Annotated in this window: 87 protein-coding genes and 7 pseudogenes (2 of these 94 only partly in view); 35 read left to right on the top strand and 59 right to left on the bottom strand. The window is 67.5% G+C overall.

What is annotated here, in order from left to right:
* From G6N24_RS03565 to prpD, 4 genes are all read right to left on the bottom strand, one after another.
* Window positions 1–12: the 5' portion of a DUF3556 domain-containing protein gene (locus G6N24_RS03565; protein WP_085159849.1), read on the bottom strand. Its footprint begins 1,701 nt before the window's first position; the window shows 12 of its 1,713 coding nt (coding positions 1–12); it begins with the start codon at window positions 10–12; its stop codon lies beyond the left edge, outside the window.
* A gap of 362 nt (window positions 13–374) precedes the next feature.
* On the bottom strand, window positions 375–1,499 hold the full coding sequence (locus G6N24_RS03560) for a bifunctional 2-methylcitrate synthase/citrate synthase (RefSeq protein ID WP_085159847.1): 1,125 nt from the start codon (window positions 1,497–1,499) through the stop codon (window positions 375–377).
* The gene (locus G6N24_RS03555) at window positions 1,480–1,983 is read right to left on the bottom strand and encodes a beta/alpha barrel domain-containing protein (RefSeq protein ID WP_085159845.1); all 504 of its coding nucleotides are present in this window, start codon (window positions 1,981–1,983) and stop codon (window positions 1,480–1,482) included. Before G6N24_RS03555 ends, G6N24_RS03560 begins: the two co-directional genes overlap by 20 nt.
* Complete coding sequence (prpD, locus tag G6N24_RS03550; RefSeq protein WP_179963463.1) at window positions 1,980–3,497, bottom strand: 2-methylcitrate dehydratase PrpD; 1,518 nt, start codon at window positions 3,495–3,497, stop codon at window positions 1,980–1,982. Before prpD ends, G6N24_RS03555 begins: the two co-directional genes overlap by 4 nt.
* A 119-nt stretch (window positions 3,498–3,616) precedes the next feature.
* Here prpD and G6N24_RS03545 point away from each other — a divergent pair, with 119 nt between their 5' ends.
* Both G6N24_RS03545 and G6N24_RS03540 read left to right on the top strand, forming a co-directional pair.
* Window positions 3,617–5,044, top strand: coding sequence for a short-chain fatty acyl-CoA regulator family protein (locus G6N24_RS03545; protein WP_085159841.1), 1,428 nt, complete (start codon window positions 3,617–3,619; stop codon window positions 5,042–5,044).
* Between the two features lie 34 nt (window positions 5,045–5,078).
* Window positions 5,079–6,449 carry a flavin monoamine oxidase family protein gene (locus tag G6N24_RS03540; RefSeq protein ID WP_085159839.1) on the top strand — a complete coding sequence of 457 codons (1,371 nt, stop codon included), beginning with the start codon at window positions 5,079–5,081 and terminating at the stop codon, window positions 6,447–6,449.
* Here G6N24_RS03540 and G6N24_RS25670 read toward each other — a convergent pair.
* On the bottom strand, window positions 6,446–6,934 hold the full coding sequence (locus G6N24_RS25670) for a PE domain-containing protein (protein ID WP_232070687.1): 489 nt from the start codon (window positions 6,932–6,934) through the stop codon (window positions 6,446–6,448). The two genes, G6N24_RS03540 and G6N24_RS25670, sit on opposite strands and share 4 nt — an antisense overlap.
* A gap of 215 nt (window positions 6,935–7,149) precedes the next feature.
* On the opposite strand from G6N24_RS25670, the gene G6N24_RS03530 reads away from it, so the two are divergent.
* Window positions 7,150–8,511 carry an HNH endonuclease signature motif containing protein gene (locus G6N24_RS03530; protein WP_163745404.1) on the top strand — a complete coding sequence of 454 codons (1,362 nt, stop codon included), beginning with the start codon at window positions 7,150–7,152 and terminating at the stop codon, window positions 8,509–8,511.
* Window positions 8,512–8,521: 10 nt separating this feature from the next.
* Here the strand turns inward: G6N24_RS03530 and G6N24_RS03525 are convergent, their stop codons facing one another.
* Window positions 8,522–9,031, bottom strand: coding sequence for a DoxX family protein (locus tag G6N24_RS03525; RefSeq protein WP_085160470.1), 510 nt, complete (start codon window positions 9,029–9,031; stop codon window positions 8,522–8,524).
* Between the two features lie 131 nt (window positions 9,032–9,162).
* On the opposite strand from G6N24_RS03525, the gene G6N24_RS03520 reads away from it, so the two are divergent.
* Entirely contained in the window at window positions 9,163–10,728 is a 1,566-nt protein-coding gene (locus G6N24_RS03520; RefSeq protein WP_085160472.1) for a pyruvate, phosphate dikinase, read from the top strand.
* Window positions 10,725–11,330 carry a MarR family transcriptional regulator gene (locus G6N24_RS03515; protein ID WP_085160474.1) on the top strand — a complete coding sequence of 202 codons (606 nt, stop codon included), beginning with the start codon at window positions 10,725–10,727 and terminating at the stop codon, window positions 11,328–11,330. The genes G6N24_RS03520 and G6N24_RS03515 overlap by 4 nt, the downstream gene beginning before the upstream one ends.
* 1 nt (window position 11,331) lies before the next feature.
* Here the strand turns inward: G6N24_RS03515 and G6N24_RS03510 are convergent, their stop codons facing one another.
* The 3 genes from G6N24_RS03510 to G6N24_RS03500 form a co-directional block, all read right to left on the bottom strand.
* A complete protein-coding gene (locus G6N24_RS03510; protein WP_232070685.1) occupies window positions 11,332–12,567 on the bottom strand; it encodes a WS/DGAT domain-containing protein in 1,236 nt (411 codons plus the stop codon).
* Between the two features lie 69 nt (window positions 12,568–12,636).
* On the bottom strand, window positions 12,637–14,553 hold the full coding sequence (locus G6N24_RS03505; protein ID WP_163745403.1) for a PE family protein: 1,917 nt from the start codon (window positions 14,551–14,553) through the stop codon (window positions 12,637–12,639).
* Window positions 14,554–14,677: 124 nt separating this feature from the next.
* On the bottom strand, window positions 14,678–15,583 hold the full coding sequence (locus G6N24_RS03500; RefSeq protein ID WP_085159572.1) for an alpha/beta fold hydrolase: 906 nt from the start codon (window positions 15,581–15,583) through the stop codon (window positions 14,678–14,680).
* Between the two features lie 320 nt (window positions 15,584–15,903).
* Here G6N24_RS03500 and G6N24_RS03495 point away from each other — a divergent pair, with 320 nt between their 5' ends.
* On the top strand, window positions 15,904–16,491 hold the full coding sequence (locus G6N24_RS03495) for a TetR/AcrR family transcriptional regulator (protein ID WP_139822346.1): 588 nt from the start codon (window positions 15,904–15,906) through the stop codon (window positions 16,489–16,491).
* Here the strand turns inward: G6N24_RS03495 and G6N24_RS03485 are convergent.
* Window positions 16,481–16,957 carry a VOC family protein gene (locus G6N24_RS03485; protein ID WP_085159576.1) on the bottom strand — a complete coding sequence of 159 codons (477 nt, stop codon included), beginning with the start codon at window positions 16,955–16,957 and terminating at the stop codon, window positions 16,481–16,483. The two genes, G6N24_RS03495 and G6N24_RS03485, sit on opposite strands and share 11 nt — an antisense overlap.
* 106 nt (window positions 16,958–17,063) lie before the next feature.
* Between G6N24_RS03485 and G6N24_RS03480 the strand changes: the two genes are divergently transcribed.
* The 6 genes from G6N24_RS03480 to G6N24_RS03455 all read left to right on the top strand — a co-directional run bounded on the left by G6N24_RS03480 (window position 17,064) and on the right by G6N24_RS03455 (window position 26,925).
* Complete coding sequence (locus G6N24_RS03480; protein WP_085159578.1) at window positions 17,064–18,203, top strand: amidohydrolase family protein; 1,140 nt, start codon at window positions 17,064–17,066, stop codon at window positions 18,201–18,203.
* 360 nt (window positions 18,204–18,563) lie between these two features.
* On the top strand, window positions 18,564–19,541 hold the full coding sequence (locus G6N24_RS03475) for a LysR family transcriptional regulator (protein ID WP_085159583.1): 978 nt from the start codon (window positions 18,564–18,566) through the stop codon (window positions 19,539–19,541).
* Window positions 19,542–19,813: 272 nt separating this feature from the next.
* A complete protein-coding gene (locus tag G6N24_RS03470; RefSeq protein WP_085159334.1) occupies window positions 19,814–21,211 on the top strand; it encodes an IS1380 family transposase in 1,398 nt (465 codons plus the stop codon).
* A 295-nt stretch (window positions 21,212–21,506) separates the two neighbouring features.
* Window positions 21,507–22,640, top strand: a complete 1,134-nt coding sequence (locus tag G6N24_RS03465; RefSeq protein WP_085156969.1) for a BTAD domain-containing putative transcriptional regulator — start codon at window positions 21,507–21,509, stop codon at window positions 22,638–22,640.
* A gap of 259 nt (window positions 22,641–22,899) precedes the next feature.
* The gene (locus G6N24_RS03460; protein WP_085156966.1) at window positions 22,900–25,926 is read left to right on the top strand and encodes a protein kinase domain-containing protein; all 3,027 of its coding nucleotides are present in this window, start codon (window positions 22,900–22,902) and stop codon (window positions 25,924–25,926) included.
* Between the two features lie 141 nt (window positions 25,927–26,067).
* Window positions 26,068–26,925 carry an alpha/beta fold hydrolase gene (locus G6N24_RS03455; RefSeq protein ID WP_085156963.1) on the top strand — a complete coding sequence of 286 codons (858 nt, stop codon included), beginning with the start codon at window positions 26,068–26,070 and terminating at the stop codon, window positions 26,923–26,925.
* A 76-nt stretch (window positions 26,926–27,001) separates the two neighbouring features.
* Here G6N24_RS03455 and gnd read toward each other — a convergent pair whose 3' ends face one another.
* Together gnd and G6N24_RS03445 are read right to left on the bottom strand one after the other, a co-directional pair.
* Complete coding sequence (gene gnd, locus G6N24_RS03450; RefSeq protein WP_085156960.1) at window positions 27,002–28,024, bottom strand: phosphogluconate dehydrogenase (NAD(+)-dependent, decarboxylating); 1,023 nt, start codon at window positions 28,022–28,024, stop codon at window positions 27,002–27,004.
* Window positions 28,025–28,037: 13 nt separating this feature from the next.
* Window positions 28,038–28,214, bottom strand: a pseudogene (locus tag G6N24_RS03445) (glucose-6-phosphate dehydrogenase); the annotation flags it as partial.
* Between the two features lie 79 nt (window positions 28,215–28,293).
* Between G6N24_RS03445 and G6N24_RS03440 the strand changes: the two are divergent.
* Entirely contained in the window at window positions 28,294–29,127 is an 834-nt protein-coding gene (locus tag G6N24_RS03440) for an adenylate/guanylate cyclase domain-containing protein (protein ID WP_085156987.1), read from the top strand.
* Here G6N24_RS03440 and G6N24_RS03435 read toward each other — a convergent pair.
* On the bottom strand, window positions 29,079–29,288 hold the full coding sequence (locus tag G6N24_RS03435; protein ID WP_085156957.1) for a hypothetical protein: 210 nt from the start codon (window positions 29,286–29,288) through the stop codon (window positions 29,079–29,081). The genes G6N24_RS03440 and G6N24_RS03435 overlap by 49 nt on opposite strands.
* 32 nt (window positions 29,289–29,320) lie before the next feature.
* Between G6N24_RS03435 and G6N24_RS03430 the strand changes: the two genes are divergently transcribed.
* Window positions 29,321–30,016 (top strand): guanylate cyclase, encoded by a 696-nt coding sequence (locus G6N24_RS03430; RefSeq protein WP_085156954.1) that lies wholly within the window; start codon window positions 29,321–29,323, stop codon window positions 30,014–30,016.
* Here G6N24_RS03430 and G6N24_RS03425 read toward each other — a convergent pair.
* Together G6N24_RS03425 and G6N24_RS03420 are read right to left on the bottom strand one after the other, a co-directional pair.
* A complete protein-coding gene (locus tag G6N24_RS03425; RefSeq protein WP_085156951.1) occupies window positions 30,013–30,336 on the bottom strand; it encodes a putative quinol monooxygenase in 324 nt (107 codons plus the stop codon). The two genes, G6N24_RS03430 and G6N24_RS03425, sit on opposite strands and share 4 nt — an antisense overlap.
* A gap of 178 nt (window positions 30,337–30,514) precedes the next feature.
* A pseudogene (locus G6N24_RS03420) lies at window positions 30,515–31,076 on the bottom strand (hypothetical protein); the annotation flags it as partial.
* Between the two features lie 380 nt (window positions 31,077–31,456).
* Between G6N24_RS03420 and G6N24_RS25665 the strand changes: the two are divergent.
* Window positions 31,457–31,642, top strand: a pseudogene (locus tag G6N24_RS25665) (nucleoside hydrolase); the annotation flags it as partial.
* A 68-nt stretch (window positions 31,643–31,710) separates the two neighbouring features.
* Here the strand turns inward: G6N24_RS25665 and G6N24_RS03410 are convergent.
* From G6N24_RS03410 to ychF, 5 genes are all read right to left on the bottom strand, one after another.
* Window positions 31,711–32,082: a type II toxin-antitoxin system VapC family toxin gene (locus G6N24_RS03410; RefSeq protein ID WP_085156941.1), complete on the bottom strand. Its 372-nt coding sequence runs from the start codon at window positions 32,080–32,082 to the stop codon at window positions 31,711–31,713.
* The gene (locus G6N24_RS03405; RefSeq protein WP_085156938.1) at window positions 32,079–32,276 is read right to left on the bottom strand and encodes a type II toxin-antitoxin system VapB family antitoxin; all 198 of its coding nucleotides are present in this window, start codon (window positions 32,274–32,276) and stop codon (window positions 32,079–32,081) included. The genes G6N24_RS03410 and G6N24_RS03405 overlap by 4 nt, the downstream gene beginning before the upstream one ends.
* Window positions 32,277–32,427: 151 nt before the next feature.
* On the bottom strand, window positions 32,428–32,847 hold the full coding sequence (locus G6N24_RS03400; protein WP_085156935.1) for a type II toxin-antitoxin system VapC family toxin: 420 nt from the start codon (window positions 32,845–32,847) through the stop codon (window positions 32,428–32,430).
* On the bottom strand, window positions 32,844–33,071 hold the full coding sequence (locus G6N24_RS03395) for a type II toxin-antitoxin system prevent-host-death family antitoxin (protein WP_085156984.1): 228 nt from the start codon (window positions 33,069–33,071) through the stop codon (window positions 32,844–32,846). The genes G6N24_RS03400 and G6N24_RS03395 overlap by 4 nt, the downstream gene beginning before the upstream one ends.
* Window positions 33,072–33,132: 61 nt before the next feature.
* Window positions 33,133–34,206, bottom strand: coding sequence for a redox-regulated ATPase YchF (gene ychF / locus G6N24_RS03390; protein WP_085156932.1), 1,074 nt, complete (start codon window positions 34,204–34,206; stop codon window positions 33,133–33,135).
* 259 nt (window positions 34,207–34,465) lie between these two features.
* On the opposite strand from ychF, the gene G6N24_RS03385 reads away from it, so the two are divergent.
* From G6N24_RS03385 to G6N24_RS03375, 3 genes are all read left to right on the top strand, one after another.
* Complete coding sequence (locus G6N24_RS03385) at window positions 34,466–34,714, top strand: hypothetical protein (protein WP_232070683.1); 249 nt, start codon at window positions 34,466–34,468, stop codon at window positions 34,712–34,714.
* Window positions 34,715–34,717: 3 nt separating this feature from the next.
* Entirely contained in the window at window positions 34,718–35,065 is a 348-nt protein-coding gene (locus G6N24_RS03380; protein ID WP_085156926.1) for a DNA-binding protein, read from the top strand.
* A gap of 171 nt (window positions 35,066–35,236) precedes the next feature.
* Complete coding sequence (locus G6N24_RS03375) at window positions 35,237–36,469, top strand: DUF6542 domain-containing protein (RefSeq protein ID WP_179963462.1); 1,233 nt, start codon at window positions 35,237–35,239, stop codon at window positions 36,467–36,469.
* Between the two features lie 2 nt (window positions 36,470–36,471).
* On the opposite strand, the gene G6N24_RS03370 is transcribed toward G6N24_RS03375, so the two are convergent.
* Window positions 36,472–37,473 (bottom strand): 4-hydroxy-3-methylbut-2-enyl diphosphate reductase, encoded by a 1,002-nt coding sequence (locus tag G6N24_RS03370; RefSeq protein WP_085156923.1) that lies wholly within the window; start codon window positions 37,471–37,473, stop codon window positions 36,472–36,474.
* 88 nt (window positions 37,474–37,561) lie between these two features.
* Here G6N24_RS03370 and G6N24_RS03365 point away from each other — a divergent pair, with 88 nt between their 5' ends.
* From G6N24_RS03365 to G6N24_RS03350, 4 genes are all read left to right on the top strand, one after another.
* Window positions 37,562–38,173: a lipid droplet-associated protein gene (locus tag G6N24_RS03365; protein WP_085156920.1), complete on the top strand. Its 612-nt coding sequence runs from the start codon at window positions 37,562–37,564 to the stop codon at window positions 38,171–38,173.
* Window positions 38,170–39,417 (top strand): exodeoxyribonuclease VII large subunit, encoded by a 1,248-nt coding sequence (xseA, locus tag G6N24_RS03360; protein WP_085156917.1) that lies wholly within the window; start codon window positions 38,170–38,172, stop codon window positions 39,415–39,417. The genes G6N24_RS03365 and xseA overlap by 4 nt, the downstream gene beginning before the upstream one ends.
* On the top strand, window positions 39,407–39,652 hold the full coding sequence (locus G6N24_RS03355) for an exodeoxyribonuclease VII small subunit (RefSeq protein WP_085156914.1): 246 nt from the start codon (window positions 39,407–39,409) through the stop codon (window positions 39,650–39,652). The genes xseA and G6N24_RS03355 overlap by 11 nt, the downstream gene beginning before the upstream one ends.
* Window positions 39,653–39,720: 68 nt before the next feature.
* On the top strand, window positions 39,721–40,830 hold the full coding sequence (locus G6N24_RS03350) for a 3-beta-hydroxysteroid dehydrogenase (protein ID WP_085156911.1): 1,110 nt from the start codon (window positions 39,721–39,723) through the stop codon (window positions 40,828–40,830).
* A 14-nt stretch (window positions 40,831–40,844) separates the two neighbouring features.
* On the opposite strand, the gene G6N24_RS03345 is transcribed toward G6N24_RS03350, so the two are convergent.
* The 4 genes from G6N24_RS03345 to G6N24_RS03330 form a co-directional block, all read right to left on the bottom strand.
* The gene (locus tag G6N24_RS03345) at window positions 40,845–42,425 is read right to left on the bottom strand and encodes a PPE family protein (protein WP_085156908.1); all 1,581 of its coding nucleotides are present in this window, start codon (window positions 42,423–42,425) and stop codon (window positions 40,845–40,847) included.
* Window positions 42,422–42,727 carry a PE family protein gene (locus tag G6N24_RS03340; RefSeq protein ID WP_085156905.1) on the bottom strand — a complete coding sequence of 102 codons (306 nt, stop codon included), beginning with the start codon at window positions 42,725–42,727 and terminating at the stop codon, window positions 42,422–42,424. The genes G6N24_RS03345 and G6N24_RS03340 overlap by 4 nt, the downstream gene beginning before the upstream one ends.
* A 169-nt stretch (window positions 42,728–42,896) precedes the next feature.
* Window positions 42,897–43,421 (bottom strand): 2'-5' RNA ligase family protein, encoded by a 525-nt coding sequence (locus G6N24_RS03335; protein ID WP_085156902.1) that lies wholly within the window; start codon window positions 43,419–43,421, stop codon window positions 42,897–42,899.
* A gap of 10 nt (window positions 43,422–43,431) precedes the next feature.
* Window positions 43,432–43,710 carry a DUF1876 domain-containing protein gene (locus tag G6N24_RS03330; protein ID WP_085156899.1) on the bottom strand — a complete coding sequence of 93 codons (279 nt, stop codon included), beginning with the start codon at window positions 43,708–43,710 and terminating at the stop codon, window positions 43,432–43,434.
* Between the two features lie 402 nt (window positions 43,711–44,112).
* Between G6N24_RS03330 and G6N24_RS03325 the strand changes: the two genes are divergently transcribed.
* Entirely contained in the window at window positions 44,113–45,264 is a 1,152-nt protein-coding gene (locus tag G6N24_RS03325; RefSeq protein ID WP_085156896.1) for an AI-2E family transporter, read from the top strand.
* On the opposite strand, the gene G6N24_RS03320 is transcribed toward G6N24_RS03325, so the two are convergent.
* Both G6N24_RS03320 and G6N24_RS03315 read right to left on the bottom strand, forming a co-directional pair.
* Window positions 45,242–46,042, bottom strand: coding sequence for a dienelactone hydrolase family protein (locus G6N24_RS03320; protein ID WP_085156893.1), 801 nt, complete (start codon window positions 46,040–46,042; stop codon window positions 45,242–45,244). The two genes, G6N24_RS03325 and G6N24_RS03320, sit on opposite strands and share 23 nt — an antisense overlap.
* A 25-nt stretch (window positions 46,043–46,067) precedes the next feature.
* The gene (locus tag G6N24_RS03315; protein ID WP_085156890.1) at window positions 46,068–46,754 is read right to left on the bottom strand and encodes a DUF4245 domain-containing protein; all 687 of its coding nucleotides are present in this window, start codon (window positions 46,752–46,754) and stop codon (window positions 46,068–46,070) included.
* 95 nt (window positions 46,755–46,849) lie between these two features.
* On the opposite strand from G6N24_RS03315, the gene glpX reads away from it, so the two are divergent.
* From glpX to G6N24_RS03300, 3 genes are all read left to right on the top strand, one after another.
* On the top strand, window positions 46,850–47,935 hold the full coding sequence (gene glpX, locus G6N24_RS03310) for a class II fructose-bisphosphatase (protein WP_139822199.1): 1,086 nt from the start codon (window positions 46,850–46,852) through the stop codon (window positions 47,933–47,935).
* Between the two features lie 30 nt (window positions 47,936–47,965).
* The gene (locus tag G6N24_RS03305; protein ID WP_085156887.1) at window positions 47,966–49,375 is read left to right on the top strand and encodes a class II fumarate hydratase; all 1,410 of its coding nucleotides are present in this window, start codon (window positions 47,966–47,968) and stop codon (window positions 49,373–49,375) included.
* Window positions 49,376–49,454: 79 nt separating this feature from the next.
* Entirely contained in the window at window positions 49,455–50,420 is a 966-nt protein-coding gene (locus G6N24_RS03300) for a hypothetical protein (RefSeq protein ID WP_085156884.1), read from the top strand.
* Window positions 50,421–50,796: 376 nt separating this feature from the next.
* Here G6N24_RS03300 and G6N24_RS03295 read toward each other — a convergent pair whose 3' ends face one another.
* The 8 genes and pseudogenes from G6N24_RS03295 to G6N24_RS03260 form a co-directional block, all read right to left on the bottom strand.
* On the bottom strand, window positions 50,797–52,245 hold the full coding sequence (locus G6N24_RS03295; protein ID WP_085156881.1) for an adenylate/guanylate cyclase domain-containing protein: 1,449 nt from the start codon (window positions 52,243–52,245) through the stop codon (window positions 50,797–50,799).
* Between the two features lie 58 nt (window positions 52,246–52,303).
* Complete coding sequence (locus G6N24_RS03290) at window positions 52,304–53,179, bottom strand: polysaccharide deacetylase family protein (protein WP_085156878.1); 876 nt, start codon at window positions 53,177–53,179, stop codon at window positions 52,304–52,306.
* 25 nt (window positions 53,180–53,204) lie between these two features.
* Window positions 53,205–54,506 (bottom strand): PhoH family protein, encoded by a 1,302-nt coding sequence (locus G6N24_RS03285; protein WP_085156875.1) that lies wholly within the window; start codon window positions 54,504–54,506, stop codon window positions 53,205–53,207.
* Window positions 54,507–54,849: 343 nt separating this feature from the next.
* The gene (locus G6N24_RS03280) at window positions 54,850–56,523 is read right to left on the bottom strand and encodes an MFS transporter (RefSeq protein WP_085156872.1); all 1,674 of its coding nucleotides are present in this window, start codon (window positions 56,521–56,523) and stop codon (window positions 54,850–54,852) included.
* A 55-nt stretch (window positions 56,524–56,578) separates the two neighbouring features.
* Window positions 56,579–57,706, bottom strand: a pseudogene (locus G6N24_RS03275) (fatty acid desaturase family protein); the annotation flags it as partial.
* Window positions 57,670–60,894, bottom strand: a complete 3,225-nt coding sequence (locus G6N24_RS03270) for an MFS transporter (RefSeq protein WP_085156975.1) — start codon at window positions 60,892–60,894, stop codon at window positions 57,670–57,672. The pseudogene G6N24_RS03275 and the gene G6N24_RS03270, both read right to left, overlap by 37 nt.
* A gap of 114 nt (window positions 60,895–61,008) precedes the next feature.
* Entirely contained in the window at window positions 61,009–64,326 is a 3,318-nt protein-coding gene (locus G6N24_RS03265; protein ID WP_085156865.1) for an ATP-binding protein, read from the bottom strand.
* A gap of 551 nt (window positions 64,327–64,877) precedes the next feature.
* The gene (locus G6N24_RS03260) at window positions 64,878–66,983 is read right to left on the bottom strand and encodes a PPE family protein (RefSeq protein ID WP_085156862.1); all 2,106 of its coding nucleotides are present in this window, start codon (window positions 66,981–66,983) and stop codon (window positions 64,878–64,880) included.
* 362 nt (window positions 66,984–67,345) lie between these two features.
* Here G6N24_RS03260 and G6N24_RS03255 point away from each other — a divergent pair, with 362 nt between their 5' ends.
* Window positions 67,346–68,716 carry an alpha/beta fold hydrolase gene (locus G6N24_RS03255; RefSeq protein ID WP_085156859.1) on the top strand — a complete coding sequence of 457 codons (1,371 nt, stop codon included), beginning with the start codon at window positions 67,346–67,348 and terminating at the stop codon, window positions 68,714–68,716.
* Window positions 68,717–68,761: 45 nt separating this feature from the next.
* On the opposite strand, the gene G6N24_RS03250 is transcribed toward G6N24_RS03255, so the two are convergent.
* The 4 genes from G6N24_RS03250 to G6N24_RS03235 form a co-directional block, all read right to left on the bottom strand.
* Window positions 68,762–69,121, bottom strand: a complete 360-nt coding sequence (locus G6N24_RS03250) for a thioredoxin family protein (RefSeq protein ID WP_085156856.1) — start codon at window positions 69,119–69,121, stop codon at window positions 68,762–68,764.
* A 104-nt stretch (window positions 69,122–69,225) separates the two neighbouring features.
* Entirely contained in the window at window positions 69,226–69,510 is a 285-nt protein-coding gene (locus tag G6N24_RS03245) for a WXG100 family type VII secretion target (protein ID WP_085156853.1), read from the bottom strand.
* Window positions 69,511–69,523: 13 nt separating this feature from the next.
* The gene (locus G6N24_RS03240; RefSeq protein ID WP_085156850.1) at window positions 69,524–69,820 is read right to left on the bottom strand and encodes a WXG100 family type VII secretion target; all 297 of its coding nucleotides are present in this window, start codon (window positions 69,818–69,820) and stop codon (window positions 69,524–69,526) included.
* 60 nt (window positions 69,821–69,880) lie between these two features.
* Window positions 69,881–71,005 (bottom strand): PPE family protein, encoded by a 1,125-nt coding sequence (locus tag G6N24_RS03235; RefSeq protein ID WP_232070682.1) that lies wholly within the window; start codon window positions 71,003–71,005, stop codon window positions 69,881–69,883.
* A 518-nt stretch (window positions 71,006–71,523) separates the two neighbouring features.
* Between G6N24_RS03235 and G6N24_RS03230 the strand changes: the two genes are divergently transcribed.
* Window positions 71,524–75,732 carry a PE family protein gene (locus tag G6N24_RS03230; protein ID WP_163745401.1) on the top strand — a complete coding sequence of 1,403 codons (4,209 nt, stop codon included), beginning with the start codon at window positions 71,524–71,526 and terminating at the stop codon, window positions 75,730–75,732.
* A gap of 435 nt (window positions 75,733–76,167) precedes the next feature.
* Here the strand turns inward: G6N24_RS03230 and G6N24_RS03225 are convergent, their stop codons facing one another.
* The 3 genes from G6N24_RS03225 to G6N24_RS03215 all read right to left on the bottom strand — a co-directional run bounded on the left by G6N24_RS03225 (window position 76,168) and on the right by G6N24_RS03215 (window position 87,251).
* Window positions 76,168–83,178, bottom strand: a complete 7,011-nt coding sequence (locus G6N24_RS03225) for a PPE family protein (protein WP_163745400.1) — start codon at window positions 83,176–83,178, stop codon at window positions 76,168–76,170.
* Complete coding sequence (locus G6N24_RS25660; RefSeq protein WP_163745399.1) at window positions 83,178–86,042, bottom strand: PPE family protein; 2,865 nt, start codon at window positions 86,040–86,042, stop codon at window positions 83,178–83,180. The genes G6N24_RS03225 and G6N24_RS25660 overlap by 1 nt, the downstream gene beginning before the upstream one ends.
* Before the next feature lie 306 nt (window positions 86,043–86,348).
* On the bottom strand, window positions 86,349–87,251 hold the full coding sequence (locus G6N24_RS03215) for a LysR family transcriptional regulator (protein ID WP_232070681.1): 903 nt from the start codon (window positions 87,249–87,251) through the stop codon (window positions 86,349–86,351).
* A gap of 458 nt (window positions 87,252–87,709) precedes the next feature.
* On the opposite strand from G6N24_RS03215, the pseudogene G6N24_RS03210 reads away from it, so the two are divergent.
* A pseudogene (locus tag G6N24_RS03210) lies at window positions 87,710–89,185 on the top strand (MDR family MFS transporter); the annotation flags it as partial.
* 142 nt (window positions 89,186–89,327) lie between these two features.
* Here the strand turns inward: G6N24_RS03210 and G6N24_RS03205 are convergent.
* From G6N24_RS03205 to ltrA, 3 genes are all read right to left on the bottom strand, one after another.
* Complete coding sequence (locus G6N24_RS03205) at window positions 89,328–90,155, bottom strand: acyl-ACP desaturase (protein WP_085162187.1); 828 nt, start codon at window positions 90,153–90,155, stop codon at window positions 89,328–89,330.
* A gap of 144 nt (window positions 90,156–90,299) precedes the next feature.
* A complete protein-coding gene (glyA, locus tag G6N24_RS03200; RefSeq protein ID WP_085162192.1) occupies window positions 90,300–91,580 on the bottom strand; it encodes a serine hydroxymethyltransferase in 1,281 nt (426 codons plus the stop codon).
* Between the two features lie 303 nt (window positions 91,581–91,883).
* The gene (gene ltrA, locus G6N24_RS03195; RefSeq protein WP_232070680.1) at window positions 91,884–93,275 is read right to left on the bottom strand and encodes a group II intron reverse transcriptase/maturase; all 1,392 of its coding nucleotides are present in this window, start codon (window positions 93,273–93,275) and stop codon (window positions 91,884–91,886) included.
* 565 nt (window positions 93,276–93,840) lie between these two features.
* Here ltrA and coaA point away from each other — a divergent pair.
* Window positions 93,841–94,779 carry a type I pantothenate kinase gene (coaA, locus tag G6N24_RS03190; RefSeq protein ID WP_085162185.1) on the top strand — a complete coding sequence of 313 codons (939 nt, stop codon included), beginning with the start codon at window positions 93,841–93,843 and terminating at the stop codon, window positions 94,777–94,779.
* Between the two features lie 17 nt (window positions 94,780–94,796).
* Here coaA and G6N24_RS26035 read toward each other — a convergent pair whose 3' ends face one another.
* From G6N24_RS26035 to G6N24_RS03160, 6 genes and pseudogenes are all read right to left on the bottom strand, one after another.
* Complete coding sequence (locus tag G6N24_RS26035; protein ID WP_456320188.1) at window positions 94,797–95,306, bottom strand: PE family protein; 510 nt, start codon at window positions 95,304–95,306, stop codon at window positions 94,797–94,799.
* A gap of 30 nt (window positions 95,307–95,336) precedes the next feature.
* Window positions 95,337–97,744: pseudogene (locus G6N24_RS25260) on the bottom strand (PE domain-containing protein); the annotation flags it as partial.
* A gap of 141 nt (window positions 97,745–97,885) precedes the next feature.
* A complete protein-coding gene (locus G6N24_RS03175; RefSeq protein ID WP_085162184.1) occupies window positions 97,886–98,299 on the bottom strand; it encodes a hypothetical protein in 414 nt (137 codons plus the stop codon).
* A 140-nt stretch (window positions 98,300–98,439) separates the two neighbouring features.
* Window positions 98,440–99,531, bottom strand: a complete 1,092-nt coding sequence (locus G6N24_RS03170) for a methyltransferase (protein ID WP_085162190.1) — start codon at window positions 99,529–99,531, stop codon at window positions 98,440–98,442.
* Window positions 99,532–99,596: 65 nt separating this feature from the next.
* Window positions 99,597–100,967 (bottom strand): hypothetical protein, encoded by a 1,371-nt coding sequence (locus tag G6N24_RS03165; protein ID WP_085162183.1) that lies wholly within the window; start codon window positions 100,965–100,967, stop codon window positions 99,597–99,599.
* Window positions 100,968–101,213: 246 nt separating this feature from the next.
* Window positions 101,214–102,002: a (2Z,6E)-farnesyl diphosphate synthase gene (locus G6N24_RS03160; protein ID WP_085162181.1), complete on the bottom strand. Its 789-nt coding sequence runs from the start codon at window positions 102,000–102,002 to the stop codon at window positions 101,214–101,216.
* A 141-nt stretch (window positions 102,003–102,143) separates the two neighbouring features.
* Here G6N24_RS03160 and trhA point away from each other — a divergent pair, with 141 nt between their 5' ends.
* Window positions 102,144–102,884: a PAQR family membrane homeostasis protein TrhA gene (gene trhA / locus G6N24_RS03155; protein WP_085162180.1), complete on the top strand. Its 741-nt coding sequence runs from the start codon at window positions 102,144–102,146 to the stop codon at window positions 102,882–102,884.
* Window positions 102,885–102,952: 68 nt separating this feature from the next.
* Here trhA and G6N24_RS03150 read toward each other — a convergent pair whose 3' ends face one another.
* The 3 genes from G6N24_RS03150 to mca are packed head-to-tail and all read right to left on the bottom strand — an operon-like array spanning window position 102,953 to window position 106,141.
* Entirely contained in the window at window positions 102,953–104,983 is a 2,031-nt protein-coding gene (locus G6N24_RS03150) for a thioredoxin domain-containing protein (protein WP_085162189.1), read from the bottom strand.
* A complete protein-coding gene (locus G6N24_RS03145) occupies window positions 104,970–105,272 on the bottom strand; it encodes a hypothetical protein (protein ID WP_085162179.1) in 303 nt (100 codons plus the stop codon). Before G6N24_RS03145 ends, G6N24_RS03150 begins: the two co-directional genes overlap by 14 nt.
* Window positions 105,269–106,141: a mycothiol conjugate amidase Mca gene (mca, locus tag G6N24_RS03140; RefSeq protein WP_085162178.1), complete on the bottom strand. Its 873-nt coding sequence runs from the start codon at window positions 106,139–106,141 to the stop codon at window positions 105,269–105,271. The genes G6N24_RS03145 and mca overlap by 4 nt, the downstream gene beginning before the upstream one ends.
* A gap of 87 nt (window positions 106,142–106,228) precedes the next feature.
* Between mca and G6N24_RS03135 the strand changes: the two are divergent.
* A pseudogene (locus G6N24_RS03135) lies at window positions 106,229–106,664 on the top strand (DUF4307 domain-containing protein).
* A 207-nt stretch (window positions 106,665–106,871) separates the two neighbouring features.
* Window positions 106,872–107,366, top strand: coding sequence for a transcription elongation factor GreA (greA, locus tag G6N24_RS03130; protein ID WP_085162177.1), 495 nt, complete (start codon window positions 106,872–106,874; stop codon window positions 107,364–107,366).
* Window positions 107,367–107,439: 73 nt separating this feature from the next.
* Here the strand turns inward: greA and G6N24_RS03125 are convergent, their stop codons facing one another.
* From G6N24_RS03125 to G6N24_RS03110, 4 genes are all read right to left on the bottom strand, one after another.
* Window positions 107,440–108,606: a cystathionine gamma-synthase gene (locus G6N24_RS03125; protein ID WP_085162176.1), complete on the bottom strand. Its 1,167-nt coding sequence runs from the start codon at window positions 108,604–108,606 to the stop codon at window positions 107,440–107,442.
* A gap of 69 nt (window positions 108,607–108,675) precedes the next feature.
* The gene (locus G6N24_RS03120) at window positions 108,676–109,368 is read right to left on the bottom strand and encodes an RDD family protein (protein WP_085162175.1); all 693 of its coding nucleotides are present in this window, start codon (window positions 109,366–109,368) and stop codon (window positions 108,676–108,678) included.
* Window positions 109,369–109,466: 98 nt separating this feature from the next.
* Window positions 109,467–110,861, bottom strand: coding sequence for a cystathionine beta-synthase (locus tag G6N24_RS03115; protein WP_085162174.1), 1,395 nt, complete (start codon window positions 110,859–110,861; stop codon window positions 109,467–109,469).
* A gap of 51 nt (window positions 110,862–110,912) precedes the next feature.
* A complete protein-coding gene (locus tag G6N24_RS03110; RefSeq protein WP_085162173.1) occupies window positions 110,913–111,980 on the bottom strand; it encodes an alpha/beta hydrolase in 1,068 nt (355 codons plus the stop codon).
* A 242-nt stretch (window positions 111,981–112,222) separates the two neighbouring features.
* Here G6N24_RS03110 and G6N24_RS03105 point away from each other — a divergent pair, with 242 nt between their 5' ends.
* Together G6N24_RS03105 and G6N24_RS03100 are read left to right on the top strand one after the other, a co-directional pair.
* On the top strand, window positions 112,223–113,182 hold the full coding sequence (locus G6N24_RS03105) for an SGNH/GDSL hydrolase family protein (RefSeq protein WP_139822543.1): 960 nt from the start codon (window positions 112,223–112,225) through the stop codon (window positions 113,180–113,182).
* A gap of 61 nt (window positions 113,183–113,243) precedes the next feature.
* Complete coding sequence (locus G6N24_RS03100) at window positions 113,244–114,461, top strand: acetyl-CoA C-acetyltransferase (RefSeq protein ID WP_085162171.1); 1,218 nt, start codon at window positions 113,244–113,246, stop codon at window positions 114,459–114,461.
* Between the two features lie 246 nt (window positions 114,462–114,707).
* On the opposite strand, the gene G6N24_RS03095 is transcribed toward G6N24_RS03100, so the two are convergent.
* Window positions 114,708–115,343, bottom strand: the 3' portion of a protein-coding gene (locus tag G6N24_RS03095) for a transposase (RefSeq protein WP_163745396.1). Its footprint extends 372 nt past the window's final position; only the last 636 of its 1,008 coding nucleotides appear in the window; its start codon lies off the right edge, out of view; its stop codon occupies window positions 114,708–114,710.

Here is a 115,343-nt window from a genome sequence, read left to right as displayed (position 1 = left end):
CAGAAATCCCATGGTTCGACAGATTAGAACAGGTTCCAGGGGTGTGCGCGGTCCGAATCTCTGTGCATTTTGCACGACGGGTAGTCAATGCTTTGAGCGGATTGATCGTGGCCGCCGGCCTGCAGCTGCGCTCGTTCCGATGCAGCAGTGTAGCACCGGAATTGCGTTGAGCGACAACCGAAGCAGTTACCCGACCGACTTGCCTACGATTCACCTGTCATCAGCGGCGCTTCCACCCCCGGCGGCGCCGGCAGCGACGGCGGTGCGGGCCAGACCGGCGACTTCGGCATCGGAGGCGCTCCCAGTGGCGGCACCCGAGCCAAGGGCGGCCCCGGCGGCGCTGGCCGGGATGGCGGCACCCAGGGCGACAGTCGTCAGGCTCGCAGGCGGGGCAGCGTCCGCTGCTCGCGCCCCGAATACGCGCTCAGCGGCCGGATCAGCGCGTTGGCCGCCGCCTGTTCCATGACGTGAGCGGTCCAGCCGGTGATCCTGCTCATCACGAAGATGGGTGTGAAGCAGGCGATGTCGAATCCCATCAGGTGATACGCAGGCCCGGTGGGAAAGTCGAGATTGGGCTTAATGCCGGTGGCGGACAGCATCTCCGCCTCCAGCACGTTGTAGATGTCCAGCCAGCGCCGGCCGTCACGAACGGCGGCGACGCGGGTCAGCGCCTGCTTCATCGTCGGCACCCGGGAGTCACCGTGCTTGTACACCCGGTGCCCGAAGCCCATGATCTTCTCCTTGCGGGCGAGCTTGCCGCGCAACCATTCCCGCGCGTTGCCCGGGTCGCCGATCTCAATCATGTCGTGCATGACGGCCTCGTTGGCACCGCCATGCAGCCGACCCTTGAGCGCGCCGATCGCCCCGGTGACCGCCGAGTAGATGTCCGACTGGGTCGACGTCACCACCCGCGCGGCGAACGTCGACGCGTTGAAACCGTGTTCGGCGTACAGGATCATCGACTGCTCGAACGCCGACACGATGGCGGGTTCGGGCATCTCACCGAAGCACATCCGCAGGAAGTTCTCGGCATACCCCAGCCCGCTGTGCGGCGGGATCGGGGCCAACCCGCGACGGCGCCGCATGTCGACGGCGACGATGGTGGGTAACACCGCGAGCATGCGCAGCGCCTTGGCCCGGTTCGCCGATTCGTCGTCCTCGTCGGGATCCTCGGCGCCCAGATAGCTGATCGCGGTGCGCACCACGTCCATCGGATGGCAGTTGTCGGGCAGCTTGGCCAGCAGCGACAGCATCGACCGGTCCACCCGGCGGCCGGCGCGTTCCCGTTCGCAGAACAGCGCCAGCTCCGCGTCGGTCGGCAGCTCGCCGCGCCAGAGCAGGAAGGCGACCTGTTCGAAACTGCAGTGCGCCGCCAGGTCCTGCACGGGATATCCGCGGTAGGTCAGCGAATTGGTCTCCGGCACCACCTTGGAGATGGCCGTGGTGTCCACCACCACACCGGCGAGGCCCTTACGGATTTCAACGGCTGGCGCGGTCATGGCTGTGCCTCCTCGGGTGTGGGGGCGTAACCAGCAGCTGGTAGAGCCGACATCGGTGGTGCATGCACCCCAGCAGCGCGGATTGCGTTCCCGCTAAGCAGATTTCACGCAGATCCGCGTCGACAGCGAACATCGCCAGCCGCAACGTGGTGACCGGGTAGATGACCGCGTTGTAGCCGATGTCACCCAATTGCCGCGCGGTCAGCAGCGGCGACTTGCCGAACTCGGTCATGTTGGCCAGCAGCGGAATGTCAACCGCGGCGCGGAACTTCTCGAAGTCGGCCATCTCGGTCAGCGTCGTCAACCCGATGTTGGGCAATCCGAAGTCGGCGGAAAGCGCGGCGCCGGAAACATAGACCCCTTGGAAGCTGTTCTCGGCTATCGCTTTGGCCACCAGCGGCGAGAATGCACCCGGAAGACGTTGCAGCCGACCGGAATTAAGGCCAGCCCGAAACGTCGCGCGCTTACCGGTGGCGACGGTCACCGGAAGATTCCCGACGGAATCACCGGCGCCTTGTCCAGCACCCGCGGATCGACCGACACGTTCAGCTCGCCCAGCGAGCCGGCCCTGAGATCGGCAAGGTTGTCCACGGTGTACAGGAACCTTTGCTGCTCAAAGGGTTCCACCGTACCATCGGCGAGTTCGGCGAACTTCTCGATGTATTGCTTGCGCTCGAACGGCCGGGCGCCCAGCGGATGAGCGTCGGCCACCGCCAGTTCGTCGACAATCACCTCACCACTCTTCAGCGTCACCTCCGCCCGCGCCCCGAACGCCTTGTCGGCCGGATCGGTCGAGTGATAGCGGCGGGTCCACTCGGGATCCTCGACGGTGGCGATTTTGTGCCATAACTCGACGGTGTCGGGCCGGTGGGCCCGCTCGGGAGCGTAGGAGCGTTCGTGGTGCCAGCTGCCGTCCTGTAGTGCGACGGCAAAAATGTAGGGCAGCGAATGATCGAGCGTTTCCCGGGACGCGTCCGGATCGAACTTCTGCGGGTCCCCGGAGCCGGTTCCGATCACCACATGGGTGTGCCGGCTGGTGTGCAGCACGATCGTCGCAATCTGATCGAGGCCGCCTTCCAGGCCGGATAGGCGCTCGCGCAGCCGGCGGGCCAGGTCGATCGGCGCCTGGCTCTGGTACTCCGCGGAGTGCTCCTTGGTGTAGCTGTCCAGGATGGCGCGCTTGGGTTCGCCGGGAGCCGGCAACGGCACCCGGTAGGTGCGGTCGGGGCCGCCGAGCAGCCAGGCGATGACGCCGTCCTCACCCTCCCAGATCGGTGCCGGCGACCCCTCACCGCGCATCGCCCGGTCGACCGCCTCGATGGCGACCTTGCCGGCGTGCGCGGGCGCGAAGGCCTTCCAGCTGGAGATCGCGCCCTTGCGGGATTGGCGGGTGCTGGTGGTCAGGTGCAAGGCCTGTCCAATCGCGTGGTAGATGGTCTCGGTATCCAGTCGCAGCATGGTCCCGATGCCGGCGACGACCGACGGGCCCAGATGGGCGACATGGTCGATCTTGTTCTCGTGCAGGCACATTCCACGGGCCAGGTCGATCTGGATCTCGTATGCGGTCGCCAGGCCGCGGATCAGGTCCGCGCCGCGCACGCCGAGCTGCTGGGCGACGGCCACCAGCGGGGGGATGTTGTCGCCGGGGTGGGAGTACTCCGCGGCCAGAAACGTGTCGTGGAAATCCAGTTCGCGCACCGCGACACCGTTGGCCCACGCCGCCCATTCCGCGGCATAGCAGCCGCCCACGCCGAAAACCCGTGCCCCCCGTCGCGTGCGGTGGGCCTGCGCCTGTTGGCGGGCGACGGTGACCGGCCGGCGCAGCACCGCCGCGGCGCTGACAGCGGCGTTGTCGATGATCCGGTTCAGCAGCATTTCGGTGGTCTCCGGCTCGACCGCGACCGGATCGGTGGCGACCTCGGCGATCTTGTAGGCCAGGTGCTCGGTGCGGGGGAAATCGTCAGCGCTGCGCCTGGACCGTACGTCGTGTATCTGCACAATCCGCACGCTACGCACTGCGCATCCGGCCGAAAAGTGCCTGTAAATGCGTATTTTTGTGTCCTTATACGGCGTAAGTTGCGAACTTTGTGAACTCGAATTGGAGTACCGTTTCAAGGGTGGCGAAGACTTTTTCGGGGGCCCGGCTGCGGCGGCTGCGTCAAGAACGCGGCCTCACTCAGGCGGCGTTGGCCCGCACCCTGGACCTGTCCACCAGCTATGTCAACCAGTTGGAGAACGACCAGCGCCCCATCACCGTGCCGGTGCTGCTTGCGCTCACCGAGCGCTTCGACCTGCCACCCCAGTACTTCGCCTCCGATTCCGACGCCCGGTTGGTGGCCGACCTCAACGCCGTCTTCACCGAAACCGCCGAGCGTGCAATCAGCCAACACCAGATCGAGGAGTTCGTTGCCCGGATGCCTGAGGTCGGCCGCAGCCTGGTTGCCATGCACCGCCGGTTACGCGATGCCACCGAGGAATTGGAGGGCTATCGATCTCGAGCGACCGACGAAGCCGAGCCGCCCCCGCAGCGACCGATGCCGTTCGAGGAGGTCCGCGATTTCTTCTACGACCGCAACAACTACATCGGCGACCTCGACCTGGCGGCGGAAGACATGTTCGGCGAGTTCGGCATGCGCGTCGGCGGATTGGACATCCAGCTGTCGCAGCTGATGCGGAACAAGTTCGCAATCAACGTCGTTATCGATGACGCCCTACCCGAAACCGCTAAGCGCCGCTACCACCCAGAAACCAAGGTGCTGCGCATCGCACACTGGCTGTCGCCCGGGCAGCGCGCGTTCCAGATCGCTACCCAGCTCGCTCTGCTCAGCCAATCAGAGTTGATCTCGGCCATCGTGGCCACCGACGACCAGCTCAGCATCGAGGCCCGCGCCGTTGCCCGGATCGGTCTGGCCAACTACTTCGCCGGCGCTTTCCTCCTCCCCTATCGCGAATTCCACCGGGCCGCAGAGGAATTGCGCTATGACATCGACCTGCTGGGCCGCCGGTTCGGGGTGGGCTTCGAGACCGTGTGCCATCGGCTTTCGACGCTACAGCGGCCGCGGCAGCGCGGGATCCCGTTCATCTTCGTGCGCACCGACAGGGCGGGCAACATCTCAAAGCGGCAGTCTGCCACGGCGTTCCACTTCAGCCGGGTGGGCGGCAGCTGCCCGCTGTGGGTGGTGCACGACGCGTTCGCCCAACCGGGCCGGATCGTCGTGCAGGTGGCGCAGATGCCCGACGGGCGCTCGTATTTCTGGGTGGCCAAGACCACTGTCCCCGAGGGCCGCGGATACCTCGGCCAGCGTAAGAGCTTTGCCGTCGGGCTGGGGTGCGACCTCGCTTATGCCGGCGAGCTGGTCTACTCGACCGGGGTAGTCCTCGACGATCCGACAACGGCGGTCCCGATCGGAGCGGGCTGCAAGATCTGCAACCGGACGTCGTGCGCCCAGCGCGCGTTTCCGTATCTCGGCGGACGGGTCGTGGTAGACGAGAACGCGGGCAGCAGCTTGCCCTATTCGTTCACCGGGCAACCGCAATCGGTGTAGCTTGCTGCCAAGGGGATCGGCTAAGGAGCCGGGCATGGCAGATGTCGATTTTTGCGTGGTCGGAGCGGGATTTGCCGGCTTGACGGCCGCCCTGCGATTGAAGCAAGCCGGTCGCGCGGTGGCCTTGCTGGAGGCTCGTGACCGGGTCGGCGGCCGCACTTTCACCGTGACCCGCGACGACGGCGTGTGGATCGATCGCGGCGGCGCGTGGATCGGACCGGGCCAGGACCGGATCTACGCGTTGATGGATGAGCTCGGCGTGCCCGAGTACAAGCAGCACAACGACGGTGACGCCATGATGATCGTCGACGGCAAGAAGCACCGCTACGGCGGCAAATTGCCCTGGACGATGAGCCCGTGGGCGGTGGCCAACCTTGGCATTGGTTTGCTGACGGTGGAGCAGATGTGCAAGACGATTCCGCGCGAATCCCCCTGGGAGGCAAAGGATGCCGCCGAATGGGACCGGATCAGCCTGGGGGATTGGCTCGAGCGGAATGTGTTGTCCAAGCCGGCCCGTGAGATGCTGGACATGGCCCTGGCCGGCCCCTACACCACGGCATCCTCCGAGGTGTCGTTGCTGTGGATGCTGCTGCAGATGGCGTCCGGCGGCGGTCCCACGTTTGTCATCTCGGGCACGGGCGGCGCCCAGGATGCCCGCCCGGTCGGCGGTATGGGGGCCATCTACCGCCCGATGGCCGCCGAACTGGGTGACGCGCTGCATATGTCGCGGCCGGTCCGGCGGATCGCGCAGGACGCCGACGGGGTCACGGTCGTCGCGGAAGGTCTGGCGCTGCGGGCGCGCCGGGTCATCGTGACGATTCCGGTGGCGATCGCGGGCTCGATCGTCTACGAGCCAATGCTGCCGGCGGATCGAGCGCTTCTACATCAGCGGATGCCCGGCGGCGCGGTCATCAAGACATCCGTCATCTACGACGAGGCGTTCTGGCGGTCCGACGGATTGTCCGGCCAGTCGGCCGCGCCGCATACCCCGGCCACGCTGACCATCGACGCCTGCACGGACACAGGCAATCCGGGAATCATGTGCGTCATCACCGAAGGACCTGCCGCGCGTCGGCTGACCCGACTCGACGAGGCCGAGCGCAAAGCCACAGTCATCGGCGAACTCGTCAGCCGGTTCGGCGACAAGGCCGCCACGCCCGTCGAGTACCACGAACAGAACTGGACCGTCGAGCGGTATTCGGGTGGCGGGATGATCAGCCACACCCCAACCGGTGTGCTCACCGAATTCGGCCCCGCGCTGCGTGCGCCGTGTGGTCGTGTCCATTGGGCCGGCACCGAAAGCTCGGCCATCATGTGCGGGTGGATCGACGGGGCGATCCGCTCCGGCGAGCGCGCCGCATCGGAAGTGATGGCCAACGAAACCGCAACGGCCGCAGTCACTTAGTGATCTGGTTCGCAAGGTTCGTCGGGCCTCGGCTGATCACCATCCCAGCAGAGCACCGGGCAACCGCTACTCCGGTCGACCACATTGGCAGCGGTGCACCAATTGCCTCCGCGAGCGGTTCGGGCGCTGACAACCTGGAATTCCTCGCCGAAGCTGCCGAACACCGATGCGATGGCAACCGAAACCTCATCCTGTGCCGCCCCGCTATCCCCATCGTGGGGCTTGCCGCGATTGCACCGGCCAGGACTCGGCCAACGACGACCGACTGCAAAAGCCGGAGCTCGGATCCGCCTTGTTGAAGAGGCCCGAGTCGTCGTTGCCCGAGTTGCCGATGCATGAGTTGAAGACTCGATGCCGATATTGTCGAAGCCGGTGTTCGCCTTGCCCCAGTTAAGACCGTCCGTGTTGCGACCGCCGGAGTTGGCCCACCCGGTGTTGATGTCACCGGAGTTGAAGTCGCCGGTGTTGATCGAGCCCGCGTTCATGCTTCCGCTGTTCTGGAAACCCGAGTTCCCGTTGCCGGTGCCGAAGTTGTGGTTGCCGGTGTTCCCGAAGCCGACATTGTTGCTGCCGCGGTTGGCGTAGCCCATGTTGACCAACAATAGAAGTCGCCGACTGACACTGAAATCCCGTGTGTCACTGTAGTTTCAGTGGTTTTAGCGGACCGGTTTCTGTCGGTGGCGGCTCATAGTATTGAGGTATGGGTTCGAGCACGCGTGAGGAGATCGTTGAGGTCTGCGACGCGCTCGATCATGATGTGGACCGCTTGTGCGGCTTGTCGTTTGATGTGTTGACCACCCCGGAGCGGTTGGCGTTTTTGGAGCGCCTGGAGCGGGTGGCGCGTCGGCTGCCGGTGGCTCGGCATGGGTTGATCAATCAGCTCGCCGAGCGGGCCGGCGAGGAGGAGTTGGGCGGCAAGCTGGGGTCGGTGTTGGCCAGCCGGTTGGGTGTCACCCGGGGTGAGGCCAGCCGGTGGGTGGCCGAGGCTGCCGATCTGGGCGAGCGGCGGGCGTTGACCGGTCAGCCGTTGGCGCCGCGGCTGACCGCGACCGCGGCGGCGCAGCGGGCGGGCCGGATCGGTGACGGGCATGTTCGGGTGATCCGCGATGTCGTTCGCCGCCTGCCGGTCGGTGTTGATGTGGAGACCCAAGACCAGGCCGAGGCCCATCTGGCCCGGTTGGCCACCCAGTTTCGCCCCGACCAGGTGGCCAGGCTGGCCGCGCGGTTGATGGACTGCCTTAACCCCGACGGCGACTTCTCCGAGGAGGATCGGGCGCGCCGGCGCGCGCTGGTGGTGGGCAAGCACGATGTCGACGGGATGTCACGGATCAGTGGCTATCTGACGCCCGAGGCGCGGGCCACCGTGGAGGCGGTGCTGGCCAGGCTGGCCGCCCCGGGCATGTGCAACCCCACCGATGAGACTCCGGTCATCGACGGCGCGCCGTCGGAACAGGCCGTGCGGCACGACACCCGCAGCACCGCGCAGCGCAACCACGATGGTCTCAACGCCGCGCTGCGCGCGCTGCTGGCCTCCGGAAAGCTGGGCCAGCACAACGGGTTGCCGGCCAGCATCATCGTGACCACCACGCTCAACGACCTCGAGGCCGCCGCCGGCAAGGGGCGCACCGGCGCCGGCGGCATGCTGCCCATGTCCGATGTGATCCGCCTGGCCCGCCACGCCCACCACTATTTGGCGATCTTCGACCAGGGCAACGCCCTGGCGCTGTATCACACCACACGCCTGGCCTCCCCTGGGCAACGAATTGTGTTGTACGCCAAGGACCGCGGGTGCACCGCGCCGGGATGCGACGTGTCGGGCTACTACTGCGAGGTGCACCACTGCACCCCCTACGCCCACTGCCATACCACCGACGTCAACGACCTGACCTTCGCCTGCGGCGGGCATCACCCACAGGCCGAACAAGGCTGGACCACCCGAAAACGCAAAGACGGCACCACCGAATGGATCCCACCGCCGCACCTCGACCACGGCCAGCCGAGGACCAACAGCTACCACCACCCCGAAAAACTACTGGTGGACGAGGATGAAGACGACCCCTAGCGCAGCCGGGCTACCTCGCCTGTTTGGCCGGCGGTCGATAGAAGATCAGCAACTGGCCGATGGCACCGGCGAGGCCAAGCGCCACCGAGAGCAGCAAGCCCTGCCAGCCGTCGAGCCAGTTCTTCCCGAAGATCAGCCAGTCGAGGCTGAGCTTTCCGGCGCCCAGTGTGGCCACCGCGACCGCGCTGACCGCCAGCACCAGGTTGTACTCCCAGCCTTCCTTGACGATGAAGAAGCCGTTGGGGCGGTGTACGGTCCACGCCGCGACGACCATCAGCGAGACGAAGCCCGCCGCCGGAATCGGGGTGAGCAGCCCTGCCGCCAGGCCGAACCCGGCGGCCGTCTCGGTGCTGGCCGCGACCGCGGCGTGAAAAGTGCCCGGCTTCATGCCGATGCTTTCGAACCAGCGCGCGGTGCCCGGTATCCGGCCGCCGCCGAAGAACTTGTTCATGCCGTGCGCGGCCAGTGTCACACCCAGCACCAGCCGCAGGATCAGCAACCCGACGTCATAGGGAGTCATAACTGCAAACCTAGATCATCCGTCGAGGCCAGCAGCCCGTGTGGGAACATAGCGGGCGTTCCGGCGCTAGAAGGGGGTGCACCACGACTCGTTTGCCACGAGGCAAGGGTGCCGCGCCCTCCCGACACAACGTGGTGTTGCTGGACGGCGGCGCAAACCACCCGCGTGAGATCCTGGGCAACAAGGGCCACGGGATCGACGCGATGCGCCGGCACAAACTGCCGGTACCGCCCGCATTCTGCATCACCACCACGGTGGGTGTGCGGTACCTCACCGAACCCCAGCAGACGATGGACGCGATCTGGCCCGACGTGCTCGACCGGATGAGCCGGCTGGAGGCCGAAACCTCGCGCACCTTTGGCCGGGGCCCGCGTCCGTTGCTGGTCAGCGTGCGCTCGGGGGCCACGCAGTCGATGCCCGGCATGATGGACACGATCCTGGATCTGGGCATCAACGACGAGGTCGAACAGGCCTTGGCCAGCTACGGCTCGCCCGATTTCGCACGCGACACCCGGCGGCGGTTCACCCGTATGTACCGGCGGATCGTTGCAGACACCAGCCCCCCCGACGACCCGTACGCCCAGTTACGCACCGGCATCGAGGCCGTGTTCGCCTCATGGAACTCGCCACGCGCCATTGCCTATCGCGACCACTGCGGTCTGTCCGACCGGAGCGGTACCGCGGTGGTCGTGCAGGCGATGGTGTTCGGCAATCAGGCGACAAACTCGGGTGCTGGAGTGTTGTCGTCGCGCAACCCGGTAACCGGCTCGGCCGAACCGTTCGGCGAATGGCTGCCCGGCGGCCAGGGCGACGACGTCGTGTCGGGCCTAGTCGACGTCGAACCCATCGCCACCCTCAGCCATGAGCAACCGGCGGCTTACGTCGATTTGATCGACGCCGCCCGCAGCTTGGAACGGCTCGCCCGCGACGTTCAGGAGATCGAGTTCACCATCGAGGACGGCAGGCTGTGGCTGCTGCAAACCCGGGCGGCCGAGCGGTCGGCGCAGGCCGCGGTGCGACTGGCGCTGCAGCTGCGGCGCGAGGGCCTCATCGATGACACCGAGGCACTGCGCCGAGTCACCCCCGCACATGTCGAGACTCTGCTGCTGCCCGCGCTGCAGCCCGAAACACGGCTAGCCGCAAAGCTTTTGGCCAGCGGCTTGCCGGCCTGCCCGGGCGTGGTGACCGGGACAGCGTACACCGACGTGGACCGGGCGCTGGACGCCGCCGCGCGCGGCGAGCCGGTCATCTTGGTGCGCGACCACACTCGGCCCGAAGACGTCCTGGGCATGCTGTCCGCGCAAGGCATTGTCACCGAGGTCGGCGGGGCCGCCAGCCACGCGGCGGTGGTCAGCCGGGAACTGGGCCGGGTGGCTGTGGTGGGCTGCGGTCACGGAGTCGCCGCGTCGCTGGCCGGCAAGCAGATCACCGTCGACGGCTATGAGGGCGAAGTGCGCGAAGGCAAGCTGAGCCTATCGGCTTGGTCAGAGAACGATACGGCGGAGCTGCGTGAGCTCACCGATATCGCGTTGCGGATCAGCCCGCTGCGCGCGCACAGCACGGGGGATCACCCGAACCTCGACGATCATTCCGAAGCCGCGGTGCGGGCCGCGATGGCCGCAGGTCATACCGATGTGGTATCGGCGACGCCGTTGCGCACCATGCTGTATGCCCTCAACGCGCAGGCCAACGCATGACCGAATTGACTGTGCTGCAAGCAGTTCGGCTGAAGGGCCGGGTGAGTCGCCCCGATCTTGCCGCGACGTTGAACAACGATATCGCGGATGTCGCCGAGACGGTCGGGCGGCTGACCGCGGCCGGCCTGTTGATCGAGGACACCACCTTGCGGATCAGCCCCGAGGGCCGCGTCCGGCTCAACGCGTTGCTCGCCGAGGAGCGCAACGGTGTGGACTCGGCCGTGCTGACCGCCGTCTACGACGATTTCCGTTCCGTGAATGCCGATTTCAAGGCCGTGGTCACGGACTGGCAGCTCAAGGGCGGCAGGCCTAATACCCACGACGACGCCGAATACGATGCCGCGGTTTTGGCCCGAATCAACGGCGTGCACCGGCGGGCGGTGCCCATTATCGAAGCGGCCGCGGAACAGCTGCCGCGGTTGAGCGCGTACTCGGCGAAATTGCTTGCAGCGCTAGACAAGGTCAACGGCGGCGACATCGCCTGGCTGACACGGCCGCTCATCGACTCCTACCACACCGTGTGGTTCGAACTGCACGAGGAACTGATCCTCGCCGCGGGCATGACTCGGGAGCAGGCGGCCAGATCCGGTGATGCCCAATGACTTACAGCGCCGCGTCCAGGAACTGCAGATAGGCGTCGACGTCGGACACGGCCGACTCGGCCGCGTGGACGCTGATCGCGACGGTGTCACCGATGCCGTGCACCCCGTGGGTAAGCCCCATTACCGGCGACAGTGCCGGGTATCCGGCCGTCAGCACGACCGGGGCACCCCCGAAGCTCAGATCGGCGGCTCCGCGATCAACGCTGGATACCACGGTGTTTCCGGCCACCCGGGCCGGCCGGACATCGGGATCGAACTTGGAGACGCCCCAACGCAGCAGCGGCGCGGGTAGCGCAGCGAACGCCCGGTCGGCCGAACGGGTCGCCGGATGCTGGAAGCGGCGTCGCGCATTGGCCAGATCGGCGGCGATCCGCCGCGCCCGGTCATCGCGCTCGAGCCCCGGGTACAGCCCTACCGCCACATTGCCGAAGTTGTTATGCGCATGCGGCACCCCGGGTTTGGCCATCGGCACCTCGGCTCCAAGCGAACCGGCAGCATCACCGAGCAGACCGGACAAGGCGGCGGACACCGCGGCGAGCACCGCGACGGTGACCGTGGGGCCGGGCAGCTGGGAACGGTGGCGCACCAGCGTGCGCACCGCGCGGGCGCCCTCGGGCCGGGCATTGATGGACAGCGGCGGCCGGGACCCGACCCCGGGTGCCAGCGGCCCGGCCCGGGTATCGCGGACCAGCTGACGATGGGTGCGTGCCGCATCCGCAGCCCGCAACGGCAGCAGGCCCGCTCGCCACCTGGCGACCGACGGCACCGGTGCCGCCCGTCCAAACAGCCAGGCCGCCATCGCCGAAGCGCGCGCGCCGTCGCCCAGCGCGTGCGCAACCTGCATGACGGCAACCGCACCTGGGCGATGAACGCCCGGAATGCCGAGCACCGGAGTGAACACGTGTAGCCGCCACGGCATCCGCCGAACGTCCAGCTGGTCGCCGGCCAGGCCAACGACGGCGTCCAAACAGCCGCGCCAGGTGCCATCGAGCAGTTCGCGGCGCACCACCTGCTCGGGCCCCACCGTCGCCGGCACCCACTTCGGATAGGTCAGGGCGCGCCCGTCCTCGACCCGCATCCGCAGGTCCGGGCATGCGCGGGCCCGACGGCAGATTCGCTCGATGGCCTGCCCGAGATCGGCGGGTTCACCGTCGAACGCGTAGAGCAGGAACTGGTCGTTGGGGATTTTGGCCGACATCCAATAGAACTGCGCGTCGACCGCCGCCATCCGGTGCATGGAAAGACCTTGCCATGGTCCGTACGCGTCCCCAGCCGATGGCCGCACCCCCGGCAGTGTGGGGCGACGTCAGCCGTGTGCGCCGTTGTCACCGTGTGCGCCGGTAGCGCCGTTCTGGCCGCTGCCTGCGCTTCCGGCGGCGCCGGCCCCACCCGCGCCGCCGGCCCCGCCATCCGCGCCGGCGCCGCCGTCCCCTCCTGTTCCGCTGCCAATCTGACCCGTGCCGGCGGCACCTCCGGCCCCACCGTCACCGCCGGCCCCGCCGGCGCCGCCGGTCCCGCCCATGCCGCCTGGCCCGGTGCTACCGGCGTGGCCCAGGATCCCGCCCGCGCCGCCCGCGCCCCCGGCCGCGCCCGCGCCGCCGGTGCCGCCGGCACCCCCGGCCCCGCCGTCACCGCCGTCGCCGCCATCGCCGCCGGTTCCGTGCATGCTGGTACCGCCGACGCCGCCGGCCCCCCCAACGGCGCCGGCCGCGCCGGCCCCGCCGGTTCCGCCGGCACCCCCGACACCGCCGTCACCGCCGTTGCCGATCAGAATCCCGCCACGACCCCCGGCGCCGCCGACCCCGCCGGTCCCGCCGGTGCCGGCGTTGTTGGCGGCGGCACCGCCGGCGCCGCCATGGCCGCCGGTTCCGCCTTTGCCGGCCAGGGAGCTGATATCGGCGCCGCCCGTACCGCCAGCCCCGCCGGGCGCGCCGGTACCGCCGGCCCCGCCGGCCCCGCCCGCGCCCCCGAGACCGTCGAGGCCGCCCAAATCTGCGGCGAGGCCGCCGGTGCCGCCGATGCCACCCGCCGCGCCGATCCCGCCGTCGCCGCCGGTACCGCCCGTACCGCCCGTCGCACTGCCAGAGAGGACGGTGTCCCCGCCCGTGCCGCCGTCCCCGCCGGGTGCTCCAGCGCCGCCCTGGCCGCCGGATCCACCGGAGGCGCCTGTTCCGGAGCCGACGACGGCCGTGGGACCGGCGTCGCCGCCGTTGCCGCCGGCCTGCCCGGCAACGGCGCCGGGGGAGCCATTGCCGCCGGGCGTGTTGGCGTTGGCACTGTTGTCGGTGCCGTTGGCGGCGGCGGCCACCGGGGGCGCGAGGCCGGGGTTGACACCGTCGGCGCCGACGCCACCGACCCCACCGGCCCCGCCGGCCCCGCCGTTGCCCCACAATCCCACGGCGTTGCCACCAGCCCCGCCTGCCCCGCCGGTGCCGCCGCCTGCCACACCCACCCCGCCGGCACCGCCGGCACCGCCGTCACCGACCAGCCGCCCACCGGCGCCGCCGTTGCCGCCGGCCTGGCCGACCCCGGCGTTACCGCCGGCCCCGCCGTTGCCCCACCACCCGGCGCTCCCGCCATTGCCGCCGGCCCCGCCGGTCCCGGCGATCCCGGCGATCCCGCCGGCCCCACCGGCCCCACCGGAGCCAAACAGCATCCCGCCGGCCCCGCCGGTGCCGCCGGCCGCGCCGGTGCCGCCGGCACCGCCGGCCCCGCCGTTACCGAACAGCCCCGCGGCGCCGCCGTTACCGCCGACCTGGCCGATCGCGCCGGACCCGCCGTTGCCCCCGTTGCCCCACAAAATGCCGCCGTCTCCACCGGCCTGCCCGGTCCCCGGCGCCCCGTTGGCCCCATCGCCGATCAGCGGGCGCCCGACTAGCGCCTCGGTGGGCGCGTTGATCAAGTTCAACGCGCCCTGTTGCAGCGCCTGCAGCGGCGAAGCGTTGGCCGCCTCGGCACTCGCGTACGACGCCGCACCGGCGGTCAAGGCCTGCACGAACCGGTCGTGAAAGACCGCAGCCTGCGCGGCCAGCGACTGATAGCCCTGGGCGTGGCCGCTAAACAGCGAGGCGACGGCCGCCGACACCTCATCGGCGCCCGCCGCCAGCACCCCCGTCGTCGGGACCGCCGCCAGCGCCCGGGCGGCGTTGAGCGATGACCCAATGGCGGCCAAGTCGCGGGCCGCCACGCCAACGATCTCCGGTACTGCGACCACGTACGACATCGGCTTCCTCCCGGCGTCAACATCGGCTAAGAAGGGACACCCGGCTCGTCACCGGGCTCGACGAGAGACTAAACCCACCCCGCACGGGAATTGGGCGGTTTGACCCAACCGGCGGCAGCGATCTTCAGCCGGGCGATCCGATGAACGCTTGTATCAACTCGGCGACCTTGTCGGGCTGTTCAAGCTGCAGAAAATGCCCCGCGTGTTCGACGATGGCCAGGTCGCTGCCGGCGGGCAGCACCTTTTCTATCCAGTGCGTGAAAGCCGAAGTCGCGCAACCATCGTCGCGACCATGTAGGTACAGGCACGGCAAAATGGGCTCTTGCGTCCACAGTCGGTTCAATTCGGCATACGGTGGGGGCGGCTTGGTGTTGCGGATCGTGGCCCGATACGGGCCCAGCGCGGCCCGCCAACTCTCCGGTGTTCCGATCGCGGCGTCGACGTGGCGCAGATCTTCCCCGGCCTGATAGCCCGGCGACCATCGCCGCCACAGCAGCGGCAGCACCCAGGAAGCGGAGCGCTCAGGCAGCCATGGCAACTGGAAGTAGAGGATGTACCAGCTGCGGAGCAGCTGATGCGGCAGCAGGCGGAGCAGACGGGCCCGGTCGGACACCCGGCCCAGCGGGCGAAACGCCGCAGCCGGCGGCACCGACATGACCACCGCCTTGACGAATGGGCTGTCGGGCATCGCGGCCAGCCCGCTGGCGGCGATCGCACCCCAGTCGTGACCGACCACCACGTCGTGCTCGGTGCCACCCGCGGCCATACGTACCCGCAAGGCATCGTCCATCAGCGCACCAACGTGATAACTGCCGTCGGCGGGAATCGACGACGGCGCGTACCCGCGCATGAACGGCGCGACGACCCGCCAACCCGACTCGCCCAGCCGGGGAGCGATCTTGCGCCACCCATAGGCGGTGTCGGGGAAGCCGTGCAGGCACAGCGCGATTGGGGCATCGGGCGGCCCCCAGGTCAAGGCCTTCAGATCGCAATCAGAGCCCTTCACGTCGATCCAGCGCGGTTCGGTCATCGCGGGCTACCTCGCCGAACCCCGAGCTTTGCACCGCTCGTTGCCGAGCCGCTCAGCACCTGTTCCGGACCAGCAGCGTCGTCCGCCATGTTTCACTCCTGTTCGACCACGTCCGGCTGGATTGCCCGATGGGCACGGGCGCTCGCACGGACCAACCTAACGCCTGCGCCTCCACGCCGCACCGGCCGCAGTCGGGATGCGCCCAAATCGTCACTGCATCAATAGTTTTCGATCCCACCGGCGTGCCATCGTCGGTGGCGGCGGGCACGCGGCCCACCGATCGGCGGCGCGGGTCGGGTGATTCCCGTTAGCGTCTACGTATGACGACCTCCGCGCGGGCCCGGCGCTGGGCCAAGACCGGCGCCACCCAGCGCCGGATCCTCGACGCGGCGACCGAGGTATTCGCGACCAGGGGATTCACCGCGGCGACGATGGCCGACATGGTGGCGGCCTCCGGCGCCAGCATCGGCAGCATCTACCACCACTTCGGCGGCAAAAGCGAGCTGTATCTGGCGATCTTCGAGCAAATGGCCGACGCCGTCGACCGCCGGATCGACGCCGCAATGCGGGACGCGGACGATGGGGCGGACCGGCGGCGGGTATTCGAACTCCACGTCCGGGCCTACCTCGAGGCGATGTGGGAGAACCGGCGTCAAGCCCGGGTGCTGTCTTCGGGGGACACGCCGCCCGGTTTCGAGATCGCCCGTCGCGCGCGCATGACGGCCGCCTTCCGCAGTTGGATGGCGGTGCTGGAGCTGGACAGCTCGCTTCGCGGGCAACTGCTGAGCCGCGTCCTGGTGGCGACCATGGCGGAATCGTCGCTGATGATCGCCGGATGCGAGAACCCCGACGATGTGCCGACGATCATCGACGCGACGATCGAATGGATCGACCGGCTCACCGCGTGAGCCCGGCGGCCGTCTCGAGGTCGGCTATGACGATCTTGCGCATGCCAAGCATCGCCCGGGTGGCCGCCGCGGCGCGTGCAGGATCCGGGTCGGACAGCAGCTCATAAAGCCGGTCCGGGACGATCTGCCAGCTCAGGCCGAAGCGATCCTTACACCAGCCACACTGCGATTCCTCACCGCCGTCGGTCAACCGGTCCCAGTAGTAGTCGACCTCGTCCTGGTCTTTGCAGTTGACGGCGAAGGACACCGCCTCGCTGAAGGAAAACTCCGGGCCGCCGTTGATCCCGATGAACCTGGTGCCGTCCAGGACGAAGGCGCCGCTTACCACCGCACCCGGTTCGCCCGGCCCCGCCTCGGTGTATCGGTGGAAACCTTCGATGTGCGAATTGGGGAACACCGAGGTGTAGAACCTCGCCGCCTCCTCCAGGTTGTGGTCGAACCACAGCGAGGGGGTGATCGATGGCACGGCTGCCTCCTGGTCGTCGGGTCTCGTCTCGTTAATAGACCCGCGCGACGACGAGAACTCACCGCCGGGTTGACAGTATTAGAACACAATTCTAATATTTGGCAGCATGACCGCGCCGGTCACGTTGTGGGCGAATTCGGCCGACTCCCACTTCATCGAGCCTGCCGACCTGTGGCGCTCGCGGCTGCCCACACGGCTGGCCGACCTGGTGCCGCGGACCGAGAAGGATCCCGACGGCCGCTGGGAGACCATCTACGTCGACGGGCAGGTGTTCCGCCGCCGGCTGCCCAGCATCGCCCAAGAGGAATTCATGCGGGCCACCGTGGCCGCGGCCGGTTCCCGCGACGTCGGCAAGCGGCTGGCCGACCTCGATTCCGAGGGCATCTGGGCGGAATTGGTGTTCCCGTCGCTGGGCATGTGGTCCGGCTCGTTTCGCACGCCGGAGCTGTTGCGGGAGGCGATGCGGGCGTCCAACGACTGGGCCAGGGAAGCCATCATGGACTACTCGCCCCGGCTGATCCCGACGGCCCAGGTGTCCACGTTGGACATCGACGATGCGGTCGACGAGCTCAAGCGTTGTGGCGCAATGGGATTCAAGGCGGTGTTCCTGCCGGTGACACCGCATCCCGCCCAGCGCGATTACCACCGGGAGGATTGGGAGCCGTTCTGGGCCACCGCCGAGGACATCGGCATGGTGATCGCCTTCCACATCGGAACCGAGCCAATCGATTTCGCCTCGGGCAACTCGATCGGGGTGACCTACCACGGCCCCGGCGGCGCGGTGCTCAATTACGCGGAGACGTCGTTCGGCGGCCAGCGCGCGGTGGTGAAGCTCGTCGCCTCGGGCGCTTTGGATCGGCACCCGAACCTCAAAGTGCTGGTGGCCGAAGGCGGCGCCACCTGGGTGCCGTTCATCGCCGACCGCATGGAGGAGGGCTATCGCCAGCACGCAATGGTGGTGCGGCCCAAGCTCAATCGCGGCCCGCGGGAGATCGTCTACGCGCAGGTGTATGCGTCGTTCCAGCACGACTCGACGGCGATCGCGGCGATGACGGCGATGGGTTTCAACAACGTGCTCTGGGGCAGCGACTACCCGCACATCGAGGGCACCTTCGGCCACACCCAGGCGACGTTGCATCAGCTGTTCGACGGCGTCGACCCAGCGATCAGGGACCGCATCCTGTTCGGCAGCTTCGCCGAGCTGTTCCCCGACGCGCCGCTGCCACCGCCCATGACGGGTGCGTAGCAGGTTGACCCAAAGGGCCGGTGCCGCCGGCACCGCCGGTGCCGCCGTCGCCGACCAGCAACACTAGTGACTCTGGAACGTGCACGACCGGCCATGCGCGTCCGGCCGACGGACAACCCCGCGATCGAGGCACACAGGCCAAGCCATTAAGCATCCATTTAGGTCGCGACCCGATAGTGATGCAATGCGAACCCACGCTCCCACCGGCCCTGTTGACGGCCGTTTGCCGCCAACGCGTGGGCCGGCGACGGTGTCGTTCAGAAGTCTCGGCGGAGACGCCCACCAACTCGGGTTGACCCGGCAGGCCGCCAATCAGGGCGCAAGCAAACTCGTATGCAGTGCGAAAGTGCGGTGATTTCTGTGGAGCTCTATCAATTGCGTTACTTCCAAGCGGTTGCCGAGCTCGGTACCCTGCGCGATGCCGCGGAGCACCTCGTGGTGTCCCAATCCGCAGTCAGCCGGGCCATCGCTCTGCTGGAGTCCGAGATCGGGGTTGCACTGTTCACCCGGCGTGGCCGGTCCAACGAACTCAACCGTTATGGACAGACGTTTTTGCGGGCGGCCCGACAGACTCAGCGCAGTCTAGATACGGCCGTCGACAGCGTGCGCCAGCTCGCCGGTGTCGACGCTGGGACGGTGGCCTTAGGCTTCCTTAGTTCACTCGGTGTGCTCACCGTGCCCCGGCTGATCCGCCGCCATCGTGACCGCCATCCGGCGGCGCGATTCGAACTGCGCCAACGTTCCGAGCTCGAGCTGGTCGCCGATCTGGCCAATGGTGTCATCGACGTATGCCTGAGTTATCCAACGACATTCGATGACTCGTCTGTGGTCAGGTGGCACAAACTGTTCACCGAACCACTGTGCGCCGTCGTTGACCGAGAGCATCCGCTGGCCAATCGGAAGCTGGTCGGCTTTGACGAACTGGCCGGCCAACCCTTCGTGGCCCTGAATGGTGATCACACCCTGCGCAGGATCTTTGACGACACCTGCGCTCGGCATGGCTTCACGCCCACGATCGCCTTCGAGGGCGCCGACGTCACGACGCTGCGCGGCCTGATAGGGGCGCAGTTGGGGGTAGGTGTGCTGCCGCGTGCTTCCGCACCATCGCACGACATCGTCGAGATCCCCGTCGACGACCAGGAACTCGTCAGAGTCATCGCCGTCGGGTGGATGACCAACAGGTATCTGCCTCCCTCAGCCGCCGCATTCCGTGACACCGCGATCGCGTCAGCCGGACTGCCAGGATATGGCTTGGACCAAGCCCGGCTCGACCTGGGCAGACACTTGTGGAGGAAGCAAGAGTGTGTTCATAAGCTTCTACAAGACGCCAATCTGTAGGGACAGAACCTGGACTCAGCGACATCGTGTGGTCGAACCCGTGGGCGTCGAGTTCGAGCCCATCGTCGCCGGGCGCTGAAGTTCGCCACCGGACGGCGATGTTCGCGAGGCGCGCCTGCACTCGGCATCGGCGGGCCGCCCCGGCACTCGCTAACCCGGATTTTTCGCGAAACTGTGCGTGACACGGTGTTGAGTTAGCGAAAGTGCCTGTCCTGCAATGGATAATGAGGTTTCTTCAAGTCGTCAGTATCCAGCGGGGAGGCACTTTCTAAGTGAACGGTAGCGCAGCGGGTCCGCGGGTGAAAGTATCAGCCGACGGTGCCGGTGTCGTGTCGCATGCCGGGGTGGGCATGCTGCGGGAGGTCGCCGATCTGACCGGGCTGTCGTCGCAGGTCACAGCCGTGTTGGCCGATACCTACCGGGGGCCGTGGATGCATGCACCCGGGGTGGTGTTCGCTGATCTGGCCGCGGCGGTGGCCGACGGCGCGGACTGCATCGATTCGGTCGGCGCATTGTGGGGTGACCGCCAGCAGGCGTTCGGGCCGGTGGCCTCGACGAGCACGCTGTGGCGGTTGGTTGATGAGCGCATCGACGCCGCGCATCTGCCGGGGATTCGGGCGGCCCGCGCGCATGCCCGCGCCCAGGCGTGGGCGGCCGGGGCGGCCCCCGAGCACGGTGGGTGGCTGCACCTGGATGTCGATGCCACCATCTGCGTTGATCATTCCGACAACAAGGAAAACGCGGCAGCGACCTGGAAGAAAACCTTCGGATTCCACCCGCTGCTGGTGTTTTTGGACCGTCCCGACATCGCCGCCGGGGAGGCCTTGGCCGGGTTGCTGCGCGCAGGCAACGCCGGCTCGAACACCACCGCCGACCACATCACCGTTCTTGAGCAGGCGCTGGAATCGCTACCGGCGGCCTACCGTCCCGACCCGGACAACCCCGACGGGCCGGCGGTGTTGATCCGCTCGGATTCGGCCGGGGCCACCTACGGGTTCGCCGCGGCCTGCCGTACCGCGCACGTGGGGTTCTCCTTGGGCGCGGTCATCGACTCCCGCGTGCAAAACGCTGTCGAGATCCTCAACGACGCCGATGCCTGGTATCCGGCCATCGACACCGACGGCGCCATCCGCGACGGCGCCTGGGTCGCCGAGGCCACCGATCTGGTGGATCTGTCGGCTTGGCCGGCCGGCACGCGGTTGGTCCTACGCAAGGAGCGCCCGCACCCCGGCGCCCAGTTGCGGTTCACCGATTCTGACGGCCACCGGGTCACCGGGTTTCTCACCGACACCGCCGACGGGGCCATCCCCGGCCAGCTGGCCGGCCTGGAGTTGCGCCACCGCCAACACGCCCGGGTGGAAGACCGCATCCGCCAAGCCAAAGCCACCGGCCTGCGGAATCTACCGTTCAGTGCTTTTGACGCCAATGCCGCCTGGCTTGAAATCGTCCTGGCAGCCACCGATCTGATCGCCTGGACCAAACTGATCGGCTTCACCGAGGACCCGGACCTGGCGCGCTGCGAGATCGCCGCCTTCCGCTACCGGGTGCTGCACGTGGCCGCCCGCATCACCCGCGGCGCCCGCCAGGTTCGCCTGCGCATCGACGCCACCTGGCGCTGGGCCAAGGCCATCACCGCCGCCTGGATTCGCATCCGCGCCGCCTTCACCTAACCACCCGACCTCCCTGACCCGACCAGACGAAAGACCCCGGCCCCCAGGAAGCCCGCCCACCGGCACGACAGCCGGCGACCTGTCGCACCCACCTGCCAGAATCGGCGTCACCAGCCGGCCAGAACCCCGCTCACACCCCACCCATCAAGCAGCGCGAAAAATCGAGGCTAACGTCCCCGTTGTCGCCGTTCGATAATCCCTCCGCGAAAGACCCGGCGCACGCTCAAAATAGGGGACCCACAATAGGCAATAGGTAAGTGCGAACACTACTGTACAATCTCGGGCTACGGAATTGATGGCGCAAGGCAATGTTCGGTTCGGCGTCCTCGGACCGTTAGAGATGACGATCAACGGCGCGCTAGTACCGGTGGGGACCCCTAAGCAACGCGCGGTGCTGGCCATGTTGCTGATTAATCGCAACCGACCGGTCGCGATCGATGCATTGATCGATGCAACGTGGGAGCGGGGAGCTCCTGCGGGGGCGCGAGCCACGCTTTACGCATATGTGTCCAACTTGCGCCATCTCATCGCCGGTGCCGGCGTAGAAACCCGCGTCGTCTTGGCCAACGCACCGCCGGGGTATCGGCTGGCGGTTCTTGACGGCCAATACGACCTCGGCCGATTCGTGGCCGAAAAGAACGCCGGTGTACGAGCCGCCGCGGATGGGCGGTTCGAGGAGGCTAGCGGCCACTTCTCGGACGCGCTTGCGCAGTGGCGCGGTCCAGTGCTCGATGACTTGCGCGACTTTAGCTTCGTCGAGCCCTTTGCTACCGGATTAGCCGAGGAAAAGATCGTGACACACACCGCTCGCGCTGAAGTTGAAATCGCCTGCGGGCGACACGATTCCGTGATCAGCGACCTCGAGGTACTCACAGCTGAGAACCCCTACCGGGAACCGCTTTGGGCCCAGCTGATCACCGCGTACTATCTCGCTGACCGCCAATCCGATGCGCTGGATGCCTATAACAGGCTACGGGAAACGCTGGCCGATGACCTCGGCGTCGACCCCGGTCCGAGAGTGCGTGCGCTACACGAGCGAATCCTTCGCCAGCAACCACTCGATGTCCGCAAGGCGGCCCAGATGAGCGCCGACGACACCATTGGCACCCTCTCGCAGCAGATGACGGCGCTTCCGGGCGCTACTCACGGACCCTCGCTACGCGACGCGAACCAACGCAAGTATCCGCTGGTCGCGACCACCACCCGTATTGGACGCAGCCCGGACAATGACATCATCCTTTCTGGCGCCAAAGTTAGCCGTCACCACGCTGCGATCGTCGACACCGGTTCCAGTTTCATCATTGTGGATTTGCGATCAGTCAACGGCGTCTACGTTTCCGGCCGACGCATCCACACCAGCGCCTCCCTAACCGAAGGTGACCGGATTCGCATCGCCGAACACCAATTGATATTCGAAACCATCTCGTAAGAGCCCGTCGCCAGTAGTGGCGCGGTGTGGCGCGCACGCGAAATCGCTTGCCGCTCAGCAGCTAACCATTGCCAAGCTGTGTTCTGCGGGCATCGGTAATCGCGGCCGGGCTCGCGGCGCACAACGTCTTCGGTATGAGGGAAAGCTGGCCTTGCTGTGGGACGCAGGTAGGCCGAAAACGGATTGTGCTGCCTGGCCGGCGGTTGGGGTTTATCCTTGGGCCAGCCCAAGGGACTGTTGACCTTAGTGCAAGGGACTGATGGTGGCTGATCTGGATACCACCCTGCAGGGTGCTGCGCTGGATGTCGCGGCGGAGTTGGCTGGGGTGGGGTTCGTCGACCCGGTGGAGATCGGTCGGGGCGGGTTTGGGGTGGTGTATCGCTGTGCGCAGGTGGGGTTGGGTCGGCTGGTGGCGATCAAGGTGTTGACCGCGCTCTCTGATGAGGATCGGGCCCGGTTTGCCCGTGAGCAGCAGGCGATGGCCCGGTTGACCGGGCACCCCCATATTGTGGCGGTGTTGCAGGTGGGTCAGACCGCGAGCGGGTGCCCGTTTTTGGTGATGCCGCTGTGTGGGCAGGGGTCCTGGCGCGAGCGGATCGCCGAAACGGGGGCCTTGGGGGTCGATGAGGTGTTGGGGGTGGGGGCCAAGATCGCTGGCGCGTTGGCTGCCGCGCATCGGGTGGGAGTGGTGCATCGCGATGTGAAGCCGGCCAACATCTTGCTTACCGAATACGGTGAGCCGGCGTTGACCGATTTCGGGATCGCCCATATCAGCGGAGGGTTTCAGACCGCCACGGGGGTATATACCGGCACGCCGGCGTTTACCGCCCCGGAGGTGATCGCCGGGGTGAGCCCCGGCCCGGGTGCCGACGTATACGGGTTGGGCGCCACGTTGTTCGCCGCGCTAACCGGCCATGCCGCCTTTGAGCGCCGTCGCGGCGAGCAGGTGGTGGCCCAGTTCGTGCGGATCACCAGTGAGCCGGTGCCCGATCTGCGTGAGCACGACATCCCCGCCGAGCTGGCCGCGATCATCGAAGCCGCGATGGCCCGCGAGCCCGCCGATCGGCCGTCGGCGACTGAGCTGGGTGAGCGGCTGCGCCACGCCCAAGCACACCGCCACCCCGGTGCTGGCGGGTCGGCTCGACCCGGCGGCGCATCGACCAGCGCGGCCCGCCCAACAGTGGGTAATCTGCCGGTGCTGCCCGGCGAGGTGGTGGGCCGCGGCGCCGAGGTGAACCAACTGCGGAAGCTTTTGGCGGACTCGCGAATGGTCACCCTGGCCGGTGTCGGCGGGGTCGGCAAAACCACCCTGGCTATACACGCCGCGGCCGAGCTGGGCACCGAATTTCCCGACGGGGTGTGGCTGGTCGAGCTGGCCGAGCTGCGCGACGGCGCGCTGCTGACCGAAACGGTGGCCGGCGCGCTGGGGGTGCGTGACCAGCCCGGCCGACCGCTCAGCGACGTGCTGATGGACGTCCTGGATGAGCGCCACGCGCTGCTGGTGCTGGATAACTGCGAACACCTCATCGACGACGCGGCGAAGTTCGCCGACATGGTGCTGCGCCGGTGTCCACGGTTGCATCTGCTGGCGACCAGCCGCGAGGTCATCGACATCGCTGCCGAAACCGTGCTGACAGTGTCCCCGCTGGCCGTGCCCGACCCCGACACCGGCCACGCCCCGCGCGGCCTGGCCGCCTACCCCGGAGTGGGGCTGTTCGTGCAACGCGCCCGCGCCGCGGTCCCCGACTTCACGTTGGACAACGACAACGCCGCCGCCGTGGCCCGCATCTGCACCCGCCTGGAGGGCCTGCCGCTGGCCATCGAGCTGGCCGCCGCCCGGATGCGCGCCATGTCGGCCGAAGAAATCGCCGACGGACTCACCGACCGCTACACCCTGCTCAGCCATGGCCACCGCGCCGCCCCCACCCGCCACAAAACCCTCGCTGGCTGTATCGACTGGAGCTACCAACTCTGCACTCACACCGAACAGCGGCTATGGGCGGCGTTTGGGGTGTTCGCCGGAACCTTCGACTTGCCCGCCGCCCGCCACGTCTGCGCCGACGACCTACCCGCCGAGGACCTCCTCCTTGACCTGGTGTGCTCCCTGGTCGACAAATCCATCCTCGTCCGCACCGAGCAGGGCGACCACGTGCGCGTTCGACTGCTGGAAACCTTGCGCGAGTACGCCAAAACCCGCCTCACCCACAGCGAACAAGACCGGCTGCGTGCCCGCCACGCCCAGTGGTATCACCAACTCGTCACACACGCCCGCACGCAATGGTTCAGCCACGGTCAGCTGCACTGGTCGCAGCGACTGATGCAAGAGATGGCCAACATCCGTGAAGCGCTGCAATTCGCCCTGGGCGATAACCCGACCATGGCGGCGGAGATGGCGGTGGCTATGCGCCCGATGTGGATGTTCCACGGGATGCTCGGCGAAGCACGCCGCTGGCTCCAGTTAGTCCTGGACGCGACATCAGCTCAACCGAGCCCCACGCGCATCCACGCACTGAGCGACATCGCGCAGATCACCTATTTACAAGGTGATCTCGCGGCGGTTTGCGCTGCAGTCGCCGAGGCCCGCGATCACCTCGCGGCGATGCCCGACGCCGAACTAGGCGCCAGATTTGACACCGCCGAGGGTTACATCGCCGTCAAGACGGGTGAGATTGCGCGGGCAATTGAGTGTTTCCGGCGGGCTTTGGCGGTGGGGCGCGACTTCGAGCTGCGGTTCGCAGCGACGTACTACCTGGGCTGGGCTTTCGAGATCTCGGGCGATCTTGACCAAGCGATGAGCTGCTTTGAGGCGGCGAGGGATCTCACGAAATCGCACGGGGAGTCGATGTGCCAGGCACGGACGATGGTGGGGGTGGGCATGGGGCACTGGCTGCGCGGGCAGCCCCAGCTCGCAGGCCCTGCCCTCATCGAGGGCCTTCGCCTATCACAGTTGATCGGTGATCCTCTCCCCGGGGCACAGTGCCTGGAGGCCTTGGCGTGGATTGCCGGCTCCCGTCACGACTGGCAGCACGCCGCGGTCATGATGGCAGCTGCCGACGCGCTGAGCCGAGCTGCCGGTAGCCCACTGTTGTACATTCCCGATCAGTTTGCCTGTCATGACCAGTGCTACACCCGGACGCGCGAGGAACTCGGTGTGGAGGGATTCGAAGCCGCTTGGGCCGACGGCGCGGCACTGACCTTCGACGAAGCCGTCGCCCTGGCGCAGGATAGATCTCAAGACTGGCCGAGCGGGACCACCTTGGCGCCCGCTGTGTCCACTCCCAGTTGACCAGCGTTAGCGCTGGTGCTGTCCCAGGCCGACATTGAGCGGTTGAGCGAACACGTGGTCGCCGGTTTCGCGTGTCCCTCACGGGCTCATGCCGCCCCCGGAGCGAACGGTGCTTAAATCAGCTAGGTAACGTCGGTAGCCATGAGCACCGTGAGCAGCAGCCTCCAGACGGTCACGTTTTCCGGCGCCGACGGCATCACCCTGGTAGCCGACGAATGGAACCGCGACGCCGATACCGGTCCAACCATCCTGATGTTGCACGGTGGCGGCCAAAACCGGTTCTCCTGGAAGGCCACCGGCCAGATCCTGGCCGACGACGGGTTTCACGTCGTGGCGCTGGACTCGCGGGGTCACGGTGACAGCGATCGTTCGCCGGACGCCGACTACGACGTCGAGACATTGACCGCCGACGTCATGCACGTCCTCGACGCCATCGGCCGGCCGGTGGTGATCATCGGGGCCAGCATGGGCGGGTTGACCGGCATCCTCGTCGCACACCGGGCCGGCCCCGACAAAGTGACCCAGCTCGTGCTCGTCGACGTGGTGCCTCGTTTCGAAAAGGACGGCAGCGCCCGGATCCGCGATTTCATGTTCGCAAACATCGACGGGTTCGAGTCGCTGGAGCAGGCCGCCGCGGCCGTGGCCGCCTATCTCCCCCATCGGACCAAGCCGCGCAGCCCCGAGGGGCTGAAGAAGAACTTGCGCCTGCGCGACGGACGCTGGTATTGGCACTGGGATCCGGCCTTCATGACCAAGCCCGGGGACGATCCCGAGCTGCGCACCGAAAGTTTCGAGCACGCGGCCAGGAGCCTGACGATCCCGGTCTTGCTGATCCGCGGCAAGCTGTCCGATGTCGTCAGCCACGAGGGCGTGCAGCATTTCCTGGCCACCGTGCCGCACGCGAAGTTCGTCGAACTGTCCAACGCCGGGCATACCGCGGCCGGCGACGACAACGACGCTTTCAGCGACGCCGTGGTGGCGTTCGTCGCGCGCAGGTAGCCGCCGACTGTGAATCTCACTACGCGACACGCCGGTGAGGCGTCGTGGAATTCACTCTCGGCGGGTCGCGGAGGGGCTAGTTGGCCGGTTTCTCGGCGTGGCCGCCGAACTGCTTGCGCATCGCCGACAGCGCCTTGTTGGCGAAGTCATCGAGGTCGCGCGAGGCGAAGCGGGACTGCAGCGCCGTCGTCAACACCGGTGCGGGAACTCCCTCGTCGATCGCGGCGATGGAGGTCCACCGGCCCTCCCCGGAGTCGGAGACCCGCCCGGAAAACTCCCTCAGCTCGGGCGATTCGTGCAGCGCGATCGCGGTCAGATCCAGCAGCCAGGAGCCGATGACGCTGCCGCGGCGCCACACCTCGGCGATCTCCGGGATGTCGAAGTCGTACAGATAGCACTCGGGGTTCGAGAGCGGCGCGGTTTCGGCGTCCCCCTCCTGCACGCGGGTGCCCACGTCGGCATTGCGCAGGATGTTCAGTCCCTCGGCGAGCGAGGCCATCATCCCGTATTCGATGCCGTTGTGCACCATCTTGACGAAGTGCCCCGCGCCGGACGGACCGCAATACAGGTAGCCCTGCTCCGATTGCGCAACCCCACCCTCTCGGCCCGGCGTGCGCGGCGCCGCGTCCACCCCGGGTGCGACGGTGGCAAAGATCGGCTCGGCGTGCGCGAACGCGCCCGCGTCCCCGCCGATCATCAGGCAGTAGCCGCGCCCCAGTCCCCACACGCCACCGCTGGTGCCGCAGTCGAGCAGGCGAATCCCTTTCTCGGACAACAGCTTTGCGTGCCGAAGGTCGTCGCGGTAGTAGGAGTTGCCGCCGTCGATCACGATGTCGCCGGGCTGGAGCGTGGTCGCCAGTTCCTCGATCACCGAGGTGGTGATGCTTCCCGCGGGCACCATCACCCAGACGACTCGCGGGGCGGCGAGCTTGTCGCACAGCTCGGACACCGAGGACACCCCGGTGGTTCGTTCCTCGCCCGCCATCGCTTTGACCGCATCCGGGTTGTGGTCGTACACCACGCATTCGTGTCCGCCCTTGACCACTCGGCGAACGATGTTCGCACCCATCCGGCCCAGGCCAATCATCCCTAGCTGCATCGCTCGCGTCTCCTTACTGTGCTGACTGTTTCGTTCGAGGCGGCCACGGCTGTCGCCAACCGCGGGCGCGCGCAGCAGCGACTGCGCGGCCTCCGGTCCCCAGGGAACCGCGGTCGTACTGGTGGATTTCACCGGGGTTGTCGAGCAACGGCTGCACGATCCGCCACGTCTCCTCGATGGCACCTTCCCGCGGCGGCGCAACTCAACCCTAGACATTGCCTGATTGCCCGACAAGCTCAAGCCACCGCGAAACTGAAAGGATGGGCGGCATGCCTGACGCGGGTGATGCGCTGCACATCGCGGTCCACGCCCTGGCCGGAATCGCCGCGATCGAAGCCGGCGCGCTCGTCATGCTGTGGCGGCTGCTCACCCGCAGCCGCCGGGAGGTCGACGAATTGCGGCGGCGCGCCGACGCCCGCAATTGGCTAATATCCGGCGGGCGTGAGGCCGTCAAGACGGTGTGGCAAACGGCGAACCTAATGCGCAAGGAGGGATTTGGCGCGGCGGTGCGCAGCTCGATCGAGGACCTCGCCGATTGGGCCGAGGTGGAGCGACCCGACCTGGCCCGCGTCACGCCGGACGGCCGGGTCGTCATCCTATTTTCCGACATCGAGGAGTCGACCGCCCTCAACGAGCGGATCGGTGATCGCGCGTGGGTCAAGCTGATTGGCGCGCACGACAAACTGGTTCATCAACTTGTCCAGCGACGGAACGGGCATGTGGTGAAGAGTCAGGGAGACGGATTCATGGTCGCGTTCGCCCGTGCCGAGCAGGCGGTGCGATGTGGCATCGACCTGCAGCACGCGCTGCACAGGAACGCAAAGCGCAAGCGGCACGAGGCAATTCGGGTACGGATCGGCATCCACATGGGCCGCTCGGTGCGTCGCGGCGCCGATCTCTTCGGCCGCAACGTCGCGATGGCGGCGCGCGTTGCCGGGCAGGCCGCCGGCGGCCAAATCCTGGTCAGCGAACCGGTGCGAGACGCCATCAGCGACTGTGACGACATTCGTTTCGACGACGGCCGCGAAGTCGAGTTGAAGGGCTTCGCGGGCAGCTATCGCTTGTTCGCGGTCGAGCCCACACCCGACCCCGACCTGGATTGATAGCCCTGCCCGTCGGATTCGGCCAATCGTTGGTGCAGCCGGGCCCGGATCTCGTCGGCCGTATACGCGCGCCGCTTTCGTTGATCGCGCACCACCAGCGCACCGCCGGCGACGACGCCCGCGACACCGGCCAGGCCGATCCACTTCCACATGTTGCGCATGACGACAGGCTATCTCTGCCTAAAGTGCTGGGGTGGACTCGAGCACGCTGACCCTGGACCAAGCGCTGAACGAAACCCGGACCGGCGACCTCTGGCTGTTTCGGGGCGGCTCACGACCCGACCGCGCCATCCAGACCCTGACAAACGCCCCGGTGAACCACGTCGGCATGACGGTGGCCATCGACGATTTGCCACCGTTGATCTGGCATGCGGAGCTGGGCGACAAGCTGCTCGACATCTGGACCGCCACCTTCCACCGCGGCGTGCAGCTCAACGATCTCCGCCAAGCCGTCGAGCAGTGGACCGGGCGCTACCACCAGCGGTGCTGGTTGCGTCAGCTGACGCCGTACGCCAGCCGCGAACAGGAAGACAAGCTGCTGCGGGTCATTGCGCGGATGGACGGCACCGCGTTCCCGACCACCGCTCGGCTGACCGGCCGGTGGCTGCGCGGCCGGCTCCCGACCATCAACGACTGGATAAGAGGAATTCCATTGGTGGACAAGAAGGTTCGCGAACAGACGCAACGGCGCAAGGCGCAGCGACGCACGATGGGACTTCAGACGGCGTACTGCGCGGAGACGGTGGCCATCACCTACGAGGAAATGGGACTGCTCGTCACCCACAAGGACGCGAATTGGTTCGACCCGGGCAAGTTCTGGAGCGGCGACACGCTTCCGCTGGCGCCGGGTTACCAGCTGGGCGCTGAAATCGAAGTTGTCGTCGGTTAGTCGACCGACATCTCGCCCATCGCCGACCAACCCGTCGCGTCGACGGTCTGGCTGACGATCTTGGGCGTCGACACCAGTGCCTGCGGCAGCTCGGCCATGGCGCGCTTGAAGTGCTCGCTGTTGACGTGGACGCTGCCCGCCTCACCGTCGCGGAAGGCTTCGACCAGGACGTACTCCGCCGGGTTGTCCAGGCTGCGCGACCACTCGAACCACAGGTTGCCCGGCTCGGCGCGAGTGGCCGCGGTGAACGGCGCGACCAGATCCGGCCAGCGCTCGGTCCACTCGGGCTTGGTCTCGAACTTGACGACGATAAAGATCATTGCCCGTTGAGCTTATCCCACCCGGTCGCGTGCGGATAATGGTCCCGCACGCCGTTGTGGCCTATCCCACAAATTGTGGGCGATAGCGGACGTGGCTGCAAATTAGGATATTCGGACCGATAACTGTGATCCATATCGCAGAATGCGTGTTATATGGGTCATGTCATTGGTGCGCGGATTTGTTACGTATTCGCGATTTCGGGGTCACCAACAGGCGCTGGATCGGGCGCCGGCGCCGGTGGTTCGGGCTCGACGGCGTCGACCAGAACCGCGGCCGCATCGGGTGGCGGCAATTCGGCGTCAATCTGCTCGGGATCCATCGGCAGATACATATGATGCGTGAACTGAGCCTGGTAGGCGCCCCCGCCACCGATGCGCACCCCGCCGCGCTCACCACTGGAAACGGGCGTCCCATCGGGCAAGGTCACCGCCGTGTGCCGGCCGTTCCAACCGATGACCAAGGCATCGGGTGCGGTCCCGTATTGAAAGCCGCGCGCCACCAGAGCGGCCTCCTCATTCCCGGTGTTGAACCTATCGCCGAAAACGGGCCGGTCGGTCGCCGCATTCGATACCCACGAAGCCAGCCCTGAACAGTCGGTCCCGGCGGGAGAATCGCCACCCGGAATATACGGAGTCCCGGACACCTGATTAACGAGCGCCAATAGCGTTGCAAGAGCAATCATGGGCGCGAACGCTACCAACAATATCCATAGGAAATCAAAGTTTGTGACAGGTGTCACGTTTTAATTAGCAAATGGCCTGAGCCGCATATACGGCGCGAATATCACATCAGCACATACGTATTGCAAAGAATTGATTCTATCGTTAATGGCAAACACGAACTAAATCGCCGGGCAGGGAGTGATCAGCTGCCTGAGCTGCGCAAATAACCTCCCGTCGAGCCCGAGTTCGATTGGGTTCGCAAATCGACATTTGCTCATCCACCGCGTGCCCCGGGAACCCTGCGGCGCCCGCTGCTAAGGGCGTGGCTCGCGTGGGTGACGTCGCGCACGGTTCAGCCGGTTCTCGAGTACTCGGTGACCGCTGCAACCGGGTCTGCGCGCCGTGCGCGACGGTGACCGCCAGGAGCGCCTTGATACGCAACTTCTCTTCGGAGACGATGTCGGCTGGCGATTTCGGAGGGCCGGTTCCCATTACCCAAATCTTGGTCGGCACCGATATGGGTGTGGACGACGCGGCTGCCCTCGCCTGGCTACTGGTCGCCGCTGAGCCATCCATCGAGGTTGTAGGTGTCAGCACCGTCTTCGGCAACTCATCCGTCGAGAACGCCGCGTCAAACGCCTTCGCTCTCCTGTGCAAAGTGCACATGGACACCACACGAGTCCGTGCTGCAGCGACAACCCCCGAACCACATCACTGGTCGGCGTCGAATTCGACCCCTAGCTGCCGACTGACCGCAACGAGCCGCTTGTCGCGAGTCCACAGTTTGGCTCCTGACACCACCGCGACCGAACCAAGGAGGTGTGCGTCGACGGAGCTCAGCCCATGACCCCAAAGGCGCTTTCCGTCAACGAGTTTCAATACTTCATCATGAGTCAGAGCGGGAAAGGCGCTGAGTTGGCCGAGGAGTTCGAGGACTTCGATCCGTCGCTTGATCGACCCCAGGGCCAACTCCTCGATGACGAACCGATGGCAGCCGACCTCGGCTCGCCCAAGTAAGTCCACCAACGCGGGTTCCGCTGTATGAAGGTGGTCAATCCATATCGATGTGTCGACCAGGATCATGCGCTGCGACCGCGCCGGCGCGGTGCCGCCGTCGCAGCCGGATCCGAACCTCCGAGCGCGGCGAGCCTGCGCGCGCTCTCGACCCGGATCAACGTCTCGAGACCTGCGCGCACCAGCGCGGACCTCTCCCGAATCCCGGTCAGTTCGGCGGCTCGGTCGACTAGCGCGTCGTCAAGTGTGATTGTTGTTCTCACCGTGACCTCGAATCAGACCCAGCACCAATTGATGCTGTTACTGATGCTACGCCAACGTGGTCTCGGATCCTTCCCGCGAACTGCTGGCATGAGCCCCGCTATACGTCGAAGCGGAACTCCACCGAGCTCCGACGCCGAACAACCTCTCCGCTCAGTACGTCCAGGGGTTGACCAGGGCCACGCCGATGGGTTCGAAATCGGCGACGTTCCGAGTTGCAACGATCAATCCAAGCTCGAGCGCGGTCGCCGCGATGTAGGCATCACGCTCCGGCTTCGGGTCAGGCACGTGCAGCCGCGCCGCGCGACGGGCCACGCCGACGTCCACCGACAGGATGCGATCGGCAAATCCAACGAGCACGCCGCCCTCAAACCACCGGCGCAGCACCGCCCCCTGCTCGGGGTTGCGGCGCTCCAGGCGGAGGATGCCGAGTTCGATCTCCATCACGGTGATGACACTGATGAACAGCTCGTACGCGGGTCGCGCGACGGCCCATGCGAGCACGCGCGAGTCGATCACCCCTGGCCGTTTTCGGAGCTCGCTGACGACGTTGGTGTCGAGCAGATGGTTCACAGATCCGCTGCCCGCGGCAGCGAGCGAAGCGGCACGGGCTCGAATTCGATGTCCTCGTCGAGTTGCAGCCAGTCCACGATCGTCCGCTTATCCGTGATGCGTTCGAATTCCTCGACCGTGAGCAGCACGAACGCGGGCTTGCCACGGTCGGTGATGATGACCGGACCGTCGGCCGCCGCACGCTTCGCGGCGCTGACGTCGCGGTTGAACTCTTGAGCAGACATCGTGGCCACGGCTAGCTCCCTCATAGTAGGTATATGCCTACCTTACGCCGTGTCTCATCTGCTACACATTGAAACGGAACTCGACCACATCGCCGTCGGCCATCACGTAGTCCTTGCCCTCCATCCGGACCTTGCCGGCGGCCTTGGCCGCCGCCATGGACCCGGCGGCGATGAGGTCGTCATAGGACACGACCTCGGCCTTGATGAACCCCTTTTCGAAGTCGGAGTGGATCACCCCGGCCGCCTTCGGCGCGGTGTCGCCCTGGTGGATCACCCACGCCCGCGCCTCTTTCGGACCCGCCGTCAGGAAGGTCTGCAGCTTCAACGTGTGAAAACCGGCCCGCGCCAACGCATCCAGACCCCGCTCGGTCTGCCCGATCGACTCCAGCAGCTCGGCGGCCGACTCGTCGTCGAGCTCGGACAGCTCGGACTCGATGGCGGCGTCCAGGAACACCGCGTCCGCGGGGGCGACAAGCTGGCGCAGCTCGGCGACCCGCGCGGCGTCGGTCAGCACCCCCTCGTCGGCATTGAAGACGTACAGGAACGGCTTGGTGGTCAGCAGGTTCAGCTCCCGCAACAGCGAGCGATCCACACCCGCGGCGAACAGCGTCGTCCCGCTATCGAGCAGCTCTTGCGCTGTCAGCGCCGCGTCGTAGGCCGGTTTGCGCTCCTTGTTGGTGCGGGCTTCCTTGGCCAGCCTCGGCAAGGCGCGCTCGAGGGTCTGCAGGTCGGCCAGGATCAGCTCGGTCTCGACGGTTTCGATGTCGGATTTGGGATCCACCTGTCCGGTGACATGCGTCACATCGTCATCGGAGAACACGCGCACCACCTGACAGATGGCGTCGCATTCGCGGATATGGGCCAGGAACTTGTTGCCCAGCCCGGCGCCCTCGGATGCGCCCTTGACCAGGCCGGCGATGTCGACAAACGTCACCGGCGCCGCGACGATGCGCTCCGATCCGAATAGCTCGGCCAGCCTGTCCAGACGCGGATCGGGCAGCGAAACGACGCCCTCGTTCGGTTCGATCGTCGCGAACGGATAGTTCGCCGCCACCACGTTGTTCCGCGTCAGCGCGTTGAACAGGGTCGACTTGCCGACGTTGGGCAGACCGACGATTCCCAGGCTCAGGCTCACAGGGAGCCAAGTCTAGGGCGCAACGACGACGCGGGCGGGCCAGGCTGCTCGCCTTCCGAAGCCGAGACGTCGACGCCGAACCGCGCAGTACGCGTCTCATGCCGGAAACTGTCCGCGCCCACTGCGACCAGCCGCTGAGCGATCGAAGGGGCCGAAGTCGCCGGGGTGAGATCGACTTCGGCCGAGCCGTCGTCGAGCACCAGGGGGTGCATGTCCGTCGGATATATAATACATATCCGTTGACATAGCGGGGTATGTATTGCATATTCGATACAATGGCGCGGATCAAGCTCACAGCGAAAGCCCGGAAACGGATCAACAAACGCAACCTGCTCGCCGCGCTCCGCACTGCCGGGATGCCCAGCTGATCGACGAAAACCGCGCCTACTTTATCGGCACCGACGAACGCGGCATGCGCTACGAAATCATCCTCGTGGCCGATGACCGCGAAGCCGACCTCTGGATTGCCATTCACGCCAGGCCCACCCCCTACCAAAAGAACTGGTGAATCATGAGCAAGCACCACCACATTGACCCCGCCACAATCCACTTCGGCGACGACACCGTGGTTGAAGACGTCAACCTGGCCGAGGAAGAGGTCATTGTCGACGGCGAACGGCTCACCGACGTGCGTGCTGACGACATCGCGGCCGACGTGTTGGCCAAGGCACGGGCGCGAAACCTCATCCCCGGGGGCAAGTCCTTGTCCGGCGGTCGCAAGCACTCACCAGTCGTTCAGGTCCGGGTCTCTGAGACCACCCGGGCACGGCTTGAGGAGATCGCCAAGGCGCGCAAGATGAGCATCTCCAAACTGTCACGTCAGGTGCTCGACGAATTCGTCCGGCGCGAGGTGAGCTGAAACGGCGAAAGGCCCCGGCCCCGGCGGTCTCGGAGCTGCCGGGAAATGCAGGTCAACGCGACCTGCCCAGAGCTCGATTGCGCGCCTCCACCTCACGGCGCTACGCGGCGCGCATCGTTGCCGGGCCAGCTATATCCGCGCCTTTCGGCTTATTGCCGGTACGGTCGACATGTGTCAGCGCAGCGGGCGAGGTCAGTGGTGGAGCCAAGCCACCGCTCGATCCTCCCCAGTATCCCGGGTGTGCCGTGGTGGGCGGCGGTCCTCATCGCCACCGGCGCCACTGCCGTCGGGTACGCCCTCGACGCCAGTCACAAGGAACTGACGCACGTCTTCGCCGCTCTCTATCTATCCGGCTGCGTGGCAGCGGTGCTGGCGGTGCGGCAGGCGGGAGTGTTCACCGCGGTCATCCAGCCGCCGCTGATCCTCTTCTGCGCGGTGCCCGGCGCCTATTGGCTCTTCCATGGGGGCAAGATCGGCCGTCTCAAAGACCTCCTGATCAACTGCGGCTATCCGCTCATCGAACGTTTCCCGCTGATGCTGGGAACCGCTGGCGGCGTGCTCCTGATCGGGTTGGTCAGGTGGTATTTCGGGATGTCGCACCGGGCGAGTCCGACCACCAAGGACGGCACCGCCCGCGCGGAGCGAACGTCGCTCAGTAGCGGCCTGAGTGGCCTGCGCGCCAAGCTGGCCTCGATCCTCGGTCGCGATTCCGACGACCAGGCCGACGAAGCCCCACCCACCGACTCACCACTGGCCCACAAGGTCGCCCGTCCCGCCAAGACCAGGCGGGCGGCCCACAGCTCACGATCCGCCAACCGGACCACCCGAACCCGTTCCCGGTATGCGCGGCCGCCATTGGAGGCCACACCGGAGCCGCCCGAACGTCCACGGCGCCAAACCCGCCGAGGCGCAACGCCCCCGCGCGACTTCGACGCCGCCGACCCGCCGCGCCGCTCGCGCCGCCGGTCACGCCCAGAGGGTGATCCGGATCTGCGCACGCCGCCACCGCGGGAGGTGCGCCGTGATCCACATCCACGTCGTAGTCCCTACGAGCGGCCGGCACCGCGCAGCAGCCGCTTCGATTCCCACGACAGACTCTTCGAGCCCCCAGGTCCCGCCGAGCCCTTCAATCGTTACGAGCGCTACGGCGCGACGTACGAGCCGTACGCGCCGCCCTACGAGCCCTACGAGCCGCCGCGCCGTCGCGCCGCGCCGCCCGGGTCGGGCGGCGCCAACCCGACACACCATCCGATCTCACGGGTCCGCTACCGCGGACAACCCCCCCGAGACGAGCCTCGAGCCGAGTTTCGAGACGAACCGCGGGTGGACCGCCGGGGCCAATCGCGGGCGCCACGCCGGTCCCAGGGCCGGCCCCCGGCTGAATCCTGGGAATACGACGTCTGACCTCAGCGTGCCGGCCGGATTTCGCGGGGCAGTGCGAACACCAGTGTCTCGTTGGCCGTCGTCACTGGCTGCACCACGTCGTAGCCACACTCGGCCAGCCGATCCAGCACCCCGCGCACGAGCACCTCGGGCACCGACGCCCCGGACGTGACGCCAACCGTGGTGACACCCGCCAGCCACGCCGGATCGATATCGTCGGCCCAGTCGACCAGGTGGGCGGCCCCGGCCCCGGCGCCCAACGCCACCTCGACCAGCCGCACCGAGTTCGACGAATTGCGCGATCCGACCACGATCACCAGCTCGCACTCGGGTGCCATTGCCTTGACCGCGACCTGCCGATTCTGGGTCGCGTAACAGATGTCGTCGCTGGGCGGGTCCTGCAGCTTCGGGAAGCGCTCGCGCAGCCGCTCGACGATCTCCATGGTCTCGTCGACCGACAGCGTGGTCTGCGACAGCCAGACCACTTTGCTCTCGTCACGGATCGTGACGTGCTCGACGGCGTCCACCCCGTCGACCAGCTGCACATGGTCGGGGGCTTCCCCGGCGGTGCCGATCACTTCCTCGTGGCCCTCGTGACCGATCAGCAGGATGTCGAAGTCGTCACGGGCGAAACGCCTGGCCTCGTTGTGCACCTTGGTGACCAGCGGGCACGTGGCGTCGATGGTCCGCAGGTTGCGTTCGGCTGCGGCCGTATACACCGTCGGCGCCACCCCGTGCGCGGAAAACACCACGATGGCTCCCTCGGGAACCTGGTCGGTGTCTTCGACGAAAACCGCGCCGGCCTTGGCCAGGGTGTCAACCACATGCCGGTTGTGCACGATCTCGTGACGCACGTAGACGGGGGGGCCGTGCTTCTCCAGGGTGCGTTCGACCGTCTCGACGGCCCGATCCACACCCGCGCAGTAGCCACGCGGCTCCGCCAGCAGCACCCGCTTACGGTTGTCGGCGACCGATCGCCCCGATTTCGAGGCACCGGGAATCCCCATATCGACGGTCGGTGGCATGACATTCAGGGTACTTTCTGCCGACACGCTACGGCTAGCTCACGCCGGCGGCTTGGAGTTGGCCGCCGCGTGAGGCAGTCTGGGACGCATGGCTACTGCACCGTATGGAGTTCGGCTGCTGGTCGGCGCGGCGACAGTCGCCGTCGAGGAGACGATGAAGCTGCCACGAACCATCCTGATGTACCCGATGACGCTGGCCAGTCAGGCCGCGCACCTCGTGATGCGATTTCAGCAGAACCTGGCCGAGCTGGTGATCAAGGGCGACGCCACCCTGGAGGCCCTGTTTCCGCCGAAGAACGAGCAACCGGAGTGGGCAACGTTCGACGAGGACCTGCCCGACGACGGGCCTTCGATTCCGCTGCCCGGGGTCGACGCGATCGACACCGATCGCCGGGCCGAGGGTCGGTTCGCGCTGTACTCGGTGTCCGATACGGCCGACGCCGGGGCCGATGACGCCCCGACCAAGCCCGTGCCCGTCAGGCAACCCAAGAGATCGGCGCCCAAGACGACGGTTCCCGCGCCGCCGGTGGCAGCCGAACTCGACTATCCGGCGCTGACGCTGGCCCAGCTGCGGGCCAGGCTGAACACCCTGGATGTCAGCGAGCTCGAGGCGCTGCTGGCCTATGAGCAGGCCACCAAGGCCCGCGCCCCGTTCCAGACGCTGCTCGCCAACAGGATCACCCGCGCGACCGCAAGGTGACTCAAGCGGCGGAACCAAATTCGGCCGAGAACCCGTTTCCGGTGCGCGCGGTGGCTATCCGGGTCGCGGGCTGGATCGACAGGCTGGGCACCGTCTGGGTAGAAGGGCAGTTGGCCCAGATCACGATGCGGCCCAACTCCAACACGGTGTTCATGGTGCTGCGCGACCCGGCGGCCGACATGTCGCTGACCGTGACCTGTTCGCGCGACCTAATGCTGGGCGCGCCGGTGACATTGGTCGAAGGCACCCAGGTGGTCGTCTGCGGCAAGCCCTCGTTCTACACCGGGCGTGGCACATTCTCCTTGCGGCTCAGCGAGATTCGCGCCGTCGGTGTCGGCGAGCTGCTGGCGCGCATCGACCGGCTGCGCCGCCTGCTGGACGCCGAGGGGCTCTTCGACGCACGGCTCAAGCGGCCAATCCCGTTCCTGCCCAACATGATCGGTCTGATCACCAGCCGCGCGAGTGCTGCCGAACGTGACGTGACGACCGTGGCCACCGCGCGCTGGCCCGCGGCGCGTTTCGCCGTCCGCAATGCCGTCGTGCAGGGGCCCAACGCCGTCGTGCAGATCGTCGAGGCGCTGCGCGAACTCGATCGCGACGAGGAGGTCGACGTGATCGTGCTGGCCCGCGGCGGCGGCAGCGTCGAAGACCTGCTGCCGTTTTCCGACGAGACGCTGTGTCGCGCAATCGCTGCCTGCCGTACGCCGGTGGTCAGCGCGGTCGGCCATGAACCCGACAACCCCCTGTGTGATCTGGTCGCCGATCTGCGCGCCGCCACCCCCACCGACGCGGCCAAGAAGGTGGTGCCGGATGCCGCCGCCGAGCAATTGCTGATCGACGACTTGCGCCGGCGCAGCGCACAAGCATTGCGCAACTGGGTTTCCCGCGAACAACGCGCGCTGGCGCAGTTGCGCAGCCGCCCGGCGCTGTCCGACCCGCTGAAGATGCTGACGGCGCGCGCCGAAGAGGTGCACCGCGCCCGCTCGGCGCTGCGTCGCGACATCACCCGGTTGGTCACCACGGAGACCGAGCGCGTCGGTCACCTGACCGCACGGCTGGCCACGTTGGGCCCGGCGGCCACCCTCGCCCGTGGCTATGCCATCGTGCAAGCGGCTTCGACCGCCGGGCAACCAATGCAGGTGCTGCGGTCCGTCGACGAAGCGCCCGCGGGCACCACCCTGCGCGTGCGAGTTTCCGACGGTGCCATAGCGGCGGTAAGCGAAGGACGCACCGATGGTGGCTGACGACAACAACGACAAAGCAGGATCTGTTACGCCTATTAGTGAGCTCGGCTATGAAGCCTGCCGAGATGAGCTGATCGAAGTCGTGCGGGTTCTGGAGCAGGGCGGGCTGGACCTCGATGCGTCGCTGCGGCTGTGGGAACGAGGGGAACAGCTCGCCAAAAGGTGCGAGGAGCACTTAGCTGGTGCTCGTCAGCGCGTGACCGACGCGCTGTCCGCCGGCGAGGCCGGTGATTGATGACATGGGCCGTTTTCGGGCGACGACTCTTATTCCAAACTGGAACACGTTTCAGTTATGCTTCGCCCATGGGTGATCCATCACTGACAACCGAACTCGGCCGGGTCCTGGTCACCGGCGGCTCGGGCTTCGTCGGCGCCAACCTGGTGACCACGCTGCTCGACCGCGGACACCAGGTGCGTTCCTTCGACCGAGCCCCGTCGCCGCTGCCACAGCACCCGAAATTGGAGGTGCTCCAAGGCGATATCACCGACGCGGCCGTCTGCGCGGCGGCGGTCGACGGTATCGACACCATCTTCCACACGGCCGCGATCATCGAGCTAATGGGCGGAGCGTCGGTGACCGACGAATACCGGCAGCGCAGCTACGCGGTCAACGTCGAGGGCACCAAGAACCTGGTGCGCGCCGGACAAAAGGCCGGGGTGAAGCGGTTCGTCTACACCGCGTCCAACAGCGTGGTGATGGGCGGCCAGCCCATCTCCGGCGGTGACGAAACATTGCCCTACACCAAACGGTTCAATGACCTCTACACCGAAACCAAGGTGGTCGCCGAGAAGTTCGCGCTGTCACAGAACGGCGTTGACGGGATGCTGACATGTTCCATTCGGCCCAGCGGCATCTGGGGTCGCGGCGATCAGACGATGTTTCGTAAACTGTTCGAAAGCGTCGTCGCCGGCCACGTCAAGGTCCTCGTCGGCGGCAAGAACGCCAAACTGGACAACTCCTACGTGCACAACCTGATTCACGGCTTCATCCTGGCCGCCGAGCACCTGGTGCCCGGCGGCACCGCGCCCGGACAAGCCTACTTCATCAACGACGCCGAGCCGATCAACATGTTCGAGTTCGCCCGTCCGGTCCTTACGGCGTGTGGCGAACGTTGGCCGCGGATGCGGGTTTCCGGACGGCTGGTGCGCGACGCGATGCTGGTGTGGCAGCGGCTGCACTTCCGGTTCGGGCTGCCGAAGCCGATGCTGGAACCCAATGCGGTGGAACGGCTTTACCTCGACAACTACTTCTCCATCGCCAAGGCGGAGCGGGAATTGGGCTACCGTCCGCTGTACACCACCGAGCAGGCCATGGCCGAATGCCTGCCCTACTACAAAGAGCTTTTCGAACAGGTCAAGGCGGCGGCCAAGCCCCACCTGGTGGAGGTCGTCGCCGCGCCCCCGCCGGAGTAGCGTTCGGCGGCACCCTATCCCCGTGCGTCCGACTCGGGATCCCAGGTCCTGGGCACCATCGGCATCCGCGGCCCGTCGCCGAAACCATCACCGGCCACCGTCGTCAGCCCCACGGCTGCAACGACCGCCTGCTTGCAGACGGCTTCGGCAAACCCTAGCCGCCCCACACCCTCATCCGATGCCCATGCACGGTGCTGCTCGTCCGCGGGAGGGACTGGGGAGCCGAAATCCAGCTCCATATCTGCGAATTCGTCACGATGGCCCCGTTCCTTGGCCGCCGTGCGGCGGCGCCGGCGGGCTCGAGCCTCCTCTCGAGCCGACGCCCGGGCGGCCGCGGCGGCCACGGCGGAATCGGACGCCGGTTCGGCCGTTCGGGCGCGGGTCGAATGTCCCGAGCCGAACCCGATGCCTGGGCCACCGCCGACCAGGAGAGGGGGGAGGCCGGTCGCTGGCGGCGGCGCGGTGCCCGACGCGGCGGTGCCGGCAGCCGAGGTGGGCGCGGGTGCCGAGGCGGGGGCGGTGGCCGACACGGAGACCGTCGGGACCGTCGGAGCCGTCCCGGCAACCGGCAACGTCACCGGCGGGGCCGGCGCTAGCTGAAGTCCGTCGACGGGGATTGCGGCAGCAGGACCAGCGGCCAGACCCGCCAGCCCCGCGAAGCCCGCTGCCGCCCCCAAGGCGGTGATGGTTTGGCCGAGCGCGACCGCCAGCAGCTGCGGGGACTGGGCTAGCCAGGTAACGATCTGCATGATGTGGGTCGGCAGATCGAACACAAGGATGCTGAAAAGGAACTCGATCGCCGCTACCGGATTGGTAAACAGCAGCTTCCAGAATTCCTCGCCATCCTGAAAAAACTCGAGGCCTCGAGCCAGCCACCAGATCGGCTGCCCCGGATCCGTGTAGGCGTCATAGGGCAGCCCGTTGAGGGTGCCGTTGGCGGGGTCCCAAATGATGCGGCCGCCGCTGATGTATTTCAGGATTTCGGCGATGACGTCGTCGATCGGGGTGGCGTTGCCCGAGTCGCCGCCGCTTCCGGAGTCGTGAGTCAGCGCAGTGGTTTTCAGGATCTGCGGAGCAGGCACGACCTGCGGGGTCGAGGCCACCGCGGCGGCCGATACCGTTTGATACGTCGCCATCGTGGTTGCCGCCTGAATCCACATCCGCACGTAGTCGGCCTCGTTGACGGCAATGGGTATGGTGTTGATCCCGAAGAAATTCGTTGCCACCAGGACTCCGTGGGTCGCATGGTTGGCGGCTAGTTCGGGCAGCGTCGGCATGGCCGCGAGCGCGGCGGTGTAAGCGGCGGCCAAGGTTTCGTGCTGGGCGGCCGCGGTCGCGCTGTCGATGCCCGCCTGTGTCAACCACGCCAGATACGGCACGTAGGCGGCGGCAAACGAATCAGCACTGGGCCCCCTCCACACACCAGCACGCACCGCAGCCAGCAATGCACTGAGATCCGCTGCCACCGCTGCATATTCGGCGCTCAGCGACGACCACGCAGCCGCAGCCGCCAACAACGACCCGGGCCCCGGACCGCTGCTCAGCAACGCCGAATGCACCTCCGGCGGAGAGGCCATCCACACCGGCGCGGTCATAGCTGCGCCAGGTACGTGGCCGCTGCCAGCGCATCGCCGATCGCGTAACTGCTCGCCGCCTCCGCCGCCCCTACTCCCGAGCGGCCGAGCTCCTCGACACCGTGTGCCGCCACGGCTGCGTGGTCGCCGCCGCGAAGGCTGACCTGGGCTGCGCTCTGCACCGACACCGGATCGGCCGCCGGCGGCATCACCGCGGTGATCAGCCCGGCCGCACTTTCGTGTGCGGCCGCCAACCGCGCCGTCAGCGCTTCGATGGCCGCACCGCCAGCCGCCAAGCCTTCGGGAATGACACCTAGCGCCACGATAAACCCTCCATCGCATCGAAACCTCACCTTCACCCCAACGATTATTGGATATGACAATCATTTCCAATAAGTCCCCCGATCGGATGTATTCGCGGTGGACAGTCCATTCCCCCAATCGGGGGACACGGTCAGGAAAAGGGGTGGTCAGGATGCTTGTTCCGGCGGCTCAGGGCAGTCGGGGCAGCGGAGATACTTCGCCCGTCGAGCTGTTGACGAGGGCGGCGCGATCCAGCCGCGCCGGCAACGGCAACACGTCGAACACCGCGCCCACGATGTCGGGCAGCTGAGCCAACCTTGCGCGTGGCGCAAGCGAACAGTGCGGCAACCAGATTCCGGGCACATAGTGTTTGTGCAACTCGGCGCCGGCGGCCCTGACGGCCTCGACGACTCGCGACTGGCGCGCGACGAAATCGGCGCTCACACCGGCGACCAACCACGTGCGTCCGCGCCGGAACAATCCCACTCCTTCAAAGCTAAGCTCGACTGGGCAGCCGCCGTCGAGATCACCGAGCGCCGCCGTAACCGCTGCCTGGTCCCAGCGCCGCAACACCGCGTAGGACACATGCGGCACGTGGCGCCCGTGGGTGTGTGAGCGCAGACTGGCCACTCCCCGCTTTTCGATCCGCTCCCACAGCGCGCGCACCGCCCGCTCGGAGTGCCGGTCGAAGAGCAGGCAGACGGCCAGGGCCACAGCCGGCCGGTCAGCTGTAAAGGTGGACCGGGTGGTGCGTGGCCTGCTCGATGCGTGTTGAGGCACTCTGCAGCAACGCGGTGCCCAGCGCGATCAATCCGCGGGCCGCGGCGATTTCCTCGCCGATCATCGGGTGGCTGGCGTCCTTCGGGTGGCGGTACGCGTCGCCCAGGGTGGTCATGGTTTCGCCGTCACCCAGCTGTGCACGCACCGTCGCATGCGTGTGGGTCTCGTCCTCGTCGAACGTGATCTCGACATGCCACGTGTTGTCCAAGTCGCGGTCGTACATTGCAATCACCTCAGTGCCAATCTTGCCTCGAAACGGCGCCCGTGCAAGGCGCTATTCGCGCCGTCGAGCACCAGCGAGACGACGAAATCGTGGGCAGCGACCTCGTCGGCCACCGGCCCGCTGATCGGCGACGGCGCCAACGGGGGAACTGTCCGGGGTGGGGCAGCCCGCCAGGCCAGGCGGCTGGATCTACGGCAACGGCGGTGCGGACGGCAATGGCACAAATCCGGGGGTGACCGGGTTGACACGGCGAACAAGGACCCCACACACCTTGGGCCTGAACAGATCTCGTCGGACGCGCTGACGGGCGGTCTCCGGCTCATGACAGAAGTTCCCGCCGAACGACGCCCTCTGCGGTTAAGGTTGCGCTCAACACCGACGCGGAGGGCGGCCCCGGCTGGTATGGACACCGAATTCACGCTCACTCAGAAACGCGCCCTGGCGATTCTCACGCTCGTCGCTGTGGCGTTCGGCGCGTACTTCCTGCGCGGCTTTTTCGTCCTCATCGTGGTAGCAGCGGTCGGAGCGTACTTGTTCACGCCCCTGTTCAATCGGTTTAACAAGCGGATGAACACAGGCCTGTCGGCCACGTGCACCCTGTTGTCGGCAATGGTCATGGTCATCGTGCCGGTCGGACTCTTGGTGGCCCTTGCGGTCGTTCAGATTTCGCGCATGGTCACCAACATCGCGGGGTGGGTCAGGACGACCGACCTGAGCGGGCTCGGCGACAAGGTTCTGCACCTCGTCAACGACCTGCTGGCCCGTATGCCGTTCCTGCATGTGACGGTAACCGCCGAAATGCTGCGAAACGCAATGATTTCCGTGGGACGCAACGTGGGCGAATGGCTGCTGGGTTTCCTGCAGAGCGCCGCCGGAAGCATCGCCGGCGCCGTGACGTCCGCCATCATCTTTCTGTATGTGTTCGTCGCCATGCTGGTGCACCGCGAGAGGTTACGGACGCTGATCGCCCAACTCAACCCGCTCGGCGACGACGTCACGGATTTGTACCTGCGGCGGATGGGCTCGATGGTGCGCGGCACGGTGAGCGGCCAGTTCGTCATCGCGCTGTGCCAAGGTGTGGCCGGGGCCGCGTCCATCTACGTCGCCGGATTCCACCACGGATTCTTCATTTTCGCGATCCTGCTGACCGCGTTGTCGATCATTCCGCTCGGCGGCGGCATCGTGACGATCCCGTTTGGCATCGGGATGATCTTCTACGGCAACATCGCCGGGGGCGTGTTCGTGATCCTCTGGCATCTGCTGGCGGTCACCAACATCGACAACTTCCTGCGCCCGATCCTGGTTCCGCGTGACGCCCGGCTGAATTCGGCGCTCATGCTGCTGTCGGTGTTCGCCGGCATTGCCATGTTCGGCCCGTGGGGCATCGTCATCGGTCCGGTGCTGATGATCCTCATCGTCACGACCATCGACGTCTACCTTGCCGTGTACAAGGGCGTCGAACTGGAGCGCCCCTGCGAGGAACCTCCGCGCCGTAAATGGCTCGCACGCAGGCACTCGAAAGCGCCGGCCGCTACGGACTCAGCCGTTGAGTAAGGAATTCGACGACCCGTTTGCGGGCCTCGTACGCCGGCTGGCCGTCGACCTCGCGAACCTCGTCGGTCAGCACCGAGTGCGCCATCCTGCCGAACCCATATTCGTTGCCCGGACCCGAGTAGATCTCGATGACTTCGAACGCCTCGCCGAGTCGCGCCTTGAGCGCCGCGAACCGTTCGCCCGGCGACATCTTGTCCTCGCTGAACCGCAAGCCCAGCGCGCATAGCCCCTCGTTGGCGCAGCGATCGGCCACGGCTGTCAGCTCGGATTCGCTCAACCCGGGATCGCGGCGCTGCGCGGGCGTCAGCGGCATCGGTAGCGACGGTTGGCTAAGCACCGGCGCCAGCACGCTGTCGTCGACGGCGGCGGCCAGCGCGAAACCGCCGGTGAAACACTGGCCGATCACGCCGACGCCGTTTCCCGGGGTCAACGCGTTGAGGTCGCGGGCCAGCGCGCGCAGGAATAGCGACACCGGCCGCTGCTTGCTGGTCGCAAACGCCGCGAATTCCCTTGCCACACAAGCCCGCGCGAGCGTGGCCACCGTGTAGCCGAGCGTCACCGGCCGGCCCGGTTCACCGAACAGCGACGGAATGGCGACGGTGAAACCGCTGGCCACCAGGTGATTACCCAGGCCGAGCACGCCGGGGTGGATTCCGGGTACTTCCGGGATCAGCACCACCCCGGGGCCGGCCCCTTTGCGGTAGACGTCGTGGGTGTAGCCGCCGCCGGTGAACGGTGCGACCGACCAACCGAAGAGGTCTGCCTCGGGCGCGGTCACGGTGTTTGCCTCCTACAACGTCGCGTCAGCGTGTCGGCTGTTTTGTCGGCAAGGGCGGCTGCGCTTGCGTCGCCGCCGCCAGCGTACGGAACTGGTCGATGCTGCCCGCGCCGGTGATCGCAATCTGGGTGGGACCGACCGGACTGCCCAGTCTGGTCGTCCACACCGGCTCGGCGGCCGCCCCTTCGTATACCACCCAGCTGGTGCCGGCCACGTCGACCGTGCCGGTCGGGTACATGGCCGGGTGTATCGAACCGACCAGCTTGTCCTCGTCGGCGTTGCTCTGCGTCAGGCTCAGGTACATCCCCGTCGGGCTGATGTATCCCACGATCGACGTGGCCGCGTTCAAGCGCTGGCCGGTTGCGGAGTCCGTTCGCCCGTTCTCGATCCCCCCGCGAGTCCCGGAGTTGGGTTGCCAGCCCGCGGGCAATCGAGGCAGGCGAACCGGGAATCCCAGCGTCGCGGCATCGGCCCGCAACGCCGCCGCCGCATCGTAGGACGGGATCGTGCCCCTGGGCGTTCCGCCCGGCGCAAACGAACACATCCCGACCATGCCCGCCAGCACGATGCACCCAAGGACCAGCGGCACGAGCGACCAGAACATGTCGCGACCGTCCTGCAGCAACCGCGGCTTGGCCGGCCTTGGAACGGGCCCGGGCGCTGGAGCCGGCTCGCCGGCGACGTCGGCGCTGGGCTGCGGTTCTACGGTCACGCCACGATTATCCCAGCCGACATCTCCAGCCCCGCATCCCAGGCGCCCGAGCCCAACTCCAGCGCAGCGATCCGGTTCTGGGACAATCAGCAACCATGACAGCTCAGGGATCCGGTTCGTCGCCGACCGCGGTTGCGGGCCACCACCCGTCGAAGGCGCGGCCGCGCGGTGAGGCCCCGGACCGTAACCTGGCCATGGAACTCGTGCGGGTCACCGAGGCCGGCGCCATGGCGGCGGGCCGCTGGGTGGGTCGCGGCGACAAGGAGGGCGGCGACGGCGCGGCGGTCGACGCGATGCGCGAACTGGTCAACTCGGTGTCGATGCGCGGGGTGGTGGTCATCGGCGAGGGCGAGAAGGACCATGCGCCGATGCTGTACAACGGCGAGCACGTCGGCAACGGCGACGGACCGGAATGCGACTTTGCCGTCGACCCCATCGACGGCACCACGCTCATGAGCAAGGGCATGACCAACGCCATCTCGGTGTTGGCGGTGGCCGAGCGCGGCGCAATGTTCGACCCCTCGGCCGTCTATTACATGAACAAGATTGCCGTCGGGCCCGACGCCGCCCATGTGCTGGACATCACCGCGCCGATCGCCGACAACATCCGCGCCGTCGCCAGGGTCAAGGGCTTGTCGGTGCGGGATATGACGGTGTGCATCCTGGACCGGCCACGGCACGCACAGCTCATCGACGACGTCCGCGCCACTGGGGCCCGGATCCGGCTGATCACCGACGGCGACGTCGCCGGCGCGATCTCGGCGTGCCGGCCCAACTCCGGCACCGACATGCTGGCCGGGATCGGCGGCACCCCGGAGGGCATCATCGCCGCCGCGGCGATCCGCTGCATGGGTGGGGCGATCCAGGCGCAGCTGGCGCCGCGCGACGAAGCCGAACGCCGCAAGGCGCTCGACGCCGGCTACGACCTCGACCAGGTGCTGACCACCGAGGATCTGGTGTCCGGTGAGAACGTCTTCTTCTGCGCCACCGGGGTCACCGACGGTGACCTGCTCAAGGGCGTCCGCTATTACCCCGGCGGCTGCACCACCCACTCGATCGTGATGCGCTCGAAGTCCGGCACGGTCCGGATGATCGAGGCCTACCACCGACTGTCGAAGCTCAACGAATACTCCGCGATCGACTTCACCGGCGACAGCAGCGCCGGGTATCCGCTGCCCTGACACACACACAACATACAAGGAACCCAAGCCATGCCCGCTGAAGCCCAGAGCGCCGAATACCGCATCGAGCACGACACCATGGGTGAGGTCCGGGTGCCGGCGAAAGCGTTGTGGCGCGCGCAGACCCAGCGCGCCGTGGAGAACTTTCCGATCTCCGGCCGCGGCCTGGAGCGCACCCAGATCCGGGCGCTGGGGCTGCTGAAAGCCGCCTGCGCGCAAGTGAACAAGGATCTGGGGTTGCTCGCGCCCCAGAAGGCCGACGCGATCATCGCCGCGGCGGCCGAAATCGCCGAGGGCCAGCACGACGACCAGTTCCCTATCGACGTGTTCCAGACCGGCTCCGGCACCAGCTCGAACATGAACACCAACGAGGTGATCGCGTCCATCGCGGCCGCGAACGGCGTTACCGTGCACCCCAACGACGACGTCAACATGTCGCAGTCGTCCAACGACACGTTCCCCACCGCCACCCACATCGCGGCCACCGAGGCGGCAGTTCGGCACCTCATCCCCGCCCTCGGGGTCCTCTACGATGCGCTGTCGGACAAGGCTCTGGAGTGGCAGACGGTGGTGAAGTCGGGCCGCACCCATCTGATGGACGCCGTTCCGGTGACCCTCGGCCAGGAGTTCAGCGGATATGCCCGCCAAATCGAGGCCGGCATCGAAAGGGTGCGCGCGTGTCTGCCCCGGCTGGGTGAGCTGGCCATCGGCGGCACGGCGGTGGGGACTGGCCTCAACGCTCCCGACGGCTTCGGCGTCAAAGTGGTCGCGGTGCTGATCGCGCAGACGGGTCTGTCCGAATTACGCACGGCGGCAAACTCTTTCGAGGCGCAAGCCGCTCGCGACGGATTGGTCGAGGCATCCGGGGCGCTGCGCACGATCGCGGTGTCGCTGACCAAGATCGCCAACGACATCCGCTGGATGGGGTCGGGGCCGCTGACCGGGCTGGCCGAAATCCAGCTGCCTGACCTGCAACCGGGCAGCTCGATCATGCCTGGCAAGGTGAATCCGGTTCTGCCGGAAGCGGTTACGCAGGTCGCCGCGCAGGTGATCGGCAACGATGCCGCAGTCGCCTGGGGAGGCGCGAACGGCGCCTTCGAGCTCAACGTCTACATCCCGATGATGGCCCGCAACATCCTCGAGTCGTTCAAGCTGCTGACCAACGTGTCAAAGCTGTTCGCCGAGCGCTGCATTACCGGGCTATCCGCCAACGCGGAGCACCTGCGCGAGCTGGCCGAGTCCTCGCCGTCGATCGTGACGCCGTTGAACTCAGCCATCGGCTACGAGGAGGCGGCCGCCGTCGCCAAGCAAGCGCTCAAGGAACGCAAGACCATCCGTCAGACAGTCATCGATCGCGGCCTGATCGGCGACAAGCTGTCGCTCGAGGAGCTGGACCGCCGCCTCGACGTGTTGGCGATGGCCAAGGTGTCCGGCGACTAAGGGTTGGGCCCGGAATAGGCCAACCGCCAGCGCGGCCACCATGCCGAGGGTGGTCGATGAGAGTGAAGGTGATTGAGCAATGACGGCTCCTCCGGGAGGTCCCTACGGTCAGGATCCCTATGGTCAGGATCCCTACGGGACGAATCCGTATGGGCAGCAACCGTATTGGGGCGGCCAGCCGCAGGGCCCCTACCCGTCGGGGGGCTACCCGCCGGGGGGTCCGTACCCGCCGGGGGGCTACCCACCCCAGCAGTACCCCCAAGGCGGCCAACAGTTTGCGCCGAGCTGGCCGACCGGGCCCTACGCGCCTGGACCGCCGCCGGGTGGGCCACGCTCGAAGCTGCCATGGCTGATCGTCGCCGGCGTCGCGGTGCTGGGCGTCATCGCGTTGGTAGTCATCCTGGCGATCAGCCTCGGCGGCAGGCACGACTCGGGCACCGCAAACCCCCCAGGCCCCACGGCGACACCAACCGCCCCGACGTCACAGCCGGGCAGTTCCAACCAGACAGCGACCGACTGCACCCCCAACGTGTCCGGCGGTGAGAAGCCCGTCGGCGACACGATCAGCGCGGGGAAGCTGTCGTTCCCCATCAGCGCGGCGCCCGGATGGGCGTTGATCACGGACGACCAGAGCCCAAACCTCATCGACGCGGTGGGCGTCGCCCAAGAGGTGCCCGGCGCCAACCAGTGGGTGATGCAGGCCGAGGTCGCCATCACCAACTTCGTCACCAGCATGGACGTCACCGCGCAAGCATCGAAGTTGATGCAATGCGTGGCCAGCGGCCCCGGCTACGAACAGTCGTCGCCCACCCTGGGCCCGACCAAGACGTCATCGATCACGGTCGACGGGGTCAAGGCCGCCCGGGTAGACGCCGATGTCACGATCGCCGACGCGGCACGCAACGTGAAGGGCGACTCCGTCACGATCATCGCGGTCGACACCAAACCCGTCACCATCTTCTTGGGCGCCACACCCATCGGCGACGCGGCTGCGGCGGCCACGATCAATCGGGTCATTGCGGCGCTGAAGGTCAGCAAGTCGTAATGCTTCGAGCCGCGTGCGCGTCCGATGCTGCCGATTGCCACCGCCGCCGGGCGCCCGCCGCAGACCGGACGGAGGCACCGACGAATTCGCGCCCGTCGATAGCGGCGTCTGCCGCGGTGCCGCCTTCCGGCCAGCGGACGCTGCTGATGTAGTACCTCCTTCGGGCGACGGCACGCTGGTCACATCGGTCACGCGAGTCTTCTCGGGTTGCGGTGTTCGTGGTGCCCACCTTGCAGCGACAAATCCCCTGCGTGCCCTACGTTGTCGCTGTGAGGCGGGCAAACTGCGTACCGGCTCGACCCGGGGACGCATGCGGCAGATGTGACAACCGAAGCCCAGGACATCACCGATCTCGTGACCAAATCAGCAGCGCGCCCTAGGCGTCGCCGGCCGGGGCCGAGATGTGCGTTTCTTCGGAGCGGCCGCGCAGCACCGCGGAATAGCATGCGGCCCACCGCTCGCGCTCGGCCTCGTCGGCGCGTTCGATGGCCGCGGCCGAACACAGGATCCGTCGGTCCGAGGTCTTGGCAAGGTCGGCCAGCCGCGCGGCCTCGTTGACGGCGTCGCCAATCACCGTGTATTCATACCGGTTTTCGGCACCGACATTGCCGGCAAAGACGCGGCCCGCAGAAACACCGATGCCGAAGTCGACCAGGGGCAACTGCCGCAGCTGCGTCCCCAAACTGCGCGCCGTCGCGAGCGCCGCCGATGCCGGCTCGTTCGTCCGCAGCGGCGCTCCGAAGACTGCCAGCGCGGCGTCCCCCTCGAACTTGTTGATCAGGCCCTGATGTTCGTCGACTGCGCCGACGACGATCCGGAAGAAATCGTTGAGCACCTCGGCAACCTCTTGCGGCGGAAGGCTTTCCGCAAGCTTTGTCGAACCGACCAGGTCGATGAACAGGATCGCCGCCTCCAGCACATCACCCGACAGCGAGGCGCCTTCTTCGATGGCTCGATGGGCTACGTCGGCCCCCACGTGGCGGCCGAACAGATCCCGCAGTCGCTCGCGTTCGGCGAGCCCGGCGACCACGCGGTTGAATCCCGTTTGCAGCCGCCCGATTTGGGAGCGTTCGTACACCCCGACGTATGTTCCGATGTCGCCGTGTTCGACCTCCGCCATCGCGTCGACAACCTCGCTGAGGGGATCCGAAATGGATCGCGACGTCAGGAGCATGACCGGCAGCCCGAGAATCAGCGCTGCCAGCGCCACCATCAACAGCGGCACGTCCAACGATGCGGACTTCGCGATGAGCCAGCCATTCGAGCGCAGCACGACAAAGGCCGCGATGACCCCGATCGGAAGGGCGCTGCAGAGGAACCACAGCAGAACCAGCCGGGCAAACACGCCGGGTACCGTCAACCGCTGATCGCCACCTCGCGTGGCGGCGCGGATGATCGGCCGCAGCGTGTGTTGCGCCAGCAGCAGTCCCGTGCCGGCGGCGGCAGCGGCGCCGAGTACCACGCCGAGAACGATGGGCACCAACAGGGCGGCCCCCCGATCGCGATTCAACAGGAGCAGGATGCCACCGGACGCGGCCCAGACCGCCGCCAGGATCGCCGACTGACGGCCGGCAAGTTTCACCGCGGCGGCCCGCTGATCGGCAGTCGGCTCGTCCCCGGCGACATACCAGCGCAGTGTCGGGGCGAGGCTCAAGATACCGCCCGTTGCCACGGCAACGACTCCCAACACGACCAACACCAGCACCGTCGCGGTGTTCTTCTCCGCGAAGTCGGCGTTGATCGCCGCCGACGTATGGCCTTGCAGCGGAATCAGAATCGCGGACGCATCGACGACCGCGAAGATGTAGGCCAACGCGAGGTCCATGGCGTACTGAAGGGACAGCCTGCGGCCGCTCTTTCCCGACGAGGTAGCCGCGCGTGTCCTAGGCACCGTTGTTCGGCCCGCCCGAGTTCTGACCGACAATGTCGGTGATCGGGAAGTTGGGCATCGGCTTGGGCGACGGGGTGTTGGGCAACGACGGGATCTCGCCGGCCGGGATGTCATGGAGTTCGTTGACCGGCGGGCCGTTCTCCCGGCTTCCGTAGCTGCTGCCCGGCGCGCGGGGGCCGAGTAACTCGCTGACCGTCACCAAGTGGTAGCCGTTGGCCTTCAGCACCGGAATGAACTGGTAGATCAGGTCGACGGTGCTGGAGTAGGTGTCGTGGAACAACACCACCGAACCCGGCTTGATCTGTGTCATCAGCAGGTACCGCGTCGCCGCGGTGTTGGAGTCGTTGGCCCAGTCGAAAGGAATGACGTCCCAAAGGATTTCAGCTTGGCCGAAGGTGGCGGCGGTTTGCCGCACCACGTCGTTGGACAGGCCCCCGGCGGGGCGGTACAGCGTCGGCGTCCGGCCGGTCGCGGCGGCGATCGCGGCGTTGGCCCTCGAGAATTGGCCGGCGATGTCCTCGGGGGGAATCGTCGTCATGTTGGGGTGTTCCCAGGTGTGGTTGCCGATTTCCATACCCGCGTCCGCGATGCGCTTGGCTCCCGCCGGGTTGGCCGCCACCTTGTTGCCGATCAGGAAGAACGTGGCCTTGGCGTCGTTGTCCTTCAGGATCTGCAGCAGCCGGTCGGTAAAGGGTCCCGGTCCGTCGTCGAAGGTCAGCGCGACACACTTGACCACCGCGCAGTTCAGGTTGTCGGCACGCGTGATGTGGCCGGTAAGGCCGCCGATCAGCAGCACCGCGCCGGCCGCCATGACACCGAAGACGGTCCGCCAGTATCGCCAGGCCTGGTTGTCGGGTCGCTTCGGCACGAGGGCAGCCTACCGAAACCCCCGGTCAGCGCGGCCCGCTGATCTCCTCGAGCATCTCGGTGACCAGCGCGGCGATGGGCGAGCGCTCACTGCGCAGCAGCGTGACATGCGCGAACAGCGGATGGCCTTTGAGCTTCTCGATCACGGCGACGACCCCATCGTGGCGGCCGACCCGCAGGTTGTCGCGCTGGGCGATGTCGTGGGTCAGTACCACGCGAGAGCCCGTGCCCAACCGGGACAGCACGGTCAGCAGCACGTTGCGCTCCAGCGACTGTGCTTCGTCGACGATGACGAACGAATCGTGCAGCGAGCGGCCCCGGATGTGGGTCAGCGGCAACACCTCGAGCATGCCCCGGGCCAGCACCTCGTCGAGCACCGCCGGGCTGGCCAGCCCCTCCAGGGTGTCGAAGACCGCCTGCGCCCACGGGCCCATCTTGTCGCTTTCGCTCCCGGGCAGGTAGCCCAGCTCTTGGCCGCCGACGGCATACAGCGGGCGGAAAACCACCACCTTGCGGTGGGTTCGGCGTTCCAGCACCGCCTCCAGGCCCGCACACAACGCCAGCGCCGACTTGCCGGTGCCGGCTTTGCCGCCCAGCGACACGATGCCCACCGACTCGTCGAGCAGCAGGTCGAGCGCCACCCGCTGTTCGGCGGAGCGACCCCGCAACCCGAACACCTCGCGGTCACCGCGAACCAGCTGCACGCGCTTAGCCGCGGTGACCCTTCCCAGCGCGTGCGAGCTGCCGCCGAACAGCCGAATTCCGGTGTGACAGGGCAGATCCCGCGCCTCGACCAGGTCGATCTCCCCGTCGGCGAACAGCGCGTCGATGTCCTCGGCAGTAGTCTCGATCTCCTGCATCCCCGACCATCCGGAGGCGACGACGTCCTGCGCGTGGTACTCGTCGGCGGCCAAGCCCACCGCGGCGGCCTTGACGCGAAGCGGGATGTCCTTGCTGACCAACGTGACTCGCCTGCCCTCGGCGGCGAGGTTGGCGGCACAGCTCAAGATCCGGGAGTCGTTGCTATCGGTGCGAAAACCCGCGGGCAGCACCGCCGGATCAGTGTGGTTGAGTTCGACGTGCAGCGTACCGCCTTGGGTGCCAACGGGAATGGGCTGATCAAGCCGTCCATGCTCGAGCCTCAGGTCGTCGAACAAGCGCAACGCCTGACGGGCGAACCACCCCAGCTCGTGGTGGTGACGTTTGGCCTCCAGTTCGCTGATCACCACCAGCGGAACCACCACTTCGTGTTCGGCGAACCGGCTGCACGCCCAGGGATCGGACAGCAGCACGGAGGTGTCGAGCACGTACGTCCGGGTATCGGTCACGGAGCGCTCCTCGAGCAGCGCCCGCGCGGACCCACGCGGGCAGGTAGGGGCAAGCCGCGGCACCAGGACCGGGGCCGGTCCTGCCGTTGTGGTGACGGGAGGTGCCGCCCTGGCAGCAGAGCATCTCGCTGGCCATCGAATGCGACGCTACTCTCGTGGCCGCGCGGCCGCCGGGCAGGCGCGCCGAGACCGCCCGGCGACGGCGCCGGTGTCGACGCCGGAAACCGCCCGCCGCCACCGACTTCAGGGGTGCCAGCCACCGAATACTTGCGCTGAAGGCACGAAGACCGAGTGCAGCCGGTGTCCGTGGCCACGTCGAGCCCGGTCGACGTCGAAGACCGACTCACCGAGACGACGCAAGCCGCCTGACCGAGCGTCCGCCATCGGGTTCCAGCCCACTCCGTGGCTGGGCTACGTGCGATGCGATCGACGCACCGGATGCCCCCGAGCCGCTGAGCCGGAACCGTGGTGCCGCCGTCACGCGGCCATGTGCCGGGCCGCCGTAGGCACGCGGAAACCGCCTGACACCAAGCACGAGCGCGCCGGTGAGCACGGCTGCCGCGGCGCCGATCGCCAGCTGCACGCCACGGATGAAGTCCTTGTCGGCGGTGCGCACGACCAGCCGCTCCTGCGCGGATGTGATGGGGCGCGCTGGCCCGATGTGTGCGGGATGGGCCCGCGGATTCGCGCTATCCACGATGGCCGCCACGACCGCCGCCCGTTCGGCGGGATCGGGAATCACGTCGTCCAGGCGGGCCGGCAACGTGGCGCTGAGCCAGGCCGCCAGGATGGAGCCGAGGAACGCGACGCCGAAAATGCTGCCCAACGACCGCTGCAGATTGATCAGGCCGGCGGCCATGCCGGCTCGGTGATCATCCACCTCGGTCATGCCAAGATGCAACAGCGGTGTCGCGCAGCCGCCCGACCCCGCGCCAAACACCGTCAGGCCAATAACCACCACCGGCAACATGCGGCCAATCGCGAGCGCAAACAGCACCAACCCCGCGATCATCGCCGCCAGACAGGTCAACACCGGCAGCCGAGCACCCCAACTTTCGACCACCCGGCCCGCCAGTAAACTCGCCACCCCAAACCCCACCGGGACCGGCAACATCACCAGGCCCGCATGCAGCGGAGAGAACCCACGCACGTTTTGAAAGTGCTGGGTGAGCACCATCAAAGTCCCGAAGTAGCAGGACATGACCAGAAAATAAGCCAGCAGCGCCGATCGGTACACCGGGTGTGTGAACAAGTGCAGATCGATCAACGGGAACGCGGCGCGGCGTTCATGTCGAACAAACAGCCACAACAGCACCACCGCAACTAACAGCAACACGGCGATCACGGCAGGCTGGCGATGCACCCGCGGGGCCTCGATGATCGCATACGCGATCACCGCGATCGCCGGCGCAAACATCAGCTGTCCCGGCCAATCCAGTTGAGTCGGGTCGGGATCCTCGGACTCATCGACACCAACCAGCGTCGGCAGCCACACCAGCGCCCCGAACGGCACGTTCACCGCGAACACGCTGCGCCAACCCAGTCCCTCCACCAAGAACCCGCCCAGCGCCGGCGCCGACGCCGCACCGATACAGCCAATGGCCATCCAGCCGGCTATCGCCCGCGCTTTGAGCCCCGGATCGGGAAAGGCATGACTCAGCAAGGCAAGCGAGAGCACCGACATGAATGCCGCTCCCACACCCTGGACCACCCGCGCCAGGGTGAACAGCCCAAGGCTGACCGGTAGCGCACATACCACCGAGGCCACACCGAACACCGCCACCCCGACCAAAAACCCGCGCCGGCGTCCATACCGATCACCCAGCAACGCGCAGCTCATCAACACCGCAGCCATACCGAGGCTATAGCCGGCGACCGCCCACTGAAGGCCCTGCTCACCCGTGTGGTACACCGCTTGGATGCTGGGCAACGCGACGTTGACGATGTTGACATCCACAAACACCATGAAGACGCCCAGCCCAGTCGCCAGCACGGTCATCCGCTGACGCGACGACATCACCGGATGGGAAGATTGTCCACCCACGAAACCCTCCTTACCCATCGCCCGACCAAGGTGTAGACCCGCGCCGTTGGGTCAGGAATTGGTTGGGCAGCGAGAGTTTGGCGATGGTGCGCCACGCGGTGGCGTATTGGGTCAGAAAGGGTCCGCTGGTGTAGGGCAGGTCGTATTTGTCGCAGACCTGGCGCACGCGCACCGCGATCTGGGCGAGCCGGTTGCTGGGCAGATCGGGGTAGAGGTGGTGCTCGATCTGATAGGACAGGTTGCCGGTCAGAAACGCCAGCAGCGGGCCGGCGTCGATGTTGGCGCTGCCCAGGATCTGGCGCAGGTACCACTGCCCCTTGGTTTCGTGGTCGAGGACGTGTGGGCTGAATTTCTGTGCGCCGTCGGGGAAGTGACCGCACATCACCACCGCGTAGATCCATATGTTGCGGATGAGGTTGGCCGCCAGGTTGGCGGTCGCGGTGGAGGTGACGCTGGCCCCGGGTGACAGCGAGGTCAGCGCCGGGATGGCCAGGTAGTCTTTGACCAGCTGATTGGCGGCCTTGGACAACCGTTGGCGCAGTTGGGTTTTGGCTGCGGCGCGATCGGTGCCGCCGGCGCCGCCGCGGCACAGCGCGCGGATCTGCAAGCCGGTGTGCTGCCAGGCGACCCCCCACTCGAAGCCCAGCGTGAGCAGCGTGTTGAACAACAGGTTGGCGATGTGGTGGGGCCGCCAGCGCTGATCGGGGGTCACGCGCAAAAACCCGTAGCCGACGTCGGTGTCCATGCCCACCACGTTGGTGTATTTGTGGTGGCGCACGTTGTGGGTGAACCGCCAGTGCGCCGCCGTGCCGGCCATGTCCCATTCCCACGACGTCGAGTGGATCTCGGGGTCGTTCATCCAGTCCCACTGCCCGTGCATGACGTTGTGGCCGATCTCCATGTTTTCGATGATCTTGGCCACACCGAGGGTGAGTGCGCCGGCCCACCACGCGGCGCGCCGGCGCCCGGCGGCCAGGATCACCCGCCCGGCGACCTCCAGGGCGCGCTGGGCGGCGATGGTGCGGTAGATGTAGCGCGCGTCGCGCTGGCCACGGGAGTCCTCGATCTCGGTGCGGATCGCGTCCAGTTCGACGGCTAGGGCGTCAATGTCGGCGTCGCTTAGATGGGCGAACACCGGCACATCGGAGATGGCCATCGCTCCTCCCCTGCCGTCACCGACCGCTGCAGCAGCGCCATGATCTGCGGCAAGGCCTCGCGGGTGGCGATGCGGCCCGCCTCGCGGGCGCGGTCGATTTGGTGCCACTCCAACAGCCCGATGTCGCTGGTGTCGGGTGTGATCGCCAGGTCGGCGCGGGCCAGCACCGCGGTCGCGGCCATGGCGCTGCCGATCGTCATGGTGCGCACCAGGGTGTCGACGATATTTGGCACCTGGGCGGCGTATGCGTGTTTGGGACCCGACGGCGGGCGCGCCCGGCGGCGCGCGCCGATGGCCACCGCGATCAACGGGCCCTCCTCGCGCGCCAGCGAGGTGACCGGCAGGTTGTCCAGCACACCCCCGTCGACGTGCAGCGACCCGCCGTAGACCATCGGCGCGTACAGTCCCGGCAACCGCACCGAACAGCCCACCACGTCGGCCACCAGGCCCCGGCGGTGCACCACCGCCTGCTTGGCCAGCAGGTCAACGCTGACACAGCGGAATTCTTTGGGCAGCTCCTCCACCAGCAGATCCCCGAACGAGCTGTGCAGGCCGGTCTGGGTGCGCCGGCCGCGGATCAGCCCCTTGGTCGGCAGGGTGTAGTCGCTGGTCGGGTCGTTGCGCAGGGAGTACTCGTAGACGTTGGCGTCCACCGCGGCCGCGTCCATGCCGGTGGCGGCGAAGGCCGCGATCACCGCCCCCATGCTGGTGCCGGCGAACCGGTCGACCACCACCCCGGCGGCCTCCAGCTCCTCAAGCACCCCAATGTGGGCGAACGCCCGCGCGGCCCCACCACCGAGCACCAACCCGATCGAGCGGCCCGCGATGCGCGCCGCCAGCGCCCGCAAATCGGCGGCCACGTGCCCGCGACGCACCACATGCATCGACCGCGGTGTGATCAGCTGCTCCCACGCGCGCCGATGTTCCCGCCCGACCGACGGTCCTGCCAGCACGAGATCGGCGCCCGCCGCGCGTGCGGGCAGCGACCCCAGTGGCGGTGCCGGATCCCCGGCGACCAGCACGACGCGGTCGGCCACACGCAAGCAGAAGTCCCGCCAGCCCGCGTCGTCGACCCCCGCGTGCAACACCACCTTGTCGGCGGCCCGCTCGGCGCGTTCCAGCCCGTCGCGGTCGACGCGGCCGGGACCCACCACCCGCAGCCAGGCCGACAGCGTGGTGATCAGGTCGCGGGCCACCAACGGCACCGGCGCGTACGAGTCGACCCCGACCACCGCGATGACCACCTCCGCGGTCCGCCGCACCGTCGACGGCGCGGTGTGATACAGCCGGGTGGCCAGCGCGCGCACCAAAGCGCCCAGCACGCCCGCGTCGGCGATCCTGTCGAACTGGGCCTTGGTCAGCCGCACCAGCGTGGAGTCGCGCACCGCCCGAACCGACGCCGAACGCGGCGCGTTGATCAGAAACCCAAGCTCCCCGACGACCTCGCCGCGGCCCAACTCCGTGACCACGGCCTCGTCGCGCAGCACCTGCAGGCGACCACTCAGTATCACGAAGAGCGCATCGGCCAGCTCGCCCGCGTGAAACAGGTACGAGCCCGCCTGCAGCTCCACCTGCTCGGCGCAGTCCCGCAGTTCCGCCAACGCGAGCCCATCCAGCCCAGCAAACAGCGGCAGAGTGCCGAGTGGGTCCTCGCGGGACGCGAACGCCGGGGGTTCGGCGGATGCGGCAGGCCGGGGCGCCGGCCGCGCTGCCGGCCGCTCGATGTGCGGCGCCGGCTCGGGCTCGACCGCACCGGCGGCAACATGGCGGGTGCGGCCCAGCCACACCGCCCCAACCGCGACGGCCGCAAAACAGACCGCGGCCAGCACCCATCCCCTGCGCAGCGCCTCTTCGGCCGCGCCGTGAGCCGGCGTCCCGACCACCACCACCAGCAGCGCCACCCCGATCACCGCGCCGAGCTGACGGGTGCTGCTGATGACCGCCGCCGCCGTGGCATAGCTGCCGCCCGCGGTTACCCCGGCCAGGGCCGCGCTGCCCAGCAGCGGCAGCGTCGCTCCGACCCCGAGACCCTGCAGCAGCTGGCCAGGCAACCAGGCACCCAGGAAATCGGGCGTGGGCCCGACGCGTTCGACATACCACAGCAGACTGGCGGTCCAGATCAGCGCGCCGGCGACGATGATGACGCGGTACCCATGCCGGTCGGCCACCCGGCCCAACACCGCAGCCACCACGGCCGCGACGAACGCCGCGGGCGCGACCGCCAGGCCCGCACGCAACAAGTTGTAACCCCACACGTAGTTCAAGAACAGCACATGGGTCAGCAGGTAGGCGTAAAACCCCGCACTGGCCACCAGGGTCAGCGTGTTGCCGGCCACAAACGACCGGATCCGCAGAAACGCCGGCTCGATCAGCGGCGTCGGGTGACTGCGCGAACTCATGACAAACCCCGCCATCGCGACCGCCGCGGCCACACCCGACCCGACGACCGCCGCACTGGCCCAGCCCCAATCGGCGCCCTTGATCAGCCCGAGCGTCACAAACGCCAGCGCGACGGCCAGCAGCGCCGCCCCCCGCACATCCGGTACCCGCCGCCGTCCCGAGGCGCGGCTCTCCACCAGCCCCCGCCGGGCCACCACCACGGCCACCACCCCCAGCGGCAGATTCACCAAAAACACCCACCGCCAGCTGGACGCCTCCACCAAGGCACCACCGATCGGCGGGCCCAGGCCCGACGCGATCGCCGCCGCCGCGCCCCACAGGCTCACCCCGTGCGCGCGGCGCCTGGTGTCGAAGCTCTCCACGACCAGCGCCAGCGATGCCGGCACCAACACCGCCGCGCCAACGCCCTGCAACACACGAAACGCCACCAACTGCCCCACCGAATCGGCGACCGCGCACAACCCCGACGCCGCCGTGAACACCACCACCCCATAGATGAACACCCGCTTGCGCCCCATTAGGTCGGCGAGCCTGCCCCCCACCACCAGGATCGCGGCCAGCGCGATGTTATAGCCGTTGAGCACCCACGACAAGCTGCCGATGTCGCTGTCGTGGAAATGCCGCTGAATCGCCGGGAACGCGATATTGACGATCGTCGAATCCAGAAACGCCAAAAACGCACCGAAAGCCGCCACCAACAACACCGCGGTCGGTGGAGGCTGACGCCGTCGGGTGAGCCGAGAATGCTGTCGGCCGGTGCCGGGCGCCGAGACCGTCGTTCCGTACATGGTAGCGGCGACCGGCGCGCCGTTGACTCTCGCGCGGTCGGCGGCGTATCTGCGGTCAGTCCCCCGCGGTGCCGTGGTTCTGCTGGTCATGACCCGTTCCTCTGTGAGTGCGTTTCAGTGCGTTTCAATGGCGTCGATGAGATGTGTTGTGTCCCTGACGATTGCGACCCCACCCAGCTCGGTGGCGGTGTCGCGGGCGCGGTGCAGCATCGCCAGCGCGCGCGGGGTGTCCGCGTCGGCGTTTCGCGACAGCAGCATCTGCGCCCAGCACAGCTGGTTTCGCGCCTCGAACAGTGGTGCGCCGATGCGCTCATGCACCGTGGTTGCGGCGGCGAAATGCCCTTCGGCGTCATCGAAGCGGCCCAACGCGCCCGCCAGGTGCCCGAGGATCGTGTGAGCCGACGACAACGCGATCGGGACCGGGTAAATCAGGTGGCCGCGGTAGGGGTAGAGCAAGTCATAGATCTCCGCGATGACACTGCGCTCGCCAAGCCGCGCCGCCGTCAGGCCCCAGTACGCCAGCGCGTACAGCCGCAGGTAGTCGTGGTTCAGTGACCCGAAACCCGCCTGGGTCACCTCGCTGAGCAGTTCGCCTGCCTCATCGAGGCGGCCGGTCTCGGCAAGATAGAACGACAGCCTGGCCGGTATCGACGAAAGGCCGGGCGCCAGCTTTCTCATCTCGACGTTTGCGTCGATGACCTCCTCCAGCCGGCCCTGTTCGTATCGCAGGTAGTTGAGCTGGGGACTGTAGAAAAAGAACGCGTCCGGGAAGCCGATCGCCACCCCGATCTTCAGCGCATCGCTGGCATGCTTCTCGGCGAGCTCCAGCTCGCCGCCCATGGCCGCGATCACTCCCGCCACAAACCGCGCAATCCACCGCATCCAGGGCTGACCGGTGCGCTCGGAGAGCCGCCACGTCCGGTGCGCACATTCGCGCGCTTCACGAATGTCGGCGACTTCGACCGCGGCGAAAAATCTCATGGCCGCGGCCATGCATCCCAGCAATGGGTCATCCACCCCGTCGGCCAGAACCATCAGCTCCCCGGTGAGCGCCATCCGCTCGGCCATCAGGTCGGGTCGCACCACCAATGCCGAGCTGACAAAGGTCAAGACCCGCGCCAGCGCGTGCTTGTCGCAGTCCTTGCGCGCCAACTGCTGCGCCTCATCGATGAGCGGGCGAATCCGGGAGGCGAAATCCCAGGCGACGCAGGCCTCGGCGGCCAGCTGCGCGAGCAGCAGGGGCCGATGCGGGGAACCGGCGGGCACCGCGTCGATGGCCGCTTGCAGCGCTGCGACGCGCTCGGCGTCGACTTCGACGACGTTGCTCAGCCAGCCGCGGGTGTTGGCGATCGCCGCCTTGGCCATCCGCTCCGCGTCGCCGATGCACGACGCGATGTCACCGGCGGCCAGCAACGTGTCACGGTAGGCCGGCTCTCCGGTCTGGCATTGGGCTTCGCCCAACAGGATCATCAGGTCGCAGCGATCGGCCTCGCTGACGTCGCACCCCGTGGCGAGCTGCTTGAGGGCCCGGGTGAACCAGCGCAGCGCCTCATCGGGGGCCAGCTGCGCCAGGGCGCGCTCCCCGGCCCGACGGGCATAGGCGATCGCCTTGCCGGCGCTGGCCGCCGGCCCCGCGGCCGCCCAGTGGTAAGCCAGCTCACTCAGCCGCTCGTCGATATTGTCCCCGGCGACGTCTTCGATGGCCTGGGCGATGCGGGTGTGCAGCCGCGCGCGCCGCGTCCGGCTGAGATCCTCACAGAGGGTGTGATTGATCAGCGCGTGCTCGAACACGAACCGCCCCAACCCTTGTGGACTCTCCCTCAGGACCGATCCGGCCACCGCCGACTCCAAAACGGCGAGCAGGTCGTCCTCGCAACGTTCGGTGACCACCGACAGCAGCTCAAGGTCGAACTCACGCCCGATCACCGCCGCGGCGCAAAGGGCGCTGACGGCGTCGGGTCCGAGCCGATGGATCCGCTGCACGACGACATCGCGGACGCTGCACGGGATCCCCAGCTCGGCGATCTCGGCGGTGATGACGTAGCGGCCGCCGTCGCCCCGCACCAGGCCCCCGGACTCGACGAGATCGCGCAGGATTTCGGTGACGAAGAACGGGTTTCCGTCGCTTTCACCGCGCACCGCCGCGGCCAGCTCGAGCCCCTTGCCGGTGAGCTCATGGCCCGCGGCGGCCGCTATCAGCGACTCCACCTCCTGCTGCGCCAAGCCCTGCAGCGCCACCCACTCCACACCGGCTTCACGACGCAGATCAGCCAGCAACGCGCTGAGCGGATGATTCGCATCGATGTCGCTGTCGCGATAGGTGCACAAAAGCAACAGCCGCGCTTGCACCACGTGCGCCACCACGTGCTTCAAGAGTGCGAGGGAGGGTTTGTCGGCCCAGTGCAGATCATCAAGCAGCAGCACGACCAAAAGCCCCTGGGCCGCCGCGCACCCCAGCAGCCCGACGACGGCCCCGAACAACAGGCAGCGCTCCGTCTCCCGGTCGCTCACCCGCGGGGCCGGCACGTTGGGCAGCCGGCGCGCCAGCTCGGGCACCAGCCGGCACAATTCGCCGCCGTGCTCACCCACGTGCTGGGCCAGCACCTCCATCGGGGCGTGCTCAACCAGGTCGCGCAGCGCCTGCACCCAGGGCTGATACGACGCCATCAGCTCCTCGTCGCAATGACCGAAAAGCACCGTGGCGCCTTCGGCGTGAGCCTCCGAGGCCACGTGCGTGGCCAACCGCGTCTTGCCGATGCCGGGCTCTCCGGTGATCAGCACCACCTGGCGAGCCCCGTCGATGGCGAGCTGGCGCACCTGCGACAACCGGGCACGGATGCCTTCGCGGCCCACGTAGGGGGTCAACGGCAGCACCTGTAAGCGCGGCGGCAACGGAGTCGTCGCCGCCGCCAGCGACGCCCACACCAGCTCGCACGCCGCCACCGGCTCGGGCAACCCCTTCAGTTCGAGATCCCCCACCGAACGGAAGGTGTGCTCGCCCCGACGACCCACCATCACCCGGGTCACCTCCGACAACAACACCTGACCCGGATTCGCCTTGGCGCACAACCGCGCCGCCTCCACCACCGGGGGACCGAACACGTCCCCCTCCGAGCGCGTCGCATCGCCCATGCTGATCCCGACCCGCACCAACAGCTCTTCAGCGGCGTGGCGGTTGCGCAGCTCGTGACGCTGCTGGATCGCTTGGGCGCATTCGACCGCAGCGGCCGCCGACGGCAATACCACCATCACCCCGTCGCCGGTGTTCTTGACCTCGAACCCGTTGGCGCCGACGATCGCTTCGCGCAGCAGCCGGAAATGTTCGACCCGAAGCTCCTCAGCGCGCTCCGGACCCACCCGCGACGCCAGCGCGGTCGAATCGACCAGATCGGTGAACAAGACGGTAACCGTCTCGACCGGGGCCACCATCATCTCTCACCGCCGTCACTCACCACAGTGCACTGGCGGTGCAGATCATGGAGGTCAGGCATGGTGCTCGACTCCAGAGATCGCCGCCCAGGTCTCCGGTAGCGCATTCGCAGGACGTTCACAGGACGACATCGTCCGTCCTTCCACTAGAATCAGTGATCGAAGGGCGTCGCCCCGCAGGGCTTCTGATTGCAACGTCACGTTATGCAGAGCGCCCATTAGCGTCCAGTAAAAAATTGCGAACAAACCCTTGCTATACGCGCAAGTGTCCTGCCGTAAATGACGCGCCGAAGGTCACCGCGACGGCCGCTGAAGCCGTTGTAGCCCAAGATGATCGGTCGCTCGACGCCGCCCCTCCGACCAACTCGCGAAAGCCGCCGGACGACCGCGACGCCGCACACGCAACGGTGAATTCGGTTGGGCCGGTGGTGCGTAGGCGGTGCGGATTTCCAGTAAGCCGCGTCCGACTGACCCCGTCGTGCCGACTTCGCCCGTGCGGCAGGCACATTGGCGTACTGGTGTCACCAGCAGCCTTGCTTGTGGGCGCCTTGGTGTCAGTGGAACACGCCCGATTCCTGATTCTGCGCGTTGAAGAGCCCCGATACCTGGTTGCCCAGGTTCCCGATGCCCGAGTTAAAGGTTTCCACGACGCCCGGGTTGAGTGTGGCCGCGTTGAACAGGCCCGAGATGTACTGTCCAGAGCTGTTGGCGAAGCCCGATATGTGGGCGGGGCCGATGTAGGTGGGGCCGGTGTTCCGGAAGCCCGAGCTGTAGGCGCCCGCGTTCAGGAAGCCGGAAGCATAGTTGGCATGGATTTCGAAGCCGGCGGAGTTGATGGTGCCGACGAACGTTTTGCCACCGATAGTCTGATCAATGTTGTCGCCGGAATCGATGCCGGAGTTATTGAAGCCCTGATTCGCGAAGCCCGATTGGTTGACGCCTCCGTGGCCAAAGCCCGAGCCGGAGTTGGAGAAGCCGGAGTTCAGCACATTTTGGTTGTAGGGGCTGGCCGGTCCGGTGTTCAGATTGCCCCCGTTGAGCAAGCCGGTGTTGACGCCGCCCGAGTTCCCGTAGCCGCTGTTTATGTCGCCCGAGTTGAAGCCGCCCGAGTTGATGCTGCCGCCATTGAAGCTGCCAAAGTTCGTGGAGCCCGCGTTAAAGAGGCCCGTGTTCGTGTCGCCCGAGTTGAACAGCCCGGTGTTGGTGTCGCCGGAGTTGAACAGGCCGGTGTTGGTAGTGCCCGAGTTGAACAGGCCCGTGTTCGTGGCGCCCGAGTTGAACAGGCCGGTGCTGTAGCTGCCGGAGTTTCCGAGACCGGTGTTGAGGAACCCCGAGCTTCCGATGCCCGTGTTGTAGACGCCCGAGGTGCCGAACTCGACGCTCAACGGCCCAACGCCGAGGCCCGAGTTCGCGATGCCCCAGTTGTCGTCACCGGAGTTGAAGAAACCGATGTTGTCGTTGCCGGAGTTGAACAGGCCAATGTTTCCGCTGCCGCTGTTCAGCGCGTGGAAATTGATGCCGATCTGGTTGTCGCCGGATAGCCCGAAGCCGATGTTGTTGTTGCCCTTGTTCCCAAAACCGATGTTATTGCTACCAAGATTTCCATAGCCGACGTTCGCGTTGCCAAGGTTGCCGCCGCCGACGTTGCCGGAGCCGGTGTTTCCACTGCCAACGTTAGAGTTGCCGGTGTTGCCGAGGCCAAAGTTCGCGTCGCCGGTGTTGCCGCTGCCAAGGTTTGAGTTACCGGCATTACCGGAGCCCAAGTTCTGGCTGCCCGCATTCCCGCCACCAAAGTTTGTGCTGCCGATGTTGCCCAGGCCAAAGTTGGTGTCGCCCTTGTTGCCGCTGCCCAGGTTGTAGCTGCCGAGGTTGCCGCTGCCCAGGTTGTAGCTGCCGAGGTTGCCGCTGCCCAGGTTGAAACTTCCCGGGAGTTGGGCCCCCGATAGTCCCCGCCCCGAGCTTCCATTTCCGCTGCCCAGGTTGAGATTGCCGAAGTTGCCGGTGCCCAGGTTGTAGCTGCCGGAGTTGCCGCTGCCCAGGTTCAGGTTGCCGATGTTGCCGAGGCCCACGTTGAGGGCGCCGATGTTGCCGAGGGTCAGGTTGATGGTGCCGTCGAGGAACGGGACGTATATGTAGATGCCTTGTGACGCAGCCCCCCACGGTGCCAGTGACGCGACTGCCGCCGACGCCTCGGCGTAATAACCGGACATGGCGGCGACGTCCTGGGCCCACATCTGTTCATACGTGGCCTCGGCGGCGGCGATCGCCGGCGCGTTTTGACCGAACAGATTCGAGGCCACCAACGACACCAGGTCAGACCGATTGGCCACCACCACCGATGGATGAACCGTGGCGGCACGCGCCGCGTCAAACACCGCGGCCACGGCTTTGGCTTGACGCGATACCTGCTCAGCTTGCGTCGCCGCGCCGTTCAGCCAGGCAGCATACGACTCCGCCACGCCGGTCATCGCCCGCGCCGCCGAGCCCTGCCAGAACTGATCCGCCAGACCGGAGGTCACCGAGGAAAAGCCCCTTGCCGCCGACTGCAGGTCGCCGGCCAGTCCGTCCCAAGCGTCCGCGGCCGCGAGCATCGGCCCCGAGCCGGCCCCGGCGAACATCAACGCCGAATTGACCTCCGGCGGCAACACCGAAAAATTCATGACACCCCTAAGGTTTCAGCGGGCCATGCCCGAGCTGAAGAGGTCCGCGCCAGCGACATGAGCACCAACGGTGCGGGGAGTCGAACTAGCTCCGGTTACTAGGAGACGCTATGCAGCCCACGCACCGGCGTCTAGCAGAAGGTTGCGAACAAAGTGTTGCGCGCCATGAAAGTTTGGTGATTCTCGCCGAAGACCGACAAGCTCGCTGTCGCAAGGGGTTTTGGGTCCACCACCACCGCGCGTACCGTGGACACGGCAGGAGGCGCCGAAGCGCGCTGCCTGAAATGCCAAGCGCCATGCAAGCACTCACTTTTCCGGCAACGGAAGCTTCTCAGGCCGGACACTTCACTAGCGAGGGAGCGATGACGGAATATCCCACCCCCACCGCGTGGAGGGGCGAAGAGCGCGCGCGCCAGCGCCTGCACGAGACGGTGGTGACCGTCCCGGACGGAGGGCGCTTCCGTGTCACGCGGGTCGGCGACGGCGGCTCGGGTCGCGGGGTGCCGGTCGTCATGGTTCCCGGGATGTTCGATAACCGCCGGCTGTATCTGTGGCCCGGCGGGGGCGGGCTGGCCGAGATGTTGGCCGACAACGGTTTCGATGCCTGGATCGTCGAGCGGCGCGGAACCGGCGGGGTGGCACTGTCGGACGGGGCCCGCGCGGGCTGGCAGGAGCTGGTCCGGGTCGACCTGCCCGCAGTCCAGGAGCTTGTCGCGGCAGAGACGGGCTGCCCGGCGTTTTGGGTCGGGCATTCCTTCGGCGGTGTGGCCCTCGCCCGCGCAGCCGCCGAGACCATGCAGCAAACGCAGATCGCGGGGCTGGTGCTCATCAACTCCGCCGTCGATATCCCATTGCTGGCCAATCCGATCGTCACCGCGACGGTGCGGGCTCGCAGGTGGGGTGGTGTGTTCCCGGCGCGGCGGTTGCGGCTCGGCCCGGAAGACGAGCCGGTCGCCGCCCTCGAAGACGCGATCTCCTGGGGCGCCGCGGAGCGCGCCCGGGGCCAGCTATCGGCCGCGCTCAGTGCGGTCGACTTGCCGCTCCTCGTATTCACCGCTCCCCGCGACGTCATCGCCCCCGCCGCCCGATGCGACCGGCTCGCCCGGCCGTTCGCCAGCACCGACCGGCGGGTACAGGCGGCCGCGCGCCGCCACGGATTCGCACGCAACCACACGCACGAGACACCGCTGCTGCATCCCGTCGCCACCACGGACGTGTTTCCCTTTCTGCGTGACTGGCTCGCCACCCGGGCCGGCCAGCTCACACCGCCAACCCCCGACACGGCCGACGCGGCGCAGCGTCATCGGCTGCACTACACCGTCGAACTCGCGGCACCAGCCCAGCAAATCTTCGAGGTCCTCGGCCACCGCTGGTCGACGCTGTGGCCGGTGCGCCAGCGGCGCGTGCGCGACGGCGTCGACCCCGCCGAACCCGACGGTCTGCGCTCGGTCCGGGCGCAGCGCGTGTTCGGGATCTGGCCTATCCAAGAAGAAATCGTCACCTACCGACCACCGCGCCTGATCGAATACCGCACCGTCCGCGGCCCAATCCGCAATCACCTCGGCCGCATCGAACTCACCGCCGGCCGCGACGGCGGGACGCGGCTGGACTATCTCATCGCCTTCGACACCCCACCCTGGATGCCCGGCCGCCTGCTGGCCGCAGCGCTGGATACGACATGGCGGCACTGGAGCCTTCCCCGGCTGCGGCGCCACATGACCGAGATCCGATGATCACGGATCGTGTTCTGCGCCATCACCTTTCGAGTGGGTGCTGGATCAGGCGTGGGTGCCCCCGCCAACCGCAGCGGAATCGATGTCGTAGACCCTAAGCTGGCGGATCAGCTCCTCCAAGACCGCGGGTCGGGCGATGCCGCCTTGCTTGAACACCAGCGCGCCATTCTTGAACGCCATCAGCACCGGCATGAACCGGACCTTGGCGGCGGTCACCAGCTCCTTCTCGATCTCGAAGTCGACCTTTCCGTGCACGATGTCGGGGTGCTTGGTGGACGAGTCCTCGTACGTCGGTGTGAACTCGAGGCATGCCGGGCAGAAAGTCGACCAAACATAAACGAGCACAATCTCATTGCCGTTGATGGTCTCCAGGAAATTCGCTGCCGTGAGATCGCGCGTCGTCATGTTTGCCCCTGCGCTTGGGCTCTGGTGGCCGCAGGCCGTGACGGGGCGAGGGCTGGATGGCCCGGCTCCTTACTTGCGCCGTTCCCGCGCTCGCCGTCGCCGGGCTAGGCCCAGCCGGACCCGACCGCGGAATCGGTGCTGGCCATGTTGCTGCCTGCGGCTTGTATCTTCTGCCCATGAGCATTGGCCTGCTCGTAGATCACCTGGAAATTACGGCCCAACCCGGTGATGAACTCCTGGCAGGCCACCGACCCGGCACCACCCCAGAAATCCCCGGCCGCCAACACATCACGCACGATCGCCTGATGCTGCGCCTCCAACGACGCCGCCTGAGCCCGAATCGTGGCCCCATGGGCATCCACATCACCAAACTGGTAATTAATCGTCATCACCAACGTCCTTTCAGCTGCTCAAGACCTGCTGCGAAGCCTGCTCTTGCTGCTCATAGTTATTCGCGTCGCGGATCAACCCGTCCCGCACCCCATGCAGCATGTTCACAATGTTGCGAAACGCCTGATTCATCTGGCTCATCGTGTCCAACGACGTCGCCTGCGCCAGCCCACTCCAGCCGGCACCCGAAATGTTCTGCGACGACGCCCACATCCGCCGCGCCTCATCCTCAACCGTCTGCGCATGCACCTCAAACCGGCCAGCCATCGCCCGCATCGCGTGCGGATCGGTCATAAACCGAGCAGCCACCACACTTTTCCTTTCCTCGAACGATGAATTCCCGAGACTGAAACCTGGTACCAATCACCCCTATCCGACCCCGGTTCGCGGAATCACGCTGGGCCGCGCCTGCACGACATGCGGATTGGCCCCACCGCGGCCCATCATCCCCGCGGGCATCCCGGCACCGGCCCCACCCATGCCCATCGGCATCGGCATCATCGGCATCCCGCCAGCACCGGCCGCCTGCGCCATCGCCGCGGGATTCATCGCACCCAACCCCGACATCGCCGACGACGCCATCGCCTTGGGCATCGACCCCTGCCAGGTCGGCGGCACCGACATCGACCCCACCATCCGCGCCTGCCCAAGACCCGCCGACGCCGCACCCAACCCGGCCCCGCCGCCCAACCCCTTGATCGCCGGATTGCCGGCCCCACCCACGAACTTGGCGGCGCCCTCCGCCGCCGCGCCGCCGGCCAACCCGGTGCCGCTGGTCGCCCCGGTCCGCATGCCGCTGGTCAACATACTCATCAACGGAGACATCGCCATGCCCAGCGGACTCGCCATCTTCTGCGCCGCGTCCACCGCCGTCCCCACCGGCAACGACTGCACCGCCGACAAGACCTGCGGGGCGGCCGTTTGCGCCATCGAGGCAACCTGGGTTGCCAACCCCGTCAAACCACTCGGCGGCGCACTGAACGGCGTCAGCAACGACGCCACCGAGGTCATGGTGGCCTGATACCCCAGCATCGCGGCCACATCCTGAGCCCACATCTCGATGTACTCGAACTCCGTGGCCGCAATGGCCGGCGTGTTCTGACCCAGGAAATTCGTCGCGATCAACGACACCAACGACACCCGATTCGCCGTCACCGCCGCCGGATGCACCGTGGCCACCAACGCCGTCTCAAACGCCGTCGCCGCCGCCCGGGCCTGACCGGCCGCCAACGCCGCCTGCGACGCCGCCGCCCTCAACCAACCCACATACGGCGCCGCCGCCGCCGCCATCGCGACCGATGCCGGACCCGCCCACGACCCGACCGGCCCGCTGGTTAGGCCCGAGATCACCGAATCGAATGACGACGCCGACGCCGCCAAATCCGTTGCCAGGCCATCCCACCCGGCCGCAGCCACGTGCAACGGGCGCGACCCTGCACCACCAAATATCAACGCCGAATTGATCTCCGGCGGCAACCACGCAAAATCCATCATCTTCTCCTCAACCGGCCACCATGGCGAACCCGGAGGCGAAACCAAGGCGAGGTTTATCCGCTGTTTATCCGCTCGAAGCGCGAACTCGTTCGCAGTGGCATTCACAACACGCTGGGTGGAGCCGGCGTAATCAAGACGCTTCTCGTTACACGGCAACGTTATTCAGCACACATTTCGGCGTCTAGTAGAAGGTTGCGAATAGACTCTTGCGTCCCCCGAAAGCTTTCGTGGCGGGTGCTCCGGTCACTCTTGCCCAACCGAGCCCACTCGGCACCGGTGGCCATCACGGCGATGTCTCGCAGGGCATTTCATGAAAGCCGATCATTGCGGATTGCACAAAGGTTTCTTCGTAACCTTCTGCTAGACCCCGAAATGTGTGCTGAATAACGTTGCCTGGTAACCGGAAGCGCACTGATCAGGGCCCCTTCACACCGCGTGTTTGTTCGTGCCGGCGACTAAAACATCGCACTTCGGGGCCGGCGGCCTTCGGTCATTCATTCGTAGCGGAAGGAACGGCGATGTCGTTTGTGAACGTGGCGCCGGAGGTCGTCGTGGCGGCGGCTTCGGATTTGGCCGACATTGGTTCGGCGATCAGCGCCGCGAACGCCGCGGCCGCCGCACCCACCACCGCACCCCTGGCCGCAGCGGCCGACGAGGTGTCGGCGGCAATTGCGGCGGTGTTCGGTGCCCACGCCCGGGGGTATCAGGCGGTGGCCGGGCAGGCCGCGGCGTTTCACGACCGACTTGTCCAGGCCTTGGCGGCCGCCGCGAATTCGTATGCCACCACCGAAGCGGCCAACGCGCTCGCGGTGGGCAACCCGGTGAACCTTGCGCTGAACGCATTCAACGCGCCCGCCGAGGCGCTGTTCGGGCGTCCGCTGATTGGCAACGGTGCCAACGCGACCACGCCCGGAGGCAACGGCGGGGCCGGCGGGCTGCTGGTCGGCAACGGCGGCAACGGTGCGCCCGGGGCTCCGGGTCAGGCCGGCGGCAACGGCGGGCCGGCCGGTCTGTGGGGCAGCGGCGGAGTCGGTGGCACCGGCGGCAGCGGCGGAGCTCACGGCGGCAACGGCGGCGCCGGCGGGCTGCTGTTCGGCAAGGGCGGCGACGGGGGCGCCGGCGGCACCGGCGGTGGCACCGGCGGCAACGGCGGGAACGGCGGTTGGCTGCTAGGCGGCGGCGGCGACGGTGGAGCTGGCGGCATCGGCGGCGGCAACGGCGGCAACGGCGGGGCCGGCGACCAAATTTTCGGTAACGGCGGTAACGGCGGGGCCGGCGGTGCCGGCGCCGCCGGGAGCGCAGGCGCCGGCACCGGCGGCAACGGCGGGGCCGGCGGGACCGGCGGGGCCGGTGGGTTGTTCACCAGCGGCGGCGCCGGCGGCAACGGCGGCCACGGCGGCGCCGGGGGGGCCGGGACACCCGCCGCCGGCGATGTCGGCGGCACCGGCGGCCTGGGCGGCAACGGCGGCGCCGGCGGCGCCGGCGGCCGAGGCCCGTTGCTGTTCGGTCACGGCGGGACAGGCGGTCACGGCGGACACGGCGGCACCGGCGGCGTCGGCGGGGCGGGCGGCGACGCCTCCGCCGGTTCGCCCGCTGGCGTCGGCGGCACCGGAGGAACCGGCGGCATCGCAGGCGCCGGCGGGGCCGGCGGCGCTGGCCAATTCTTCAGCTTCGGCGGCCAGTCGGGCGGCGCGGGCACCGGCGGCACGGGCGGCGCCGGAGGAACCGGGGGGAACGGCCTGAACGGCACAAGCGGCGGCGCGGGCACCGGCATCGACGGCACCGCCGGCACCGCGGGGGGCGCCGGTGGGCAGGGCGGCGTCGGCGGGGCCGCGATCGCGGGCGGGGCCGCCGGCAACGGCGGCACGGGCGGGGCGGGCGGCCACGGCGGCGCCGGCGGGGATGGCGGCAGCGGCATGCCCGGCGGCGGCGACACGGGTGTCGGCGGCGACGGTGGAACCGGCGGGGCCGGCGGGGCGGGAGGCCTCGGCGGTGCCGCCGGCAGCGGCGGCGGGGGCTCGCCGGGCTACGTCGGCGCCGGCGGCGCGGGTGGGAGCGGCGGCAACGGTGGCGCCGGCAGCGCCGCCGGCGATGCCGTCGGCGCCGGCGCCGACGGCATCGCGGGCGGCGCGGGCGGGAAAGGCGGCGCCGGCGGAGCGGCGGGCGGCCCGGGCGGTACCTCCGGCGACGGCGGCAACGGCGGCGCCGGTGGCAGCGGCGGCAACGGTGGCGCCGGCACCGCCGGCACGGCCACGCTGCCCGGCGGCGACGGTGGTAGGGGCGGCGCCGGCGGCGCCGGCGGCGCGTTCGGCGTTGCCGGGGCCGCGGCCGGCGGGCAAGCGGGCCACGCGGGCCTCGGCGGGGATGGTGGCGCCGGCGGCGCCGGCGGGGACGGTGGCGCCGGCGGCAACGGCGCCAACGGCGAAGCGGGCACCGCCGGTGCCGCCGGCACCGCGGGCGGTGCCGGTGGCCAGGGTGGCAACGGTGGGGCCGCGGGCGGTGTGGGCGGCACCGCCGGCACCGGCGGCAACGGGGGCAACGGTGCCGCCGGCGGCAATGGCGGCGACGGTGGGTCGGGCACTTCCACCAAGGCCGGCGGCGTGGGCGGCCACGGCGGGGCCGGCGGGGCCGGCGGCGCACCGGGCGCCGCCGGCGCCACTAACGGCGGCCGGGCGGGCGTCGTGGGTGCGGGCGGACACGGCGGCCACGGCGGAACCGGTGGCAACGGTGGCGCCGGCGCCGGCGGCAGCGACGCCGCCGCGGGCAGCGGCGCTACCGGCGGTAACGGCACGATGGGCGGCGCGGGCGGCCACGGCGGCGCCGGCGGGGCGGCCGGCGGCGCAAACGCCACCGCTGGCGACGGCGGAAACGGCGGTGCCGGCGGCGCGGGGGGCAACGGTGGCAACGGCGGCAGCGGTACTGCCGGCATAGCCGGGACGTCGTCGAACAACGGCGGCGGTGGCGGCGACGGCGGCAACGGCGCCGCGAGCGGCCGGGGCGGCGACGGCGGGGCGGCCGGCGGAGCCGGCGGCGCGGGGGGTACCGGCGGTGACGGCGGCACCGGCGGCGCCGCGGGTGCCGGGGGCCAGGGCGGCGCGGGCGCGAACGGCGGCACCTCGTATTTCGCCGGTGACGGCGGCGAAGGCGGCGACGGCGGTATCGCCGGCGCCGGCGGCCAGGGTGGCACCGGCGGTGCCGCCAACGGCCCGGGCAGCACCGGCGGAAAGGGCGGCGACGGGGGCAGCGGCGGAGCGGCCGGCGCGGGCGGAAACGGCGGCGCCGGCGCGGCCGGCGGCACCTCCGCAACGTCGGGCAGCGGCGGCGACGGCGGAAAGGGCGGCGTTGCCGGTGCCGGCGGGAAAGGCGGGGACGGCGGGGCCCTCATGGGCGGCGCAGCCGCCGGTAGCGGCGGAAACGGCGGGGACGGGGGCGCGGGCGCGACGGGCGGAAACGGCGGCGCGGGTGCCAATGGAGAGATGAATTTTAGCCCCGACGTGGAGCCCACCACCTACGGCGGCGACGGCGGCAACGGCGGCGCCGGCTCGGCCGGCGGCAACCCCGGACTTGGCGGCTCCGCCGGGGGCGCCGGCGGCTCGGCGGGCGGCCGGGGCCACGGCGGCAACGGCGGCGCCGGCGGGACCGGCGGGGACGGAGGGGCCGGCGCCGACGCACGGAACTTCGTCGCCCCGGTCGATTCGCAGGCCACCGCCGGCAGCGCTGGCCCTCCGGGCTCACCCACGGGTGGCGACGGTGGACCCGGCGCTCCCGGTGTAACGACCGGTCCGCCCGCCAACGTCCAGCAGGGCGGAAACGGGGGGGCCGGCGGCTTCGGCAGCAGCGACTCGTCGATCACCGCGCAGGGCGGAGGTGGCGGAGACGGCGGGACCGGCGGCGACTCGGCCCCCGGAGGGAACGGCGGCGACGGCGGCGATGCCGCCAACACCGGGGCCGGTGAGGCCCACGGCGGAAACGGCGGAGACGGCGGAGACGGCGGTGAACTTGGTGCGGGCGGCGACGGCGGCGCCGGCGGCAACGTTGCTGCGAGCGCATCCAGCCTCAGCACCGCGGGTCGCGGCGGCAACGGCGGCAACGCCGGGCTCACCCCGGAGGGCTTCGGCAGCGGTGGCGCCGGCGGCAACGGCGGCAACGGCGGCAACGTTTCCGCCGTGACCGGCAATGCGGGCACCGCCGGCAACGGCGGCAACGGCGGCAACGGTGCCGTCGGCGACGCGAGCAACGGCGGCGGCGGCAACGGCGGCATGGGCGGCGCCGGCGGCGCTGGCGGCGACAACGGCGGTAACGGCGGCCAGGGCGGGGCCGGCGGCGCGGGGGGCGCCGGGGGCAACGGCGCCGCGGGCGGGGCGGGTGGCGCCGGCGGGGGCGGCGGCAATATCGAGAGCGGCGCCACCGGGACCGCCGGCAGCGGCGGACACGGCGGACACGGCGGCGCCGGCTCGGATGGCCAGGACGGCGGAAACGGCGGAAACGGCGGAAACGGGGGCGCGGCCGGGTCCGGCGGCACGGCCGGCGGCGGCGGCGCCGGCGGCGCCCTCGGCCGGCACGGTTCCGGCGGCGAAGGCGGCTCCGGCGGCGCGGCCGGCGCCGCCGGAGCCGTCCTACCCGGCGGCACGGGGAACGCTGGTTCGCCCGGAATGGTCGGCTCAGCCGGCGACAACGGCCTCGATGGCGCCGACGGCACACCGGGGATCGCCGGGAGCCCCGGCTAGCCGCCCTGGGCCAGCCGCCCGCGCAGCATGCGAAGGGCCCAGGATATTCGCCACCGTGAGCGGTATCCAGACCAGCAGCGATTCGCCCTGTGCGAAGTGTGGGTTGAAACTGGACATCGGGATCGCGCTCGAGTCGGCGCAGCCGCGACGGCTCGCGCGGTGTGGCGACCGACCACACGACCCACGGGTCTTCGGAGACGGGGACATAGTGCCGCCGCTCGCTCAGCGTGCGTACCAGTGCTTCGACATGAGTCGGGTCCGCCTCTTGCGGCTCGGGTAGCTCCAAGTCGTCCTTCGTGAGCCCCTGCGCTCTTTCGCCGTAGATCCGGTAGAGGCGCGCGCCGCGCGGACTCGACCGACGGCGACGGCAGGTAATCCTTCCGCACGATGCGCTTGGGCTTTGTCACGCCGCCGCGGGCCCGTCGTGACGATCAATCATCGCAACCTCAGGTCGTGCAAGAAGCCCGAGATTTCCTGGCCAACATTGCCGCCGCCGGAAACGAACGCCGGCGTCGCCAGGTTTGCCGTGCTCGTGTTGTAGAGGCCCGAAATGGTGTTGCCCAAGTTCAACACGCCCGACTCCATCGTGCCGGCGTTCAGCAAACCCGAGTCCGCCACGCCGCCAGCGTTCCAGAGGCCCGAATGACCGGCGCCGCTGTTGAGCAGGCCCGACAGGCTGCCGGCGCCGGAGTTGAAGAAGCCCGACGAGCTACCGGCGCCGGAGTTGAAGAAGCCCGACGAGGGAGTGTCGGTTGAATTGAAGAATCCCGGGGCCGGCGGGATGTCGAAGCCGATGGTGATGGGACCGCCCAAGCTGCCGTGGCCGGAGGAGTCAAACACTTTGTCGAAAAGGTAATCGATCGACGTTGCCGGTTCGAGCACACCCGCATCGACGGTCCATCCGCCGACGTGACCGTCGTAGACGGTGATATGTATCGTCCAGCATTTGTACCACGGAGGCCAGGGCTTGGGAACGCAGATCTTTTGGTCCAACTGGACTTTTATGGGGATCTTGGAAATCTCGAATGCGCTATTGCTGATTTCGCCGATTTTCCCTTTGAGCGGTACCAAGATGTGGCTATTGATGTCGTAGTGGTAGGGGATTTCGGGAATGGTGATCTGGTAGGAGAAGCCGGCCAGGCCCTGGCGATCGCCCCGCCACAGGAAGCCGTTGTTGTAGCTGCCGGCGTTGAGGGCGCCGGTGTTCACGTCGCCGGCGTTGGCGATGCCCGTGTTGTAGTTGCCCGCGTTGAGGTACCCCGTGTTGTAGTCGCCGGAGTTGCCGCCGCCGGTGTTGTGGTCGGCGGAATTGAAGCTGCCCGTGTTCGTGCTGCCCGTGTTGCCGACGCCGGTGTTGTAGCCGCCGGCGTTAGCGATCCCGGTGTTGGCGATGCCGGTGTTGAAGAAACCGGTGTTGGCGCTGCCCGTGTTGCCAACGCCGGTGTTGTAGTTGCCGGAGTTGCCGATGCCGAAGTTGCCGGTGCCCGAGTTGCCGATGCCGACGTTGCCCGTGCCCGAGTTGAACAAGCCGACGTTGCCGCTACCGGAATTCCACGCGCCGAAGCCGACCTGGTGCTCGCCGGTGAGCCCGATCCCGACGTTGTTGGTGCCGGTGTTGCCGAAGCCGATGTTGCCCTGGCCGCTGTTGCCCCAGCCGACGTTGTTGCTGCCGGTGTTGCCGAAGCCGATGTTGTGGATACCGGTGTTGCCAAAGCCGAAGTCGTTGTTGCCGCTGTTGCCCAGGCCGAAGTTGGAAATCCCGATGTTTGCGCCTCCGATGTTGTAGGAGCCGATGTTCGCGCTGCCCAGGTTGAAGCCGCCGATGTTTGCGCTTCCTAAGTTGTAGGAGCCGATGTTCGCGCTGCCCAGATTCAAGGCGCCGTGGTTTGCCAATCCGAAGTTGAACAACGTTGCGCCCGGGCCGTCGCGGAATAGGCCCGCCAGGTCGGTGCCGAAGTTTTCCAGGCCCGAGATGGTGGCCGGCGCGGACAGATCCAGCGGGCTCGTGTTGCCCAGGCCCGAGATGGTGTTTCCCAGGTTCGCCACGCCCGATTGCAGCCCGCCCCAGTTTTTGAAACCCGAGTTTCCAAGGCCGCCGAAGGAAGCGTTTTGCCAGCCCGAATTGTTGCCGCCGACGTTGCCAAAGCCCGAGGCGCTGCCCGTCCCGCTGTTGAAGAATCCCGACGACGGGAGGGTGCTGGAGTTGAAGAAGCCCGTGCTCGCCGGGATGTTGAAGATGGTGATGTCGATCGGACCCAGACCGCCCGTGCCGACGATGTCGACCACCGTCGAACCATCGGGATCACCCAGGTTGAGGTTCACCGGGTTGGCGAGGTCAAACGTGATGTCCGAGAAGGAGATCGGGCCAACGTGACCCCCGACCGTGCCGCCTATCCTGTCGTTGAAGCCGCTGAACGGGATTGCCGGAATGGTGAAGGCGCTGATGGTGGCGGGGGTGATGGTCGCGGTAATCGGGATATCGACGGGAATGTGAACGTTGAGGAATGCCGGGATTTCGTCAACGTGGATGGTGTAGCTGGCGCCGATCAGGCCGGAGTTGCTGGATCGCCATAGCAGGCCGTTGTCCATGTCGCCGGTGATGAACGCGCCGGTGTCGACGTGGCCCGAGTTGGCCAAGCCGGTGCTGTAGCTGCCGGTGTTGAACAGGCCGGTGTTGTAGTCACCCGGGTTGGCGACGCCGGTGTTGGTCCGGCCGGCGTTGTACCAGCCGGTGTTGTAGTCACCCGGGTTGGCCACGCCGGTGTTGACCGAACCGGAGTTGAACAACCCGGTGTTGGTGCTGCCGGTGTTGCCGATGCCGGTGTTGTACTGACCGGAGTTGCCGATCCCGAAGTTGCCGGTGCCCGAATTGCCGATGCCGATGTTGCCGGTACCGGAGTTGAACAAGCCCAGGTTGCCGCTGCCGGAATTCCACGCGCCCAACCCGACCTGATGATCACCACTCAGCCCGATCCCGACGTTACCGGTGCCGGTGTTGCCCAACCCGATATTGCCGTCACCGGTGTTGCCCCAGCCGACGTTGTGGCCGCCGGTATTGCCCCAGCCAACGTTGTTCAGGCCCGCGGTCACCACGGTATCGACGTTGCCGAACCCGATGTTGCCGCTACCGATGTTGCCGCTGCCCAGGTTGTAGGAGCCGACGTTGGCGCTGCCCAGGTTGTAGGAGCCGATGTTGGCGCTGCCCAGGTTGAAGTCCCCGAGATTCCCGCTGCCCAGGTTGAGATGGCCCACGTCGGCCAAACCGGCGTTAAAGACCGTCCCGGTCGCGTCGCGCATCACCCCCGCCAGGTCGGCGCCGAAGTTGGCAAACCCCGACACCTGCGCCGGCTCGAAGCCCGCCGTGCTGGTGTTGAAGAAACCCGAGACCGTGTTGCCCAGGTTGGCCACACCCGACTGCAGCGCACCAAAGTTCCGAAAACCCGAGCTGCCGGCGCTGCCCAACGAATAGTTCTGCCACCCCGAATTGTTGGCACCCACATTACCGAAACCCGACGAACCACCGCCGCCGCTGTTGAAGAAACCCGACGACGGGCTCGACGTCGAATTCCCAAAACCCGGAGCCGCCGGAATATCGATGAGCGGGATGTAGATCGGCCCGACGCCGCTGGCGATGGCGATATGCATCGACGTCGTTGGTCCGCCGACCAGACCCGTCACCGTCGGCATGATGACGGTCACTTGCGGGACGACGATGGGTCCGAGGTCGACGCTGAAGTAGCCCGAGTCGAATGCCTTGAATTGGATTTCGGGAATGGTGAAGCTGCTTATGGTGCCGCTGGGCATGGTGAGGTTGAGGGGGATATTGAGGGGGATGCTCACGTCGAGATTCAGCAGCGGGATCTCGGGAATACCGATCCCGAGCCGCAAGCCGAACAGGCCCTGGTAATCGCCTCGCCAGAACATGCCGTTGTCATAGTTGCCGGCGATGAAAGCGCCGGTGTTGACATTGCCCGAGTTTGCCAGGCCGGTGTTGTAATCGCCCGTGTTGAAGTAGCCCGTGTTGTAATCGCCCGCATTGAAGCTGCCGGTATTGGTGTGGCCGGTGTTGTAGGAGCCGGTGTTGTAGTCGGCCGGATTGGCGATGCCGGTGTTGGCGGTGCCGGTGTTGAAGAAGCCCGTGTTGAAGCTTCCCGTGTTGCCGATGCCCGTATTCCCGGTGCCCAGGTTCCCGTAGCCCCAGTTTCCGGTGCCGGGATTGCCGATGCCGACGTTGCCGGTGCCCGAGTTGCCGATGCCGACGTTTCCGTCGCCCGAGTTGAACAGGCCGATGTTGTTGGTGCCGGAGTTGAACAGGCCGAGGTTGCCGGCGCCCGAGTTCCAGGCGCCGAAGCCGACCTGGTTGGCGCCCGTCAGCCCGATCCCGATGTTGTTGCTGCCGGTATTGCCGAACCCGATATTGAAGTCACCGGAATTGCCGAAGCCCAGGTTGTGAGAGCCCAAGTTCGCGAGGCCGACGTTGTAGCTGCCCAGGTTTGCGGGGCCGAGGTTGTGGCTGCCCAAGTTTGCGGAGCCGAGGTTGAAGCTGCCCAGGTTTCCGAAGCCGACGTTGGAGCCGCCGACGTTTCCGCTGCCGAGGTTGAAGCTGCCGTCGTTTCCGCTGCCTATGTTCAAGCTGCCGTGGTTCGCGAAGCCGATGTTGTAGTTCGATGCGCCGTCGAAAAGGCCCGAAATGTGGCTGCCGGTGTTCGCGACGCCCGAGACATACGCGGCCAGCGTGGGGTCCAGCGTGCTGGTGTTGAGGAAACCCGAGACGGTGTTGCCCAGGTTCGACACGCCCGATAGCAGCTCGCCCAGGTTCTTGTAACCCGAAATTCCGGAGCCGCCGGAGGCGGTGTTCCAGAAGCCCGACAGGTTGCCGCCGAGGTTCCCTATGCCCGATGAACTACCGGTGCCGGAGTTGAACAGGCCCGACGACGGGATGGTGGTCGAGTTGCCGAAGCCCGGGCCCGCCGGGATGTCGATGATCGGGATCCTGATCGGGCCGATGCCGCCGCTGCCGCCGATATCGATAGTTGTGGGACCGATCTCGCCCGTAATCGGCGGCAGGCCAATGCCGATGTTGGGAATGGTGACGGGCCCCACGGCGATAGCCTCGAAATCCGGGCTGCCAAAGAAGCTGACGTCGGCGGTGTATCGGGGAATGGTGAAGCCGTGCAGGGTCAGGGTCCCGAGTGTGGCGTTGAGCGGGATATTGATGGGGATCTGCGCGTCGAGGGTTACCGGGATGGCGGTGGCGGGAATAACGATCTCGACGTCGGCGCCGATCAGGCCCTGGTAATCGCCTCGCCAAAGCAGGCCGTCGGAGTAGTTGCCGGCGATGAAGGCGCCGGTGTCAACATTGCCCGAGTTAGCCAGCCCGGTGTTGTAGTCGCCCGTGTTCAGGTAGCCGGTGTTGTAGTTTCCGGCGTTGAGGTCGAGCGTGTTGAAGCTGCCGGAGTTAAAGCCGCCGGAGTTGTAGTGACCGGCGTTGCCGATGCCCGTGTTGACGTTGCCGGTGTTAAAGAAACCGGTGTTGACGTCACCGGCGTTCAGCAATCCCGTGTTGATTTTTCCGGAGTTGCCGACGCCCCAGGTTCCGTTGCCCGAGTTACCGATGCCGACGTTTCCGGTGCCCGAGTTGAACAGGCCGGTGTTGTTGGTGCCGGAGTTGAACAGGCCGCTGTTTCCGGTGCCCGAGTTCCAGGCGCCGAACCCGACCTGGTTGGTGCCGGTGAGCCCGAAGCCGATGTTGTGGGTGCCGGAATTCCCGAAGCCGACGTTGAAGTCCCCGGAATTACCGAAGCCCAGGTTGTAAGCGCCCAAATTCCCGAGGCCGACGTTGTAGCTGCCCAGGTTCCCCAGGCCGAGGTTGTAGCCGCCGTGGTTCGCCAGGCCGAGGTTGTCGTAGCCCAGGTTCCCGATCCCGACATTGAAGACGCCGGCGTTCGCGCCGCCGACGTTGGAATCGCCGGCGTTTCCGAGGCCGAGGTTGTGGTCGCCGATATTTCCGAAGCCCACATTCAGACTGCCGAGGTTGCCCAGGCCCAGGTTGAAGGACGTCGGCCCGACCATACCGTCGCGGAACAGGCCCGCCAGGTTCGTGCCGAAGTTTTCCAGGCCCGAGATGGTGGCCGGCGCGGACAGATCCAGCGGGCTCGTGTTGCCCAGCCCCGAGATGGTGTTGCCCAGGTTCGCCGCGCCCGATTCCAGTGCACCCCAGTTTCTGAAACCCGAGTTTCCGAAGCTCCCGAAGGAAACGTTCTGCAGGCCCGAGTTGCCGGCGCCGAGGTTAAAGAAGCCCGACGAGCTGCCGGTGCCGCTGTTGAAGAACCCCGACGACGGCAAGGTGGTCGTGTTTCCGAAACCCGTGAGGGCCGGGATTCCGAAGATGGTGACGTCGGCGGGGCCGATGCTGGCGAAACCGGTGAAATCGATCGACGTGTCGGGTCCGCCAATGACGGCATGCGGCGCCGGGGAGGGTCCGCTGACCCTGACTTGTGGAATGGTGAGCGAGTTGATTGTGCCCGTGACGACGCCGAGCGGACCCAAATTCAGGAAACCGAACGGGATGTCGTCAATGGTCATGCCGCTGTACACGGTGTCGGTGAAGGTGGTCGTGATGGGGATGTTGACGGGCATGGTCCCGGTCACGTGCAAGGGTATTTCGGGAACGTGGATGGTGTAGCTGGCGCCGATCAGGCCGGAGTTGCTGGATCGCCATAACAGGCCGTTGTCCATGTCGCCGGTGATGAACGCGCCGGTGTCGACGTGGCCCGAGTTGGCCAAGCCGGTGCTGTAGCTGCCGGTGTTGAACAGGCCGGTGTTGTAGTCACCCGGGTTGGCGACGCCGGTGTTGGTCCGGCCGGCGTTGTACCAGCCGGTGTTGTAGTCACCCGGGTTGGCCACGCCGGTGTTGACCGAACCGGAGTTGAACAACCCGGTGTTGGTGCTGCCGGTGTTGCCGATGCCGGTGTTGTACTGACCGGAGTTGCCGATCCCGAAGTTGCCGGTGCCCGAATTGCCGATGCCGATGTTGCCGGTACCGGAGTTGAACAAGCCCAGGTTGCCGCTGCCGGAATTCCACGCGCCCAACCCGACCTGATGATCACCACTCAGCCCGATCCCGACGTTACCGGTGCCGGTGTTGCCCAACCCGATATTGCCGTCACCGGTGTTGCCCCAGCCGACGTTGTGGCCGCCGGTATTGCCCCAGCCAACGTTGTTCAGGCCCGCGGTCACCACGGTATCGACGTTGCCGAACCCGATGTTGCCGCTACCGATGTTGCCGCTGCCCAGGTTGTAGGAGCCGACGTTGGCGCTGCCCAGGTTGTAGGAGCCGATGTTGGCGCTGCCCAGGTTGAAGTCCCCGAGATTCCCGCTGCCCAGGTTGAGATGGCCCACGTCGGCCAAACCGGCGTTAAAGACCGTCCCGGTCGCGTCGCGCATCACCCCCGCCAGGTCGGCGCCGAAGTTGGCAAACCCGACACCTGCGCCGGCTCGAAGCCCGCCGTGCTGGTGTTGAAGAAACCCGAGACCGTGTTGCCCAGGTTGGCCACACCCGACTGCAGCGCACCAAAGTTCCGAAAACCCGAGCTGCCGGCGCTGCCCAACGAATAGTTCTGCCACCCCGAATTGTTGGCACCCACATTACCGAAACCCGACGAACCACCGCCGCCGCTGTTGAAGAAACCCGACGACGGGCTCGACGTCGAATTCCCAAAACCCGGAGCCGCCGGAATATCGATGATGTGGATCGTGCGGCCCTCGAGGGCGCCGACGATGGTTATGTCGAGATTCGTACTTGGTCCCCCGGTGGTGAGCGTCACAAGGGGAATGGTGATCGAGGATCTCGGGATATCGACGGGCCCGAAATAGAAGAAGCCGTCGAGGAAATAATGCTGGGGGTAAAAGTAGCCCGGAATGCTATACGTGTTGCCGCCGAATTGGTTAACCATATTGATCGGGATGCTGAATTCGGCGTTGATGGGAATGGTGGGAGTATTAATATCCAGATGGATCGAGATCTGGTTCCGGTTGTCGCCGGAGATGAAGAAGCCGTTATTGAAGTCGCCGGAGTTGAAAGCACCCGTGTTGACATTGCCCGAGTTTTCCAGGCCCGTGTTGTAATCACCCGTGTTGAAATAGCCCGTGTTGTAGCCGCCGGGGTTGAAGTCGCCGGTGTTGAAGCTGCCCGTGTTGAAGCTGCCGGTGTTGTAGCCGCCGATGTTGGCGAAGCCAGAATTGACGGTGCCGATGTTGAAGAAGCCCGTGTTGAATCTTCCCGGGTTGCCGACGCCGGTGTTGCCGACGCCGGGGTTGCCGATGCCGAAGTTGCCGGTCCCCGAATTCGCGATGCCGATGTTGTTCGTGCCGGAGTTGAACAGGCCGAGGTTGCCGCTGCCCGAGTTCAAGGCGCCGAAACCGACCTGGTTGATGCCGGTGAGCCCGAAGCCGATGTTGTTGCTGCCGGTGTTCCCGAAGCCGATATTGGAGTTGCCGGCGTTCCCGAAGCCCACGTTGTAAGAGCCCAAGTTACCGAAACCGTAATCGTTGTTGCCCAGGTTTCCGAAGCCGAAATTCGCACTCCCCAGGTTTCCGGAGCCGAAGTTGGAGCTGCCCAGGTTTCCGGAGCCGAAATTGAGACTGCCGATGTTTCCGCTGCCGACGTTGGAATTGCCGACGTTCCCGCTGCCCACGTTGAAGCTGCCGATGTTCCCGCCGCCGAGGTTTACCTCGCCAAAGTTTGGCAAGCCGCTCGACGGGCCGGCCAAGATGCCGGCAACCTTGCTTCCAGTGTTTGCGATGCCCGAGACATACGCGGCGGCAGCGAGGTCCAGCGTGCTCGTGTTGTACAAGCCGGAGACGGTGTTGCCGGTGTTCAGCAGGCCCGACTGCAAGGCGCCGTAATTGTAAATTCCCGAGCTTCCTAACGGGCCGTTAGAAAAGTTCAGGAAGCCGGAATTGTTGGCACCAAAATTTCCAAAGCCCGATGCGCTTCCGGTGCCGGAGTTGTAAAAGCCCGACGACGGGCTCGTTGTCGTGTTTCGGTACCCCGGCCCCCCGCCCTGGTAGTCGCTTCGCCAGAAGAGGCCATTGCTGTAACTGCCCGAAATAAAGGCACCGGTATCAACGTCGCCCGAATTTGCTATTCCGGTGTTGTAGTCGCCGTAGTTGAGGTAACCGGTGTTGTAGTTTCCGACGTTGAAGCCGCCCGTATTGGCGACGCCGGGGTTGTAGCTGCCCGTATTGTAATTGCCCGAATTAGCGAGACCTGAGTTGACAATGCCAGAGTTGAAGAAGCCCGTGTTGGCCACGCCGGAGTTGCCGATGCCCGTGTTGTAACCGTTGCCCGAGTTTCCGATGCCCCAGTTACCGGTGCCCGAGTTTCCTATTCCGACATTCCCGGTGCCTGAGTTGAACAATCCGATATTGCCGGTGCCGGTGTTCATGGCGCCGAATCCCCGCAGGTTGTTCCCGCTCAGCCCGATGCCGATGTTTCCGCTGCCGGTGTTGCCGAAACCGATGTTGTTGTTGCCGGTATTGCCGATGCCGACGTTTCCGCTGCCGGTGTTGCCGAAACCGGCGTTGCCGAAACCCGCCGCCGACGCTGGGCCGGCATTCCCGAACCCGAGGTTTCCGCCGCCGATGTTTCCGCTGCCGAGGTTTCCGGAGCCGATGTTTGCGGAGCCGACATTGAAGTTCCCGATGTTCGCGTTGCCGACGTTGCCCTCACCGACGTTTGCCAGGCCAAGGTTGCGGAACAGGCTGATGATGGGATCACCCGCTAGATTCGCCAGCCCCAGGGTGAACGGCGTCAACTCCGCGGCGGCGGCCGACGCCCCGGCGTGATAGTCGAACATCGCGGCCACATCCTGGGCCCACATCTGCTCGTAGGCCGCTTCGGCTGCCGCGATCAGGGGGGCGTTCTGTCCCAGGAGGTTCGAGCCCACCAACGACACGAACTGAGCGCGGTTGGCCGAGATGATCGCCGGATGCACGGTCGCCGCCCGAGCCGCCTCGAAGGCGGCTGCCGCCAATCGAACCTGGGATGCCGTCTGCTCAGCCTGCTCCGCCGCCGCGCTCAGCCACCCCAAATAGGGCGCGGCCGCGCCGGCCATCGCCGCCGCCGACGGACCCTGCCAGGACGAACCCACCAGCCCCGCCGTCACGTGCGAAAACGACGCGGCCACCGACCCCAGCTCGGCGGCCAACCCGTCCCAGGCCGCCGCCGCCTCCAGCATCGGCGCCGACCCGGCGCCGAGATACATCCGCGCCGAGTTGATCTCTGGCGGCAGCACCGCAAAATTCATCACGCCGTCCTCAAACTTGGCTCCCCGCCGGGAACTGGTCGCGGGCCGGTCCTTCACACGTGATGCCAACAGCGTGCACGCCGGCCCGCCGACGACAGCAAACTCACAGGACGGAAATCATGTGATCGAAATCCGACCGTCGCAACTTCACTCCGTCGCTGAGTACACGCTATGCAGCCTGCACATAGGCGTCTAGCAGAAGGTTGTGAACAAACTCTTGCGAGGTTCGCAAGGATTGGTTGCCCGTCGAGCGTCAGCAAACCTACGGAGGTGGCGCTGTGGAGCGGCTCGGCTGCGCCGAGCCGTCTAGGCGAGATCTTGTTCAGGCAGTCCGCACGCCGCCATCGCGGTGTCACGGAACGCGGCGGCGGAGGGCGGCAGATACCTGTCGCCCATCCAGCCGACCGCGATGGGTCTGACGAGTTCCTTGTCGTCGACTGCGATTTCGACGATGCCTGGGGGTCGTGTGGACGCCCGCGGCATTATCCCGACCCCCAAGCGCGCTCCGATGAGGCCACGCAGCGTTGCCATGTCGGTCCCCTCGAACGCGATCGTCGGCGTGATGTTGTGGCGCGCACAGGCGTCGTCAAAGATCCTGCGCAAGGTGAAATCCCGGTCGAACGCCACGAACGGTTGGCCGGCGAGTTCCTCGAAGCCGATCAGCTCGCGGCTGGCCAGCGGGTGGTCCCGATCGACGACGGCGTACAGCCGCTGGGTGAACAGGTTGTGCCACTTCACCCCGGGCGACTCGTCGAATGTCATCGGATAACTGATGCATACGTCGATCAGACCGGTGGCCAGATCGCTGACCAGCGCGGGTCCAGGATTTTGGTGCAGTTCGAATCGTGCCGACGGAAACGAGTCATGATGACGGCGGATCAACCTCGGCACCGTCGCCACTCCCAATGAAGCAAGGAATCCCAGGGCCACCGTGCCAGCGTCGACGCCCGCGAGCTGGCGCACACCGGCCATCGCGGTGTCCAGGCTGCGCTGCGCCGCGAGGCTGGACCGCAAGAACGCCTTCCCGAACCGGTTGAGTTCATTGGCGCGGCCGCGCCGGGTGAACAGCTCGACCCCGATCTCGTACTCGAGCATGGCGATAGCCCGGCTGACGGCTGATTGGGACACCGCCAGGTGCTCGGCGGCGTCGCGCAGCGTGCCGAGCTCGGCGACGGTCTGGAAGTACCGCAGCTGATAGAGCTCCACCACGGCCATCACAATACGTCCGGGCGGTCGCGAGACTGGTTGGAAACCTTCTACCGGACGCACCTATATCCAGTGCGGTGTGCATAGTTCTGCATCGCCGGCAACGAAGACCTCGCACCTCGACACCGCGGCCAGCGTCGGCGCTGACGCGTGCGGGGCGGTGACGGCCAGGCACGCTACTTGCGGATAGCACAAAAGTTTGTTCGCAAACTTCTACTGGACGCCGACGTGTGGGCTGCATAGCGTGGCCACGTCGGCAAAGCGCGCTGGTCAGCGCCCCCTCCATGCAACATGTTGTGCACCTCGGTGACGAAGACCTCGCACTTTCGGGGCGGCGACCGTCGGATCTACTCGTGGTGGAAGGAACCGCGATGTCGGTTGGCAAGGCGGCCTCGGAGATCGCGGCAGCCGCGTGGGACTCGGCGGGGATCGGTTCGGCGGCCAGCCCCCGATCCACCCCGATGCCGATCAGCCCCCGAGGGCGCGGCGTGATCTTCGTTGCGATCATGCTCGGGATGCTGGTCGCGGCGCTGGCAGTGACCGCCGTTACGACCGCGCTGCCGACGATCGCCGCCGACCTCGGCGGGACCGGCCATCACTCCTGGGCCGTCACCAGCTATCTGTTGAGCGCGACCAGCGTGATTCCGCTGGCCGGCAAGCTCGGCGACGTGTTCGGGCGCAAGCGGGTTCTCGAGGCCACCACCACGCTTTTCGTCGTCGCCTCGGTGCTGTGCGGGGCGGCGCAGTCAATGACCATGCTGGTGATGTGCCGTGCGCTGCAAGGCATTAGCGGAGGCGTAATCAGCGTCACCGTCAGCGCACTGGCCACTGAGGTTGCTCCGCTTCGGCATCGCGGCCGGTACCAGGGCATCTTGGGCGCGGTGTTTGGGATCGCGACGGTGACCGGCCCGTTGGTGGGCGGTTTCTTCACCGACCATGTGAACTGGCGGTGGGCCTTTTGGGTCAACGTGCCCGTCTCCTTGGTGATCTTGTTGGTGGCGGCAACAGCCATCCCCACGTTGGCCCCGCAGCCCAAGCCGGTCATCGATTACCTGGGGATATTCCTGGTCACGGTGGGCGCGACAGGGCTGACCATGGCCACCAGCTGGGGCGGCACCACCTATGCGTGGGGATCACCGGTCATCATCGGACTCCTCGTCGTTTCCGCGGTGGGACTCGGTGTCTTCGTATGGGTGGAAAGGCGCGTCGCTGCACCCATCCTGCCGATCCGACTGTTCCGCAGCCGAACATTTTCCCTGTGCTGCATCCTTGCCTTCGGAGTCGGATTTGCGATGCTGGGCGCGTTGACCGTCGTGCCGATATACCTGCGGTACGTCGGCGGCGCGTCGGCGACTACGTCGGGCCTGTGCCTGCTCCCGATGCTGATCGGCATGCTGATCAGCTCGATTGGCAGCGGCGTCGCGGTCAGCCTCACCAGCCGCTACAAGATCTTTCCTGTCATTGGTGGCGCCCTGATGGCGACCGCATTCCTGCTGATGTCCCAAATGGACGAGTCCACGCCGTTGCTACTGCACTCGGTTTATCTGGTCATTCTGGGCGCCGGCATCGGCATGTCCGTTCAGTTGCTGCTCCTCATCACGCAGAACACGACCAACTTCGAAGACCTCGGCGTCGCCACCTCCAGTGTGACCTTCTTCCGTTTGATCGGCAGTTCGTTCGGCGCCGCAATACTCGCCACGTTGTTCGCGAACTTCCTCAACCGACAACTAGAACCTGCGATGGTGTCTAGCGGAGCGCCCATCGAGGTTTTGCGTTCGCTTACCAGCCTGCAGCGGATACCCCCCGACATCGCCGCTCTCGTCGTGCAGGCCTATCGCGACTCGCTCACGCAGGTCTTCCTCTGCGCGGGATCGGTAGCCCTGCTGGGGTTCATGCTGGCGTGCTTTCTCCCCGAGGTCCCACCTACCGAAATCCACACTGCGCCCGAGGCGGCGGCGACGGCGCCACGTGGCGTGCGCGCTACGAGTGGCGCTTGGCGCGTATGCCGTTGACCGACTTCCATTGGCCGAGGTAACCGGCGCTCTCGCCCTCACACCAGCGCCGAGTGCGCCGCCGGATCTAGCTGGCCAAGAATTGTGAGAGTTGGGGTTCGTCGGCCAGGCCCCATGCGGTGATGCGGTCGGAGATCACCTGGCGTAGCTCGGGCGGTCCGAAAATCCCGGCGCCGGCAACGTTCTGCACCTTGTCCTGGTAGGCGTCGATGTCGGCGCCGACGATCTCGAGTTCTGCCGCGCGGGCGGCAATCGCCGCGATCGTTTCGGCGCGGGTGTAGTCGAGGCAGTGCGCGACCAGGTTGGCGAAGAACTCCTCGTGGCGCACCTCGTCCCGGTAGATCCGGTCGACGAGTCCGGCCAGGATGGGCTCGTCGATCTGCGCGGCCAGGTTGCGGCAAAACACGGCGAGGGAGCGCTCGTAGAAGGCCATGTACACCAACGTTTCGACCTGCGAGTATTGCTCGGCGCGGTAGCCCTTCATCACGTGCTGGACGCGAACCTCTTCGTTGGCGGTCGGGTCGACCTCGCGGGTCACCACCAGGTATTCGCGCAGCGCAATGGCGTGCAGGTGCTCCTCCGCCGTCCACCTGCCCAGCCAGCGACCCCACCACTCCTCGAGGATGAAGTGCTCGACGAGCTCCCGGTGATGCCCGGCGAGGTTGTCCTTGAGGATCAGCAGGATCTCGCAGGCGTCCGTGATGACCCGGGGCAGCGTCGGCTGGGACGGGTCCCAGTCACGTCCGCCGAGGAAGGCGAAGTTCTCGCCGCGGTCAAACGGCACGTAGTCGTGGGCGAACCAGATGTCCTCGGTGTCGAGGTGGCGAACCATGTTCCGTTCCACGACGGGCTCGAGTTCGAGGGTCAGCGCATTAGCGACAGGTTTCTGTGCCATGCGGTAACTGTAACCCGCATACACAGGTTCTTTCAAATTCCGACGCGCGTGAGTCGCGACGCGACTCGCCGCCTGCCGTATTCGTCGAGCCTGTAACTACCGTGCGATCCACTCGCGCTTTTGCGCGCCAACTACAGGCTCGCGTCAGCGGCCGACCAGACTCCAGTCCTCGAGTCCCTCGTAGAGCGGGAACTCCCTGGCCAGCCGCGTCGCCCGCTGCCGCAACGCGTCGACGTCGGCGGAAACGCCCGCCACGAGCGCGGTCGCGATCACGTCGGCGACCTCGGTGAACTCGGCGTCACCGAAGCCGCGGGTCGCCAGGGCCGGGGTCCCGATCCGCAGGCCGGAGGTCACCATCGGGGGCCGCGGGTCGTTGGGCACCGCATTGCGATTGACGGTGATGCCGACGTCGTGGAGCAGGTTCTCGGCGGCCTGTCCGTCCAGCGGCGAGTTACGCAGGTCGACCAGCACCAGGTGGACGTCGGTGCCGCCGCTGACCACGGACACGCCGGCCTCGGCGACATCGGCGGCCAGCAGCCGATCGGCGAGGATCCGCGCACCGGACAGGGTGCGCTGCTGACGGTCGGCGAATTCGGGTGTGGCGGCGATCTTGAGCGCGACCGCCTTGCCCGCGATGACGTGCATGAGCGGTCCGCCCTGCTGGCCGGGGAACACCGCCGAGTTGATGGCCTTGGCGTACTCCTGCTTGCCCACGATGAGGCCCGAACGGCCCCCGCCCAGCGTCTTGTGCACCGTCGTGGACACCACGTCCGCGTCCGGCACCGGCGACGGGTGCAGCCCCGCGGCGACCAGGCCCGCGAAGTGCGCCATGTCGACCCACAGCTTGGCGCCGACCTCGTCGGCAATCGCCCGGAACGCCGCGAAGTCGAGAATGCGCGGGTACGCCGACCAGCCGGCGATGAGCACCTTCGGGCGGAACTCGAGCGCCTTGGCCCGCACGGCATCCATGTCGATCAGGTGCGTCGTCGGGTCGACACCGTAGAAGCCGACATCGTAGAGCTTGCCGGAGAAATTGAGCCGCATGCCGTGTGTCAGGTGGCCGCCGTTGGCCAGGTCCAGGCCGAGCAGTCGCTCCCCCGGTGACATCAGCGCATGCAGCACCGCCGCGTTGGCCTGCGCGCCCGAATGCGGTTGCACGTTGGCGAAATCGGCGCCGAACAGCGCCTTGGCCCGGTCGCGGGCGATGTTTTCCACCACGTCGACGTACTCACAACCGCCGTAGTAGCGCCGGCCGGGCAACCCCTCGGCGTACTTATTGGTCAGCACGCTGCCCTGGGCCTGCAACACCGAGCGGGGCACGAAGTTTTCCGAGGCGATCATCTCCAGGGTGTCCCGTTGCCGGCCCAGCTCCTTGCCCAACAGCTCGGCGATATCGGGGTCGACCTCGGCGAGCGGGGCGGACATTACGGAGGCACTGGTGCGGGCGTCGGGTGCGGCGGTCATTGGTAGTCAGGGGCGCGGTGTCCGCGATGCGGATCCGTTTCCCCATCCCCCTTATCTGTGTTGGGGACCCCCGGTAAAGGTGGATCCGTTTGGTCATTTCGTGTTGTTTGGCCTCGTTCGGGGCCCGTATTAGGCGCTGCGGACCGCAGCCGGGGTCGAGGTGGAGCGCCCGTCTGAGCCGAGGGGGTCCCCATCACATGTCATCTTTCAATCCGTGCGTGCGGTTTTCCCGCACACGGCTTACCGATGATCTTCTTGACATGGTTACCCAGCCTTGGGGTAGCGAATGGTGCCACGCAAGCGGTACAGGCCATGATCGTTAAACCACTGGTCGGTCCACTGATCGGTATGGCCAGCACGCAGGTTGCGGCCCCGCTTCGTGACCATCAAGCGGAACAACCGCCGCACCACGTACTGATCGATCTGACGGAACTTGTTGGCGGCATTGCCAGTGCGAAAATAGTTGCCCCAACCGCGCAGGACCGGGTTCAAATCCGCAATCACATCGCGGATATCCGACCCAGCACGGTGGCGACCGGAGCGGACGCGGACCTTATCCCGCAGCCGCGTCATCGCCCGCTGCGAGGGCCAACGGTGCAGGTAGTAGCGCACGATGCGCTGCTGTTCCCACAACCGCCCCGACATACGGGCCCGGAAGTGACAGCCCAGAAAATCCAGGCCCTCCCGACCCTCCCGCAGGTCAACTATCTTCGTTTTATCCGGATGCAGCCGCAACCCCGGTGACGCCAGAATTTCTCCGACCGCCGCCAAGGCGTGCTCGGCCTGCGCCGCGCTACGGCACAGCACCACACCGTCATCGGCATAACGCACCAACTCCCCCACCTTGCGGCAAGACAGCTCGGCGTCGAGCACATGCAGGAAGATGTTGGCCAACAGCGGCGAGATCGCCCCGCCCTGCGGAGTGCCCGCGACCGTCCGCTCGGCCACCCCCTCGACCATCACTCCCGCCTGCAGCCACAATCGCAGCAGTTTGAGCACCCGCCGATCCGAGACCCGCCTACTGACTTGGGCCAGCAGCCGGTCGTGGTCGATCTCGCCGAAGAAATTGGCGATATCGAACTCGACCACAAACTGGTAACCCTCGACGTACCCGCGGCGCAGCCGCTCTTTGGCCATCGTCGCCGACCGCTTCGGCCGAAGCCCATACGAACACGGCAGAAAATCCGCCTCGAAAATCGGTTCCCACACGATTTTGGCCGCCTGCTGGGCCACCCGATCCCGCACCGTCGGTATCCCCAACGGCCGCCTACCACCCTGTAGTTTCGCAATCTCCACCCGACGCACCGGCGCCGGACGGTATCGACCCGCGCAGAGATCACGACGCAACTCAGGCAACATGCGGTCCACGCCGTAGTCCTCCACCGCGGCCAAAGTGACACGATCCACCCCAGCCGCACCCTTGTTCTTGCACACGCGAAACCACGCCTCCCACAGGACGTCGCCCCTGTAGATACGGTCATACAGGGCGTGGAAACGCCGACCCTCAGACTGCTTGGCCGCAGCCCATAGCGCCCGTTGTAGTTGTCGCACTTTCACCGGCGAGATAGCCAGCGGCTGCTCATCGGCTACAGCAGGCGATGGCCCGCCGGGCGAATTAGACCGGGCAAACCCGGTCATGCCCTCGCGCTTACCCACTTCGCGCGCATGATCAAAGCAGGGGCCCTTCCCTCCCGGCATATCTCTCACACCGATCAGCGGTACTACGACCCCCTCGGACTCCCGCTGCCCTCCAAGGGATTTCACCATCGGCTTATACCCCCGGTCTTCGCCCGACGCAGGCCAGGCAGACGGGCCTCTCCCCTTCCGAACCAGACTGTGTGCACGTGCCGCCCCCCATACCCCGGAACAACCCGCCAAGCTAACCCCGGACCAGGGCTCGACGGACATAGGCCTTCACCGTGACGTGAGCGGCTCGGCTCCTCCGTTGTAACTGTGACGAGGCTGCAGGACTCGCACCATACGGCACTACGGCCCGCGCACTTGCTCCCTCCAAAGACGCTTTCGACACCCCGCTTAGCCCGCCGCCCCTCAACGACGAACCGGGGCCTGCTACCCGGCGCTCCGGTGCCTACCGGGACGGGACTTTCACCCGCAAGCCTGATCCAGCTTCTAGGACGCACCACGGGCGCCAGTCTATCGAGCGCCTGGGTTTAGCCAGCCCAGCCGTCGGGCATGCGCCCCTTCCTGCAAGACTGACACCATGTCGCGGCTGAGCGAGCCGAGCCCGTACGTCGAATTCGACCGGAAGCAGTGGCGCGCGCTGCGGATGTCGACGCCGCTGGCCCTCACCGAAGAGGAACTGATCGGGCTGCGCGGTCTCGGTGAGCAAATCGACCTGCTGGAGGTCGAAGAGGTTTATTTGCCGCTGGCCCGGCTGATTCACCTTCAGGTCGCCGCCCGCCAGCGGTTGTTTGCCGCCACCGCGGAATTCCTCGGCGAGCCCCAGCAAAACCCGGACCGGCCGGTGCCGTTCATCATCGGTGTGGCCGGCAGCGTTGCCGTCGGAAAGTCGACCACCGCCCGGGTGCTGCAGGCGCTGCTGGCCCGTTGGGATCACCACCCCCGGGTGGACCTGGTGACCACCGACGGCTTTCTGTACCCCAACGCCGAGCTGGATCGGCGAAACCTTATGCACCGCAAGGGCTTTCCGGAAAGCTATAACCGCCGGGCGCTGATGCGGTTCGTGACCTCGGTGAAATCCGGCTCGGACTACGCCTGCGCGCCGGTGTATTCGCATCTGAAATACGACATCATCCCGGGGGCCAAGCACGTGGTCCGCCATCCCGACATCCTGATCCTGGAGGGGCTCAACGTGTTGCAGACCGGCCCGACCCTGATGGTGTCGGACCTGTTCGACTTTTCACTTTATGTAGACGCCCGGATCGAAGACATCGAGGAGTGGTACGTGTCGCGGTTCCTGGCCATGCGCAGCACGGCGTTCGCCGACCCGGAGTCGCACTTCCACCACTACGCGGCGCTGAGCGACGCGAAGGCGGTAATCGCCGCGAAGGAGATCTGGCGGTCGATCAACCGGCCGAACCTGGTCGAGAACATCCTGCCCACCCGGCCGCGGGCCACGCTGGTGCTGCGCAAGGACGCCGACCACTCCATCAACCGGCTAAGGCTGCGCAAGCTGTAGCTTGCTCGACCGCCATATCACCCGGGGCTGCCGTTGCTGCCGTCCAGGCCGGACAGGCCCGTATCGCCCGTATCGCCAGGGCCGCCGTTTACGCCGGGGGTGCCGGTGCCGGTGCCGGCCTTGCCGCCCTGCCCGCCGGCGCCACCGTCGCCGCCCGCCCCGCCGCCGCCGCCCACACCGCCGCCGCCAGCGGCGCCGGCCTGGCCGAACAGTCCGCGGGCGCCGCCGGCACCGCCGTGACCGCCGGCACCGCCATTACCTCCGGTGCCGCCGGTGCCGCCGTCGCCGCCGTTGCCGCCGTTACCGTTGAACCAGTCGCCGCTACCGCCGTTACCACCGACGCCACCGGTTCCGCCGATAGCGCCGGTTCCACCGATTCCGCCGGTTCCGCCAGTCCCGCCGGCGCCGCCGTTGCCGAACAACAGCCCGCCATGGCCTCCGGTGCCACCGGTGCCGCCCGCGCCGCCGGTGCCGCCGGTGGCCCCGGTGCCACCTGTGCCGCCGACACCGCCGGACCACCCGGTCAAGTGGAACCCGTTGAGATCGTTGAAGCCGCCGAGGCCGCCGGTGCCCCCCGACCCGCCGGAGCCGCCGCCGAACCCGCCGGTGCCGCCAGTGCCGCCCGTGCCGCCGCTACCGCCGGAGCCGCCGCCGGCGCCATGGTCGAAGAAGCCGGTGCCGCCGGTGCCACCGGTGCCGCCTGTGCCGCCGCCGAAGCCGCCGGTGCCGCCGGTACCGCCCATGCCACCGTTGGAGGAGCCGAACTCGTTGGTTGCGTTGCCGCCGGCGCCGCCGTTACCACCGGTCGTACCTGGGCTGCCGGTCCCCCCCATGCCGCCCTGGCCACCGGTAACAGCGGAGCCGACGTGGCCGGCTGCGGCGCCGCCCGCGCCGCCGTTGCCGCCTTGCTGCAGTGGCACGGTGCCGTCTTGGCCGGGCCCGCCAGGGCCGCCATTGGTGCCGGTGGTGCCGGTGGTGCCGGTGGCGGCCTGGGAGGTTGGCGCGACGGGGCTGGGATTGACACCGTTGCCGCCCTGCCCGCCTGAGCCGCCGGACCCGGCGGCCCCGCCATTGCCGATCCACTGGGCGCGGCCGCCGTCGCCGCCGGCACCACCGGTACCGCCGACCGCGCCAACGGCGTTAAAGGAGCCCGTGGAGGCCCCGCCCCTACCACCGTTACCGCCGGCACCGCCATCGCCAATCAGCCCGGCGACCCCGCCCGACCCGCCGACCCCGCCGGCGCCTCCGACCAAGGCGGCGCCGCCGACCCCGCCGGTTCCGCCGGCGCCGCCAGTGCCCCAGAGCAGTGCGCCGTTGCCCCCGTTGCCGCCGTTACCGGCGCCACCAACGTCACCGCCGGGTGCGCCGGCCCCGCCCGCGCCGCCACCACCACCGGCGCCGCCGTTGCCGTAGAGCCACCCGCCGGCTGCCCCATGGCCGCCGTTGGCCCCTGTACCACCATTGCCGCTGGCGCCATTGCCACCCGGCCCGCTGGCACCTGCCCCGCCGGCCCCGCCGGCGCCGCCATGCCCGCCGGCCCCGCCGGTGCCTAGGAACCATCCGCCGGAGCCGGCGGCGCCGCCCCGCCGTTACCGCCGATTCCACCGTCGCCGCCGGTGCCGCCGTCGCCGCCGATCCCGCCGACGCCACCGCCGGCGCCGGCGCCTCCGGTACCGCCGACGGCGGCGGCACCGCCGGTGCCGCCAGCACCTCCGCTGCCGCCGGTGCCGAACAGCCACCCGCCGGCGCCGCCGGCGCCGCCAGCGCCGGCATTCCCGCCGTCGCCGGCGTCGCCGCCATTGCCGCCGTCAACGGGGCCAGAGATGGAGATGCCAAATCCGCCTTTGCCACCCCCGCCGGCGGTGCCGCCCATGCCGCCGTGGCCACCTGCCCCGCCGACGCCCCACAGCCTGGCGTTGCCGCCGTCGCCGCCGGCCCCGCCGGCGCCGGCATCGCCGCCGTCGCCGCCGGCCGTGCCGCCGGTGGTCGCGCTTAGCCCGTCGGCGCCCGCGCCGCCGATGCCGCCGACGGCACCATTCCCGCCGGCACCACCGTCGCCGAACAGCAGTCCACCGGTTCCCCCGGCCCCGCCGTGTCCACCGGCCGCGCCATCCCCGCCGGGGTCGGTACCCACTGCGATCGCGGCGCTGTTGGCGCCGTTGCCGCCGAGACCGCCGTTGCCGCCGCGGCCGCCATTGCCCCACAGCAAGGCATTGCCACCAGCGCCGCCATTGCCGCCGGCCGCCCCGGGCTGGCCTGGGGCCAGCCCCGGCGCGCCGTTGCCGCCCAGACCACCGGCCCCGCCGCTGCCCCACAGCCCAGCGGCGCCGCCGGCCCCACCGGCCCCGCCGACCGTGCCCGGGACGACGGCGTTCCCTCCAAACCCGCCAGCGCCGCCGTTGCCATACAGCCAACCACCGGCACCGCCGTGGCCGCCGGCGGCGCCAAGCCCGCCGCCGCCACCGTTGCCGCCGTTACCGATCAGCCCCGCGGCGCCGCCGCTGCCGCCGGCCACCCCAGGAGTCACGCTGGTGCCACCGTTGCCGCCGTTGCCGTACAACAACCCGCCGGGCCCGCCGTCTTGCCCCGGCCCGCCGTTGGCGCCGTCGCCGATCAGCGGGCGTCCCAGCAGCGCCTGGGTGGGCGCGTTGACCGCATCCAGCACCCCCTGCAACGGCGAGGCGCTAGCGGCCTCAGCGGCCGCGTAAGCCCCGCCGGCGCCGGTCAACGCCTGCACGAACTGCTGATGAAACGCGGTCGCCTGGGCACTGAGCGCCTGATAGGCCTGGGCGTGCCCGGAAAACAGCGCCGCCACCGCCGCCGATACCTCATCGGCACCGGCGGCCAGCAGCCCGGTCGTCGGGCCCGCCGCGGCCGCGGTGGCCTCGCTCAGCGTCGAACCGATCCCCGCCAAATCCGTAGCGGCCCGCATCAGTGCGTCCGGCGCGGCAATTAAATACGACATCGTTGCACCCATCGTCACAGCACCATGTGTCTGCAGTATGGGCGCTTGGTATCGCAATCCGTGGTGGTATTCAGCGGTTCCAGGCAGACTGCACAGATCTACTCAGCAGCAGAGTGCACTTTGCACATGCGCGCTCATGAGCTACGTCGTCAGCCGGCGCACCCCCAGATACTGCAGTCCGGCGAAGGCCGCGGTGTACACGCCACTGGCCAGCGTCGCGGCGACCCCGATCGACGTCATGGGCACCAATTCCGCGGCGACGATCACCGCCAAGGTATACGCGACGTTTCCGGCGGCGACGCCGATCCCGACGCCGCGCAAGTTCGGCAACGCGGCGAGGCCGAACACCACCAGGCCGTAGAGCACGAAGAACGCACCCAAGCTGTACTCCTGGATGGAGGTCAGGCCGGTCAGCGACGACAACGGATCGGCTACGAATGCGACGGCCAGACCCATCAGCCCAGTCACCGTGGCGTCGGCGCGCATGGCGAAGCGCAGCAGCGAGTCCGTCGAGTCGTATAGGGGCCTGGTTGGCAGACCAGATACAGCGGTCATGTCGTTACTCCTTGCGATGGCGGTTTGGGTCGAACAGCTTTGAGCGTGCCGCCCGGGAACTGCCAGATCGACGCACGGCACTGCCAGTTACTGCCACACCCTTACTGAACGGCGGTTTCGTCTGGCTATTCCCGGAGGGCTTAGACCGCCTCGGCCTCGACGACGCTGTACGGCGACGCGGTTTCGACAACCCTCGTCAGGTGAAAACCGGCGCGCTCTAGGAGTCGACCGTATTCGGCTTCGGTGCGCTCGCGACCGGCAAGGGCGACCAGCATTTCCAGATCCGTCCACTTGCCCGGAAAGTCACGGTCATGTTGGGGAATCACGAATTCGACGAGCAGCACCTTCTTGCCCGCGCCGGCCGCCGTACGCACGTTGCGAAGGATGCGCGCCGCCTCGTCGTCGGGCCAGTCGTGAATGATGCTCTTGAGCACGTACGCGTCGCCATCGCAGGGTATGTCGCCGTCGAAAAACGACCCCTCGGCAATCCGCACCCGGTCGTCGACACGGTGCTCCCGAAATACCGCCGGGGCTCCCACCACCACCTGGGGTAGGTCGAACAACACCCCCCGCACACCTGGAGTCGCGGCCAGGATTGCGGCCAGGAGCCGACCGTGTCCGCCGGCGACGTCGACGATCGTCGCGTAGGAGCTGAAGTCGTAGGCGGCGAGCACCGAGGCGATCGCCAGTTCGGATGAGCTCGTCATGGCCTGATTGAAGATTTCGGCGAGTTCCGGTTCGCCGGCCAGGTAGTCGAACGCGGGCTTGCCGCGTAACTCGGGGACGACGGGACGGCCGGTGCGGATCGCGTCCGTGATGTAGCTCCAATGCTCGCGGTGCTGGCGCGAACCCACCCATCGGGCCATTCCGGCCACCGATACGTCGGCGTCGCGACGAAGCGTGTCCGCGAGCGGGGTCAAGTCGTAGCGGCCGTCGCGGCGCCGACGGAAGATGCCACGCGCGATCAAGGCCCGGAGCAGTCGACCGAGAGCGTCGGCGTCGGCGTCGACCGCGGTCGCGAGCTCGTCGGCCGACAGCGGCCCTTTGGCGAGCGCGTCGGCAATGCCGAGGTCCGCCGCGGCGGTGATCGCCTGGGCCGCCCAGGCGTCCCTGATCATTTCCATCATCGCGACCGGGGGCGGGACGAGGCGCCGCTGAAGTCGATTGAGGTGATGCCGGGCTTTGTCGATCGCCCGCACGAGTCGGGCCGGCGCAACCTTCGACGAACCCATGCGATGCCCCCTGGCATGAACGGAAATCAGCGGATGCGGCCCGGCGGCCCGCATTGGTAGTCAGCCTAGTCGCTGGCGGCGCTGACACGCCCGCGCAGATCGGCGGCGATGAGCCGGGCGGCGGCGTTTTGCCAGTTGTGCAGCGAGCGCTGGGGAACCTCGGTGACCAGCCATTGCCAGGCAAGACGCGCGGTGGGGTCCAAACCGGCCGCGGTCGCGTTCTGCGCGTACGCCCGCACGCCGACGACATACGGGAAATACAGCGAGTTGTAGTAACGCCACTGCTCGGTGGTTCCGAAATCGCCGGCGTCGCGCGGCTTGAGCCGCTTAATGCCGTCGGCAAGGACGGCCTTGAGTTCGTTGGCCCGCTCCAGCGGGTGGTCAGGTGCGCCCCGGGCGGCCAGTCGCTCGTCGATCACGGGCAACGCGGTCAGCGGGCTAGCGACCAGCTTGGTGAGGTCGCCGTAGTGGCCCAGCGCCCGCCGTGTCAGCCTGACGAAGGTGTCGTCGTCGACGTCGACAAGGGGATCATTCGATCGCAGCGGCAACGCCGCGCCGGTGTGCCGCAGCGCGGCGCGGTCGGCGCGCAACGTCGGCGATTTCCAGAACGCCAGCCGGTCCAGCAGCCCGGCCAGCGGATCGGCCAGCACCTGCACCGTGATCGCGATGGCCAGGCTGGTGAACAGCAGGACGGTCAGCGCGGTTTGCGCGGTGGGCTCGGTGCGGGTCACCGCCAGGCCGATCAACGCCTGGCCGCCGAACAGCGCCGCCACCGCCACCGTGCCGGCGAACGACCGCAGCATGTCCGCGCGCAGCGCCTGGCCCTCGTCGAAGGCGTCCCACAGGGCGACCGCCACCCCGAGCGCGAGGACGTCGAAACCCGTCGACGCGAGGGCCAGCCAGCTGGGCACCAAGCCCAGCGGAATGATCAGGATGGCATTGGCCAGCGCGAAGAACAGGGTCGCGATGACAACAACGCCGGCGACGGGAGTCGGCTGGGCGGGCCGCAGCACCGCGGCGACCATCGCGCCCAGTGTGGACACCGAGATCACCGTGAACATCAGCAGGTGACCCGGCCGCAGCGGGCCGTTGACGCCGCCCGCTATCATCGCGCCGAACAGCGTCAGCGCAGCGACACCGCCCACGAGCAGCAGCTCACGGGTGTGCGCCCGCCAGCTGTCGCACGGCCGGGACAGCTCGATGAGCACCGCGAACCACGCCACGCTCGGGACGGCAACCAGGTAGATCTCGACCTGGCTGAGCAGTTGGGTGTGCGCGACACCGACTGTCCGCACCGCATCAAGCGCCACCACCAACGCGAAACTAACGAGTCCGATCGCCGCCAGCGCCAGCACTGGCTTGCGCGGATCACGGGCCAGCAGGTACAGCCCGAGCCAACCGCTGAGCGTGAACACCACCGCCGACAGCGTAGCCATGCGTCCAGTGTGTCACGGGGCCCAATTCGTGCCGACCCGCTGCGCCCGGCTTCGCCGCGCTTGCGATCATCACGGGCCCAATTCGTGCCGACCCGCTGCGCCCGGCTTCGCCGCGCTTGCGATCATCACGGGCCCAATTCGTGCCGACCCGCTGCGCCCGGCTTCGCCGCGCTTGCGATCGTCACGGGGCCCAATTCGTGCCGACCCGCTGCGCCCGGCTTCGCCGCGCCTGCGATCGTCACGGGGTTATTTGCCGTATCGACGATGCCGCTGGCTGTAGTCGCGCAGCGCGCGCAGAAAATCGACCCGGCGGAATGCGGGCCAGTGCGCCTCGGTGAACCACATCTCCGAGTAGGCGCTCTGCCACAGCAGGAAACCGGACAGGCGTTGCTCGCCTGACGTGCGAATCACCAGATCGGGGTCGGGTTGCCCAGAGGTGTAAAGGTTTTCGGAGATGCCCTCGACGGTCACCGCTTCGATAAGCTCCTCCGCGGTCGCGCCGTTGGCGAATTCCTTGCTCAACAGTGCGCGCACCGCGTCCACGATCTCCCGGCGGCCGCCATACCCGACCGCGACGTTGACATGGAACGACGCGACGCCCGGCGTGGAATCCACTGCCTCGCGCAGCCGCCGGGCCGGTTCCTCTCCGAGCAGCCCCAAGTCGCCGACGGTGCGCACGCTCCAGCGGTTGGCCGGTGCGCAGATTTCCTCGACGACATCGGTGATGATCTCGATGAGTTGGGCCAATTCGTCGGGATCGCGCTGCAGGTTTTCCGTCGATAACAGGTAGACGGTGGTCATTTCGATGCCGGCTTCCTGGCACCACCGCAGCATCTCGGCGATCTTGGCGGCACCCATCCGGTAGCCGTAGCTGACGTCGTCGTAACCCGCGCTGCGTGCCCACCGCCGGTTGCCGTCGCACAGGACCGCAATGTGACGGGGAAGTTCGGATTTGGCGGCGGCCAGACCCTGCCGCAGGCGCAGCTCGTAAAGCCGATACAACGGCTCTTTGAGCCGCGGCGGGATGACCTCCACGAATATCCAGACTACTGTGGCGCGGAACAAATTCCGGTCCGCAATTCCGGCAAGCTCACGTCGAGTCACGCAGCCGTCTGATCGCCAACCCCGCTACCCTGATCGGTGACAACTGCGGGGAATCACAGCAGCATTGGGGAAATGAGCAGCCAGACCAGCACGCTCACCGGCGCAGGGCGCGAATCGCACGGGTTCGCGTCGTCCGACGCTGCCCACCAAATTCTCGAGGGCGTCACCCGTGTGCTGACCAAGCCTCGCTTTCGCGGCTGGATCCACGTCTACTCCGCCGGCACCGCAATCTTCGCGGGTGCGTCACTGGTCGCGGTCTCCTGGGCGGTCGCATCTACCCGTGCCGGGCTTGCGACGCTTGCCTACACGGCGGCCACCATCGTGATGTTCACCGTCAGCGCCACCTACCACCGCGTCCCCTGGAAATCCGCGACCGCCCACAGATGGATGAAGCGGGCGGATCATTCGATGATCTTCGTTTTCATCGCCGGCAGTTACACGCCGTTCGCGCTGCTGGCCCTGCCGGGCCACGACGGGCGGGTGGTGTTGTCGATCGTGTGGGGAGGCGCGCTGGCCGGGGTCCTGCTAAAGGTGTGCTGGCCGTCGGCGCCGCGCTGGCTGGGCGTGCCGCTATATCTGCTGTTGGGCTGGGTGGCCGTCTGGTATACCGCGACGATCCTGCACAACGCCGGGGTCACCGCGATGGTGCTGTTGTTCGTCGGCGGCGCGTTGTACAGCATCGGCGGCATTCTCTACGCGGTGCGCTGGCCCGACCCGTGGCCGTCGACGTTCGGCTACCACGAGTTCTTCCACGCCTGCACCGCGGTGGCCGCGATCTGCCACTACATCGCGATGTGGTTCGTGGTGTTCTGAGGCGCTCGATACCACCGACCACGAGAGTGAATTCTGCGACGCGACACGCGGAGAAGCCGTCGCGGGATTCACTTTCGACGCCCATCTGCGCCCAGGGCCGCCGCTAGTTCCGATGCCGAGGTGACCGGTAGGTCGCACACCCGTCCACGACACACGTAGGCGGCGTCGGCGCCCGCCACCCGGTCCCGGCCGATCAGCAGCGCCGACGAGTCCGCCGCGCCGCCGACGACGATCGCGCCACCGGGCGCCAGGCGGCGCGCGTCGGCCAGCAGCGGCGACTGCGGCGCCGCACAAGCGACCGCGATCTGCAGCGGCCCACGCACGGCGGATTCGGCGACGGCCAGCCAGTGTCCGGCCGAGCGCGGCGCGCGTGCCAGCAATACCGAATGCGCGCTCAGCGCCTCGGCCGCCGCCTGCCAGTACCGCTCGGCGCGGCCACCGTCGACCAGGTGGGCAGCCGTCAGCAGCGCCTCGGTGATCGACGACGCCCCCGACGGCGTCGCCCCGTCCAGCGGGTCGCCCGGCCGTAGCACGAGCCGCTCGGCATCGTCGGCGGTGTCGAACCAGTGGCCGGGGCGCTGCGGGTCGGCGAAGTGCTGCAGTGCGATGTCCAGCAGGTCGGTGGCCGCATTCAGCCAGGCCGCATCGGAGGTCAGCTGGTATAGCGCCAGCAGCCCGGTGGCCAGCATTGCATGGTCCTCCAGGACGCCGGCGCTGTCACCGACCGCCCCACCGAGGCTGCCCCGCCGCAGCCGCCCGTCGACGATATGTGAGCCCAGCAGCGCGGTCGCGCACAGCCGCGCGGCCCGGGCCAACTCGGGTTCCCCCAGGGCCACGCTGGCCTCGACGAGCGCGGTGATCGCCAGCCCGTTCCAGGCCGTGACCACCTTGTCATCGCGGCCCGGCTGTACCCTGGTCAGCCGGGCCGCCAACAGCTCGGCCCGGATTCGTTCCAGCCGTCGCGGGTCGTCCGGGTCACCGGGCAGCTGCAGGACCGAGGTCCCGTGTTCGAACGTTCCGGACCGGCTCACCCCGAAAACCTCTGCCGCCCAACGGCCGTCCTGATCGCCGAGCACCTCGGTCAGCTGCGCCGGTGTCCAGACGTAGGTCGAACCCTCGCGGCCGTCGGCGTCGGCATCCAGCGACGACGTGAACATGTCGGCCTCGGCCAGCTCGTCGAGCAGGAACCGCGCGGTCTGCGCAGCGACCCGGCGCGCCAGCGGGTCCCCGGTCCGCCGCGCCCAGTGCGCATAGGCACGCAGCAGCAACGCATTGTCGTACAGCATCTTCTCGAAATGCGGTATCACCCAGGCGTTGTCGACGCTGTACCGGGCGAAACCGCCCCCGAGTTGGTCGTAGATGCCGCCCCGGGCCATCGCGTGGGCGGTGCGTGACACCGCCTGCAGGGCCGCCGACGACCCGGTGCGCTCATAGTTGCGTAGCAGCGCCTCCAACAGCGCCGACGGCGGGAACTTGGGCGCGGTCCCGAAGCCTCCGTGCGCGGTGTCCTCGTCGCGCAGCACAGCCGCGACGGCACGATCACACAGCTCCGGCGACACCTCCGGGCCGCCGTTGGGCACCCCCGGGAAAGCCGAGGCCATCTTGCGCAACTCGCCGGCGATATGGTCCGACGCTTCCTCGACCTCACCGCGCCGGCCGCGCCAGGTGGACGAGACGGACGAAAGGAGTTGCAGGAAAGCGGCTTTGGGATAGTACGTGCCGCAGAAGAATGGCCGCCCGTCGGGCGTCAGGAAACACGTCATCGGCCAGCCGCCCTGCCCGGTGAGCGCGACGGTGGCGTTCATGTAGACCGCGTCGATGTCTGGCCGTTCCTCGCGGTCCACCTTGATGCAGACGAAGTCGGCGTTCATCGCCGCGGCCACCTCGTCGTCTTCGAACGATTCGTGGGCCATGACATGACACCAATGGCACGCGGCGTAGCCGACGGACAGCAGGATCGGTATGTCGCGCGCCGCCGCGTCGGCAAGCGCCTGCGGCGTCCACTGCTGCCAGTGCACCGGATTGTCGGCGTGCTGGCGCAGATACGGGCTGGTGGCCTGCGCGAGCGTGTTGGTCCCGGAGCGCTCAGCCGGGCTCATCGCCGGATCCCGGTGCTCGCGCGGAACCGCCGCGGTCCGCATCGGGCGGCTCCGCGGCGGGCCCGCCGACCGTGTCCGTGCCCTCGTCGGCAGCCTGATCGAGCTCGGGATGGTCGCGGTCGAACGATTTGGGGACCTTCTTGAGTTGGCGGTTCATCGACCGCAGCAGGAACAACGTGGCGATCACCAGCAACACCACGACCAGCAGCCCCACCGGGCTGGCCTTGCCGAAATCGGGTCCGGTGTTGCGGGGGCCGTCAGCAATCACGGTGAGCAGAAAGTGTGTCACCGGTCCGGCTCGATCCCAGCGAACAGGTCGGTCTCCGGCAGGCGCGGGCGGACGCGCGAACGCGCCAGCTCGAATTCTTCGGTAGGCCACAACCGCTGCTGCCATTCGAGCGGGGCGGCGAAGAATTCGGCGTTCGGGTCGATCTGGGTAGCGTGCGCCCGCAGCGCATCGTCGCGCTGACCGAAGTACTTCGAGCACTCCACGCGCGTCGTCACCCGGTCGGCGAACACGTCATGCTTCGGGTCCCAGAGCTCCAGCCATCTTTCGAAAGGCCCGTCCTGGCCGTGCCTGACGAACTCGTCGTGAAGCACCTGCATCCGCTGGCGCAGGAACCCGTGGATGAAGTACAGCTTGGACACCGTCCACGGCTCACCGGCGTCCGGGAAGCGGCAGTAATCGCCGGCCGCCTCGTAGGCAGCCAGCGACACCTGGTGGCAGCGAATGTGGTCGGGATGCGGGTATCCACCGTTCTCGTCGTACGTGGTCATCACGTGTGGCCGGAAGTCGCGCACGACACGGACCAGCGCCTCGGTGGACACGTCCAGCGGCACCTGCGCGAAGCAACCCTCGGGCAGCGGCGGCGGCATATCTCCCTTGGGCAGGCCAGAGTCGACGAAACCCAGCCAGGCGTGCTCCACCCCGAGGATTTCGGCCGCCTTCGCCATCTCGTCACGGCGGATTTCTGCGATGTGTCCATGCACGTCGGGCAGGTCCATCGCGGGGTTGAGGATCTCGCCGCGCTCACCCCCGGTCAGCGTCACCACCAGCACGCGATGACCCTCGTCGGCATAGCGTGCAAGAGTGGCGGCGCCCTTGCTGGACTCGTCGTCGGGGTGGGCGTGCACCGCCATCAACCGCAGTTCGCTCACGTGCCCCCTTGTCCATCCGCCGGTCGCCCCCGAGCCTATAAGGATTCCTATAATTCCAGTTCTCCGATACCCGCGTAGTCACCAGGCATGACCCAAGGTCCCATTCCGCGCCCCGAGTCCCGCTACGGGCGTGCGCGACTGTCGCCAACGTCGCGACGCCGTCTCGCCGTCGCCCTGGCTCTGCTAACGGCGGCGGCCGGCACCGTCATCGGCTAGCAACGGCTACCAACGGCTCGGCACCGGCAAAGTCGCGGGATCGCTCGCCGGCTATCGGGTGATCGACAACGAGACGGCATCCGTGGCGATCAGCGTGAGGCGGTCCGACCCGTCGCGGCCGGTGGACTGCATCGTGCGGGTTCGTTCGGGAGACGGCGGCGAAACGGGCAGGAGGGAGGTGCTGGTCCCGCCATCAAACCGGGCCACGGTGCAGGTCACGACGACACTCAAATCCGTCCGACCGCCGGTGATGGCGGACATCTACGGCTGCGGCACCGACGTGCCCGGCTACCTGCGCCCGGACTGACCACACAGCAAACCCCAACAGCGAATGTGGGAGTCACCGATCGTTTGCGCGGTGGTAACATTGATCAATGCACGGTCCTGCTGGGACCGTGTATTGCTGCATTAATGGCCGTGAGCCAAACGGAGCGGCAACACGCGGGGTGCGACCCGCATAATCCCGAAAGCGGGATCAAAAGCTTACGCGGATAGACACGAGGAGCGCGACGAGATGACGGATACTCACGTGACCTGGTTGACCCAGGAATCACATGACCGACTCAAGGCCGAGCTCGACCAGTTGATCGCTAATCGTCCGGTCATCGCCGCGGAAATCAACGACCGCCGCGAGGAGGGTGACCTGCGCGAGAACGGCGGGTATCACGCCGCCCGCGAGGAGCAGGGCCAGCAAGAGGCCCGCATCCGCCAGCTGCAGGACCTGCTCAACAACGCGAAGGTCGGCGAGGCGCCCAAACAGTCGGGCGTGGCGCTGCCCGGTTCGGTGGTGAAGGTCTACTACAACGGCGACAAGTCCGACACCGAGACGTTCCTGATTGCCACCCGCCAGGAGGGTATCCACGACGGCAAGCTCGAGGTCTACTCGCCGAACTCACCGCTGGGCGGTGCCCTGATCGACGCCAAGGTCGGTGAGACCCGCCGCTACACCGTGCCCAACGGCAATACTGTCGAAGTCACGTTGGTCAGCGCTGAGCCGTACCACTCCTGAGGTTGCCCGCGAGCAGTCGTAAAAGCACCCCAAAAGGGCCCTTTTGGGGTGCTTTTACGACTGCTCGCGCAACCTAACCCAGCGCCTGGCCGAGGTCGGCGAGCAGGTCCTCGACATCCTCGATACCGACCGACAGCCGCACCAGGTCGTCGGGCACCTCCAGCTGGGATCCGGCCGTCGAGGCGTGCGTCATGGCGGCCGGGTGCTCGATCAGCGACTCCACCCCGCCCAGCGACTCGGCCAGGATGAACACCCTGGTGTTGGCGCACAGCTCTTGGGCGGCTCGCCGCCCGCCACGCATCCGCACCGACACCATGCCGCCGAAGTCGCGCATCTGCCGCTCGGCGATCTCATGCCCGGGGTGTGTGGGCAGACCCGGATACAACACGGCGGTCACCGCGGCATGCCCGGCAAGGAATTCGGCTACGGCAGAAGCGTTTTCACTATGCCGTTGCATCCGCAGCGCCAGCGTCTTCAGGCCGCGCATCGCCAGGTAGGCGTCGAACGGGCCCGGCACCGCGCCGGCCCCGTTCTGCAGGAAGGCGAAGGCCGCGTCCAGCTCTTCGTCGTCGGTGACCAGCGCACCGCCCACCAGGTCGGAGTGGCCGCCGATGTACTTAGTGGTCGAGTGCAGCACCACATCGGCGCCAAGCGTCAACGGCCGCTGCAGCGCAGGCGAGGCAAAGGTGTTGTCCACCAACACCTTTGCCGAATTCACGGCGCCAATCTCGGCAATCGCCGCGATGTCGGCGATCGACAGCATCGGGTTGGTCGGCGTCTCCACCCAAACCAGCCGGGTGCGCGGTGTGATCGCCGCCCGGACCGCGTCCGGATCGGCCAGCGTCACCGGCGTGTACGACACACCCCACTGGGTGAACACCTTGTCGATCAGCCGGAAGGTGCCGCCGTAGGCGTCGTCGGGAATGACCACATGGTCCCCGGGTCGCAGCATCGCCCGCAGCGCGCAGTCGGCCGCGGCCATCCCCGAACTGAACGCCCGGCAGAAAGCACCCTCTTCGACGGCAGCCAGCGAGGACTCCAAGGCGGCCCGGGTCGGGTTGGCGGTGCGCGCATATTCGAATCCGCCCCGCAGAACGCCGACACCGTCTTGGGCGAACGTGCTGCTGGCATAGATCGGAGCGTTGACGGCTCCGGTCGCCGGGTCTGGGGGGTAGCCGGCGTGAATGGCTTTTGTTGCTAGCCCGGCGATTTCGTGGTGTCGTTCGCGGTCATCGCTCATCGATGACCCACCCTAGTAGCGGACGTCACCCCGGCCGCACATTCGCGGCCGGGGTGACGCACGCCCGCATCAGAGCGGGAGGCAAACCGTCGTCATGATCTTGTCCGCCAGGGTCTGCCGCTTGGCATCCCACAACGGGAACAGAAAACCGATGTAGCAGATGATCGCGTCGACGAAGTGCGCCAGCTGACGAACCACAGACATACCGAAACCCAACGGCTGCCCGGTGGTTTCGCTGACTACCTTGAACTTCAAGATCGACTTGCCAATGCTCGATCCGGTGGTTCCCTGGCGATAACCCCAGTTCCAGACCCCGTAGACCAGGATCACCAGAGACGCCAGCCCCTGCGCCAACACACCGATAATCGAGTCCTGAGTAGCGCAGTACTGGCTGATGTCGTACTGACCGACGTTGGTGACGCACGACGACTGCTGGGTGACCAACGCGATCACCCACCCGATGCCGTAGACGACAACGATCGGGGCACTGTCGATCAGCGCGGCCAGTACACGAGTGATCCACGGCGTGTAGGACTCCGTCGGCAGCGCACGGATCGCCGGTCCGGGTGGCGGCGGCGCGTAGCCACCAGCCGACGGGGGAGGCGGCGGCGGGTAGCCACCCTCGGGCGGCGGAGGCGGTGGAGGCGGCGGGTACGAACCGCCGCTGGGCGCGGAAGGAGGAGGCGGCGGCTCGGACCCACCGGAAGGCCCAGGAGGCGGGGGTGGTGGGTAGGACCCGCCGGGGGGCGGCTGATCGGTCATGGGCAACAGCCTTCCACTCGGGATTAGCTTTGGGCGGCCCTACAGTACCTGAGGTCGGGTTCCGCGAAGCCGCCGGGCGAAGGCCAGCTCGATGACCGCTACCGTCGCCCCGCCCCCTCCGACAGAAATCCCAGCAAGTCGTAGCGAGTAATGACCCCGACCGGTTTGCCTCCCTCGACCACCATCAACGCGTCCCAGTCGCGCAACGCCTTGCCGGCCGAGCTGACCAACTCGCCGGCGCCGATCATCCGCAGCGGCGGGCTCATATGCTCCGAGACGGCGTCGGCCAGCTTGGCACGTCCCTCGAAGACGGCCGAGAGCAGTTCGCGTTCCGAGACGCTGCCGGCGACCTCGCCCGCCATCACTGGCGGCTCGGCGCCGACGACGGGCATCTGCGACACCCCGTACTCGCGCAGAATGCCGATGGCATCGCGCACCGTCTCCGACGGATGGGTGTGCACCAGGTCGGGCAGCGCACCGGACTTACGGCGCAGCACGTCGCCGACGGTGGCTTGCTCGGTCGACCCGTCGAGGCGGCTGCGCAGGAACCCGTACGACGACATCCACGCGTCGTTGAAGATCTTCGACATGTAGCCGCGCCCGCCGTCGGGCAACAACACGACGACCAGCGCGTCGGGCCCGGCTTCCTCGGCGACCTTCAGCGCGGCCACCACGGCCATCCCACACGACCCGCCGACCAGCAACGCCTCTTCCCGGGCGAGCCGCCTGGTCATATCGAACGAATCGGAGTCAGACACCGCGATGATCTCGTCGGGCACGGTCGGGTCGTAGGCCGCCGGCCAAAAATCCTCGCCAACGCCCTCGACCAGATACGGCCGGCCGGTGCCACCGGAATACACCGACCCCTCCGGGTCGGCGCCGACGATGCGTACCCGTCCCGCCGAGACCTCCTTGAGGTAGCGGCCCGCGCCGGTGATCGTGCCGCCGGTCCCGATGCCTGCGACGAAATGGGTGACCTTGCCGTCGGTGTCGGACCAGATCTCCGGGCCGGTGGTCGCGTAGTGGCTCGCCGGCCCTTCCGGGTTGGCGTACTGGTCGGGCTTCCAGGCACCCTCGATCTCCGCGACCAGCCGGTTGGAAACGCTGTAGTAGCTGTCGGGGTTGTCGGGCGGCACCGCCGTCGGGCACACGACTACCTCGGCGCCGTAGGCGCGCAGCACATTTCGCTTGTCCTCGCTGACCTTGTCGGGGCAGACGAACACGCACCGGTAGCCGCGGTGTTGTGCGACCAGAGCCAGACCGACGCCGGTGTTGCCCGATGTGGGTTCGACGATGGTGCCGCCCGGCTTCAGTTGACCGCTGGCCTCGGCGGCGTCGATCATCTTCACCGCGATCCGGTCCTTGGAACTGCCCCCCGGGTTGAGATATTCGATCTTTGCCGCCACGATGCCGGCACCGTGGGGGACGACGGAGTTCAAGCGAACCAGCGGCGTGCCGCCGATGAGGTCACTGATGTGCTGCGCGATCCGCATCCGTCAATCGTCTCAGGCGATTTCGGCCGGCGCACACCGGCCGGCCCGGCTCTAGCCGGTGGCCTCCCGGATGTACTCCCCGATCTGGCGCAACGAACGGATCGCTTCGGGCAGCATCGGCGCGGCGAGCTGGAAGTCGTGCACCTGGCCCGGCCAGACGCGCACCTCGGCCGGCACGCCCGCCGCCGCCAGCTTGGCCGCGGCCAACCGTGCATCGTGCAGCAGCACCTCGGAGCCGGACACGTGAATCAGGGTCCGCGGCAGGCCCGGACGAATGTGCTCCAGGGGCTCGTAGAGCTCTTCGGGCTCGCCGTCGACATGGTTCCTCGCGGCGGCTCCAGCAACCAAAGCGACGAGCGCATCGAACGCCCGCGCCGGAAACATCGCGTCGGTCTTGATGTTGGGGTGGGCCTGCTTGCTCTCCTTTGCTAGCTGCAGCAGTGGCGAGATCGCTACCAAGGCGGCTGGTTCTTCGCCGTGCTGCTGCAACCGCTGCGCCAAACTGAGCGCGAGGTAGCCACCCGCGGAGTCGCCCGCCAGCACGATCTGCTCCGGCTCGTAGCCACGCGACCGCAGCCATCGGTACGCATCGTGACAATCGTCGAGCGCCATCCCGACCGTGTGCTTGGGCACCAGCCGATAATCGGCCACGAGAATCGGCGAGTCAGCAAACTTTGACAGCATGTCGGCGAGCCTGCCATGCGAGTTTGCCCCACAGGTCAGGAATGCGCCGCCGTGGAAGTAGAGAACCACCCGCCGGCTGCCGTCCGCGGGGAGCACCCCGGCGGCACGGATCAACTGGGCCGAGGAATTAGGCAAGCTCACCGTCTGCCGGATGGCACCCGAGACCGGGGTCATAACCCGAGACGCGAAATCGATGAGACCCCATGGGTACGGCAGGTGAGGAGCGTAGCTACCGACGGCCAAAACGGGCCGGATCGTCACTCGTGACGCCAGTGCAGCTACCCGCGCAACAACACTTGGACCGGACTCGACAACCTCGACCGGCGCGCCATCGCTGATCGCAAACCTGCGTGCTGCAAGTCTACGTGCCTTCAGCACGTCCCGTGGGCGAATCGCATCACGAGGCGAACCGGATACCCAACTAGGTGCCGTCATGCTTAACACTTCCTACGCCTTTGTAGTCCGATACAGCATGTGACGAAGTAGCTGAGCGTCTGGTTCACCCGATCCCCCAGGCATCCAGCCAACCACGCGAACTTAGCTTGACAGCTTAATTCGGGACCCGTGGCCAAAGAGTCTGATTCGATATCACAATTGATCCACACCGTAATCGCGTCCTTCGTCAGCCGCCCACGCAAACAGCGAAGCCGATCTAAACTGATGGTGTGACCATTCGGGTGCCACGGCGTTCGACCATCGCCCTGGCCGCAGCGGGCGCGCTCGCCTCGACGGGCACGGCCTATGTGGGCGCACGCAATCTGCTGGTGGGCCAGGCGACCCAGGTGCGCACCGTCATCCCGAAGTCCTGGGACGCCCCGCCCCGCGCCGATGGCGTCTATACCCGCGGCGGCGTGCCCGTGCAGCGGTGGCGACGTGGCATGCCCGTCGACATGCACCTGATGGTCTTCGGTGACTCCACGGCGACCGGATACGGCTGCCAAAGTGCCGAGGAGGTGCCGGGCGTGCTGATCGCGCGCGGACTCGCCGAGCAGACCGGCAAGCGGGTGCGGCTGAGCACCAAGGCCATCGTCGGCGCCACCTCGAAAGGCGTGTGCGGCCAAGTCGACGCGATGTTCGTGGCCGGGCCGCCGCCGGACGCCGCGGTGATCATGATCGGCGCCAACGACATCACGGCGCTCAACGGCATCGGCCCGTCAGCGCGTCGGCTGGAATCGGTGGTGCGCAGGTTGCGGGCCCGCGGCGCGGCCGTGGTCGTTGGCACCTGTCCCGATTTCGGGGTCATCACCGCCATCCCCCAGCCGCTGCGGTACCTGGCACGCGCACGCGCCAAGCGGCTTGCCCGCGCCCAGGCCACCGCCGTCAAGGCCGCCGGCGGTGTGCCGGTGCCGCTGGCGCATCTGTTGGCCGCCCAGTTCCGAGCCGCACCCGAGCTGATGTTCTCCGCCGACCGTTACCACCCCTCGGCGACCGCGTACGCGCTGGCGGCCGAACAACTGCTCGCCGGTCTGCGCGATGCGCTGGGCGAAAAGGTCGGCGGCCCAGCGCTTCACGCGCCGCCACCGGCTGACGATCGTGGCCGGCCGCGACCAAGGATCATGTCGCGGCTGTGGCGACATCCCACACCCTCCCCTGCCGGGGCCCAAGCCGTGCCCGCCGGCGGATCGCGACTAGATTGATCTAGTCGGGCGGGGGCGGGTGGACCACCCGCTTCCGGCGAACCCTATGGAGGGAGCAGTCATGCCGGAAGCTGTCATCGTCTCAGCCGCGCGCTCGCCGATCGGCCGCGCAATGAAGGGGTCGCTGGTCAGCATGCGGCCCGACGATCTCGCCGCCCAAATGGTCCGCGCCGCACTGGACAAGGTGCCGGCGCTGAACCCGCACCAGATCGACGATCTGATCTTGGGCTGCGGCCTGCCGGGCGGCGAGTCCGGCTTCAACATGGCGCGCGTCGTGGCCGTCGCGCTCGGCTATGACTTCATGCCCGGCACCACGGTCAACCGGTACTGTTCGTCGTCGCTGCAGACCACGCGCATGGCCTTCCACGCGATCAAGGCCGGCGAGGGCGACGCGTTCATCTCCGCGGGCGTGGAGACCGTCTCCCGATTCGGCAAAGGCAACTCCGACTCATGGCCGGACACCAAGAACCCGCTGTTCGACGAGGCCCAGGAACGCTCGGCCGCGGCGGCCGCGGGCGCCGACGAATGGCACGACCCCCGCGCCGACGACAAGCTGCCCGACGTCTACATCGCGATGGGCCAGACCGCCGAGAACGTCGCCATCATCACCGGCATCAGCCGCGAAGACCAGGACCGCTGGGGGGTGCGCAGCCAGAATCGGGCCGAGGAGGCGATCAAGAGCGGCTTCTTCGGGCGCGAGATCACCCCGGTCACCCTGCCGGACGGCACCACGGTCAGCGCCGACGACGGGCCACGACCGGGGACCACCTACGAGAAGGTCGCCGAGCTCAAACCCGTGTTCCGGCCGAATGGAACGGTGACCGCGGGCAACGCGTGCCCGCTCAACGACGGGGCCGCCGCGCTGGTGATCACCAGCGATACCAAGGCCAAGGAACTGGGCCTGACGCCGTTGGCCCGCATTGTGTCCACCGGGGTCAGTGGCCTCTCACCGGAGATCATGGGCCTCGGCCCGATCGAGGCCTGCAAGAAGGCGCTGTCGAATGCCCGCATGTCGATCGCTGACATCGACCTGTTCGAGATCAACGAGGCCTTCGCCGTGCAGGTCCTGGGTTCGGCCCGGGAGCTGGGCATCGACGAGGACAAGCTGAACGTGTCGGGCGGAGCGATCGCCCTGGGCCACCCGTTCGGCATGACCGGCGCGCGCATCGCCACCACGCTGCTGAACAACCTGCAGACCTACGACAAGACGTTCGGCCTGGAGACCATGTGTGTCGGCGGCGGTCAGGGCATGGCGATGGTGATCGAACGGCTCAGCTAGCTACCGCGAGCAGTCGCAAAGGCCCCCGACACCAACGTAAGGGGTTTTTGTCAAGGGGTTGGGGGGCCTGCCCGTTCCTCGTCTCTACGTAGCGATCAACCGGGGTTCGTGATGCCCCGACAGCGTGCAATCGAGTTCGGTGAGGAATGGGCGGGGCCTGCTCATGGTGTCGGTCGAGGTGGTCCTCTACGCCGAGTGGAGCTTGGCCCCAACCTATTTCATTCGGTTGGTTCGGGGTGGGTGAGGTTAGGCAGCTGCGGGCAGCTCGGTGGGGCCGGCGATGGCGGCGTCCCAGGTCACCCGGCGGGTGACGATGGTATGTATCCAGCGCAGCAGCGCGGCCGCGATAGCGGCTCGGGCTTGCCCGTCTTTGAGCGGATTGCGCTCTCGGCTGGTCAAATGCCGGTAGCGGGCGGCCATTACCGGGTTATTCGGCAGGGCGCCCCACACGGCGCGCCAGGCCGCCAGCCGCAGCCGGGGCCGGCCCCGCCCGGAGATCCGCGACCGGCCCGTCATGGTGCCGCTGGCGTTCTCCCGCGGGCACAGCCCGGCGTGTTTGACCAGCGCGCGCGGGCTATCGAAGCGGGTGGGGTCGCCGGTTTCAGCCAGGATGGCGGCCGCCCCCAGTGCCGAGACGCCGGGGATGCTGCTGACCAGCTCGGTCAACCCGAGTTCATCGAGGATGGCGACCATGTGGGTCTCCACCTCGGCCAAGCGGGTCTTGGTGGCGCGCCAATCGGCCAGCACCCACTTGGCGCGCTGCAGCGCACCCAGGCGCTGCGCCAATACCCCGGCCGGATCGGTCAGCGCGGTAAAGACCGCGGTCAGGATGCGCCGCCGGGGCCCCCGCCTTCCCCCCCAGCGCGCGAACTCCCGGCGTAC

Origin of the sequence: Mycobacterium lacus (assembly GCF_010731535.1) — a bacterium.
GTDB lineage: Bacteria > Actinomycetota > Actinomycetes > Mycobacteriales > Mycobacteriaceae > Mycobacterium > Mycobacterium lacus.
The sequence above is the reverse complement of the archived record's forward strand: the minus strand, read 5'-3'. Positions and strand labels throughout refer to the sequence as shown.

Excerpts from the sequence above, each read along its gene's own strand:
- G6N24_RS03425 (WP_085156951.1), bottom strand. The coding sequence starts at position 30,336 with ATGATCTTTATCGTCGTCAAGTTCGAGACCAAGCCCGAGTGGACCGAG.
- G6N24_RS03225 (WP_163745400.1), bottom strand. The coding sequence starts at position 83,178 with ATGCGCGACGCGACCGGGACGGTCTTTAACGCCGGTTTGGCCGACGTG.
- G6N24_RS03505 (WP_163745403.1), bottom strand. The coding sequence starts at position 14,553 with ATGTCGTACGTGGTCGCAGTACCGGAGATCGTTGGCGTGGCGGCCCGC.
- G6N24_RS03500 (WP_085159572.1), bottom strand. The coding sequence starts at position 15,583 with ATGACCGAACCGCGCTGGATCGACGTGAAGGGCTCTGATTGCGATCTG.
- G6N24_RS03280 (WP_085156872.1), bottom strand. The coding sequence starts at position 56,523 with ATGTCGTCGCGTCAGCGGATGACCGTGCTGGCGACTGGGCTGGGCGTC.
- glpX (WP_139822199.1), top strand. The coding sequence starts at position 46,850 with ATGACAGCTCAGGGATCCGGTTCGTCGCCGACCGCGGTTGCGGGCCAC.
- G6N24_RS03205 (WP_085162187.1), bottom strand. The coding sequence starts at position 90,155 with ATGGCACAGAAACCTGTCGCTAATGCGCTGACCCTCGAACTCGAGCCC.
- G6N24_RS03480 (WP_085159578.1), top strand. The coding sequence starts at position 17,064 with ATGACCGCGCCGGTCACGTTGTGGGCGAATTCGGCCGACTCCCACTTC.
- G6N24_RS03495 (WP_139822346.1), top strand. The coding sequence starts at position 15,904 with ATGACGACCTCCGCGCGGGCCCGGCGCTGGGCCAAGACCGGCGCCACC.
- G6N24_RS03410 (WP_085156941.1), bottom strand. The coding sequence starts at position 32,082 with ATGATCCTGGTCGACACATCGATATGGATTGACCACCTTCATACAGCG.
- G6N24_RS03455 (WP_085156963.1), top strand. The coding sequence starts at position 26,068 with ATGAGCACCGTGAGCAGCAGCCTCCAGACGGTCACGTTTTCCGGCGCC.
- G6N24_RS03325 (WP_085156896.1), top strand. The coding sequence starts at position 44,113 with ATGGACACCGAATTCACGCTCACTCAGAAACGCGCCCTGGCGATTCTC.
- G6N24_RS03300 (WP_085156884.1), top strand. The coding sequence starts at position 49,455 with ATGACGGCTCCTCCGGGAGGTCCCTACGGTCAGGATCCCTATGGTCAG.
- G6N24_RS03515 (WP_085160474.1), top strand. The coding sequence starts at position 10,725 with ATGACCGAATTGACTGTGCTGCAAGCAGTTCGGCTGAAGGGCCGGGTG.
- G6N24_RS03125 (WP_085162176.1), bottom strand. The coding sequence starts at position 108,606 with ATGAGCGATGACCGCGAACGACACCACGAAATCGCCGGGCTAGCAACA.
- G6N24_RS03235 (WP_232070682.1), bottom strand. The coding sequence starts at position 71,005 with ATGATGGATTTTGCGTGGTTGCCGCCGGAGATCAATTCGGCGTTGATA.
- glyA (WP_085162192.1), bottom strand. The coding sequence starts at position 91,580 with ATGTCCGCCCCGCTCGCCGAGGTCGACCCCGATATCGCCGAGCTGTTG.
- G6N24_RS03370 (WP_085156923.1), bottom strand. The coding sequence starts at position 37,473 with ATGCCACCGACCGTCGATATGGGGATTCCCGGTGCCTCGAAATCGGGG.
- G6N24_RS03330 (WP_085156899.1), bottom strand. The coding sequence starts at position 43,710 with ATGTACGACCGCGACTTGGACAACACGTGGCATGTCGAGATCACGTTC.
- G6N24_RS03305 (WP_085156887.1), top strand. The coding sequence starts at position 47,966 with ATGCCCGCTGAAGCCCAGAGCGCCGAATACCGCATCGAGCACGACACC.
- G6N24_RS25660 (WP_163745399.1), bottom strand. The coding sequence starts at position 86,042 with ATGAATTTTGCGGTGCTGCCGCCAGAGATCAACTCGGCGCGGATGTAT.
- G6N24_RS03435 (WP_085156957.1), bottom strand. The coding sequence starts at position 29,288 with ATGCGCAACATGTGGAAGTGGATCGGCCTGGCCGGTGTCGCGGGCGTC.
- G6N24_RS03460 (WP_085156966.1), top strand. The coding sequence starts at position 22,900 with ATGGTGGCTGATCTGGATACCACCCTGCAGGGTGCTGCGCTGGATGTC.
- greA (WP_085162177.1), top strand. The coding sequence starts at position 106,872 with ATGACGGATACTCACGTGACCTGGTTGACCCAGGAATCACATGACCGA.
- G6N24_RS03350 (WP_085156911.1), top strand. The coding sequence starts at position 39,721 with ATGGGTGATCCATCACTGACAACCGAACTCGGCCGGGTCCTGGTCACC.
- coaA (WP_085162185.1), top strand. The coding sequence starts at position 93,841 with ATGTCGCGGCTGAGCGAGCCGAGCCCGTACGTCGAATTCGACCGGAAG.
- G6N24_RS03530 (WP_163745404.1), top strand. The coding sequence starts at position 7,150 with ATGGGTTCGAGCACGCGTGAGGAGATCGTTGAGGTCTGCGACGCGCTC.
- G6N24_RS03395 (WP_085156984.1), bottom strand. The coding sequence starts at position 33,071 with ATGTCTGCTCAAGAGTTCAACCGCGACGTCAGCGCCGCGAAGCGTGCG.
- G6N24_RS03510 (WP_232070685.1), bottom strand. The coding sequence starts at position 12,567 with ATGCACCGGATGGCGGCGGTCGACGCGCAGTTCTATTGGATGTCGGCC.
- G6N24_RS03345 (WP_085156908.1), bottom strand. The coding sequence starts at position 42,425 with ATGACCGCGCCGGTGTGGATGGCCTCTCCGCCGGAGGTGCATTCGGCG.
- G6N24_RS03540 (WP_085159839.1), top strand. The coding sequence starts at position 5,079 with ATGGCAGATGTCGATTTTTGCGTGGTCGGAGCGGGATTTGCCGGCTTG.
- gnd (WP_085156960.1), bottom strand. The coding sequence starts at position 28,024 with ATGCAGCTAGGGATGATTGGCCTGGGCCGGATGGGTGCGAACATCGTT.
- trhA (WP_085162180.1), top strand. The coding sequence starts at position 102,144 with ATGAGCAGCCAGACCAGCACGCTCACCGGCGCAGGGCGCGAATCGCAC.
- G6N24_RS03165 (WP_085162183.1), bottom strand. The coding sequence starts at position 100,967 with ATGGCTACGCTGTCGGCGGTGGTGTTCACGCTCAGCGGTTGGCTCGGG.
- G6N24_RS03265 (WP_085156865.1), bottom strand. The coding sequence starts at position 64,326 with ATGATGGTGGCCCCGGTCGAGACGGTTACCGTCTTGTTCACCGATCTG.
- G6N24_RS03270 (WP_085156975.1), bottom strand. The coding sequence starts at position 60,894 with ATGTACGGAACGACGGTCTCGGCGCCCGGCACCGGCCGACAGCATTCT.
- G6N24_RS03170 (WP_085162190.1), bottom strand. The coding sequence starts at position 99,531 with ATGGGTTCGTCGAAGGTTGCGCCGGCCCGACTCGTGCGGGCGATCGAC.
- G6N24_RS03115 (WP_085162174.1), bottom strand. The coding sequence starts at position 110,861 with ATGCGGATCGCGCAGCACATCAGTGACCTCATCGGCGGCACGCCGCTG.
- G6N24_RS03355 (WP_085156914.1), top strand. The coding sequence starts at position 39,407 with ATGGTGGCTGACGACAACAACGACAAAGCAGGATCTGTTACGCCTATT.
- G6N24_RS03440 (WP_085156987.1), top strand. The coding sequence starts at position 28,294 with ATGCCTGACGCGGGTGATGCGCTGCACATCGCGGTCCACGCCCTGGCC.
- G6N24_RS03230 (WP_163745401.1), top strand. The coding sequence starts at position 71,524 with ATGTCGTTTGTGAACGTGGCGCCGGAGGTCGTCGTGGCGGCGGCTTCG.
- G6N24_RS03250 (WP_085156856.1), bottom strand. The coding sequence starts at position 69,121 with ATGACGACGCGCGATCTCACGGCAGCGAATTTCCTGGAGACCATCAAC.
- G6N24_RS03525 (WP_085160470.1), bottom strand. The coding sequence starts at position 9,031 with ATGACTCCCTATGACGTCGGGTTGCTGATCCTGCGGCTGGTGCTGGGT.
- G6N24_RS03365 (WP_085156920.1), top strand. The coding sequence starts at position 37,562 with ATGGCTACTGCACCGTATGGAGTTCGGCTGCTGGTCGGCGCGGCGACA.
- G6N24_RS03120 (WP_085162175.1), bottom strand. The coding sequence starts at position 109,368 with ATGACCGATCAGCCGCCCCCCGGCGGGTCCTACCCACCACCCCCGCCT.
- G6N24_RS03255 (WP_085156859.1), top strand. The coding sequence starts at position 67,346 with ATGACGGAATATCCCACCCCCACCGCGTGGAGGGGCGAAGAGCGCGCG.
- G6N24_RS03560 (WP_085159847.1), bottom strand. The coding sequence starts at position 1,499 with ATGACCGCGCCAGCCGTTGAAATCCGTAAGGGCCTCGCCGGTGTGGTG.
- G6N24_RS03100 (WP_085162171.1), top strand. The coding sequence starts at position 113,244 with ATGCCGGAAGCTGTCATCGTCTCAGCCGCGCGCTCGCCGATCGGCCGC.
- G6N24_RS03260 (WP_085156862.1), bottom strand. The coding sequence starts at position 66,983 with ATGAATTTTTCGGTGTTGCCGCCGGAGGTCAATTCGGCGTTGATGTTC.
- G6N24_RS25670 (WP_232070687.1), bottom strand. The coding sequence starts at position 6,934 with ATGAACGCGGGCTCGATCAACACCGGCGACTTCAACTCCGGTGACATC.
- G6N24_RS03245 (WP_085156853.1), bottom strand. The coding sequence starts at position 69,510 with ATGACGATTAATTACCAGTTTGGTGATGTGGATGCCCATGGGGCCACG.
- G6N24_RS03110 (WP_085162173.1), bottom strand. The coding sequence starts at position 111,980 with ATGACGGCACCTAGTTGGGTATCCGGTTCGCCTCGTGATGCGATTCGC.
- G6N24_RS03465 (WP_085156969.1), top strand. The coding sequence starts at position 21,507 with ATGGCGCAAGGCAATGTTCGGTTCGGCGTCCTCGGACCGTTAGAGATG.
- G6N24_RS03150 (WP_085162189.1), bottom strand. The coding sequence starts at position 104,983 with ATGAGCCCGGCTGAGCGCTCCGGGACCAACACGCTCGCGCAGGCCACC.
- G6N24_RS03380 (WP_085156926.1), top strand. The coding sequence starts at position 34,718 with ATGAGCAAGCACCACCACATTGACCCCGCCACAATCCACTTCGGCGAC.
- G6N24_RS03295 (WP_085156881.1), bottom strand. The coding sequence starts at position 52,245 with ATGGACCTCGCGTTGGCCTACATCTTCGCGGTCGTCGATGCGTCCGCG.
- G6N24_RS03175 (WP_085162184.1), bottom strand. The coding sequence starts at position 98,299 with ATGACCGCTGTATCTGGTCTGCCAACCAGGCCCCTATACGACTCGACG.